Source organism: Faecalicoccus acidiformans, from assembly GCF_014202635.1.
GTDB classification, from domain to species: Bacteria; Bacillota_I; Bacilli_A; order Erysipelotrichales; family Erysipelotrichaceae; genus Faecalicoccus; species Faecalicoccus acidiformans.
In genome coordinates, this window is record NZ_JACHHD010000001.1 from 1 (window position 1) to 115,343 (window position 115,343).

Sequence of the window (115,343 nt, forward strand, 5' to 3'; positions counted from 1 at the left end):
TGCGAAATATTCAATGACCATCAATTGGTATATTTTATGCGAATCGGTGGTACACGCACAGCGAAATCATGGCCTAATTATAGGCGAAATATTCAAAAAGGTCGCATTTGGTTCTTTCAGTTCTTTCAAAACATTCAGAATCGTTAAATTACTAATATTAACACCTTGATTTGAAAATGGATTATCTTCATAGAAAGTGATTCCGCCGTCAGAACAAATATAACGTCGAGCCTGGTAGTTAAGAATACAAGGATCCAGGCTCAAAAGAGAATGATGAATCTTTCGCAGCTTATATTCTTTGATTCTGATAGAAAACGATCCACAATTTGGACAGGAACAAGTTTTTTTCTTTAGGCGAACGTTAATGACAAGGGTGTTATTGATTCGGCAAGAAGAGAGATGCTCAATGTCATCTTGAGAGAGGTTGAGAACATCTGATATCATTTCATTGGTAAGGGACAAATTACCACTCCTTTCGCATGAATGTGTGAGCAAGAACATTCTAATACGAAAGGACTTTTTCATGGAAAAAATGGGAATCAATTGACCCTACAATAATTTAAAGGTCGACATGATATCGACCCTATGATTTCTTAAAGCGTTTAAAAACCCTACGATAATTTAAATACCCAAAATAAGCACATTTGATAAATAATATAGAGTAAATAACAAATATAAACTCGATTTATTAATATCTTTATGGTATTATTCTAGCGTTGATTTTAGGATTTGATATTATGAAGAGAATTGCTCTGGTAAATTTTATTGTAGATATATTATTGATCATTCTTTTATTTGCGATATTTCAATTTAATTTAAACTATCATTGGCGATTAGTTGTGCTTTTTTCGTTTGTTCAGTTAATGTGTGGCCGTTATCGAGACAATGTATTATTGATATGGGAAGAAATCAAGGTGATATTGATTAGTCATGCTTGGTTTTTCATCATATCAATTTTGTTTTTTAGAATCACACAATGGCAAGAGATATTTTATCTATTGTTGATAACATTACTATCAGCATTTTTTTGCTTGCTTTTTTCTCGATATTCTCATATTTGGTTTAGATCTTATTTCAAGAAAAATGTATTAATTATCGGAATGGGTCATACAGCTGAGAAATTAAGTGGAACAATTAAAAATAATAGATTTTCTTTGATGGATGTACGAGCATTTATCAATTGCAATAATTCTTCTTTATTACCTCATGCATACCAACAAGTGAAAGTGGTTGAAGATTATCGCATTTTTCCGTTAGATGAAATTGAGAAAGTAATTCAAAAAGAGAAGATTACTACAGTTATTATTGCAGTTCCACAATTAATCAGCAGTGATATTGAAATCTTATTAAAGTTATTGAATGATAAAGTGAATGAAATTAAAGTGTTACCTAGAACGGAAACGTTAGTTACTTTTGATTCTCGAATTGATGACTTTGATGGGTTATTGATGATTTCTACTGCTCAAAGTAAGATCACTTTTACCTCTCGATTCTTCAAACGAATTTTAGATATTATAGGAGGAATCGTAGGGTTTATATTACTAATTCCTTTGTATTTCTTTGTCCGTCGTAAGAACCATAAAGAGGGGGATTATGGTCCTGTTATGTTTAGACAGATACGAATTGGTAAAGATGGAAAAGAATTTACTATCTATAAATTTAGAACCATGATTGAAAATGCTGAAGAGAAGTTAGAAGTATTAATGAGAACAGATCCTGCAATTCGTGAAGAATATTTGACAAACAAAAAGTTAGTTAATGATCCTCGAATTACTAAAGCAGGTAAATTTTTACGTAGAACAAGTCTTGATGAGTTTCCACAATTTATTAATGTAATTAAAGGGGAAATGTCATTAATCGGGCCTCGTCCATATCTTCCTAGAGAAAAAGAGGATATGGGGGATTTCTATCATACGATTATTCAAATGAAACCAGGGTTAACTGGTATGTGGCAAACGCATGGTAGAAGTGATACAGATTTTGTGACAAGACTTTCGTTAGATGACTATTATTTTAGAAACTATAGTTTATGGCTTGATATGACTATATTGATTCGTACCATCAAAACTATATTGGGCGGTAAAGATGCGAATGCTCGGTGATAGGTATTGGCCATTATTTATTACATTTTGAAATATCATTTTAGATAACTTAAAAGCAAATAACTTAAACATCTTATAAATTTATTAAAACTAATTGAGGAAGAGACAATGTCGCTGTTTGATTATTCGTTCATTTTAGCGTATTTACCTTTATCGGTAATGATGTATTATGTTTTGGGGAGATTCTACCCTAAGTTTTGTAATATTTATTTGTTGATTATCTCGTCTTTTTTTTACTTATTGATGAATTCGCAAATATCTATTATTATCTTTTTTAGTATATTGTTTAATTATTGTTATTATCTACTGATTCAGAAAATTGAAACCAAAATTAATAGAAAAAAACTATTAATAGTATTTCTTGTCATCAATATTGGAACATTGATGATATTTAAATATAATAATTTTTTTATAGAAAATATTAATGCGATTTTTAAAACAAAGTATTCCTTATTAAAACTTGCAGTTCCTTTAGGAATTAGTTTTTTTACATTTCAACAGATTTCTTTTCTTGTTGATTTATACAGAAATGAAAACGTGATTCGGTATCCATTTATTGAATATGCACTGCACTTATTATTTTTTGGATGGGTAACTTCAGGACCGATTGTACGCCATAATCAGGTTATTAATCAATTTCTAGATGATTCAAATAAGAAAATCAATTATGAAAATCTAAGTGGAGCTTTTATAATATTTGTCCATGGATTATTTAAAAAAGTCATAATCGCAGACACATTAGGTAAGATTGTAAATACAATTTATTTAAACTTGTCTGATCTTAATTCTACAACAGCATTTTTATTTGCCTTTTGTTACACATTACAGATTTATTTTGATTTTAGTGGATACTCAGAAATAGCTGCCGGAATAGCTAAGTTTTTATCATAGAAATACCTCTAAATTTTAATCTTCCTTATCAGTCATATTCATTTACAGAGTTTTGGAAAAAGTGGCATATTAGCCTGACTTCTTTTTTAACAAAATACATTTACATACCTTTAGGTGGGAACCGAAGAGGAAAAGTTGTTATGTACACAAATACTATGATAGTTTTTTTTATTAGTGGTTTCTGGCATGGTGCAAATTACACCTTTATTATTTGGGGATTAATTCATGGAACTATATTATGTATGAATAAATTATTGAATGAAAAATTCAATAGGATCACTCCTGCTTTGAGATGGATAATAACTTTTGGAATTGTAATGTTATGTTGGGTGTTTTTTAGGTCAAATAATATCAATGATGCTATATTTATAATTAAAAAGATTATGGTTTGTGATTTTCAACCATTAGATGTTTCCTTAACAAACCTTATACATTTTCCGGAGATTAATATGCTTTTATCATTTATTGGTTTATCGAAGATGATTGAACATACGGAACTAATGTTTGTAATAGCGATTTTGTTAATCTTTCTTTATGTTATGATTGAGAAAAATATAATCTTAGAAGTGAAAGAAAATTTTATAAAGTTTAAAAAATATAGATTTGTTTTTCTTTATTGTTTTATGGGGTTTTGGAGCTTATTAAATATGAATGAGGTTGTTACTTTTATTTATGAAATGTTTTAACTGATTGATTTTTGGGAGTATATCATTGTATGAGCAATAAAAGATTTTTTATAACGATATTTGTTGTTTTTTTTATATTAAATTTTATTTGGTGTTTTATTGTATATGACTCAGATTATATTTTTAAATTTAAATCACCAAAAGGAGAATACTCTATATCTAATGAAATTTATCAAAATAGTGGTATTGCTAATAATTTTACATATGATTCAGCTATTATTGGATCAAGCATGACTGAAAATTTTAAACCAAGTACCTTTGAATTATATTTTAAAACCTATCCAATTAAACTATCCTATAGTGGATCAAATTCTTATAATATTGAATTATCACTCTCACAAATATTCAATTCAAAAAATGATGTAAAAAAGGTTTTTATTAGTTTAGATGATTATATGTTATTTAGTGCTACAGAAGATTTTTATCCATTTATACCCTCATATGTTTATGAAAAAAACTTGGAGTCAACTTTTCAATATTTATATAATAAGAATTTGTTTATGGAACTAAATTCATCTTTTAATGAGAATAAATCATTGTCTCCAATGGAATTTGCATATAATTGGAATGATGAATTTGAGTTTTCAAAAGAAAATTGTTTAGCGGGATATTCATACTATGAAGATACCAGCAATTATCAAATATTTAATGGTGATTCCCGTTTAATTGTGGATCAAAATTTAAGTAGAATAACTAAATATATATCAGATAATCCAAACTGTCAGTTCTATATTTTTTTTCCTCCATATAGCATGGCACAGTGGTTTACATATAGTGTTGGATCAGGAATCGATTATGAAATTGATCTTCAAAAATTTGCTTGTGAAAAACTATTAAAATTTGAAAATGTTAAATTATACTATTTTCAGGACAATTTGGATATAGTCACTAATTTAAATAATTATAAGGATCTAGGACACTACTGTGAAGACATTAATGTAGAAATTGTAAAATTAATGGCAGATAATAATAGTCTATTAACTACGGACAATTATCAAGATATTCTTGATAATTGGAGGATTACAGCCAAAAATTATGATTATAAAGAAATGTTTGAGGACTAATGAGTATTCCATTTAACGAATCGTTATATCGTTTAGGAATGTACCGGATGATGTAGTTTTGGTGCTTTAAATTCTAGCGGGGCGTTTCCACCCCGCTCGATTTTAAAGGGTATCCAAAATAATTAGGGGTTTTCAATTTGGGGGAGAATCTGGGGGACCAATTTAGGGGTCTGTGAATTGACCCCTTTTTTTCTTGTTGGCATATAATATTTCCGTTATGCTCCCTGCTGCACTAGTCAACAGAAAGTAGACACTTTCATAGGGTAACCAAAGTTAACCGGGGTTTTACAAAAGTAGTTGGGGTCAACAACCGGGGTCATTAACTGGGGGATGCCCATTATCCAAACTTAACCGGGGGTCAACAACTGGGGTTTGATAAAAATTACCTCTGGATTGATATCATCAAATCGTGATATCTTCCAGAGGTTTTTTATTGCCGGCTCTTTTTAGTTTTCTTATAGCTGCCTCTTTTCTTTCCTGGTTTATGAATCTCTTTATCCGGACGAGGAATCAATCGCATAGGAGCATCATCTCTAAGTGCCCATAAGATCCTATTTCGATTAAATTGAAAGTTTGATATTCCATGGGATTGAGCTCTAAGCGCAGATGGAAAATTGTTGAAAGATTCTAAAGGGCCGTTTGAAAGTCTTCGTAACGCCGCTTCAGTTATGTTCTTGTCCTTTACATAAATAAAAGAATTAACTATCGAGTCGTGATATCGAGTCAGCAGACAGCCGAACTCCGTGAAAATCGGGATATTACAATCCTTATAAATATCAATCAGTTCATCCAGTCTTTTTTCTGCGTTTTTCAGATCATTGATTATTACGGAGTGAGAAGTCCACTCAATACGGCAAAATAAGTCCATGTATTACGGTGACGAAGTCCACTTAATCCGTTAGACAAGTCCATCAGAAATTAAATTTTTTATCATGATCATTTATAAGTGGCGTATCCTGGTTTTATTCTATCCTCTTGTTCTATAAGATATGTATGCGATGCTTATCTCATTTTAATATCTTGTGGAATCGGAGGTGTTTTTTTATGCGAGATGTTAAAAGGGTTTTGGAAATGAGATCTCAAAACCATAGTCAGCGAGATATTGCGCGCGCCACAAAAGTATCAAGAGATACAGTTAGAAAAATATTCAATGCCGCTGACTCTAAAAAAATCTGTTGGTCATCTATTCAAGATCTTAGTGAATACGATGTCCAAAAATTATTGTTCGAAGAAGAGGTGAAAATCAATCTGTCAATCAAGCAGCCGGATTTCGACTATGTTCATAAGGAACTGTTGAAACCCGGCACGACGATCAAACTGTTGCGGGAAGAATATGCAGATGCTTGTCGGTCCATCAATGTCCCTTTCTATCAGTACAGTTACTTTTGTGAAAGATATCGTGATCACGTGAAAAAGCACAACATGACCATCCATATCAATCACAAGCCAGGCGATAAGATGATGGTGGATTGGAATGGAACATGTATGTACATTTATGATCGGTACACCGGTGAAAGAATCACTGCTTATCTATTTGAAGCCACCCTTCCATTCAGTATGTGCAGCTTTGTCCGTGCCTGTCCGAGCATGAAGATCGGCGACTGGATCGATTGCCATATCCACGCTTTCCGGTATTTTGAAGGTGTTACCCGATTACTTGTCCCCGACAATCTGAAAACCGGGGTTATCTCCAACAGAAAATATGAAGATCCTGTTCTCAACAAGTCCTATCAGGAAATGGCAGATCACTATGATACGACAATACTTCCTACCAGAGTACGTAGGCCGAAAGATAAAGCAGCGGTTGAGGGTGCGGTCGGAGATTGTACGATAGCTATCGTTGGAAAACTTAGAAATCGAAAGTTTTTTTCATTCGAAGAACTGAATGAAGCGATACTCAAAGAATTGGATACGTTTAATTCAAAACCTTTTCAAAAGAAGGAAGGCTCTAGAAAATCGGTCTACATGGATGAAGAATTTCCATTTATGAAACCTTTACCGAAATACCCTTTTGAATTGAGTGAATGGAAGCGTGCCAAAGTCCAGCTTAATTATCATATATCGGTTGAAAAAATGAACTATTCCGTTCCCTATGAATATGTCGGTCATTATGTGGATGTGAAACTCACAAAACGTTCGGTGACCGTCTACTATAAGATGAACCAGGTATGTTCCCATGATCGTCTTTATGGACGAATCAATCAATATTCAACCAATGAGAGCCATATGCCGGAAAAACATCAAAGATTCCTCTGGAACAAGGACCGTTTTATACGATGGGCCGCTTCAATCGGTGAAAGTACAATGACAGTCGTCCAGAAATTATTCAACCGATATAAAGTGGAGGAACAGGCCTATAAGGGGTGTATGTCCCTTCTGAAATTATCGGATAAATATGGAAAAACTAGACTGGAAGATGCGTGTCAATTGGCGTTGGAGCACATCAGCCAGCCTAGCTATAGAAATATTAGAATGATACTGCAGTCAAATCAAGACAGGAAGAAGAAAACCCAAACTTCTCAAAAAGAGACCGTCGAGTATGCCTTTGTGAGAGGGAAAGACTATTATGGAGGAAAACGGAATGGATAGAAAAGAATTGATCATGAAACTCAAACAAATGAAGTTACCGGTCATAGCGGAACGATATGAAATGCAGTCATCCGATCCTGATTACAGCTAGCTATCGTTCGATGAAAGATTTGGCGAAATGATAGATATGGAATATGACAGTCGAATCAATCATACGATAGAGAAAAATATCAGAAACGCTAAATTCTATGATTCTACAGCGAACTTAGAATCTATTGACTATAATCCTGAAAGACAATTGAACCGTTCCCAGATGGAAGAACTGGCAACCAATAGATATATCGACAACGGATTAAATATAATATTCGTAGGTGCATCTGGATGCGGTAAGACCTGGTTATCCAACGCTCTGGGAGTACATGCATGTCGGAACAGAAAAACGGTATTGTATATCCGTTTACCAGAACTTTTCTCAAAATTTGAAGAAATGAGGATCCAGGGGAAATATAACGAGTATCTGAACAAACTCGGAAAGTATGATCTGGTTATACTGGATGAATTTTTATTGAAACCAACGAACGAAACAGAACGAAGTGACTTATTAGAGTTGATGGAAAAACGGTGTAACAAAAAATCAACTATTTTCTGCAGCCAGTATTCATTTGATGGATGGCATCAATCATTGGATGGTGGTCCAATCGCAGATGCGATACTGGATCGCATCGTCAATTCCTCCTATATGATCACACTTCATGGAAAGTCATTAAGAGAAACATATTCAAAATTGAATAGATCCAAATAGTAAAAAAGCACGGTTTAAATAGCCGTGTTTTTATGTGGACTTCTTTACGTATTTATATTTATAAAATGGTGGACTTCATAAGCGGATTGAGTGGACTTCTCTATCGTACAGGATGGACTTCAGTTAACGGAATACTCATCTTAGAATTCTGGCTTTCAAACACCAGGCATGATCAGTATTATCCCATAATGTATAGTTTCCATCAAAACTTTCATTTTTAAATAGATCGCATACCGATACAGCTTCGCTTTTATAATCATAAACATATAGCCATATTGCTAATTCAGTAATCAGCCCTGTATCTTTCGCAGATTTCATACTGCATTTTTTTAAGATTTTTTTACAGTTGCTTTGAACACCTTTTTTATTTACAGTATCCATAATATTTTGTATAGTTTCGTTCATGATTTTACCTCCTTCTCTTCAATGCAACTGAAATAAATTGGCTTCTGATGTCCATTGTGCTTTTATTCGTTATGACAATGGTACTGTATATGGCGATTGAGTTAAAAGAAAAAAATATGTAGGAAAGGAATTTGATATACTATATTTGTCTTACAGGCTGCGCCGATTTTAAAATCCTTGTTAAGTTCTTTTCAAGTATGTTTATTTGTTCTTCCAGATGCACAATTCGGATCCATATCATCAAACAGGATCATTCTGAGAAGCGTTCCATAAAGTTGATATAATCATGTCTGAGTTTACGAAACTGGTCTTGCTGCTTTAATTGTATATAATGCTCAATCTGCTGATTTAATTGTTCTTGCAGGAAGTGTGCTGTTACTTTCTGCTTTTTTTGTTCTTGAAATTGAATCAGTTTTTTAAATAAGTAGAGTACGGATAATAAAAAGAGCACAGAGTAAAGAACGATTAAGTACAGATTGATTTCATAAACGATGCATGTACATAAAAGAAAACTTAGGATCTGTAGGGCCATCAATATGCTTTCTAAAATGATGGTCTGTGGATCTGAGGCTTCCTTTGGCCCAAAAAGAACAATAGCCAGAGAGTAAAAAATCAATAGGCAAATATATTGGACCACATAAAACCATAAAGTATATTGATGAAAAAAAGTGACTTGTTGTATTTCGGTATCGGATAGTAACAACATGGCCAACATGATGATTTCACAAAAAAACATGATGAATTCCCATATGATGGTAGCCCATAAACAACGCATTTTTGATTCCTCACGAAATAAGATACGTAACATGATGTAGACCATGATCATCCCTGTCGGAATCGTAATATAGCTGTTGTTGATGAGTTGAGATACAGGTCCCATGATAAGAACAAAGATCAACATCATGAGAATAAAGTTTCTTATCTTATGTTCATTATGAAAAAAGAAAGTAAAAAAGTAAGCAAACGATGTAACTTGTATGCTGTAGATAAGTATTCCGAGTCCTAACATTCTTTATCTCCCATTGTTTCTTTGTTCTATGAAGTTTATATAATCGTGGCGAAGCTTTCGAAATTGTTCTTCATTTTTTAGTTGGATATATTTTTGAGCTTGTTTATGAAGACTGTCCTGAAGATACTGCAACGTGATTTCTTGTTTTTTTCTGTTCTGGTATTCTATATTTTTCTTAAATAGAAAAATCGCAGTGATTATAAACAAGCAAGAATAGATCAGTAAAGTCGAAATGCTCATCGTATAATAGAAAGATGTGGTGATGATACAAGTGAGAATTGCCATAGCCAATAAAATGGATTCCCAAGGCATATAGGCATCTTCTATTGTTCTGTTCGATTTAAAACGGTAAATGATGAATGTAAAGGAAACCATCATCAAGGTAAAATGAAGAATATAAAAACCTATCGCATATTGATATGTGGAAATTGCCGGTGTTGGATTGATTCCTACTAATAATAAAAAGATCAGAGATATCATTTCGCAAAGAATCATACATCCTTCATAGAAAAACACCGCTAAGATGCAGCGTTTTATGCTTTCTTCTTTAAATAACATTCGCAGCAATATAAAGGTCAAAACCATCGTAGTGGGCATCGTGATATAACTGTTATTGATAAAAATTGCGATTGGTTCAAAGATCAAATTGAATGCCAATACGATCAAAATGCCATTTTTTAATCTGTTCTTTGCTCCTAAAAAGCCAGTAAAGAAATACGCAAATGCCAAGCTTTGAATTAGGAAGATTAAAAGACCTAGTAAAGACATATCTATTCATTCTCCAGACGTAAAGTCGCCGTACAAGTAATCGCGTGTTCTTTTTCATTGATCTCAACAGTAAAACTGCCATGGTGTTTTTTACATTGTTGTTCAATGATCCCTAGACCTAAGCCATGTTCGCGGCGGTCTTTTTTTGTGCTTTTCTTAGGTAAGTCCGTCATTTCAGGAGATATTGGATTTTTTACTTGAATGATTAAGTAATTGGCTTGTGTGTGTATGGAAACATCGACATATGGTTTGGATATGTTGTGAGCAGTACATGCTTCCATCGCATTGTCAATCAAATTGTTTAAAACAGACAGAATCGCAAAATCCTCTAGAACGAGATCTTCTTTGACACTGGCTTTTACCAGATAGCGAATGTGATTTTTCTTCATTAAAAAGGATTTATGATATAAAATCGCATCTACGATCTTGTTGGGACAATAAGAAATAAACAAATTGTCCATCTCCTCCTTAAATTGCGGATCAATCGTATCCGAAGAAGAATTCTTTAAGATTTCCAATTGTTTTGATAATTTTTCGATATCCTGATCTGCTTGCATCATAGCCAATAGATGTTCATCTTGGATCTTCTTTTGCTGGTAGAGCGTCTCTCGTTTAATCTCTTCTTCCGTTTGTTTTTTTAAATCCTGAAAGATCTTGATCAGCAGAAAAAAAGAAAAGCACTCTAAAGCAACAAGCATCAAGGTGATCATCGTTTTATAGGGCGTATCAGAATGAAAGCGTAAAAGAATCGTAATAGTAAAAATAATAAGGTTTACAAAAATAAAATAGACATTTAATGATCTTTGATGAAATAGTTTGATAATATAACTCATAGCGAAGACTCCTTAGATTGTATAAAGTTTAGATAATCATGACGCAGTTTTGAATAGGTTTCTTTGTTCCAGGCTTTTGAAGAAAGCGCCATATCTGTATAAGAACTTTCCAGGGCTTGGATTGTTTTCTCCAGCTTTTCCTTTTTTTGTTGCTGGACCAAATAGGCAAATACCCCGAAGTTGAAGCCAAAAAAAAGAAGCAAGATACCCAGGCTGTAGAAAGTAAATAAAGTATCCGATTCTACAAAAATTGCCGACATCCAACAAAATATTTGTAAGACGAGGGCTAGACAAGATACGATAAACACGATTTTATTTTTGAGTACATCCTTCTCATGAAAACAATAGAGAAGAGCTTTGTAGACGATAACTAGCAGCACACACTGCAATATTGAAAAAAATACAGGATAAGACTGTTGGTTTAAGAAAAAATCCGTGCCGTTTTGTGTCGAGAAAGAGAATAAAAACAGAATAAACAGAAATTCCATCAACAGGACTCCCAACTGGTAGAGCAAGACAGCGCCTAGTATTTTTGTTTTCTTTTCTTCTTTATAGACCAAACACAACATAGCAAAAACCAAAGCCATTAAAAGAACCACTTTAAAGGCATAATGCGAAAATAAAGAGATCGCAATAGGATAGATAATGAGTAAATAAAAGAACCAAACGATCCAAAAAGCTTTTTTAGGATGCGTAGAAGTTAAATACTTTGAAAAGAACCACGCCCATGCAAGACTTTGGAATATATAGAAAAAATAATTGAACATAAAACTTAGTAAAACTGATGAACCAGATAGTCTTGAAAAGCCTTCTGAATCTTTTTGGAGTATGTCCGGCTAATTGGAATCATGAATCCGGTATCGGTAATAAAATCGGTTCGGTTCAATTCTTTTACATGGTTAAAATTGATCAAAAAACTGCGATGGCACTGATGAAATTGAGAATTGATCTCAAGCCCTAGCTCATCGAAGTTTTCATTGACACGAATGGTTTCTTTGGACAAATAAATCAAGCTATAGCGCTTGATTCTTTCCACTGCGATAATGTCTTCTAAATGAATCAGCATTTGTCTGGTTCCTGAGTGAACACAAATCTGTTTATGCATGGACACAACAATTGAGAAAGCCTTGTTCAAAGCTTTCTCAATGCGCATTTCTAATTCTGGTTTATAAATAAAATAACAGTGTTTTGTTTCATAAATATCCGTAACTTTTTCTAAATAGGCGCTGATAAAGATGACAACGGAATGATGAAATGATGTATGGAGTTTATTTGCCATCTCTATTCCGTCTTCCTGGTCCAACACGATATCCATTAAAAAAATGGTAGGAATCGAAAGATCCAAGTCAGCTTCAAAGAGTTCTTTGGCCGATTCAAAAGAATAATACTGTATGTTTGTGTGAAGATTGACATTTTTAACGATTTTAATAATACGTTCCTTTTGTTTAGGATCATCTTCACAAAGAATGATCTGTAGCATTTGGGTTATCCTTTCTGCTTCTCTATTTTATCATAGAATACGATTGTTGTATTTTGTGATTTTTGCCTCAATCTGCATTTTGAGACAGTTCTTTTGCGTTTGGGGACAGCTAGCCCTATTCTTTTTTTGTTCTATGTATAATGAAATCAATAAAGGAGAAAGAAAAGAAAGGGTGAATTTATGAAGAAAACGATGATTCTTTTTTTGTCGGCTTTTTTGATGGCTGGCTGCGCTGCAGATTCTTCACAGACACTGGATAAAAAGGATGAAGACACGCAAATTGTGCAGACTGAATTAGAAAAGACACCAGAAGTTATTGTTCAAGATTCGATAGAAAAACTAAAAGAAGCGGAAAGCTTTGATATGGACTTTGTTGAGGAAGATACACCCATGAATGAATTCTATAAGTATTCGAAAACTACGATTTCTGGTACATGGACCGATGTTCAAAACGAAGTGTTTGAGGGAAATTATGGTGATGTAAAAGTAGATAATGATGATCCGGATACGAAAAGAAATGAAATGGATATGGAAGGTCCAATCACAAAAAAGGCGGGAGAGGATGCTATTCTTCCAGCTGAGTACAATGACGGATATGAATTTTCAATTGGGTATATTGAAAAGTTTCCTAAAGATGTACCCAATCCCAATGAAGAGTATGTTGAGTATACTTCCCAGCAAGAAGAAACGGATAATGGGGTCCGGTATGTGTTCCATACGATAATGACGATTGATCAAGGCAATGGTGCCGTTTATGACGAGACTAGAGACTATGAGTACGAATTAGACAATGAAGGAAATATCGTTTATTTCAAATCTACTTGGATTAGTCCTCTTTTCACAAATTCTGGTATCTTGACAGATCAAATTCGGACAGTCACAGAAGAATTCACATACAAAAATATTATTTATGCAGAATAGGAGATTTAGATTATGAAGAATAAAATAATTGGTTTATTAATGGTTTTAGTTTTAGCAGGTTGTGCTACAAGCTCTAATACAGCTGTAGGAATTTCATCAGGAACATCTATAGAAGATATTCAAACAAAATTTGAAGAAAGCACTTATTCTGCGCTTAGTGAATTAATTACAAATACCGTAGAAACCTATGAATATCAAGTTTGTGTAAATACTGAGTTATCGGGAACTTATATCTTGCCTTCGGCAGAATATAATAGCACTGGCGGTATTGGAGAGGTTGATCTTACGCCTAAAAACTGGGATGGAATGCAAGATACAAAAGATTGTTGGCTTGAAGATGGAACGGCATATTCGTATTCTGAAGATAGCTCTAGTTTGTATATGTCCGTTGATGATGGTTCTCTTTCTAAAGGATATCAAATGAATGGTCAAAAAGATTATAATGATCCAAATAAGATTACAGTTAGTTCTTTTTATAATACATATGAAGAGTATTTAGAGAATTCCGAGAATGATCCGGTCACAGATCCAGACGAGATGGAACAAAATGCTAAGAACACTGTAATAGGAAACGTTTCTTCAGAAGTGAATACTTATTTATATGTTAATGGAAATTATGAAGATCTTATTGATTTCAAAGTTACGGTTCAAGAAACTGAAAAAGGCCAAGATGCGATTGTATTAGAACCTAAAGATATGGATGAATTTAACAAACTCTATATGGAAGATGATACTTTTGGAAGCCCGTTAGATGTTTATGGAGTTGAAGATTTAAAAATTGATTCTTTAACTTATGATCTGTATCAGATTATTCTTGTTTTAGATGACAATAACTGTATAAATCAAGTGATTAAACATAGTAAACAAACTGCCGCTTATCAAGATAAAACAACATCTTCGGATGAAATGATTACGAATACTTTTTCTAAAATGAAAAAAGATGAGATTAATACTGATTTAGTTAAGTCATTTTTTACAATGTATGAAAATGGTGAAATTGGAGAAGGCGATACATTCCAAATCGATGAATAATAAGGTGTTAGAAATGAAAAAGTTTATTCTATGTTGTTTATTAATCAGTTTAGGATTAAGCGCTTGTTCTTCTAGTGCATCAGAAGATACTAGTGCAGGTAATACGAATAAAGAATCGACTGAAAGTATTACAATCGTTGATAAAAAAACCGAAGAAGATGAATTGATTGAAGAAATTCGGGAATTATCGTATCAAATCATGGATGAAGAGAAGATGACCTTTACGCATACCCAGGCCTTTAGTCGCCATATTTCTATACATTCTTCTACTGGTGGAATGTTTGGTGATATGAGTTTAAAAACTGTGAAGGGGACAATTGACCCACAAGAAAAAACAGGACGTTTTGAAATCTATTCTTATCTTGATTTACGTGGGTTTGACACAGATTCTGGTGATACCGTTGATAAGTTTGATTCTTTAGATGCTTCACAAGGGACATTGGATACGATTTTTGTTTTAAATGGAGATAAGATTACTGTGGAAAATGGAACCTTTCATTGTGTTGGTTGTTTACCGGCTGAAGAAGATCCTGCAAATCCAGGAGTAGAGGTTTCGGAATTCACGTATGATCAAGCTCTACATGCATCAAATTTAAATACAGATTATTTTAATTATTCTGGAGTTTTGTCAAACTGGATTTTATATGGAACCTATGTAGAAAATGACAGCGTAAAAGTAGAGAAAAATGAAAATGAGGAGGGCGTTCAGTACATTGTTACCGCAACAGTAGAGGATGCTCAAGATTCCCCTACTGGAAGCAGCGCCTTCACTACAGGAGATCATACCTTTACAGAACATGTTACAAATACAATTCAGTTAGATAAAAAGGGACGTGTTATAAGTTGTAAGGTTCAATTTCCATATTCTTGTGATGATACCGGAACAAGCATGCCAAACTTAAGTATATTCACAATTGAATATAGTGATTAATCTCCAAAAAATAGAGGTTCAATATGAAAAAAATTTTTGCATGTGCATTGGTATTGATTCTTGCGCTCGCTCAAATCAATCCTGTGTTTTCTCTACAAATAGATTCAACACAGAGTGGCGAAACAAGTACAAATGTAGAAGATAATCCCAATCAAAATAAGGAGATAAACGAAGATTCATTGCAAAAAGAATCAACTGATCTCATCCAGAAAGACATAGAGTCTGAAGCAGATGCAGATGAACAAGAAAAAACGATTACAGAATATAGCCAGGATGATTTTGTGATAGAAGATGGTGTGTTAACGGCTTATAACGGTAATGATTCTCATGTTGTGATTCCTGAAGGAGTTACAAAAATCGATCGTGAAGTTTTTAAAAATAATGAAACTTTACAATCAGTCATTTTCCCAAATAGTTTGAAGGAAATTGGATACGAGGCATTTTCAAATAGTGGTCTTCAAGGGAATCTGATTTTACCTAAGAATTTAGAAATAATTGATGGATCATTTAGAAATATTTCTTTAGAGTCAGTTGTTATTCCATCTTCTATACAAACGGCCTCAGGTGCCTTTTCAAATTCAACGATTGATAAAGTAATTATTGAATCCGGACTTATAGAAATACCAGCAGGTATGTTTATTTTTTCGAAAGTTATAGAAGTAGAACTACCTGAAACCATTACTAAAATAAATAGGGATGCTTTTTATTGTTGCGATACTTTAAAAGTGATTAATTTACCTTCAACTTTAAAAGAAATTGATAATCAAGCCTTTTTATCTTGTACTTCATTGACACAAGTAACTTTGCCCGAGGGATTGACTCATCTGGGAAGAGAAGCATTTGGTGATTGTACAAGTATAAGAACAATAAATATTCCATCTACTTTAGTTCAAACAGGAGCTGATCCAGATTCAGATCTTTATTTTCAAGGCCCTTTCACAAACTGTAATTTTGAAAAAATAGTTTTCGGAGAAGGAATCAAAGAAATACCATCGACTCTCTTTAATTTAACGGGTATTAGAGAAATTACAATTCCTGATACTGTCACAAAAATAGGTAAATCGGCTTTTAAACGCTGTTTTAACTTAGAATATATTTATATTCCTGAAAGTGTAACTACAATTGAAGATAATGTTTTTGAGCACAGTGATAATGTTACTATCTACTGTAAAGAGAATTCTGCTGCACATAAATATGCGGTGGAAAACAATATTCTTTATTCTTTTGAAGTTCATGAACATGAATATGGAGATTGGGTTACTGTAAAAGAAGCTACTTGTATAAAAGACGGTTTGAAAAAACGTACTTGTTCTTGTGGAGTATTTGAAGAACAGGTGATTGATGCTTTAGGACATGACTTCTCTGAAGAATGGACTATTGATAAGGAACCAACTTGTACAGAAGAAGGTTGGCGTTCTCATCATTGTACTCGTTGTGATGAAACAAAGGATGGAGAAAAAATAGATAAGTTGGACCATTCCTATGGAGAATGGGTCATTGAAAAAGAGGCAACTTATTATAATGAAGGAAAACGATATCATATATGTGAACATTGTCAAAATAAAGAAGAAGAGATCATACCCATACTCAAACCGGACTTTGAGGCACATCCAGACTATTCGTTTGCTGAATTTGAAGTAGTCGATGCACAGAACTTGAATACAATTGAAGGAGCACTTATCAAGTTATCGAATGGGAAAGATACATTTCAGACTATGACCAACGATGAAGGAAAAGCGAAAGTTTTCGTTCCTCATGGTTCCTATGATATTGTCGTTTCCAAAGAAGGGTATATGGATCGCAGTTTTATATATACTTTAGAAACTGGAGAAGTGTCCGTACCTCAGATTGGTATCAGTACAGGATCTGTCGTAACTGGGGAATTGACTGTTACCGAAATGACACGAGATGAGATTCTTGAGGCGGGAATCGATGTCAACGACCCGGATAATGAACATGTGTTTAAATACGAAGTAACTCTGAAATTTAGTGACGGATTAGAAATCTATACGATCCCTTCGGTTATCTTTAAGAACAATAAGGGAGAGGGTATTAAATCCTATTTTGGGGATGAATCCAATACTGGAAATGTGTTTGTGATCGATGCTCCAGAAAAAATAACGATTACAAAAGTTTCTGAATATTTGTATATTGTAGTTCAGGGCCAAACCAAATGGCTGAAAGAAATGTTCCATGTACAGCTTGTCGTAGTTAATACATCTTTGACGGACAAATTAGTAGATTGTACGGCCGAATTGCAGCTTCCAAGCGGACTTTCATTGGCAGATCTTTCAACTGGAGAACAATCCAATCAACAAATTATTGAATCGGTTGATCGCGGACAATCTGAATCATTAGACTGGTATATTCGCGGTGATCAAACTGGTGATTATGGAATTAGCGCTACTCTAAAAGGAGAATTTTCAAGTTTTCATGATCCCTTTGAATATACATTCAAAACTCAAGATCCTTTGCATGTCTATGCGGGAACCGATATGCAACTGACGGTACATTGTTCGGATGCAGCTTATTATGGCGAACCATATACAATGATCTTTGAATTGGAAAATGTTTCAGATCATACGATTTATGATGTTCGGCATCAGATCAAAAATGTCTCTCAATATCAGGTAAAAAAATACACCTGGGTTGAAGATGGAAAAGTGGTTGATGAAGAAGAGGCTTGGAATACTTTAGATTCTCAAGATCTCGGATTGGATGGAATTGTTTTAAAAGATGAGTTTAAACCAGGTGAAAAATTAGCCGTTCTAGTGAAAACAGATGTTCTATGGAAATCACCTCTCCATCGATTTAAAGAATCCGCTTCCACTTTACAGACAATACTTAAATTAGGCGGATTGAGCGGAAATGCGATGAGCACTCTTTTCTCAGCTATTTCATTTGTTGATGTTCGGTATTATTTAACCGATACTTTGGTCTCCTATGCAGACGAAAACACAACACAGATTCCGATAACATTTGATATCGAACATCGTGCTGGTGTTTCCATTTATGATAAGTTGTTTGAAGAAGCGTTAGGGAAATATTTTGGAAAACTTGAATCAGGTGCTGTTCATGTAATGACACAGGGAGGATTGGATAATTATTTCTCAATGATCAAGAAGATGCAGAAAAAAATTAAAGTCCAATCTTCTGATTCAAATACCGAATCCTTTGCGTGGGTGGAAGATGCCGACGGCAGTTCCAATGTCATAAGCATACAAGCAGATGGAGCAACATTGGATGATCAAGGAAGACTAGTGCTCAAAGGCGATTCTGAGATTTCAGTGAATGCATTGAATACGGGACAAGCTTATTTATTGATTCAGGACAGCCAGGGAAATATCACTAAACATCAATTCAATGTACATGAATCTTTCCCAGGGCAGGAAACAATTACTTCGGAAATTGAAGATCTTTTCTATCTTCCGTTTTTAGTGGTTCCATATGGCCAGACACTGTCTGAGGAAATGAGTACCTTCTTAAATGAATTAGGCTGTCAATTGATGTACGACAATGCACCTTTAAAGATTGGGGATTCTATTCCTACAGGTGCGGTGATTTTAGATGAAAATGGGAATGAAGTTTTATCGACTATGTTGCCCGGCGATTCCAACAGCGATACGCAAGTAAACTTGTTTGATGGTTATCATATTCTGAATATGAAGAATCAAAAGTCTTTAACGCAGATGCAGCTGGCTGCATCAAATTATAATGGGGATGGTGTAGCGGATGAAAAAGATACGACATATCTCTTTAACTTTTTAACCCAACAAGATTTAACAACCTATAGTTTACCTGGTATTGAACAATCGGCGTATCAAGTGGATTTACAAAACTTGTTGCAAGGATTGGAGAATGTAAAGGGAATTCAACTGGACATTGATCATGCATCAAATTCGGGAATGGAAAATGCAGCAGTAAAAGTAAACGCAAAAGCCGATTTCAATCAGACTGCATACAATCAATCTCAAGATCGAATCCGTGCTATTGTGGCTAACTATGATTCATTGTTGCCTATTTCTAAAGCAAGTTTAGAAGTCCTGATGAATTCTACACAGGATAAGGTGTCTATTCCTGCTCGAATATATATACAAACAGATACGGAAGAGATTACTCGGGATATCACCCTTACTTTAAATAAATTCACAGGTGATTCTGAAAATGATTTCCAACAAACTGTAGACCGATTTGAAGATACATTGAAAGAACTGGAGAATACGCTTGAAAGTCTGGAAGGCTATGATTCAATCAAATCAGATTTCCTGACGATCATTGATCAAATCAAAGAAAAACTTCAAAAGGCACAAAGTGTGGAAGAAATCCAAGAGCTTCAGAAACAATTGGAGAATGCCTATGCTCAATTCCAGAAAAACCTAAAAGAACAACAAACCCAAGAATCTCAAAATTCTTCAGAATCTACTTCTGACAAAAAGAAAGACGAATCTGAGAGTCAAGATTCGAAAGAGAAGAAAAACTCGGAAAATACAGGCGTAAAAATTGGAGACACATTACTGTTTTTCGTACTTTCTACAGTTTCGTTACTGATAATTATTTTGATACGAAAGAGAACGACTTAATATAACTCTATCAAGAGCAGTATAATCGCTAATTTAACGTAGTGTGGTTTAAGGTTCGAAAAAGATGGTATAAATCTAAGGTAGATATACCATCTTTTCTTGTGCAAAAAAAACGCCTCTTTAAATTCTAGCGGGGTGGAAAAACCCCGCTGTGATTAAGGTTGTGGTCTCTTGACAAACCCTTCATATATATAATCCATTTCACACTATACTACACTAACCTCGGTTAACGATATGCTCCCTTTCAATCAAATCTTTAATTTTTTGTTTAAGTTACATATATTTACTTAAAATCGTTTCAATTTGTGATTTAATTTGTTCATATTCATGATTTGACGTATATCTTACCTCATAGCTATCATTCCATATATAAAACTCACTCAACCCTCCTCTTGGGGGAAACATACTTTTATATTGTTTTGCCACCTCACTAACTAATTCTTCATATCGTAAAGGATCATTAGTTAATTCCGCTTCAAGGTATTGAACTATATTCTTTATGGTTCTCTTGGCATAATTGTTATCATTGTTAGGATTTGAAACAATAATACCGTACATTTCTTTAAATAGTTTTATAAGTTTTATAATAAGTTTTCTTTCATTGTTTTTCATCGTTTTCTTATTGCTGAGAAAAAGTTCTAACGGCTCAAATTTACCATATTTCATGATTTCAATATACTTTATAATCACATTAAATACCATTTTTTCTGCTGTCCCATCGGTTTCAATCTGTTTAACAGTCTGCTCATAAGAAGCGAATACATGATTTAAAAAATTTTCAATGTATAAAATAGATTGGAACCATCTAAGAAGGAAAATCATCATCCAGGTGGATAAATGATGCGATAAGATAATATGGTCATATTATGTGAAATGGTGTCATTGGTTGAATTTATAGTGTTTTTGATTTATAGTAAAGCTCACTAAAGGAGTTTTAAAATCATGAAAAAGAAGAATTGGCCCCTGCGCATACTATGTGCGTTATTGTTTGTGGCTTTAAGTGGCGTAATCATGTTATCGATATATACACTGTCTGCTGAGGATGGATTAGAGTCCGGCAGCCGAAGCGAACAAGTAACGGAAGTATTAAAAGAAGAAGTCCAGGAGCGCTTAGAAAGTACACCAGAAGGAGTGGCTCTCAGCGAGAGAATCAAAGCATTCATCATCCTTCATTCTCCCTACGGCAGTGATTGGAACATGAATGTTAGAAAGCTGGCGCATTTTACGATTTATTTTGCTCTTGCCACGATGTGTTATATCACACTGGCGATTCTTGGAGTAGGGAAGATCGGACGCATCCTAATCACAATGCTGATATGTGGTGTGTTTGCCATCTTTGATGAGCTTCATCAAGGAGACGTCATAGGACGAACCATGTCCGAAAGAGATGTGATCATTGACTCTCTTGGAGCCTTGACAAGCGTGGGTATCCTAACCGTGATTTCTATTTTTTACAGCATTATCAGCTATCCGTTCAGAAAGAATCAATAGATATTAAGACTCTTGAAAATGGCAGGTTCAAGAGTCTTTTCTTTTGTATGAATCTATAGTGGGACTTATGCAATAAAAGTTTTTTTGAGTTGACATCTTCTTGTGGTTAGAATATACTAACTATGTAGTTAGCAATAACTAACCAAGGAGGTGCGTTTATATGAATTATGCATATGCTTCCCGCACGGGAAATGTTGAATCCATTATCCAGCAACTTGGTTTGGATGCGACATTCATTCAATCGGGGGATGAAACAGTCGATGGACCTTTTATTTTATTTACATATACGGACGGATTAGGAGATGTTCCTATGGAAGTAGAAACGTTCTTAATGGCCAACGGCGCTCATTTAAAAGGTGTAATCGTCTCTGGGGATACCGGATATGGAGATGCCTATTGCCAAGCCGGGGACAAGATCGCTGCCGAATATGATGTAGAATGCCTCTACAAAGTAGAAAACGCGGGAGAGCCAAGCGATATCGAGGAGATTTCAAAAATTTTGGAAAATGTCTAGCGAAAAAAAGGCATTTGAAGAAATGCTGGCCTATCATTGCGCCCCTTGTTTAAAACAAGTCAAGATGGCCAATATGTTTCATGTGTCTAGAACATCGTTTCCACATGCCAAGGAAATGGTTCTGGAATATAATGATAAGCTCAAAAACAAGGGCTTAGAATTTCGAATCCTGCAGGCAGAAAAACCGCGCATCACATTCTATTTATTTTCAACGAAAGAAATAGAAAAAGTCCTCAACCAACCGGTGATTCAATCTTTTTTACAGAATCTCGGCTATCCAACGGATTCTGTTTCTGCCTGTCTGGATCATTTGGAAACGAGAATGGAGGAAGCCTCCTATCCGCATGAGATCGGGATTTTCTTAGGCTATCCTTATGAAGATGTACTCGGATTCATTCATCATAAGCCTTGCTGCGGGGTAGGAGCCTGGAAAGTCTATGATGCAATGAATCTGGAGCGTTCCCAAGCTTTGTTCGCTCTCTTTGATCGAATTCGCAATCAATTTATATATGCCGTGGAAAACGGCGCTATGATTGAACAGCTTATTTAACTCATCCTTATTTACTTTACCTATACCTAACCCTTAAATAATCGATCAAAGAATGTTAAAGCCCACTTAGGGCTTTTTGTGCGATAGAAAGGATCATATGAAAGATTTAGGACAATCAAGAGAAGACTATTTAGAAGCGATTCTTGTGCTTAGCCAACAAATATCTTCGGTACATAATATAGATATTGCCAGCTATTTAGGATTTACCAAATCGAGTGTATCGACGGCCTTAAAGCACCTAAAAAAAGAAGGACTGATCGATATCTCTGAATCAAGGGCAATCACATTGACACAAACAGGCAAAGATATTGCCGCTTCCACATACAAGCGTCATCTCTTCTTTACAGAGATGCTGACAAAGATTGGAGTGAATCCCCAAGTTGCTTCAGAGGATGCTTGTCGCCTGGAACATGTGATCAGCGAAGAGACATTTCGGGCAATTCAGGAATATTATAAAAAACATTCTTGATTTTTCAGGATAGACCAGATTGAAAGTGTACAATCTGGTTTTTTGATTAAAGAGAAGTTAATCGACACTAATTAGTCTTGACTTATTATTTGAGTAAGAGTACACTAACTTTGTAGTTAGAGTCAACTAATTAGCTTCTTATAACTTAGGAGGGATTCGATGCCATTGACCTTTGCTGACTTGAACCGTCAATATGTAATTTTAAAGATTACAGGGCAAGATAAAGTCAGAGCCCATTTAAAAAATCTTGGCTTTATAGAAAATGAAACCGTTTCTGTGATCCAGAGCATTCAAGGAAATCTAATCGTGGAAATCAAAGGTGTTCGTATTGCCTTAGACAAGTCGTTGGCAAATCGAATCGTGGTTTGACAAAAGAGAAAGGAAAAAGAGTATGAAGACGTTGAAAGATTGTAAACCGTCAGAAACTGTCGTAGTCAAAAAAATCACTGGGACAGGGGCGACAAAAAGACGCATTATGGATATGGGAATCACAAAAGGTGTCGAGATTCATATTCGCAAAGTGGCACCATTGGGGGATCCCATTGAACTGAACATTCGCGGATATGAATTATCGGTGCGCAAACAAGATGCACAAATGATCGAAGTAGAATAGGAAGGGAGATATATGGAAATAAAAATCGCATTGGCAGGAAACCCAAACAGTGGGAAAACCACCTTGTTTAATAACTTGACAGGATCCAGACAACGTGTAGGAAACTGGCCAGGGGTTACTGTAGAAAAAAAAGAAGGTTCTTTAAAAGGGAGAAATGATGTTACGATTCAGGACTTGCCCGGAATCTATTCGTTGTCACCTTATTCTCTAGAAGAAGTTGTTTCAAGAAACTATTTAGTGAATGAAAAACCAGATGCAATATTGAATATTGTCGATGGTACCAATATTGAACGAAATTTATATCTGACCACACAATTATTGGAGCTAGGCATACCGGTCGTTGTTGCGGTCAATATGATCGATTTGGTAGAAAGAAATGGCGATAAGATCGATCTAGACAAACTATCAAAAGAACTGGATTGTCCGGTAATTGCTATTTCAGCTTTAAAAGGAAAGGGAACAAAAGAGGCGGCACAAAAGGCCATAGAGGTCGCCGGCAGTCATCAAGTTGCTGCTATTCCTTCAATCTATGACAAAACGGTATTATCCGCATTATCCAATATCGAATCGGTATTAGGCAGTCAGATCGATACTTCCATGGCTCGCTGGTATTCTGTCAAAGTTTTTGAAAGAGATGAACGAATCGATGAAATCTTAAAACTGAGTGCCGATCAGACTTCGAAAATAGAACCTATCATTAAAAAGGTCGAAGAGGCAATGGATGATGATGCCGAAAGTATCATCACTTCGCAGCGTTATGATTTTATTGGGAAGATCGTAAGTCATACAGTAAAGAAAAAAGGACCAAAACACGAACTCTCGATCTCAGACAAGATCGATAAGATTGTGACCAACCGTATCCTGGCCTTGCCGATTTTTGTCTTGATTATGTATGTCGTGTATACGATTGCCATGGGAGGTACATCTATCTCGATTGGTACAATGGGTACCGATTGGGCCAACGATGTGCTGTTCGGGGAAATCGTACCCAATTTCTTTGATGGAATCTTGACATCTTTACAAGTCAACGGTGTTCTCTATAGCTTGATCATGGATGGTATTTTAGGCGGTGTAGGAGCTGTATTGGGATTTGTACCGCAAATCTTAGTATTATTCTTATTGTTGTCCATTATGGAAGATGTGGGATATATGTCCCGTGTCGCCTTTATTATGGATAGAATCTTCCGTCGTTTTGGCCTGAGCGGAAAAAGCTTTATCCCCATGCTTGTCGCAACCGGATGCGGCGTACCAGGAATTATGGCCAGCCGCACGATTGAACAAGACCGTGATCGCAAGATGACCATAATGACAACCGGTTTCATTCCTTGCGGTGCCAAGATGCCTATCATCGGCCTTTTTGCCGGTGCGGTCTTTGGCGGAAGTTCCCTTGTCGCAACGAGTGCGTTTGTGATCGGAATTGCAGCGGTTGTCATCAGCGGCATCATTTTAAAGAAATTCAAATCCTTTGCCGGAGAACCCGCTCCCTTTGTAATGGAATTACCGGCATATCACTTGCCAAGTATCGGCAATGTGCTGCGTGCTACCTGGGAAAGAGGATGGAGTTTTATCAAACGCGCCGGAACGATCATTCTTCTCAGTACGATCATTCTATGGTTCTTGCAGGGATTTGGTTTTACCAACGGACAATTTGGTATGGTGGAAGACAACAACACTTCATTGCTTGCTGCCATTGGAAATGCTATCGCTTGGATCTTTGCGCCCCTTGGCTGGGTGGGCGATATGGCATGGAAAGCCACAGTTGCCACTTTCACCGGTTTGATTGCCAAAGAAGAAGTCGTCAATACATTTGGTGTTCTGTACAACTATGCGGAAGTGAGTGAAGAAGGAAATGAAATCTGGACTTTGATTGCCCGAGACTTTACTCCGATTGCTGCATACAGTTTCATGATCTTCAACTTGTTATGTGCCCCATGCTTTGCGGCGATGGGTGCCATCAAGCGCGAGATGAACAACACCAAATGGACTTTGGCAGCTATTGGTTATATGTGCTTGTTTGCCTATGTTTCAAGCTTGATCGTTTATCAGCTGGGAGGACTTTTGTTAGGGGAAGTGACCTTCAGCATTTGGACAATCGTTGCGCTTGCACTTCTGGCACTTATCCTATATCTTTTAGTTAGACCCGGCTATAAGCCAAAATCCGAAGCCTTGGATCTGAAAGGAATGTCGGTTGCCAAATAAAAAGGAGGGAGGATCGTATGGGAAATATCATTGTACTCTTGATTCTTTCCATTCTTGTTGTTTTGATCCTTCGCTATCTATGGGCACAACATAAGAGCCCTAAACAATGTACTGGAGATTGCAGTTCTTGCGGATCACAGAGCTGCCATCTGGATTGGCAGAAGATTCGTCAGGAAATCAAAGAAACAAAATAATTCTTGAGCCCGAAAGGGCTCATTTTTTGATATTTATCAAGTTCTTAAAAATCACGATAAGTACTGGTAAAATGAGGATTTGACTAAGTTTGTCAAAAAAGTGTAATATAGAGTGGAATTGATTTGAGGTGAACGAAATGGCCGATGAAACAAAGAACAGTCAAAGTGCACTTGAGCAGCTCAAGGCACTTCAGAAAAATGATTCAATTTCTTCATTAGACATCAGTGAACCGGCTTTAAAAGGTTTTGATGCTTCAAGTGTATTTAAAATTGATAATCAGTCCCAAGAAACAAAACATAAGATCTTTGGGAAACGTTCTGCTCGTCATGCGACAGTGACGATTCAGGAATCCGTGTTTGACAACGATGATGTAAAAGTTGAAGATATCTTTGTAGCAGACAAATTTAAACCGGATGCTAAAGAAGAGGCGTCAGCTCCTAAGATCTTGTCTCAGGAACCGATTGCGATAAAAGAAGAGCCTGCACAACCAGAGATCATTGAAGAAACTACAGAAGAAGTCAAAGAAGAACCGGTTGAAGAAGTGCAAGAGGAACAGATCGAAGAGATGGCGGAACAGCCAACGCAAGAGTCCGAATCCACTTCTGCTCCCGTTTTCGAAGCTACTTCGAAAGAACAGGAAAAAGCACAGCCAGAAGAAGAAATCGATGATTCAGAGATCGAAACATCTTTGGAAGATCAGACGGATTACGATGAAGAAGAACTCTATGTAGATAAACGGCGGTTTTTACTTTCACAATACGATAAAGAAGAAGAGTATTTAGAAGAACAATCCCAAGAAGGATATCATTATGTCCGGAATGTGGGGAAAAGATACTACTTTGTGAAAGAGGAACCAAAGGATTATTATTATTCAATCTGTTTCTTTGCGGTAGAACCTTCTGCCTACGAATGGCGAAAATGGGAAGCTGACGGTTGGAAACTGGTATCTCGTGTACCGGCTAAGCGAAAACAAGATGCTGGCTGGTTTGTCTTCCGAAACGAGTATGGGCAAGATGAACTGAAAAAAGAAATCCCGAACGAAGCGGAAAAATTCAAATTCTTCAAAAAATATTCGAACTCTTGTCGTTCGACCATGTTCTTGTTCTTTATCTGTATGGCGATTTGTGCCTGTGCCGCCTTCTTGCAGTACATGTTCAATGGATTTATCGCGGTCATGATCGGATGCGGTATATTATTTTTGATGTCTTTTATCTTCTTTTGCCTGTATGGAAGAATGCTTGCCAGCTCCAGTAAGAAAGTTCGTCTTTTAAAAGCTCGCTTGCGTGTTCGAGAACGCCAGGAAGCTTTCAACCAGGAGGGTGAGCTCGATTTGAATAAATCCGAAGAAGAATTAGATACGGAATGGAATTCTTTAGATAACGAAGAGCTGGATCTGGATGAAGAAATCGAGGAAGAGGAAGAAGACGAGGAAGTCGCAGAAGAAAAACCGAAAAAAAGACGCTTTGGCCGTCGTAAATAATGAATTTGTTAAGATAGGAAAGCTTATCAGTGCAAGCTTTCCTTTTTTTATTGGAAAAAGGGATGACAAGAGTCAAGTGTACAGATCAAAATATGATAGATATTTCCTAGGATGCACTGGGCCATAGATCTGTATCATTTAACATTGTTTTTACTGAAAACAGATAGCCGCTAGATATAAACCACTATATGATAAAAATGTCTAGTTAACCATTCATCTTTTAGGTGGTAACAATAGGAGAACCAAAATGGAGCGGGTCATACTTTACGGAAGTCACTATGGTAGTACACTTCAGTATGCAAAAAAGCTGTCAGAACTAACCAATATCCCGGCAGTCCATTATAAAGATGCTTTTGATCTATCCGGGATGCACACCATTATCTATATGGGTGGCCTATATGCAGGCGGCGTTCTTGGTCTTGCGAAAATCTTTCGTAAATTTACCCCTCAAGAAGGGCAAAAAATAATTCTTATAACCGTAGGGCTATCGGATCCAGATGAACCAGAAAACAGAGAGAATAGTCGAAAGGCAATTCAAAAACAGCTTCCATCAAATCTATTGTATCAGGCAAAACTCTTTCATCTTCGCGGCGGGATCGATTATCAAAGACTTTCTTTAGGGCACCGTACAATTATGGCCCTATTATATCGTTCCTTACGAAAAATACCCCTTGACCAACAAACAGCCGAAAACCGTGCGCTCATAGAAACCTATGGGAAACAAGTGAATTATATAGATTTCGGCGCATTGGAAGCGATTATCCAGGAAATAGAAGAGATAAGTTGAACAAGGTCCTGTTTTTTTAAAACTTATGGACAGAGGGAGGTGCATCCAATGTACAAAACAGTGATCGTGAAATATTCCCCGAAGGCAAAAGAAATGGCTTCCAAAATTGAAGAAACGGCAAATGAAATGGAGAAAGAAGGATTTGAACTGATTTCCTGTTCCATCATGCCTTCTTCTAAAGGGATCCTGGTTTTTAAGAAAATTGGGACGGAAGAATCAACCGAATGAAATCCTTATGAGGTGAATTCATATGAAAGGCAAAAAAACGGAACTGCGTATTTTTACGATAGCAGATTGGGAAAAGGAAGAGCGCTATCTGCAAAAGCGACACCAGGAAGGCTGGAAATTTAAAAAATTGAGTTTTCCGGTCTTTTACAGTTTTGAAAAATGTGCTCCTGAAGATGTAGTTTACTTGCTCGATTACGATGAAGAAGGTCAAAAAAATAAAGATGAGTATATACAGAAGTTTAAGGACCATGGGTGGGAATATCTTCAGGATTTCTGCGGGTACAGCTACTTTCGCAAACCAATCGCTCAAATGCAAAGGAAAGAGGATATCTTTTGGAACGACAAATCTAAGTTAGGCATGATGAGACGAGTTTTTGCGGGACGATATATACCCATTCTTATCATCTTAGCGATATTGATTTTGCCAAATCTTGTCGATCAATTCCAGAATTCAGATGCAGATGTGCCCATACTGTTGGTGCTGTTTTTGATCTTGTTTGTAATTTATGTGTGGGCCGTCGTGTCTTTTGCTTATCGGTACTGGAAGTGTAAAAAACGCCTGAAGTGAGCAGCTTGTTTTCAAAAAAAAGAGATCAACGATCTCTTAATGGTCTAACTCCAATTCTTTCATGGTCTTTTCTAAAGCAGCACCAGCCAGCTTACAAGTCATAAGACATTTCTTTTCTTTGGTGTGATGAACAGGCTTTACATCCTTACAAGCCGTCGCACCTAATTCTTCTTTAAAATTGCGAACGCATTTTTGGATCTGAGGACGGAACGTATCCAGTTCCTCATGGGCCTTGGACTGGATCATCTTTTTAGATAGAGCCGCCACCGAACCAATGAGGGCCCCGCAAGTTTCTCCGACAAACATGCCGCCGCCAAATCCAGACATCATCTTCATGGACTCTTCATCCAGATTCAAGCCATAGTATTCGTTTGCCGCATGGATCAACGTCTCAGAACAGTTATAATTATAATCAATATAATACTTTTCGATACATTCATCGAATGTCATATGCATCACCCGCCTGTATTTTTGCACAAAATCTTGATAAATTCAAACGAAAGACATAGACTAGTTGTGAAATGAGGAGGGTTTTATGACAGTACTCGATCGAAGTATCCCTTTTGTCCGTGTTCTGATGGTCATGCCGCGAAACACGATCTATAAAGAAGTTCCATTACATGAAGATTATCATTATGTTTCTTACAGTGAAGATTTAAAAGATGCCTGGTGCAAACTGCAGACAGAGGTCGGCTTGTTTGAAGATTTAAAACAGGCACAAGAAAAGCTAAAGAGCATGTTAAAAGAAGATGCCCAAGGATTCCAACAGAACTTTCTCTTTGTCCAAGATCAAGAAGGAGATCTGGTCGGTTCTGCCGGCTTATGGCCCGGTCATGATTTTGACGGGGATCGCACTCGTATTCATTTTGTTGCGGTCAAAGAAAAAGCGCAACATAAACGAATCGCTCAAAGTCTTTTGACAAAGCTGTGTCTTCAATATGAAAAAAAGCCAAGTAAATATCCTTTGTATCTTGTCACACAGTCCCAAAGCTATGGAGCGATCGCTCTTTATTCCAGACTGGGCTTTGTCCCTTATCTGGGGGAATATCATGATCATACGGCTCAAGAATCTGAAAAAGACTGGGAGATCGTGACCGATATCTTAAGACAACACGCATATTAGATCGGCTCTGCCGATTTTTTTTCTTATCTCGTCAGAAATTGTCATTATTTACACTAGGGAAGTGAATCCGCATGAAAGGATATGCAGGGTGAGGTGTTCAATCATATGATGGGAGCACAAGACAATGTATTGCTGATGTATGGACAATTGTGTACAATATAGAAAAAGATATCCATAAAAAGGAGTGTTGTTCTTATGGCAAAGTCAGCAAATTTATATGCGAGAATCGAGCCCGAAATCAAAGAGCAGGCTGAAAAAATACTCTCTACACTAGGTATTCCAGCTTCTAATGCGATCAATATGTTTTATAAACAGATTATCTTACAGCGGGGACTTCCTTTTGAAGTAAAAATCCCAGACAGAACGCCCACAGACATCAGTGTGTTGGAAACAGAAGAATTACACATAGAGCTGGAGAAAGGATATGCGGATAGGAAAGCCGGTCGAACTAAAGACGCAAAAACGGTTTTTTCTGATCTTCATAAAGATTATGGTCTATGATTTTTGATGTGGTTATTTCCATTCAGGCTGAGAAAGATTTACGAGGAATTTTCGAGTATATCGCTTTTGAACTTTTGTCTTTGGAAAATGCCAAAAAGCAACTGAGGCGTCTGGAAAGACAGATATTGAGTTTAGATAAAATGCCAGAACGCTTTCCGAGATATGGAAAAGAACCATGGTATAGCCGAGGACTACGTTTTGTTGTGGTAGATCACTATATCGTGTTTTATATTCCAGATATTCAAGAACAGGTAGTAACCATTCTTCGAGTCATGTACAGCGGACGCAATATTGAAAAACAGTTAAGCACTCATACAGAGCAATAAAAATTTCATATTACAATGAAGCGGCGATTCCATTGAAAATCAGCCGCTATTTCTATGCGCAAAACTCAGATTACAATGATTGATTGAAAGATATTTTGACCGATTGCAGACTAGCCAGTATCTCTATTATGGGCTCAAAAAACAACGAAATATCTAGCACTCAAGTCTTGACTGTGCTAAAGAATTGCGTTACACTGTATTAGCAATAAAAAGAACAGAGTGCTAAAAAGGAGATGTTTTTATGGCAAGAAAAAAGCAGTTTAAAGCAGAATCAAAGCGCTTATTGGATTTGATGATCAACTCGATCTACACCCACAAAGAGATCTTTTTACGAGAATTGATCTCAAATGCCAGTGATGCGATCGATAAATATTATTATGAACATGCTGGCCATGTCAGTCCAGATGAGTTTTCGATTCGAATCGAGGCCAATAAAGAAGCTCGTACATTGACGATCACCGATAATGGAATCGGTATGAGCAAGGAAGAATTAGAGGAAAACTTAGGAACCATTGCGAAAAGTGGTTCATTGGCTTTTAAAGAACAAATCGAAGATGAATCAAAAAGCGATGTTGATATTATCGGACAATTTGGAGTCGGATTCTACTCGGCCTTTATGGTTGCCAAAGACGTTGTAGTGATCTCTAAGAAAGATGGAGAAGATATGGCGTATCGTTGGCAAAGTGATGGGGAGAGCGGTTATACCATTGAAGAAGCACAGATGGATTCTCATGGATCTCAAATCATTTTGACGTTAAAAGAAGATACGGATAATGATAAGTATTCACAATACTTGGAGACCTATGAGCTTAAAGAACTTGTCCGCAAGTATTCAGATTATATTCGTTATCCGATCAAGATGAATGTTGAAACCTCTAAGATCAAAGAAGAGACGAAAGATTCCGATAAACCGGAATATGAAACGGTCATCGAAGATCAGACGTTGAACTCTATGGTGCCGTTGTGGAAACGACAGAAATCACAGATCACTCAGGAAGAGTATAATCAATTTTACAAAGATCACTTCTTTGACTATCAGGATCCGCAGCGTGTGATCCATTTCAGCGTAGAAGGCAATGTCAGCTTTACGGCCCTGTTATACATTCCAAGCCACGTACCGCAAGGATTCTATAACCAGGATTATAAAAAAGGTTTGCAGTTATATTGCAAGGGCGTGTTCATCATGGATCACGCAGAAGACTTGCTGCCGGACAGCTTGCGTTTTGTCAAAGGATTAGTGGATTCACAAGATCTCTCTTTGAATATTTCTCGTGAGATGCTTCAGCATGACCATCAGCTCAAAGCAATTGCGGGCCGTATTGAAAAGAAAGTATTATCTGAACTGGCATCGATGTTGACAAAAGAACGTGAAGAGTATGAGAAGTTCTGGAAAGAATTTGGAATCAACTTAAAATTTGGTGTCTACAACAATTACGGAATGGATAAAGATAAATTCCAGGATCTGTTATTGTTCTATTCTTCCAAAGAACAAAAGCTGGTTACTTTGAATGAATATGTCAATCGCATGAAAGAAGATCAAAAAGAGATCTATTACGTATCTGGAAAAGATGTTGAGCTGATCGATAAGTTGCCGATCGTACAGACTTTAAAGAATAAGGAATTTGAAGTTCTTTACTTGTGCGATGAGGTCGATGAGTTTGTGATGAACACCTTGATGAACTATCGTGAAAAGACATTTAAGAATGCGACCCAAGGAGATTTAGATCTAAATACTGAAGAAGAAAAGAAAGAACTGGAAAAAACAAAAGAAGAAAACAAAGATTTGTTAGAGTTCATGAAAGAAAGCTTGCAGGATAAAGTAAGCGAGGTTAAACTTTCTAATCGCCTGAGTGAAGACCCTGTTTGTTTGACGGCGGGCGAAGGCTTATCTTTTGAAATGGAAAAAGTCTTTGCGAATATGCCGGGCGATAATCCGATGGGAGAAATGAAGGCGACTCGAATCTTAGAAATCAACCCGGATCATCCAATCTTTGCGACTTTGAAAGATCTTTATGCAAAGGATAAAGAGAAGGTCAAAGAAGTGGCGGATGTGCTCTATGATCAAGCTTTGTTGATTGAAGGATTCCCAATCGAAGATCCGATTGCTTACTCTCGCAAGATCTGTGAGCTTTTGGTCGATAATCATAAGTAGGACATAAGTTCCTACTTTTTTAATGGTAATTTTGATATACTGTCTTCATGATAAAAAATGTAATTTTTGATATTGGAAATGTCTTGGCAACCTTTCAGCCCCAAGAATTTTTAATGGAATTTTTCCAAGATGAACAGATCGTTGAGGATCTTTATCATCTCTTTTTTAAAACAGATCTATGGAATCAGTATGATCAAGGTCTGTTGAATGGAGATACGCTAAAACAAAAGGCGATTGCCCGAATGCCGCAGTACCAAAATGAAATTAAATCGATGATTCCGGCTTGGGCATCTTATGTCAGACCCATTGAATCGAGTGTAGACTTGGTGCGTTTTTGTCAAGAAAAGGGATTAAAGACGTTTATTCTTTCGAATATTCCCCAAGATTGTCATATTTATTTTCAGAAACATTACGGCTTTTTTGATCAGATGGATGGCGGAATCTGGTCTTATCAAGATCATCTGATCAAACCCGATCCCAAAATCTATGAATTATTATTATCGCGGTATTCTTTAAAGGCGAATGAATGTCTATTTATTGATGATCATATCGAGAATCTTGATGAAGCCCGCAGACACGGAATCTATACGATCCATTGTACTCAGGCAGATAATCTGCCAGAACTAGTAAAGAGGTTTATCTATGAAATGCAATGTCAGTAAACTATGTGGCGGCTGTCCTTATCTTGCACTGCCTTATGAAACACAACTGAGATTAAAACAAAAACAAGTGGAAGAGCTGTTAAAGGCAAATCATCTAAAGATGAAAGTCAACTCTGTAATCGGTGCTAAAAAGATTCAGGAGTACCGAAATAAGGTAATTGTTGGCTTTGCCAAACATAAAGGAAAGATCGTTTCTGGTTTATATGCCGCTCATTCTCATCGCGTCATTGCGACCAGACATTGTCTGATGCATCCCGAATTGATCAATCGCATCATTCAAAGAATCACGGAATACTTAGATTCGATGAAGATCGAGCTCTATAACGAGAGAACCGGGACTGGCTTGTTGCGACATGTGGTGATTCGTTATGCCCAGAATACCAAAGAAGTGCTGATTGTTTTCGTGACGGCGAAATCTCAATTTCCTTCTCGTCGAAATCTGGTCAACTTGCTTGTCAAAGAATTTCCGGAAATCAAAACGATCTTACAGTCTGTCAATGCGCGCCAGACTTCTGTCGTAATGGAAAATGAAGCCTTCATCCTTTATGGCGAAGGAGTGATTACGGATGAACTCTGTGGTCTGGACTTTACGATGACGGCCAATTCGTTTTATCAGATCCATCATGATCAGTGCGAAAGACTATACCAGCTGGCTAAGAAAAAACTGCATCTTTCCGGTCGGGAAAAAGTCTTAGATACGTATTGTGGAATCGGTACGATCGGTTTGACCTTGGCGGACCAATGTAAAAGAGTGACCGGTGTTGAGATCAACGAGGACTCGATTGCACTTGCCAAAGAAAATGCGAGACAAAACCATATTCGCAATGCGGAGTTTGTGGCGATGGATTCCACCAAGTTCATGATGGAAGCCAAACACTTTCATCATAGTTTTGATGTACTCATCTTAGATCCGCCGCGAGCTGGTACAACCAAGACCTTTATTGAAAGTGCCTGCAGCCTGCATCCTCAAAAGATCCTTTATATCTCTTGTGATCCGAAAACATTGGTTCGAGATCTAAAGACCTTTTTCCAATTGGGATATCAGAGCCGGTCACTCGATCTTGTCGACATGTTTCCGAATACGGAGCACGTCGAGACTATAGTGTTGCTACAAAAGTTGAACTCGTAGAAATCCTTTATTTTAAGCACTTTTACGAGCATTTCACCTTCGGTGAGACCGACTGGTCGAAACGCGGAAAACGCCTCGAAAAGTATGTCCGGGTGGCTATAGCAATAGAACTCGTCACTGTAGGCACAAAACTTGAGGACTTATAGACAATAGAATATCACGTTGATTATGGACGTTTATTTTCTGCATTTCGCAGTAAGTAAGCGTCCTTTTTTTGTTGCAGAAAAATGAGGAAAGGAGGAGAGCAGATGGAGTTTGACTATTTCTACGGACCGGAAGATGCCGAGCAGTATCAGTTCTATCGGATCCCGAAGCTGCTGATCACCAGCGAGCAGTTTAAAGATGTCTCGGTCGAGTCAAAGCTTCTGTATGGTCTGATGCTGGACCGGCTCTCTTTATCGATAAAGAATGGATGGTTCGATTCGCTCAATCGGGCGTACATCATCTACACCGTCGAAGATGTTATGGAGGATATGCACTGCGGGAACCAGAAAGCTATCAAGCTGATCGCGGAGCTGGAGAAGCAAGCCGGGCTCATCAAGAAGAAGCGACAGGGACTTGGAAAGCCGTCTTTGATCTATGTTCTGAAGTTTTCCACAGTCTGTCCACAGAAGGATTCAGAATCACATTTCAAGAAATGTGAAAATCACACTTCTGGAGATGTGAAAACTACACATCAAGAAATGTGGGAATCACACGGTAATAAAACTAATCAAAACCAGACTGAAAATAATGAGACTGATCTTATCCATCTGTCCGTGAATGTCGCCGGCATGGACCGGGAATCTGATGGGATGGATGGGATGAGAGAGGATCCTATCGAAAAAAGAAAATCGTACGGAATTCATCAGGGCGAAGCAGAATGCGGATGTGATCTTGAACAGACAGGAAGCCGAAAGAGCAGATCAGGATCGAACAAAGTAGCAATTACGATGCTTTACAGGCGGAAGATAATAATATATTGACAAATATATTGTCATTGTATTATAGTGGGGTCACGGAGGTAAATGCGATGAATGAGATTGAGAGACTCCAGAAATATCTATTATTAGTCAGACGAACTGTTGGTTGGTCTGCAGAAGAGTTTGGCGAACGTATTGGTGTAACAAGACAGACGATCAATAACCTAGAAGCAGGAAGAAATAAACTAACTAAAACGCAATATATTGCCATGCGCAGTGTACTGGATGCAGAAGTCGCCGCATACCCTGATGAAACAGAGATGTTGCGGCTGATTCTTGATGTGTTTGTTGATAATCCTGACAAATACAAAGAGGAGGACAGAGAAAAAATCCTAAATCAGGCTAATATGGTTACTCCATCAATTCTGGCAGGCTCTACTTCCAGAAAGGACGTTTCAAAGTCCATGATAACATTTGCCGCAGCAATGGGTGTTATGCTTGGGGCGCTTGGTCCCATTGCATCCGCTATTGGAAGCAGTGCATGGATCGCTAAAACCATTCTCGGCAAGAAGAGATGATTATGGACCTAACGTACGGATTAGGGGAGGAAATATACGGTATGAGTGAAGTAAGTGCATCTATCATCCCCCGTGATGAGGTCCATATTCTTGTGACAGAAGCGGACAAAACGGGTCAAGATATTCTTGCAATGAGTGATTTCTTTGGCGGCTATGTACAGCAGCTGGCAGACTCCATACGGGTCAATGCTGTGAACACATTTGTTCCTGACATTCCGATTGCAGATTTGGGGCTTATAGGAGAGGTTGTTCAAAGAGCAGAGGTAATCTCACAAGGAACAACGCAGCTGCTTCCTGATTTTGAGCATCTTCCTAAAGATATTCGACAGAAGCTCAAGGATGGGGTTTATAAGATCGGAGAATCAAAACAGGTAGATGGCAATATGCGGGCTGTCATCGTTGATGAAACCGGGACGAGAGTAAAAGATGTGACGCTTAAAGAGGTCAACATGAATCCTGGAACTCTTGAAGCATCGCGCTCGATTGCAAATCAGCTGCAGATGCGTCAAATATATATGAAGCTGGAATCGATTCAGGATATGCAGTATTTCCAGATAGCTCGCGATCGTGATAGGGATATTAAAGTCCCGGTGCTTGATGCTAGATATTACATTTTAAAAGCACAGAGCGACAATTGCACAGACGAGGAGAGAAAAGAATACCTTGAAAAAGCTTCCGATAAACTTTTATCTGCGAGAAACAGCTTATACTCGGACATGGAAACGTCAAATAATCATTTGATGAAATGGACGAGCCTGCCAATTATGCAACCAGGGTTTATTAAAAAGAGCTACATCGGATATCTGACAGAAGACATCCAGATTGTTACAAAAGTGGTTGGCTTAAGAATGCAGGTGCTCGATTATTTGGGCGATACAGCTGGAGCTCAGATAGAGATGAATCAGTATAAAAGTGTGATGAGGGATTTCTTTACAAAAGAACTTCCAGGCAGAGGATACTCAGCAGCGGAGATGATTCATCTTAACTACCCATATACTGTTGAAAACCGAGATTGTTGGCTTCAGTTATCTCAGGATTTGCAGCCGGCGCTAAGGTTAAGCCAGCCGGAGGAGAGTGAGCATATATATCTTGTATCAATAGAGGAGGAAGAGAATGGCGGAGAATAAGAAATGCTGGGCGTGCAAAAGAACACTTGTTGGCGACTCAAAGCTTGGGCTGTGTCCTGACTGTCTGAATAAATACGGTTCTCCGGCGGCTGCAGTTTTAGCTGTTGGAGCTACTGTTGGAGTTCGGCAGCTAGTGAAAAACGGTGGAAAGATAGTCAAGCTTGCAGCAAAAATCGTGCGACATTAAGTAAAAAACTGCTGGATAGTAACTCCTGCTTTTTAAAGCACGGTGAAATGGTTGCGTTTGGAAAGAGCTCAGACATTATTCGAGATGATTTACTGCATGAAATCTATGGGAATTATGTCTCTTTGGATTACGGGGAGAAAGTTTCCTCAATCGTGTTTGATCTGGATCTGAACACAAAATAATAGAAGTAGGCTGGTAGTAGGCTATGAGCGAAAAGAAAGATCGAGGCTGGGATTATCTGAATTCCAATAGTGATGATGATTTTGATTATGATCCCGATGGCGATGGCAGTTGGGGGTATCAAAACGAGGATGGCAGCGGAAGCTTTTATGGTGCTGACGGCAGTTGGGGCTATAAGAATTCTGATGGCAGTGCTTCTTACTACGGGAACGACGGTAGCTGGGGATATCGCAATTCTGATGGCAGTGGCTCATATTACGGGAATGATGGAAGCTGGGGCTATAGGAATTCTGATGGAAGCGGCTCATTTTATGAAGCAGATGGAGATTCACATTACTATGATTCAAGTGATGAGGATGATTCAGATTCATCATCCTCATCTTCAGACTCAGGCGCAGAAGCACTTGGGACTCTGCTCGGCTTTGGTTTAGCCGCATTCATGGCCCATAAAAGCAAAAAGGACCAGGAACGGCGTGAAGAGGAAGAACGGCAGGAGCAAGCGAGAATACAGCGGGAAATCCAAGAAGAGGCAAGAAGAAACAGGGCGAGAGAGAACAGAGCCAAGAGGATTTCTTTCTATGGACGGCACTGGAAAGCAATTTTGCTTCTTATAGTCATTCTTGCCGGCACAGGGTTCGGATATTACAAATACACGGAGTTTCAGAAGCTTATTGAGGTCAGCATCTCATCAGAGAATCTTGTTGGGCGCGACCATACTTCTGTAGAAAAGGCATTGCAATCTGCTGGCTTTAACAATATCCATGACGATATTCAGAATGACCTGGGAATTGACGATGCCAAAAAAGAAGGTGTTGTTACGGCTGTGAGCATCAGTGGCGAAACAGACTTCACTTCAACGTCCCGCTTTCCATACGATGCACGTGTTGAAATAACTTATCATGTGGTGAAAGAAATCACCGTACCGATGTCTGCTAAATCAGCAAAGAAGCTGGTCTATACAGATCTGGAAGAACAGTTTAAGGATGCCGGCTTTGTAAACATCACATTAGAGGCTGAGTATGACTTGATTACGGGATGGATCACTAAGGACGGATCTATTGAATCTGTTTCTGTCAATGGGGAGACATCGTTTGATGAATATGCTTCCTATAGACCTGACGTTCCAGTAGTGATTACTTATCATACATTTTCAAAGAATAAGGACGACTAATTATGGAGCTATCAAGATTTGACTACTATCTTATAGCCATCAACGCTATCGGTTTTATACTGTACCTCGTGAATACATGGCTTTATTCACATACTGCGGAAGGGCAGATAGACAGGATCCTGACTATTACTTCTCTTCTTGGCGGCTCTTTGGGAATTGTAATTGCCATATTACTGTTCGACAGGAAGTCCGTTAAGGATAATATGATGTCGAGAGTATTTGTGATCTGTGTGCTGATCATACAGATCATCATATTTTTGATGGTGAAGGGGCATATTAAAACGGATCTGACCTTTGCGTTCTGGGAATTCTTTGGTGCACACAAAATAATCATCGTATATCTGTTGGCGATCAATATAGTCACGTTGATTGCATTTGCTGTCGATAAAATCGCTGCGATTGAACATAGGTCAAGAATAAGAATTGTGACACTTCTTGCCTTGGCTTTCATAGGAGGATCAATCGGTGCGCTGATTGCTATGTATGTTTTCCACCACAAGACGAAACAGGACTATTTTTCTGTGGGGGTTCCTTTGATTATGCTGATGCAGGCAGTGGTTATCTTTTTCCTGATGAACGGGAAAATATAAGTCGCTTCACAGGCGACCATCAAAGTATACCGAATTGGTACACTGTAGCTGTGGAGGTGACGAACTATGATGATCAGTCCAGAAGGGTATTATGAAGTCAGCCTGAAAGGAAAATCAAAGGCAGAAATTCTGAAAGAAATCAGATCACTGAAAAGGGAAATCAACCAGTTAAAACGGTATATGGAGGAGCATTCTCTTGAACCGGAAGAGATGTTTCCGACCAGGCTCACCCGTCTGAAATGTAATCGTGAATATCTTGTTCGTGCGATTCAGGCATATGTAGGAGCTGGCGGTATTTATAAACCGACGAAGGCAGAACAGAAGGATCAGGCATTCAATGAGTCTCTACGGGATATGAAAAGATTTGTATTTGATTACGGCGGATACTTCGGCGGTTATGAGAAGAGAACCTATACAGTAACAGGTGAGAAGGTTCTGTTCGACCTGGAGCATTCTCTGTATTTGAAGCCTTCAAATCTTCCGATCTATGAACCGTTTACAAAGGACGAATTCATTGAAGGAATTGCAGCGCTTCATATCGGTGAATGGAAAAGAAGCTATGTCGATCCTATGATTTTGGACGGTACTCAGTGGAGTGTTGATATCGAGTATGAGGGAGACCACAAATCTGTTCATATCGATGGAAGCAATGCATTTCCATACAATTTCGATGATCTGTTGGAATTCCTGGGAGTGAATGAGGAAGGTGATGAAGATGAAGTATAAGGACACAGGCTTTCGAGCGTTTTATCGTCATTTTATAGCGGTTCCTATGAAGGAAAATCTTAAGGTGGCACTGAAGGACTTTCCTGGAGCGGAAGATGCAAATTGTATTCTGACATATGGGTATATTGATCGAGAGGCCGGTCTGACACTTGAGATCTTGGCTGCAGGAAAAGAGACGAAGAAGGGCTTCAGCTTTGCTGAGGGAAATGACACTGTCAGCTCAAAAATACGTATCGGAAATGTTGCTGATGATGAGGTCGCATTCTTTGATGACGAAGATGGCAACCTTGCGGCAAGGTACACCGGTAAGCTTGAAATGCTTCACGGTTATGATGCACCGGAAGAGGTTGAGAAGACCCGAAGCATGACATTTCTTGATGCCAGCAGGGATGAAAGCTGTATTGATGATGTACTTGTCTATCTGGTGAAAGACGGATTGAAACCGGAAGGCTGCTGGGTAAGAATCAGCGGACTCGGCGATCATTGGATCATGGGAACTCTATTAAATGAACCAGATCAGAACTTCGGTTACCACAACGGTGAAAAGATAGCTTTCTTCGTTCAGGAGACAGAAGACAAAAAAGTGATCTGTTATTCTGATATGAATCCGAGCCAAAAGATCACAGCGGCTGATCTGGAAGATGGCAGTCTGCTGGAAGCTGCCGTGACAGCATTTAACAATGAACGGACAGAACCTCACTTGATCGATATTCTCGAGCTCCTTCGTGACAGCTATGTTTGGATTCCCTGTAATGCCGTTCTGAACGAGGAAGATCAGAAATACTGGGATGATATAGCTCGAAAACTGACAGATAATCCGGACGCAGATCCTACGGAACTGATCGGTACAGAATACAGGTCGAAAGGGGAAACAAGGATGATACCTGATATCCTGCAGAATGGTGATGCATACTTCTTTCCGGTGTTCTCTACAGTTGAAGCAATGGGAGAATACGGTGAGCACTTCTCTAAAGTTCAGCGGCATATGTTGCAGGCTATTACTCTTGCGAAAAACAATGAGAAGGAGCTGGCTGGAATTGTCTTGAATGCATTCACAGAACCATTCGTTTTGGATGCGAAGATCTGGGATGTCGTAGAGAACATGAAGTCTCGAATCGAAGAATAAGATATAATCCTGTACTGGGGAGATAGAGCAAGCCTCTGTCTTCCCATTTTTTAAGTGGCATCGCCGCGCAGCTCATCGCCGGTCCCACCAGTGATGTTCAAAGGGTTTGGGGCACTTCCCCAACGAGCACGCGGAGGCGTTTGTCTGGACACAGACACTGCTCGCACAGTTACTATTGGCTTGATTTGGCCTACCTTTTCTCGTCTTTGATCATTTCTAGCCAAAAACAGGAAAAAACAAGATTGGAAAGATGAAAAAATAGTCACGATCTCGACAAAACAGATGAAATCTCGACGAATATATGGTATAGTATGTTACAAGTGGTTTTGTATCCATTATTGGGACTCATAATGAGAGGTATATGTTATGGCAGTTTCTTACAAGAAGTTGTTCAAATTATTGATTGATCGCGACATGAAGAAGAAAGATTTCAAGGAAATTACCGGCATCAGCCAGGGGACTTTGAATAAGCTTCAGAACGGCGGCAACGTCATGGTAGATGTACTTGAGAAGATCTGCCTGAACATGGATTGCAACGTTGAAGACATTATGGAGATCTATCCTGATCCGGTTGACAGTACCAAAAAACGTACAGCTAGATCAGTATAATAAAAATGGGGTTTTGGCATATTTGATATTTGCCTTTATTAATAACTCTTTTCTAAGTAATTATTATTTGGAAAAGAGTCCATATTGATGCTTATGCGAAATTAGATTATCAGGAGGGATTTTGAATATGGCTAAGATGATAGATCAGAAGCCTACTTTACATGGTGAGGCAAAACTATGGTCATGTTTAGAATCATATTTACCAAATGATACGATTGTTTACCACAACCGCGAAGTAAATGGAAGAGAATTTGACTTTTGTTTGTTGATGGAAAACTATGGTGTCTTGGTTATAGAGGTGAAAGGTTGGCTGAGCGATAAAATCTGTGTCAACGGAATCGATGAGATAGTTGTTGAAGGCTATGACAAGCCTCAGCGTTCACCTAAAAAGCAGTCAAGAGCTTATCGTTTTGCACTCCTCAACAAGATAGTTGAGAAGCATAATGTGAGTCCTTTGGTATTTGATATGGTCTGCTATCCATTTATTTCGGAGGCTGAGTATAAGAGCAAACGATTAGATATCGTTTCCGAAGAAAAATTTACGATTTTTAAAGAAGACTTAGATAATCAGGAACAACTCTTAAAGAAAATTTTTGATGCATATAATGCTTCAAAGAATATTCCGCATGCAGAATTAACAAGAGAATTAGTGCTTAAACTTCGTCGAGATTGGGAAGTTAATCTTGAAGAAGATAAACAGCCGATTTATCAGAAGAGTGTATACTCCATACTCTCTACTCACTTAGACTCGATTGATGAAAATGATATTGAGAGCATTATCAATGAGTATTTTGCTGGGGTGAAAAGAATTCTCTTTATTAAAGAGTCTGATTCATACAAGAACCTTGTTGCAGCTTTTAACCAGGCCTTTAAAAAGAAAAATATAGACCCACAAGGGAACTCGTTAGAGCTTGGATACCATGATGGCTTAAGGAGTAGTGATCATTTTGCAAGAGCTTTTAATCTAGAGCTTTATTATGTCCCTAAATTAGATGAAATCTGTCTTAAACCAATTTCGATCATTGAAGGAGAGTGTGGTGCTGATGATAAGCAGATGCTTTTAAAGTTGGCTTCAATGACTTCTTTCAATGCTCAGCAGTATTCTGTTGAACATGCCTCAACCTCAGAAAACGTCCTTGTTGAAGCGGGTGCAGGAACAGGTAAGACTTTTTCGATGGTTTCCAGGGTTGCTTATCTTTGCAACAAGAAAATTGAGTCGATCTCAAATCTTGAAGAAGAAATTGCGCTAGTCACATTCACCAACGATGCTGCCAACAATATGAAGGTTCGGCTAAAGCAAATGTTTGTGAACTATTTCATCCTTACTGGAGATCCGCGTTACTTAAAGTTCATAGAAGATACGGATCGGGCACATATTTCCACCATACATAGTTTTGCTCTAGATATTATAAGGAAATCATCTTTATACACAGGACTTGGTACTAAGTTCAGAATAGCCTCAAATGAATATCTTCGCGGCAAGATTTATGATTTGTATCTCAGTCAATTTCTTGCTGAAATGGAAGAAGAGAATAAGAATTTTGCAAATGAAATTCCGGTTCCAGTATATGACTTAAAGAAAAAGATAATTGGAATTGCAGATAAACTGCTAAACAAAAGCATCAATTTGAATGAAATTAGGCCTTCTGAGATGGGGGTTCCGGTAGAAAACTCTCTGCCATATTTTAATCAGATAATTGAAAAAGTAATTGTTCCTTCAGAAAAAGAGTATATGGATTCCGTTCATCTGAATAATGATATTGACTTGAAGGAGTGCATTATTCTTCTTAATGAGATCCTGAAAAATCGGGATGGAAAGCTAGAGGATCTGAAGATTCGTTACCTATTCATTGACGAGTTTCAGGATACCGATGACGTTCAGATTCGTGTTTTTCAGAAGCTTCAAAAAGCAATGAATTCTGAGTGCAGGCTGTTTGTTGTAGGAGATTTAAAACAAAGTATTTATCGGTTCCGCGGAGCTCGTTTAAGTGCATTTAAACAGTTACAAGATGATTGTCTATATGATTGGCAAGTGTTTCATTTGAATATTAATTATCGTACGGATGGAAGACTTCTCGAATTATATGATGATGTTTTTCAAGGGATGGGGGCCCAAGACTATCTACCATATTCTTCAGAAGACCAATTAACAAGCAATGTCAATACAGATATTGATGATAACGAATTATTTGTGATGATTCCTTGCCATGGAAAAGAGGAAGACGCTTTATTTGATGCGTTTATAGGAATTCTACTGAAGCAAGAGTCTTTACTTAGACAGCAACTTAAACAGAAAAAGCTAAGCAGAGCTGAAAGAACGATCGCTGTATTGGTGCGTAGTAACTGGCAGGTTGAGAAACTTGTTGAAGCTGGCCGCAAAAAGGGCATTAGGATAGATACTCGTTCTGGAGGAGCTCTCTTCCAGCTTGAGTCAACGCAGGATCTTTACAAGTTGGTACTCGCACTTTGCAATAACGATTCTTCAATTCACTTAGTGAATTTTATAGAGTCAAACTATGTGAATCTATCGTTGGATTATCAGTATTATCGAAGTGCTGAAAGCGAAATAATCAAAACAGATTTAACCCGGATTTTAGATGAATTCTTTTCTGTGAGAATGGGCAAATCATGGCAGCAAATTGTTGATGAGGCATATACTCAACCGGTTTTGTATGTGCTTAAGCAGTTATATGATGCTCTTGAGCCGTGGAAGCACTACAGTAGGAATCCAGATGGGCAAAGATATTACATGGCTAATTATGAATACTTACTAGAACGCATTATTAAATACTCACGCATTGACTCACTGGCTTTAAACCAAATAGCAGAGTATTTAAAGATTAATATCCTGACGCGTCAACAACAGCTTGCTAGAGAAATAAGTGTTGATGATGAGGATATTCAGTTCTTGTGCACTACTATTCATGGTTCGAAAGGCCTTGAGTATGGGACAGTTATTCTGCCTTATACAGATGATGATATAAGTGATATCAAAAAAGTAAAACTTGATGCTAATTATTCAGAATCAAAGTTGTCCTACACAGTGACATTTGAAAATAAAGTCAGAGAAAGGAATTCTTACTATGATGAGATGCTCGAAGTTAAAGAGCAGATAGCGGAAGAATCAAGAATATTATATGTGGCTCTAACGAGAGCGATAAGAAATTGCGTGTGGATTAATAATCTTGATAGCAACACAAGAATCAGTTGGAAGACACTGCTGGAGGGTTGATATGTCATTAGCCATATATACGTATAAAGATCCATACAGACTGGAATCGGAACCATACTGGAATGAAATAAAGACATGTCCATACTTTTGTGTATCTCAAACTCTGGTAAATGGTTTGAAATATGTCTATAAAAGTGACTTCCAGCAGGGACGTGTTACAACGGTTCAAAATCTAATTGAAGCGTTGTATGAATATTGGACAAGTACAGCTTGTGCAGTTAAGCAGCATACAGATATAGACAACATTATTACGCACAATATATCCACTTTGCTCAACGGTAGCTTACAACAAAACATGGCCAGCGCTTTCCTTTTCAATCGTGAAGAGGTTTTCGAAAGCCTCAGGATTATGTTTGAGTTGAACATAAACTTGCAGGACGTGGTAGAGGAAAAGCTGACTCCTGAGCAGAAATTTATCGTTGAAATATATAGAATAATTAGCAATTCAGGCGTAATTGCCGATTTTACTATTGATGAAAAACATAGTATTGAGGAAATAGATAAGTCGATCTCTTCGGCGATGGCAAAAGCGGCAGAATACGCTGGCAATGAAATTGACTTAAGTATAATTCAAAATGATCGGATTGTAATACATGGGGTACATCAATTCTCTCCCATTATGTTAAGAGCAATTGAAAAGATTGCAGAAAACAAAAAAGTTATCCTTTTATTCAACTATCAGCCGCAATACAAAAATGCCTATCAAACATGGATAGACATATACTCAACTTTTGATTGCCCTATAGTTGAATTTGACGGAGCAGAATTTCACCCCAACATGGAGTATCCAGCAAGCTTTCAAGGGAATCTGCTGGCAGATAATCTTGGAAAACTTATAAATGGGGATATTGACAGTCTGAATTTCGGTAACTCTTTTGAGATCACTGAATTTGATAATACTACTGAGTTTGCAAATTATGTTGCAGATATATTTGCCAGGGCTGAAAAAACAGATCCTACAAATCCGATGGGAAATATGAGCGAGCAAATATATGCAGCTGATAGTTCGGCAAATAATATATTGAAAATATACTTCCCTGAACAGTTCGGAGAAAGGCAATTCTTAAACTATCCACTCGGACACTTCTTTATTGCGGTTGCCAACATGTGGGATTCTGCAAAGAACGAACTGGTAATTACAGATATTAATGATATTAAAGAATGTTTAGATGCGGGCATTCTGAAAGAAAATCATTTGGGTCAATTGCCATCCATTTTTGAAAGCGTCGCTGCATTGTTCGAAGGCTGTACCTCGATAGATGAGATGACTGGCAGAATAAGAAGGGTTCGAAAAAACAAAAAGCACCTAACTGATCCTACGAAGAAGGAATATGTAAGCCATATTTCTTACTATACCGTAACAAATGATGATCTGGAATTATTGGAATCTGCGCTTCAAGATCTAGACGAACTATCGGCATATTTCTATGAGGATTTTGAAAAACGGCCACACAACTTTAAAGAGTTTTATAAGAAGCTGAAACGTTACCTGCAGGATGACGTATTAATTGGTCGAGATTTAGGTGAAGAATTCTCAGACATTATTAGGCGCGTATTGGCCAGATTAGAAGAAGTCGAAAGTATTGATGCATCAGCTTCCTTTGAGTGCCTAAAGGCGACTATGTCGATTTACCTTGTCCAGGAAACAAAACCTGGAAAGAGCGCGAACTGGATAGTCAGAAATTTTGAGCAAATCGATGGCGATATAATTCGAAGTTTAGCTGAGAATAAAAACACTGTATACCACTTTGCGTGCCTTACAGATGAAGATATTGATTCTGTTAATAGATCTAACTTCCCTTGGCCGTTAGATGGGGATTTCTTTGAGGTCGCTCAAGAACCTGTTGATTGGAAATACCAGGCATTTGTCAGGTCAAGAAAAGAGTATAAGAACTTTAAACGGTATGCTCTATTATATGGGTTAGAATTTAATCGAGCAAAGTTTAAACTAAGCTATGTTAAACGTGATGGAGATAAAGAGCGAGAACCATATTATCTTCTAAAAATGTTAGGTGTAAAACGAGTAAAGCATGAAGATAAAAAAACAGGGAAGTATTTAGAAAGTTTACCTGAAATTAGTGTTAGCTTGAAAAGCCTCGGAAAATTTGATGAATATGATTATTATCGCTTTAAGATCTGTAAATATCGGTTTTTACTTGAGTCATTAATTGAGAATACGACAGTATATAGAGATGATTTCTTGTTGCTGAAGTATTTGGAAGTTCTACTTGAAAATCAGGTTAAAGAAGAACTTCAAGGTGTTCCGATAAGCGAGACGATTCTAATTGAAAAGTTGAATGAAGCTTTTGATGAATTAAAGCGGTATTTCCCATATGTACAGAATGTTAATAGAATGGATGCCATAAGTAATATTCGAAGCCGAATAATAAATGGCAAACAGAAGAGCTTTCCTATCCTCAAAAATGAGGAGCGGAAGTATATGATGATTAGGGAACTATTTATACACAAGCAGCTTTCAGACCCAAGAACTTTTAGGAAGAACATTTTAGCAGATAAATTTCCGGATGTTTCAGAAGAAAAACTAAAAGAGGTTTTCTCGGAGGATTCATTGAAGAAAAATAGATATTCGAAAGAACCAGATCTTTGGTGTCAGTATTGTGCAAACCGCGAATATTGTGCGGCATATTATGCTGAGACAAATTAAAGAGGGGTAATTATGCTTGGCGAAAAAATGTATGTTAGATGTCCGGCAGATATAGAGAGCGCAACGGACCCTAGAGTCTTTGTGTGTGGGCAAGTGGTGAGAACAGATGAGTTTAAAAGAACGGTAACGGTGAAAGTCCATGATCCGTTTAACTATCGTATGTTCTTTTCAGACCTTCCCAAAGGAGTAATAGAATTTCCGGAGGATTCAGTTGTCCGTTGCAGTTTGTTTGTGGGGACTGATGTAGTATATGCGGGCAGAGTCTGTCAGATAACAGCCGAAAAGAAGGGCGATGACGGATACTATTACTATTATGTGCAGGATATTCAAAGCAAAGAAGTTTTTCGCGTATCAGAGAAGGAAATCATTGCCTCACTGACAAATGGTAAAGTTGATCCCTCTGTTCAACTTAAGAAGTATGAGCTTCAAAACCCGTGTTGGTTTTTGGGTCATGCGGTTGTTTCAAGAAGTATGAATATTCTTGATAATTCCATTTACGGGTTTAAGGAGTTGGCAGGCTCAAAGATTTATTTACTTACGCATCAGATCAACACAATCATGCGATGCCTACAAGAATCTCCTTGCAGATACATGCTGGCTGATGAGGTGGGTATGGGTAAGACCATAGAAGCTGTCTCCGTAATGAAGATTTTCATGCAGAGTCGCGCCAATCAAAATGCGCTAATTATTGTTCCGGAAACCTTAAAAGAGCAGTGGAAATCAGAGTTGTTATTAAAATTCAATATTCCGTTGGGAAGCGGAAAAAACAATAATAGCATAATTGTTAAGAGCATCTCTGAATTATCTAACACAGATTGCAAAGCTAGTTGGGATTTTGTGATTGTAGATGAAGTGCATCGCTATCTTCAGATTAAGGATTATTACAGGTTTCTACACAGTATAAGTTCAAATGCAAAGAACATCTTATTATTAAGCGCAACGCCTGTCCAACAAAGAAAAGAAGAATATCTGGATTTGTTAAGACTGTTACAGCCAGAAAAATATGACGGTTATAGTATCGATAGATTTGGTGATTTGATTGAAAAGCAGGGGCGGATTATCCAAAAAACAGCTTTGGTTTTAGATGACCTAAGTGATTTTGAGGAAGAATACCAAAATGTATTGGCTGATAATAAGGATCCGCATGGTTCAGAGGATTGTGAAGAGTTATTTGATGAAATCCATGACGATTTGGAAGATATCTGTGATAGCTTAAATGATCCAAAGTTAGAACAACTACTCGAAGAGATTAAATATGAAGATCCTGATTTAGGGATTTACAAAACTAAAGTCCTGATTTCTTATATCTGCAGTAATTATCAAATCGAGAATAGCATTATTAGAAACAGGAGAAAAATACTAGAGAATAGTGATAGCGGTGAAAGGCTTCTTCCAACGCGAGAATTGACGTCTGTTAAATATGAGCTGAATGAAGAAAAAAATACATATGAATCTTATTGTTATCAGTTATTAACAGACTGGCTAAACAGAAACGGCCAGCAAGTAGATATAGATACAGTTGTTCGTCCGCTTATGGGAGCTTTCTTTAGCTCGCCATGGGCTTTTAATGCTGTTTTGAAAAGGCTTGTCAAGAAGACGAAAATAGAAGATTTAAGGATACAAACTAATGCTGAGAATTGGGAGCAGTTTGAAGATGAAATATTAGGCAATATCTCTGATATTTTAGATGATCCAGACAAATTTGAAGATTATTATTCGACGCGAATAATGTCAGTGATCAACCTTCTTTATGAAGAACTATACGAGGAAAAAATTGTACTTTTCACAAATTATGCAGAGACCTTTAGTGCTTATCGGAATGTTTTAAAGAAGGTTTTTGGCGAAGAAGAATTAAGCTTTTTCGGTGCGGATATGTCCGCTGCAGAAATAGAGCTGAATGCTTTTCGATTCCAAAACGAAAAAGCATGTAGAATTATGCTTTGTGATTATACCGGAGGTGAAGGCCGCAACTTCCAATGTGCTGATTATATAGTGCATATAGATTTACCCTGGGATGCAAATATTATCGAACAACGAATCGGCCGTTTGGACCGTTTGGAAAGAGATATGTCTCGCCCTGTGGTTAATTCCGTTGTCGTACATACTGAAGGAACCTTTGAGGAGGCACTATTTAGCTTTTGGAATGAAGGCCTAAAGATTTTCAACCAGTCATTAAGCGGTATGGAGATAATCATGAAAGATATTAATCAGGAGATTATCTCTGCCGTAAAGAACGATTTTAAGTTTGGGCTATTTGATAGAATCCCAACAATAATAAAACTTGCGGATGATATGAGAGAAACGGTTCGCAAAGAACAAAACTATGATGCTGCGAGTTTTATATTTCGTCCAATGTACGCAGAGCTTAAACGCTTGACGGACTACTATGCGCAAAATGAAAATGAACTTTTTGCTGATACAATGACAAACTGGGCAAGTCTCGCAGGTTTTAGAGGGTTCAGTAATAAAGCCGGAGTATTAACATATACTGCTGCATCATTCTCACCTAAGTCAGCAATAAATTCTCAGCTGATTCCGCCCAGATGGAATGACTATTTAAGTAGTGAGCAAAACAAATTCCTAAACGGAGTGCAGGAAGCATACAACAAGAGTAAATCCATTAAAAATCAAGATCGATCAATTAAAGGTACTTTTATTCGGAAGGTGGCAATTGAAAATGATTATCTTCATTTCTTCGCTCCAGGTGATGAGATCTTTGATTGCATAGTTAATAATGCAATGCATTCCTGTAAAGGATGTTCGAGTGCATTTGTAACTCCTGCGGGAATAAACTGGAGAGGTTTGATTTTTACATGGTCCTTAATGCCAGACGAATCATATCTTTTAGACAAAGGAGTATCTATTTATGCTCTAAGCCCATATAGAAGCTATTTGATGTCAGAACAGGTGATTATTCCTATAAGCATTGATAATAAGGGGTCACACAGTGATTCTAGTATCATCCGCGAATATCTACAAATAATCAATTCCGGATTTAAAAAGGAACGAACCATCCATTTGGGAAAACGCAGTAGAGAAGCGAGGTATTTGAAAGAAATAATAACAGGAACAAACATTGATTGGTTCAAAAAGCAATACCAAGAAGAAAATTGGATTGAGTTAATTGAATCATCAAGAAAAGCTGCATATGAAAAAGCTTTTGAACAGTTTAAGCACCGGTCTAATATTCGAGGCGCTAAAGAAGAGATGGAAAGAACTCTCTCAGCTCGGGTTGCAAACGGTGAGTTTTATGGAATTGACAATGAGCAGATTGACGAGTTGAAAAGGGAACAAGAGATTATCCTTGAGGCAATTAGACGCCCCAGGATAAGCCTTGATTCTGCCGCATTTGTTTGGATGGTGAAAGTAAGCAATGGATGAGAATACTCTTGTAAAACAAGTCGAAGAATATCTCAATAAAAGAAGAGAAGATCTTGTGGTTGATGTTGATATCGATTATTCATCACAAGATAGATTTAAGATGCGAACAATCAAGCGGTTAAAATACATTTTTGATTTGTATGAAAAGCATCATAAATTCTATAACGATTTTCTGATTGCTTTAAGAGATTATCTTTTGATATTTAAGACAAGCATTCGTCTTGATGAGATTATTATTTCTCCTGATAATGCATTTTCGATTAACAAAGATGAATATTCTGGAAAGTACTTTGCTAGCTATCAGCTTCCCACATATGTAAATGAGACCTTTGTTAAGCAAGTTTATCTGGAAGGGTATCATGCTTCGCGACTGATTGACAAAGGGTATGATTTGTTGACAGACCCTCTTGTTTATTCAATAACCGGGTTTTCAAAGTTTAAAACAATGAACCAGAAATTGGCTGTTTATGGTGCTTTGAATACACCTGATGGATATACGACACTGGTTTCTCTACCTACAGGCGGGGGGAAAAGCTTAATAACTCAAACTTTGGCATATCAAAGTACTGGGCTAACAGTCGCAATCGTTCCGACTGTTTCATTGGCGCTGGATCAGGTTCGCGTAGCAAAAGAAATCATTCACACCCAGAATGCTGATGAAGAGATTTTTCATTATAGCAGTGGTGTAGATGCCTCACCGATTATTAATGCAATAAAGAATAAGACAGCCAGGCTACTATTCATTTCTCCGGAAGCACTTATAAAGAATCAAAGATTCTCCGATGCCATAAAGACTGCTAATCAGCAGCGATATTTGAAGAACATTATCATTGATGAGGCTCATATTGTAGTCGATTGGGGCGCATCGTTTCGTGTTGACTATCAATGCTTAGAATCATGGCGCAGGAAACTTATGATGACTAATCCTGGGCTCAGAACACTTCTCTTATCTGCAACATATGAACGTCGCTGTATAGATATTTTGAAGGATTTCTTCGCTACCGATGATAAATGGATAGAGATCCGCTGTGATGCGCTTCGACATGAACCGCGTTATATGTTGATAAAAGCAAAGTCTTTCACTGATAAGAAAAGAAAAATGATTGAACTGGTTGAGAAACTACCTCATCCAATGATCATTTATGTAACCAGACCTTCTGATGCTGAGGAGATTAAAACGTATCTTTCGGAAAATGGAATTAACAATACGAGGACATTTACGGGTTTAACCTCATCTGCGAAACGTGAACAATTAATTGATGAATGGGTCGATGATCAGTTTGAAATAATGATTGCAACTTCCGCATTTGGTGTCGGGGTGGATAAAAGTGACGTTAGAACTGTACTCCATATGTATATTCCTCAGAATCCAAATGCCTATTATCAAGAGTTGGGACGTGGAGGTAGAGATAAACTACCATGTTTAAGTGTCATGTGCATTTGTCCGGAAGATACAACTATTACATTTAATAGGATCAACAAAAAAGTTCTGACAACGGAAAAAATAATAGGCCGATGGGATAGCATGTATAATAGTCCTCTTTCGATCCGCGTTGGTAATTATACAAACATAAATACATCAATTAAACCTAAATACAATGTTGTTGATGAATTTGATGATGCGCCGGTTTCTGATACAGATATGAACTGGAACATTTATGTTCTGCTTCTTTTAAGAAGATATAACATGATCAGCATTATGGAAGTATTACCACAAAACGATAATTACATATTTGTGGTAAGCATAAATGACGATTTACTTAGAACGAATGATAATGCACTGCAACAGAAAATTGAATCTATTCGTACTCAAGAATGGGATTACTATAATGAGGCATTTAAACAAATTAAAAAGGCCATCTTGCAAAGCGGGAAGTCTTGCTGGTCGGAAATGTTCTATGAAACATACGATAAAGTATCAGAATACTGCGCTGGCTGTGATGCACACAACGAGGCAATTGAAGGAGATTTTTATGAATTCTCATTAAAAAGACCAGTTACACAACCTGTGAAGCAGCTTGCGATGGATCAGCTGGCATTATTTGGGCCGGCTTATGAAATGGTAGTATATGCGGATGAAAAGCAAAGAATGTTTTTGATAGAAGAGCTTCAGAAGAAGAGATTATCTGTTCTAATTACAGAATCGGATCTAAAGCTGAACGAGGGGGCTTCTGCCAGCCATTCGGGAAACAGTTTGTTGGTAATAGATTGCAGTGAATTAAGGGATCTTATGTCGAAGTCGTGCTACTATTACGTCTCAGGTTTAGTCGCAATTGTATATAGCGGCGAGGAGGGAGATGTCTATAATCAATTAAAAATGGTGAGACAGTATCTTTCTAATAAATCATTCATTCGCTTGATTCACATTATTAAAGAAAACGTATACTTCGAATCACTAAATAAGGCTTTCACAGATTTAATTGATGGACCTGTAATGCCTATAAATGTAATATGCTCGAAAGAAGGTGGTCAGTATGTTTAATGATCGGATGGCAACACCTGCAATACCTGAAAGGGTATTTACACTTTGCAAAATTGTCGAAAAGAGGCCGATTTCTAGTTCCAATTTAAAGGAGAGAATGGAGCCGGAATTCCTGCACAATAGTTCTTCATATTACGCGGATTATAGAAATGCAGCTGAAGAATTAAGACTTATCTCAATTTCTGACAATATGATTTCGCTTGCGGTTAATCCGGAAGTAATAAAGTCGATTGAAAGCATGCGGAAATATATCAATGGACAGCTTGAGCAATTTAAAAACGGACAGTTTTATCAAGTTACCTCAGCTTATTATAGTTTGGGTAATCAAGTCCTTAATGGTGAGAAAAATGTTGCTGCGATGGCGCCACAGATGAGTCAGTTGATAGGAAGGCCAGTAGATGCTATGGCAATGCGCGCCTGGAGGTTCTGGGTGTCTTTTTTGGGATTTGGCTATCTTCAAGACATGTTTCTAATACCTAATGCAGATGTATTTCTAAAGGATTTAATTGATAATGCGGGCTTTGAGAAGAAAAAACGTTATTCTTTCGGAGAGTTTATCGAGCGCTTACGTCCTTATTGCAACATTGTGATTGATACGAATCCATCGAATCGAAAGATTAACTATGGCATATCCAATGGACTTCGTGCTCTTCATGATTCCGGTTGCATCAAATTAGAGCACATATTGGATCAAGAAGATATATGGAATTTATATCCGTTAAAAGCTCATGCGATTACAGGAACTGTTACAAACATTACCATTAGTAAATAGGAGGCACCTTTATGGATATAAATATTGCTAGAGATCGGATTTCATATGTTGTGAAACCCGACTCGATTACTGCTTCACAAGGTGATTTCCTTGCTACGCATGTCGCTATCAATAGATTGCATCTTCTTAATAAGTTTGACATCCTTCCGTCAGGTGGGAAAAACTATTCCGAAGAAGAAGTGTTTGATCAATATGTACTTAATCCGAATAATCAGCATCAGTTTATTGCTGTTTATGGCCAGAGCGGTACAGGAAAGTCTCATTTGATTCGATGGTTTGAAGCAAAGTTCGAACAAGTAAAGCCTGATAATGAAGTTGTTTTGTTTATTCGTAGAAGCGACAATACATTAAAAGGAACAATTCGACAGCTGTTAGAGAAACCAGAAGTCAAAGGAATTGCAAATAGAGAAATCTATGAGCGGTTAGTTAAGGCATCTGTCTTTGTGGATGAGAACAAACTCAAAGACATGATTTATCATAATTTCATAATTGAGTTGCACAATGACGATGACAGTCATCCAATTAAGATTACAAATGTCAAACGGAAGAGATTAGAAGCGTTCTTGAACAATGAAGTCGTTCATGATCATTTAATGTCAGAGAAAGGTCCGATTGAACGGATGTATTCAAAGATCGCTGAACATACACTTGTTGACCGTGATACGATTGCTCAATTCCTTCCGGAAGACTTTTATGTTTCTGCAGATTTATTTGAGGATATTCATCGAGCTGGTGCTGATCCTAAAGCTGAAAAAATGGCAAGAGAACTTATGGCTGACGAAAGTGGTGCAGAGTCTGCTAGTGTACTTGCCTCATATTTGAACCAATTTGTGAATGATGTTATTCAGCGGTGTGCAGGAATTGAGCCAGGCGATTTTAGGCAAATATTCCAAGATATCAGGAAAGAATTGTATCGCCTTGAGAAGAACTTGACGCTGTTTATAGAAGACGTTACATCGTTTACAGGTGTTGATGATGCTCTTTTGGATGCGTTAATTGTTGAGCATACAGGAATGAATGCAGCAGATAATCTTTGTCGTATCTCTTCAATCGTAGGCACAACGAGCAACTATCTGCAGAATAACTTCCGTGATAATCACAAAGATAGAATTACACAGTACGTATATATCCCCAGTGATGTTTTTGACGACAACGAATTATTTGAGTTTGTTGGCAGATATGTAAATACAATGTCATTAACAGAAGATGTTGTTAATACGTGGCTAAATAATCATGCTAATCCTGCAGACTATCCTGTACATGAAGTGAAACAGGGATCCAAATGGGAATATGTATCAATCGGATTTGGGAAAAAACTGTGTTTGTACCCATTCACAAAGAATAGCATCAAGTATTTATATAACTATGGGCTGACAAAAGGACATCAAACACCTCGATATATCATTCGAGATATAATTGAACCTGTTGTAAACGACATAATCAATAATTCTGAAAATTTCCCAAGTGTGAAGTATAACTTGGTAAACGTGAATACCACTTTAAGTTATGGTATTCATAACCAGATAAAGGATGATGCTTTAGCGGATCGTTTACTTAGGATTCTTTGCATATGGGGGAATGGGCAACCAGAACAATACACCAAAAAAGATATCACGTATGTTTCTGGTGTCCCAGAATCAATTCTTACAGAATTAGGGCTTCCAACTCTCAAATTTAGTGAAGTAAAGGAGCCTGATCCAAATCAAGAAGAAAATAATTCGGGAGACGAGCAGGATAATCCGGACGTCACAACGGGTGTATCTACTGTTCCTGTAGCAGTTCAAGAAAGGGTCAGCAAGGCCAATGCTATTTTAACTGAGTGGAGTAATGGAAAAGAAATTGATTACTCCGCTACAGGAGGTGTTACGGGACTCATAAGAAAAGCTGTTTTGGAGGATATGTGCTCATTCTTATTCTCGACTATTAATTGGCAAGTTGAAGGGATTTCTGATGACAATATAAACAAAGTGAAATCTTCCAAAAAACTACTCTGTCTGGAAAGACAAACCAAAGGATCAGGCTTTTATCAAATGCCTGCTTCTTGGGAATCAATGAATGTTATAACTGCTTTTATTAGATGGAGAGAATTTGGAAATCAGAGTTGGAATTATCCGGATTCAGATCTCGATGCTTTTTTGGTGACATCGTGGGCGTCAAAAATTAAAGATAGTGTTGTTAAAGCAGTAAGCGATAGAGTTGAAGAATCAAAAACACCATATATTGAAGCTGCTATTGCTGCAGAGATGTATAGACTGATTCTCTGTGGAGAGTTTAGAGAGCATAGCCTAAAAAACTTGTCTACAAAGTATTTGTTTGAATCAACCACAAGTACTAAGACTAACAATTGCCATAGCAAGGAATGGAATGGACTGGTTTCACTTATTACCAGGAATGGAGCGGATACAAGGAATAAAGAAACAATCAGGCAGTATTTCAACATCACTCAAGGTTCCGGTTCAACAGTTGTTGTCTTAGATGAGCCAGAATTGTCAAAGATGGTCAGAAGAGTGAAAACTAACAGGCTTGAAGTAGCTGAAGAAACCATGCAGCTACAAGATCCTGTAAAGCTTCGTCGTGATGTTTTCAATTATTTAAAGGATATATCTGACCGGATTAAAGATGTTTCAAGATCAGAAGTCGATAAGGCGAGAGATGTGATCCAGATAATATATGATCACTTTGATAGCGATGAAATAGAAGAAGACGATATTCTTGAACTTGTTGATACGGCAAAGAGTTTTTATGGAGAAATAAACTCAACCCAGATAAACATTGCAGTTGCGTCAACAGATGCAGTAAAAAAAGGTGTCAAGCAAATTGCGAAAGCCATTAATGATGTCGGGCTAATATTGCCTGAAGATGATGTGCTGAATATCCTGATGACATTCGCAGGGGATCCGATTTCGACAATGCAACCTCTTATTGATCTTCTTAAGACACTAGATGGGGATGTCAAGAAGTTGGATCAGCGTATTGCAGTAAGAAAAAGTGCACTTGGTGTTGTTGGCGAAAATTTAGGGACTGATAATCAATATAGTTCAGAATCAGAAACTATTGAGTCAGATCTGAGTATAGTTGCCAGTTTGCGGTGAGGTGAACCATGATAGTTGATTTATTGAATCGAAAGATCAAAGAGATGAAGGAGCTTCGCCGCTTAGAATCGATAAAAGCGAACAAGGCTCAGCAAGAAGCAACAGATCTAAAATATCAGGCGTTTGTAAAAGAAATGCATCAAGCAATTGATGCCATATACTATGCAGATAAAGAGCTTGGCTTTATTGTCAGCACAGGCACTAAAATACAAATAAATGGTATGCTGGCAGCAACGCAAGAAGTGACTAAGTCGGGTTTTGCAGACAAAGAGCTTTTGGCTTCTGCACAGACAGCTTTAAAAAATGTGCAGAATGCCATAAAGAAAGAGTGGAGTTCACATTTCACGCATATCACTTCTACGACAACCAGTACATTAAAAGCTATTAATGCAATCGACACAGAAAAAGTAGGCAAATGTTTATCTAATATAAAATCTGCTGAAATATGGGGAGATGATAAAGATAGATTAAGTAATTTAAAAGATGCATTAAGTGAAGCAAAGACTTTGATTCAGAGCCTCAATCTAGATGATGGTATCATATCATTCTTAACAAAAATGAATACAGGACAAGCAACTATCGATGATTTGAATGAAGTAGTACTTGAATGGATAAGACAGGAAGGTTTGGAATCGCGTATTAGACTTAAATTTTCGTAATATGAGTTGTTAGAGTTAACACCCGCTTCCCGCTACAATAGGATTCGGTTGACTTTCAGACAAGAACAAGATATACTTAAGTAGCACATACTTAAGTATATCTTGTTTTTCGTTTATGGAGATAGATAATGGACTTTGTATATAACTTCCCAGTAGTGAAGGGATCACAAGCAACAAGAGAATATTACATAGCAATGGTTCCGCTGAAAATGTTGCCAAGGCTCTTTCCGCCAGAAGAAGAATACGTTTCTCCAGAATATAGAGCCCAACGAAAGATTAATGAGTCAAGAATACCAATTATTACAAAGTATATACTTGATAATCGTGACTCCTATGTCTTTTCCGCCCTTGCGTCCTCAATTGACGGTGCTTTTAGATATATTCCATTGTCTGAAGACTCTAGTATCGGTGTTCTTGAAATTTCAATGGATGCTAAATTTTTGATTAATGATGGACAGCATAGGAAGGCAGCCATTATAGAGGCGTTAAAAGAGGATGCTTCATTAGGTGACGAAACGATATCAATAGTCTTTTATGCGGATAAAGGTTTAGAGCGTAGTCAACAAATATTTACTGATTTAAACAAGAATGCAGTAAAAACCTCCAATTCTATTTCAGAGCTTTATGATTCTAGGGATCAAGTTGCTGTGATTACAAGGAATGTCATAAAAAGAATAGACTTTCTTAATACATACACGGATAAAGAAAAAGACATTCTAGGAAAGTTCTCCTCTAGTTTATTTACTCTGAATACTTTTTATTCAGCCAATAAGACAATTTTAGGAAATAGAGCTAACGATAATGCAGAAGCATTTCTTTTTGAATTCTGGTCTTCAGTTACCAAGCATATGGTTCCATGGGCTGATTTAGTGAATAAAGAAGTAACAAAGAAGGATTTACGAGAAAAGTATATTGCTACTCAAGGTATAGTAATACAAGCCCTTGGAAGAGTAGGTGCGTATTTTTATCAACATCAAGATATTAATATACAAAAGTCTTTGAAAGAGCTGGAAACCATTAATTGGAGCAGAGATGCGAATAATTGGTACATGAGAGCGATCAATCAAAATGGAAGAATTATCTCAAATAAGAGAGCTGCAACTTTAATTGGAAATGTGATTAAAAAGGCTATAAACCTTCCGTTAACTACAGATGAGGCTTTCGCAGAGGATCAGCTACAGAAAATGATAAAACTCTAGGAGATATATACATGAGTAACATAAATAGCGAAAACATAAACGGACTGCTGAAGACAATTCAAAATCTTTACCTATCTGATAATATTCCTTGGATGATTGGCTATTCAGGAGGGAAAGATAGCACAGCAACTGTTCAATTGGTGTGGATGGCTATAGAGGATCTTCCTGCATATCAAAGAACAAAGCCTATTCACATTATGAATACTGATACTTTGGTCGAATCCCCAGTAGTTTCTAAATGGGTTGAAAAGTCTTTGGAAGCTATGAAAGAAGCAGCTACAGCAAAGATGTTACCATTTATTCCGGAGAGATTAATGCCAGATTACAATAATACGTTCTGGGTAAATCTCATCGGTCGTGGTTATCCATTTCCACGGAGAAAGTATCGCTGGTGTACAGATCGCTTGAAAATACAACCGGTCAATTCATTTATTAAAAGTAAAATCGCCGAGCATGGAGAAATAATCCTGGTATTAGGAACAAGAAAGCAAGAAAGTTCAAGACGTGCTCGAACAATGGCAAACCTTGAAAAGAGAAGGGTTAGAGAATTATTAAGTCCAAATCCTACATTGGCGAACGAATTAGTGTTTTCTCCACTTGAATCGTGGTCAGATGATGACGTTTGGGTCTTCTTGATGCAGTACAAAAATCCATGGGGCTATTCTAATATGGATTTATTAACTATGTATCGTGGAGCAACAGCAGATAATGAATGCCCATTAATGGTAGACGACTCTCTTCCTTCATGCGGTAAAAGCAGATTCGGCTGCTGGGTTTGTACAATGGTCGAAAAGGATAAATCAATGGAGGCAATGATAGCGAACGATGATGAAAAGGAATGGATGACTCCATTGCTTGAATTTCGTAATGAATTTGGAGATGAAAAAGGGGATCGTGAAAGGCGTAGTTTCAGACGAATGCATGGTGATTTGCAGGGAAATTACGGAAGACTTTTTCACGGGCCATATAAGAAGGAAGTACGTGAACAATGGCTTAGAAGACTATTGGAAATACAAAAAAATATCAGACTCTCCGGACCAGAGGAATTCCACAATATTGAGTTGATTCGCAAAGAGGAATTACAGGCAATAAGAAGAATATGGGTATTTGAAAAGCACGAGTTTGATGACTCTCTTCCATTGATTTATGAAGAAGTATTAGGGATACCCTTTGAGGATCCTAGCTGGATCCATGAAGAAAACTTTGGAAGAGAAGAGTGGAATATTCTCAAATCTTTATGCGATGAGAGCTATGAAGATGAAGAGCTGGTTTTTGAGATGATGTACAAAATGATCGATATCGAAAACCATGCCACAGGGCTTAATCAAAGGAAAGGCATTATAGATTCGATAGAACGTGTCATTGGTCAAACTTTTTATAAGAATGAAGACGACGCCCAGAACTACTATTTTGAGAAGATGACCCGAAAGAAAGAAATGGGTGGACGTTATAACGAAAAATTCTTGGACTATATTCCTGCTGACGCTGATGAAAACGATGAAGATGCTGTAGGTGAATCGGAATGATTATCAAAAGACTAACCATGAACAATTTTGGCGTTTATGAAGGGGAAAACACTTTTGAGTTTTCTTATTCTTTGCCGGTGGTTTTAATAGGCGGCATGAATGGACGCGGGAAAACGACGTTCCTTGAAGCAATTCTCTTGGCGTTATATGGTGAAAATTCTAAAGCTTACAAGGAAAGCAAATATAAAACATATGGTCAGTATTTAAGATCGTACGTAAATAAAAATAGTTGGACTCAGCGCTGTTATGTTGAACTGGATTTTATCCTGAATGAACGTGATTCCGAAGAATATCTAATAAGAAGAGAATGGAATGCACTATCAAAAAGAACCAGTGAAACCTTAAGTGTTAAGCAGAATGGGAAGATTAATACATTCTTGACTAAAAACTGGCAGATGTTTGTTGAAAATATTCTTCCGAGTGCATTGTCGAGCTTTTACTTTTTTGATGGTGAGAAAATAGCAGAGCTAGCCGTAGATGACACTGATTCACAAATGAAGGAGTCCATTCGTGCAATGCTGGGCATCACGGTTTTAGATGTTCTCAAGAACGATTTGCTTCGAAGTGTGAGAAGAACAGAAAAAAACATCCAGGGAGACGATGTACCTGCTGAATTGAAAGAATGCAAAGCCGAGCAAGAAATGTTGACTGCGAAACTAACAGAGACAAAAAAAGAGGTTGAAGAATTAATCGAGTTAATAACCGACCAAATAGATAAAATAGAACTTCTTCATCAAGAATATGCGGTCAAAGGTGGAAATGCTCTTGAACAGCGACAATCTCTTATTCAAAAAAGAGCGGAGTTAACTGCGGAACTAGAACAAAATAATGGTACATTAATTGAACTTGCATCTGGTGAGCTTCCTTTGTTATTGGTCGAAAACCTTATTCGAGATATTAAATTGACAGCGGAAGACGAGCATGACGATTTGATTATGCAGCAAGCCTTTGGCCAGCTTGAGACTCTTTTATGTGAGTATAATAAGTTACACACTGAAGATGTTTCTGCAAATCAGAAGTTCGTTGATTTTGTAAAGGAACATACTTTTGAAAGTCAAACCACTCCAGTTTATAAACTGTCTGACCATGCGTTGTTCCAAGCAAACTCTTTGGCAGAAGATCTACTATCTCTAAAGAAGAAACAAACCATTGATGTGTTAGAAAGGAAACACATTTTAAAGCATCAGCTGGACGAAGTAGATAGTTATCTTTCACTGGATATTAATGAGAAAGAACTTAATGCAAAATTAGCTGAGATTAAAAAACAAGAGAAAGTTCTTGTAGAAATGCAGGTCAAAAAGACATCGCTTGATCAAAAGAGAGCTGAGCTTGAATCAAAATTAGCAATTAAGACATCTGAATACAATCGCATAGTTGAAAGATATTTGGCGGCGGTAGAGTTGACAGACGATGCTAAAAGACAATTAAAGTATTCAAGTATTGCACTTCAAATTATTGATAAATTCTCTGTTGAGCTTCAGAAAAGAAAAACCGGAGCTCTTGGAGAAACAATTACAGATTGCTATAAAAAGCTGGCAAATAAGAAAAATCTTATCAGCCAAATCAAAGTGGATCCTCAATCGCTTAGCCTAAGTTACATAGATAAACAGGGAAATCTCGTGGCAAAAGAGTCGTTATCGGCTGGAGAGAAGCAATTAATGGTTATCGCAATCTTGTGGGCATTGGCTATCTGTTCCGCAAAAAAACTTCCGGTGATCATTGATACACCATTGTCACGATTAGACTCGATGCACAGAAAGTCATTAGTCACAACATATTTTCCTAAGGCAAGTGATCAGACGATAATTCTCTCCACAGATTCTGAAATCGATAGATATTATTATGGCTTGATGAAAGATTATGTGGGTGATGAATTTACACTTGAGTACAATGAAGAAACTCAGAGTACGAAAATTTTAAAGGGGTATTTTCAAGGGAAATGATTATTAAACAAGTTCGCCTTTCGCAACAGGCAAAAGATCAACTTGCCAGACTAAAAGGAAAGACTGGCATTAAAAACTGGAATATTTTATGCAGATGGGCTTTGACATATTCTCTCGCAGAAAAGACGGTACCCACGGATATTCCTATTGTTAATGATAGCAATTTGGAAATGTCCTGGTTCACTTTTGGTGGAGACTATTACGAAATCTATGAGGCATTGATTAAGTCGTGGTGCATAAATATGGGATTGCCAACAGATGATGATACTGTATCAAAGTATTTTCGCCTGAATTTGGAAAGAGGTATCTCACATTTGTGCGGGACAGGCTTTATTAAAAACATTGAGGACTTAATCAATCTGGCTGTGAGGGAAAAGGTATGAGTATTTATCTGGATTACAATGCATCTTCTCCAATCGATACACGAGTATTAGATACAATGATGGATATATACAAGAATCACATTGGAAATGCAGATAGCCGTACACATAATCATGGTGATCAAGCCAGAGTAATAGTTGAAAATGCCAGGAAAGCAGTTGCTGGTTTATTAGGCATTTCATCCTCTGAAGTGTTTTTTACAAGTGGAGCCACAGAGAGTAATAATATTGCGATTCAAGGCTTAGAAGAATATGCGCTGAAAAGCGGAAAGAATCACATTATCACTACCTCTATAGAACATAAGGCAATTCTCGAAACTGTAAAATCAATGGTAAGAAGGGGATTTGAAATCGATATTGTTGATCCGGAGCCTACTGGTAGAGTAAGTATGGAGAAGATTATAGAGAGGGTTCGGGACAATACGCTTCTTGTAAGCGTAATGCATGTTAACAACGAGACAGGCATTATTCAGCCAATTGAGGAACTGGGCCGTGAATTAGGAAAAAGAGATATCCTGTTCCACATTGATGCAACACAAAGTTGTGGGAAACTTGTGCAGGAGTTAAGGAACGCAAAGTACAATATGCTTTCGTTTAGCGCGCACAAGCTAAAAGGACCACAGGGTGTTGGGGCGCTTGTCTTAAGACGCACTGGATATAAACTTCCTCCGGTCAAGGCTATTATGTATGGAGGACAACAGGAACATGGTATTCGTCCAGGAACAATTCCGGTTGCATTAGTTGGTGGTTGTGGCAAGGCCTGTGAAATTGCAGCAGACGAATACATGGATAACTCAAAAAAAATAAAAGAGATAAAGACTGCATTACTCGATTTACTAAATGAATCAGGGCTTTCCTATTCGTTTAATGGAGATCAGGAATATTGCTTAGATTCAACGGTTAATCTTTGCCTTCAAGGGGTTTCTTCGGAAGCGTTAATGCTTTCAACAAAAGAATACTGCAGCATATCTAATGGATCAGCATGTACTTCAAAAAGTTATGAACCAAGTTATGTGCTGAAGGCTATGGGAATCTCCAACGAGCAAATTGAGGATTCAATAAGGATTAGCTGGGGAGCTGATACAGATTTGGATGAGTTCAAAAAGCAATTTTCAAAATTGTTAGAGATGGCAAAAATACTTGTAAATTAAGGTGAATACCATGAAATTAAAACGTGAATTTGCTGATTTTTATAAAGAAATTAGGATTGATAGCGAGACTCATGCTCTAAAAGAGAAGAGAGAAATTTTAGAAGATGATATTAAATCAAAGCTCCCTGGCATTCTTGTGGATCACAATATCAGTATTAGTAAAACTGACATCAGAATGATTGATCAAGGTAGCTATAAGTACAACACTACGATTAAGGATGATATCGTTGATCGCGATGTAGCTGTTATGATTCCGCTGGATACTTCTACTAATTCAGATCCGCGAATAATCAAAGGATATTTACGTGATGCCATCAATATTTCGCCCCGTACGGTAGCAATTAAAGAGCCTTGTGTCAGGGCTTCGTATTATGAGAATGGAAAAGAATGGCTTCATATTGATTTACCTCTTTATGCAACAGACGGTAGTTGTGTCTATCTTGCAAGGGGAAAAGAGTTTAGCAACAGCTATTCTTGGGAAGATGCAGATCCGGATGGCTTAAACGATTATCTGTGTGGCCAGATCAATGGCAATGATCAGCTACGCAGAATCATATGCTTTATTAAAAAATGGCGGAATGAGCAGTATTCCGGATCAACGAATGATCATGAAGTTCCTCCGAGCATAGGGTTGACACTTCTTGCCTGCGACTGCTTTTCTGCACAATCCACGATTGAGGGAGACGATGACTTGCTTTCGTTGCAAAAGACAATGAAAGGCATTCTGGACAAGTTCACGTATACGGCAGACAGTAGCGGCAATCTGATAAAGACGATAACAAAATATCTTCCTGTAACTCCATATACGGACGTTTTTAAGAAGATGAAAGAAAGCAGCTCATACATAACAACGTTTTATAATCGACTTTCAAAAGCGGTTGATAATCTCACAAACGCTGTGAATGTTGAGTCCGCACACGATGCCGGCGAGTATGTTCAGAAGGTGTTGGGAGATAGTTTTACAGTTCCAGCCAAAGAAGCAGTTGCGGCATCTGCGCAAAACAAGCGAGAACATAGTTTTGGATAAGATATGACTGTTAAAGAGATTTTAGAATCATATGAGGAGATCACTGTAGAAGAGCAAGTTCTTGAAGGAGTGCTTTTCTTTACTCTGTTTGAGAAGAAATTCCTGTTTTTTGCTCCTGAGAAAGATGACCCTTCTTCGATGGCTACGGTATATCTTTACGATGACAATCTACTGGACTTTCCACATGTCATGCTCCGGGAAAACTCAATTATCGATGGAAAATACCTCCCAAATGGAACATATAGATGGATATGTCTTTTTGAACAAGAGAGCATAGTAAACACGATTGTTTCATATGAGGATAAGATTTTCGATTGCGTTGACCGGTTAATTGAACTGCTATCCATGACTTCAGTAGAGCGTGAAAGAGAATTTCAGAAAGAATTCATGTACTACTGGAACAGCGAATCTGCTGGAAATAACAAGGTCTCTGTATATTTAGAGCAAGCTACGCAATTCACAGAATTGGATGCGTTCTACGGCGAAAAAAAAGTCCGCTTAATTCAGAAAGGGCTAAATCTCTCCGATATAGACGACAGAGATAAGTCTGAGCGGAAATGGACTCATCATATTGAAAATGATGTGTTCTATATTCCAGTAACAGATAGCCGGGGCATTCTTCCACCGCACAGAGGTTACCAATGGACTGCGAATGAAGTGCAAAACATCGTTTACGGAAAGCAAATAGAACATATCAGCGACGACACATTTCAGTCGATTAAAAGCAAGGTCCCCAAAACGCAAGATGTTATTCTTGTTTTCGGAATGAGAACAGATCTTTCAAACGTTTATTTTGCCTTGAAAGTAAAGTGTAAGAACAGCAACAATCATACATTGCTAGAGAAATTACTCTCAGATATTGTAACGCTTGAGTCTCTCCCTACAGAGAGAAAGGATTACTCATATTTGTGTGAGCAAATAGGAAATGATATAGGATTGCTGAACAAAAGAATTTTACTTATTGGTGCTGGTTCTTTGGGAAGTTATGTCGCATTTGAGCTTGTGAAGAACGGTGCAAAGTACTTGAAGATATATGATGGCGACAAGTTTGAAGAAGAAAATGTTCTTCGTTGGGCATACGGAGGCATTGGCAAGGGCTCAAACAAAGCAACAACTATTCAGATTTTGCTAAAGTTGCTTCATCCAGAAATCAATATAGAAGTATGCGATGCAAATATAAGCGCGCATTCTCTGATGGAGGAAATCAGCAACAAGGATTTGATCATATTTACTATTGGAAGTAGCGACGAACAAATAAAACTGAATAGTGTATTAAAAAGAGCAAACTGTCCCATACCTGCAATCTTTGTTTGGCTTGAGGAAGGTGGAACTAATAGCCATATTCTATTTGTAAATTATCAGATGCCTGGATGTTTTGAATGTCTGTATACAGATTCAAACGGAGAACTTGTGAATAATAGAGCTAGGAAGAATTCATCGGCAGCTACGGAAAATAACATAATTCGAAATGGTTGTGGAGGTACAAGGGCTGCCTATGGAACAGCGATTCTTCTTAGAACAACAGCAGCCTTATTGGATGTAATACGAGATTATGATGAGCATAAGATTATGACGAATACTCTGATAGATATAACACCAGAAAGAATCACTATTTCTGACACGGAATTCCCGATGGAGGCATGTAATTGTTGTGGAGATACGGGCAAATAGCAAATGTGTAAAAATAGCTCTTCCGAATGGCAAAGTGGTTGACGTTCTCAGTCCAGTTATGGATGAAATTTGTAAATGGATCCAGGATGATTGTTCTAAGCCAGAAAGCGGTGGATATATAGTAGGATATCAACATGAACATACGGGAAATATTTCTTTAGAAGCTGTATCACATCCGCATCTTATGGATATAAAGAATCGCTTAAGATTTGATATAAGAGATCCACGGCATCAACTGTTCCTAAAAAAGGCCAAACGTCATAAGAGCTATTATATGGGCGTATGGCATACACATCCACAAACAATTCCGGTGCCGTCAGATATTGATTGGAATGACTGGAATGAAACCATCCACTCTGATAAGACAGGGTGCCAATATGTCTTTTTTGTCATTGCTGGTACTGATGAATGGCGACTATGGGTTGGGGATTTTATAACCGGAGAAATCCAGGAAGCTTTTGAATGTGAAAAAGATACGAACGGAATCTATATAAAAGAGAGCGTGTTGCAAGATGAAGAAACTTTGTGAAACGATTTCAAGTAACGGAAGACAGATATTAGAGATAATAGCTCTAATAATTGTGACTTCTATACCGTGGGTTGTTGATTTACAGGAGATATTCAAGGAGTATCTGACTAATCAGCCCATTTCTCCGGATGATTTTTTTTGGCAAGCCGCGCTTAGAATGGGCAAACCCGTCGCCTCTGTTATATTATTTTTTGCCGTTCTTATAGTAATAAGGAAGTTCAATCAGGGATTCGTTATGAATCGTAAGCGTGTATATCACGACTACTGTTATGCATGGTATTGGTTCTGTGCAAAAATCCTTGAAATTAAGAGCTGCGATTTAGTGCTCGTACCAATCCATATGCAATTCAAGTTGGTAATAAGAGCTACTTTTCAAGAATACCCACTGGATGAAACAGAATATCCGGTTGTTGAGAATGAATCAGACAGTAAAGTATTAGAAACGAATCAAGAGGATCCGACCAGGGAAATCAACCTTGTGTTGGAAGACACGTATGAAATTGAAGCGCGACAGATTCCGAAATCGAAACAAGGATATAGGACAATCAAGATCAGCAGAAACAGTGGCGCAGACAGTTCTCGTCATTTTAGCCAAAAATACATTGAGGCAATAATCAAGTGTATCAGAGACTTAAAGGGGAAAGTGTCAGTAAACGTGTATGCCACAACTAATCCAATGAATACAAAGCATATCGCAAAAAGAGCATTTGGTTTAGGTGAAAGAGGAAATGTTGAGCATCTCTATGTGTTCCAACAGAGTAAGGACGGAAGAAGACGCTTTGAGGAAAAAGGCAAAAAGATTTTCTGAGGATCTATCGGCAGGCATGTGAATATTCCGGATCCTGTTGAGCCATCTGTCCGGCGATAGAGAGCCACCCTTCCGGAGTGAGAGAGCCATCCGCCAGCAGTTTATTCCACGGTGCTCTTGACATGAGCCTCTGTCGCACATGAATGCCCGGCAATGCAGCAGATAGGCGCTTTCAGCCCTATTGCCGAGGCAGAAAGCCTATCATGTGCTACTCATGTAAAGAGCCTTTCGCGGCATAAAGCTGCTGGCTCTATGTCACCGGAACCGTGGCTCCACCGCCGCCGGACATGTGGCGCTGCCGAGCCGTAATATTCAGCATGCAAAGAAGTTTATCTTCAGAAGATTTGCTTGCTATGTTTGCATTAATAGAGGCTCGACGCCTACCGTATTATACATGAGGCTAAACCACCAGTCGGTTGTTCCCATGCCTTCCGGATGCTATGTTTTCCCCAAAGGAATATGAGCGGAATGGACAGGATCCGGAGCATGGTCATATAGAACGGCATATAACGAAGACAGAACGGAAGGAAACATTGTCTATGTCGTATGAGAAAAGCTGCCAGGATGCAGCAGGGGAAAAATTTTTGAGGTAGCGATTTTCCGCTTTTGGAATGAAAGTGCTAAGGACTCGGAGCTCTGGGATCTGTTCCAGAATGCCCGAGTCTTTTTCGCTGACACGGGAATATTTGCAAAAGTTGCACTGCGAGTACAACCTCGTGACGAATGGTGCATTCCACGTCAGTTCCGCCTCCAAGTATACCTTTTTATAATGGTGATAATCCAAGGAGAAGGAGGTGGTACCAATGCAAATTAAATATGATTTGGACAAAGTCGGCATTGGCAGCCGCCTTCAGGAAGAGCGCATTCGAGCAGGGCATACGCAGGAATCACTGGCGGAGGCCATGGGAATCACCGACAAATATATCAGTAAGGTGGAAAACGGGGCTGCGGCTCCATCCCTTTCGTACGTTATGAAGTTTTCCGACATTACCAGGACCGATGTTTGTTATCTGCTGCTGGGGATCAAAGCAAAGACTGATGTTACAGCAGCCAGCATGGTCATGGAAGCAACAGCGCCGTATGGCAAATCGCAAACCAAGTTGTCAAAGAAGGGTCAGAAGATCTGCGATGAGATGATGAAAAAGATCAAAGAGGTACTGGAAGAAAACAATATCTGACGTAAACGAAAGGTCTGCCAACGAACAAGAGTATCTGTTAGCTGGTAGTCTGATCATAGGAAAAGGATGTCCGCAGGACTGCCAGGTTTCAACAGGGTAGCTCTGCGGACTTTTTACATACCCATATATTGACATGAATTAACACATCAGGGAGGGGGTCAGAACATGCTCAGTAAACTATTCTCGAAAAAGCAGAGGACAGAGCCTCAGCTGGAGAAGCTAACCGGAGATTACCGGATGGTTCCTGAAGAGGACATGCGGCGCTATGAGTTTCAGGAGAAACTGTTTCGGACGATCGTGTCGGTTGAAGCAGATGCTCATAACGAAGAAAATCCCATGGCGATTGCTGTCCGTGTCATGAAGGCATGCTGTGATTTTTATGATGCTGACTGGTGCGGCATTCTGATTGCAGACCTGCAGACGCAGGTGTTCATTCCTGAGATCTGGTACGACTCGGAGATTGGACCGATGCAGGATACGCTGTTCAACGATATCGAATTTACGGAAGAATTTGCTACTTGGGCACAGCACCTGATTGAGCAGAAGCCGCTGATCATTCCGGATGTTGAACAGATCCGTGAGAGCAAACCGAAAGAGTATGAGGCATATCAGCGGTTGGAAGCCAGGTCGATCATGGGTGTTCCTTTTGGTCAGCATCCCTTGGGCTTCATGGTCATCCGTAACATGAAGCAGTATACGGACCGGCCGGAACCGCTGCAGCTTGCCTGCTTTGTTGCCATGATGATGTTGGAACAGATCCGGCGCACCAGAATGGAAAAGCTGACAAAGATGCATGATGAGGACGACGGCAGGTTCCGCATCCGCTATAACATCCTCGGACCGCATAATTTTGTAATTGACGGAAAAGAGATCTATGAACAGGATCTGCCGCATCCGAACCGGCGTGCATGGATCATCATGCTTTACATGGTTCTGCATAAGCGTCCGGTGGATCAGCAGAAGCTGATTGCCGACAACTGGCCGGATGAAGAAGTCGATACAGCCAGGAACAATATGCGGTAGGCGATCTTCCGGCTGCACAACGACCTGGCAGCGTATCATGACGTGAAGGTGATCGATACCAGAAGCAGGATGATGGATTTCTCCGGTGAAGTGAATGTGACAACAGATGCGGATGAGATGGAGGATCTTTATAATCGCGCAAAGAATCTGCCGGACGGGGATGACAAGATCATTCTTCTGAAGAAGGCCTTTGAGCTGTATCGCGGCAGACTGTTCATCCAGGGAGAGGATGACATCGGAACCTGGCTCTATGCATATACGACGCATTACAATCAGGTCTACGTCGATTTGACGTCGGCGCTGCTGACGACACTCGGTCATATCAAGGACTATCGCTGCATTATGGATTACGGGCCGAGAGCGCTGGAGATCGAGCCCGGCATTCTCACAGCCTACTACTGGATCATCATAGCGGCAGATGAAACAGGCAACAGTGTGGCACGGGAGAAGTTCCTCCAGAAAGCAGCTGAGGATCTGATCGATGAGGAAAATGAGAAGCTGATGAAGCTGCTGGCTCTGCAGAACCATATGAGCTGATTTCCTCATAAAAGTGCCGAGTAACAGGAAAGTAACAGACTGTGTAACGGCAAAGTAACAGGCAAAAAAGATTATTTTTGGAGTAACAGAATAGTAACGGCCTCTGTAGCAGGCCAAGTAACACCCGCCCGGTAGGGTAGCCAAGGCAAAAACAAAATGCTTTGGAAGCCTTAGAACGGACGGGTGATTTTTTGGAAGAAACATCGCAGCAGGAGGCGGTTGTTTTTGCAGGAAACTGTGAAAGCAGCCGCCTCTTATTTTTATGCAAACAGATCGGCGTTCGATGCCGGTCGCCTCCGGTTTCAGGGATTTGCAGCTGAAACACAAATCTCAAACGAAATCGTAGGAACTGACATGAGAACAACAAAATTCAATATGAAAGACTTTGGCCTGAGACTGCGCAAGCTGAGACAGGCCTGCGGATTAACCCAGGAAGAGTTCTGCGACGTGATCGGGATCAGCGATACCCATTACCGGAAGATCGAAGCCGGTACCAGGACCGGATCGCTGGAGCTGATCGTGGAGATGGCGGAGTACTTCCATGTGAGTCTTGATTATCTGCTGCTGGGAGAGACAGAATCCAACAGCAAGGCGAAGAGGGATATCTTGGCTGTCATCGAGAGCCTTACAAGGATTGCCCGGGAGCTGTAAGCCAACAAAAATGAAGGAGCAGAGAGACCGCATTTATTAATCTCTCTGCTCCAGTTTGTTTTATTTGCCAAAGGTTTATTTCCAGCACCCCTCATTCGGATCCCATTCAGTTACTGTGGTCTTGGTTTGAGTCAGAAGGGGCGTTACAAATGTCTTGATCCGGACCATAGCATCGTTCATTGAGACTGGGATCAGAGCTTTTTTCTTTTTCAGGAATGAGTTCCATCTGGTCTGATGCATCGAATCACCACGAAACTCATCGCTGAAAGCTGCAGTGTCCATTGTAATGGGAGTTTTCCGGTTTGTGAATGTTTCCATGACAGCGTTGTTCAGTTCTTCATAGTCGAAGAGATACTTCTCTGAGAGGACATAAATATCGTAGAAGTCCTTATAACGGCTGTTCAGGAAACCGTTTTTGACAATAGCTTCCAGTTTCTCAGCAATGGAAGATTCCAAAGAGTATGCGTTCACTTTGGGTGCTTCCATATCCAGGATCACGGGGAATTCCATCTCTACGGCATCGGGATAAATCACATCGCCAAATCCGATATCAATCCCGATTGGAATTCTGGTCCGGTCAAGATATGCGACCGCTGAGATATGCAGTCCATGGTACTCTTTGAATTCTGTGATATCTTCAGCTGTAATGGAATCAAGGTCGAAAACAAGAGCATCGTCAGTGTCCAGAGTAAAGATATCGCGGAAGACGGTTTTCATTTCCTCAGCGCTGTTTGAGATACGTCTGGCCAGCAGGTCAACGTCTGTTGTGGCACGCTCGTACTTCCTGTCGAAGATGGCATACAGAAAGATGCCGCCTTTCAGAACAAAATGGCTGGCATACGGAGATACTGAGATCCGGTAAATCGTCCGCTCAAGTCCGTAATAGACGAGAGCTTCCTGGAACGTGCAGCCGGAGCTGACAGCGAAATTCTTCAGTCTTGCCTTTACGGAATCTGCATTCATGAAACAAGCACCTCCAGATAAGTTCTTACAATAGCTTCGCACCGCAGCATTTTGGCATAGGTGTAGAGCCGGTCGATCTGCCGATCCTTCCTCTTCAGGTAGTTGCGCAGCACCTCTGATGTTTCCTCAATGCCGATCTTATTGCGGTAGTAAATGATATCAACGACAGTCTTTTCAATGTCAAAAATACGGAATGAATCGCCGCCTTCCGTGATTTTCGTGATACCGGTATCCATGCGGGAAGGGTCAAAATAGAATATTTTGATCTGTGGCCAGTCAGGAAGAGTACTGACTTTTTTCTTCCGGTCGATCGCAACATCAATCACATCAGGAAGGAAATTGGTAAGCTCATAATATCGGGCGGCACTCATCAGGCAGATCACACCCTCCGGAACATATGCAGCAGCGTTGATAAAATCATTCTCATCACCTTTATAGGAGAGATTCTCATATGTGGTTCTGTTGATGCGGTGCAGCCTACCGTTTTCTTCCAGCTGGCCAATTTTGTAGTAGGAATAGCCCATGTCTTTCAGTTCACTGGTCGTGTAGTATTTCTGATTTGCATCAAGTGCGATCACAGTCATCACCTCCTTGACCGGAGTATACATCATTCTCATAATAATTTCAACTAAATTCGGCAGAAAAAATAATAGCAGAAAATAATTAAAATACCGCAGGTGCAAATCATGATCCGCACCGGTCTTAAAAAGGACGGTGACCGGTCGCTTCAGGCGCTAAAATTCAGCTTTCACTGACCCTAAAATTGGAACCGTAGGAGGGGTTTCCCTCCTACGGCGACATGGATCTTTGAAAACTGAATATCATTCATCAGATACATCCCTGTACGGGCGTGAAAATGTCAGCCGGTTGAAACATACGCAATGACTCCGGAAGGATGAGCGAGAAATATGCCGTTCATATATGCAGGACAGCTACCTGCAAGGCGATGAAACGTACGGGCACAATGGTACTTCTGTCCAGCCACAGCCCCGGGTGGAACCGGGATCACGCAATGGGGGCAGCTGCGGGAGAACCTCGCGGGGGTGAGAGGCCCATGGAGCTGAAAGCATTCAGCCGTCTGATGACTTCCCGGTCACTTGGGTGTCGAGGATAAATAAGTGAAAAGGAAATGAACGTTACGCCGCCGGCCTTATTACGACCGGCGGTGATACATATACAGACATTTCTGTAGAGAGGAATTGCCAATGAAAGAGTTTATCTACCGCAAGGGCGATGTATTCCTTGCGGATCTTGGTATTCCTCATGGCTCAGAGCAGGGCGGCCGCCGTCCGGTCGTGATCATTCAGAACGATGACGGCTGCGTGTATTCTCCAACAGTAACGATGGTGCCGATGACAACGGCGATCAAGAAACCTTTCCAGAAGTCCCACTACATTCTCCGGTATTCGGACTGCATCCGTTACCGATCGATGGTTGAGGCAGAGCAGATCCAGACTATTGACAAGGACCGCATCATTCGGCGGATCGGTCATCTGGATCCAAGGGATATATCCGGAATCGAAGAGGCCATGAGGAATCATTTCGGCTTCGATATCCCGGACTGTATTGAGGCTCCGTAAACATGATGACGAAGGAAAGGAGGGAATGCTCAGATGGAGAAGAATGAGAAACTGCTTCGCTATTCCATGCAGCTGGCTTATCTGCATACGCTGCTCTCTGCAAAGCTGATCACCGAGAGTGAGTATTCCCGGATCAAAAAGAAATTGCAGAAAGATTATAAAGTACCGTCTGACATCCTTGCTGATTTTGAATCGCGTGATGTAAGGTGAGGCAAAGGAGGCGAGGCAGATGGCAAAAGTCGATGTAATCAAGGCTCAGGTATCTGTGACTGACCGCAGAAGACGCAGCAAATCCATAGAACGAAAGCGCGTTGCGGCATACTGCCGGGTCAGCACGGACAGTGAGGATCAGCTGAACAGCTACAGATCGCAGGTTCAGTATTATACAGATAAGATCAGCGAAAACGTGGACTGGATGATGGCCGGAATCTATGCGGATGAAGCGATTACCGGCACCCAGGTGGCAAAGAGAGAAGGCTTCCAGAAAATGATCAATGACTGCATGAGCGGTCAGATTGATATGGTCATCACGAAGTCGATCTCGCGCTTTGCCCGCAATACATTGGACACACTGAAGTATGTCCGGATGCTGAAGGAGAAGGATATCGCCGTCTTCTTCGAAGTTGAGAATATCTCTTCCAACGTCAAGAAGGGACTGGCAATGAAGATGTCCCGTGGCGAGATCGTGGGCTTTGCCGGAGCGCTTGGATATGACTATGATCCGGAGACAAAGACCATCTCAGTGAATGAGGAAGAGGCGAAGGTAGTCCGGTATATCTTCAAACGCTATATCGAAGGAATGGGAGCGCATGTAATCGCCAGGGAGCTGGAGCAGATGGGAGCGCTCACCAATCGCGGCAACAAGAGCTGGTACGATTCAACCGTTCTCGGGATCATCAAGAATGAAAAGTATAAAGGGGATTTGCTGCAGGGAAAGACATTCACAGTCGATCCGATCACAAAACGCAGACTCGGAAACCTGGGAGAGGTTGACCAGTATCTGATGAAGGATCATCATGAGCCGATCATTTCAGAAGAGATGTGGGAGCAGGCGCAGGCGATCCTGAAAAGAAGAACCGTAGTCCATGAGAATTCAAACGTAGATCCGAATTCATACCGGGAACAATACAGCCGGAAATTCGCTTTCAGCTGTATGGTCAAATGCGGCTTCTGCGGAGCATCACTGACACGGCGTTCCTGGCACAGCGGATCCAAGTATCATAAGAATATCTGGCTGTGCATTTCCTCTTCCAAATACGGTAAGAAGAACTGCCCGGAAAGCAAGGGCATTGCTGAGGAAGTCCTGGAAAGTGCATTCGTCGAATCCTACCGGATGATCACGAATGATCATAAGGATGTCCTGGAAGAATTTCTGCAGAGAACAGAAGAGGAGCTGCATTCCGATGCGACGCTGCAGGAGATCGATCGCGTAAAAAAAGAACTGAAGCAGCTTGATCAGAAGATGCAGCGTCTTCTGGATATGCATCTGGAACAGCAGATCGACTTCGGTACCTATGAGGACAAAAAGCTGGAGATCATCAAGGAGCAACAGCTGAAGACAACAGAGCTTAAAAGACTACAGGGTGAAGCTGATATCGAGAAGGATTTACGCAAGAGGTTGGACGCAATGCGCAAGCTCCTTTCCGATGCTCCTATACTCAAGGAATTCGACAGAAATGTTTTTGAAAGCATCGTTGAAAAAGTTATTGTAGGCGGGTATGATGACGAGGGAAATGCAGATCCGTCGATGATCACATTTGTCTATAAGACCGGGTTTGAAGACAAGAAAAAGGGTGACGATTACAAGCCTCCGAGGAGGAATTCCAAGTCTAAAAAATTGTCGTCACAACCTACCGACGACAGCAGCAAATTGTCACAACAAGCTATTGACGTTGCATATAGAAAGTGTGGTACTTTTATCCCGCAAAGCTTCGGACAGTGTTTTGAAGAGATCATCGAATGGATAAAAATATTTATCAGATTGCAGAGCAGATACTCCAATTGCATCAGAAGGCCTATGAGATTTATTTGCCGCTCGTTGAAGATGTGTGCAGCCGAACTGTGTCAGAAGAAGAATTGTCGCATTTGTTGGATGATCTATTGAATTTTGCGTATGTTGAAAAAATATTGAGATTGTATAAAAGGGTATGTAGATATTATTTTGATGTATATCCTAGTTGTATCAGGGATTACATTGAAGCATATTGGGAAATCTGGGAACGTTAAGATATAGTGTTTTATATGAAATGATAAAAAATACAAAACACTATGTGCTCTATATCGGCATTTGGCAATGAAATATAAGAAGAGCAACAAACAATAATAGAAGAGGTTGGGATCGAATGAAGAGTTACGGTGAAATTGTTATCTATCAAACGGAAGATGGATTGACAAACATTGAGGTTAAAATCGAAGATGAAACTGTATGGTTGTCACAGCAACAAATGGCCGATTTATTTCAAACATCTCGTACAAATGTAGTAGAACATATCAAACATATATACGAAGAAGGTGAACTTGATGAGAATTCAACCTGTCGGAATTTCCGACAGGTTCGAAAAGAAGGCAATCGAGACGTTTCAAGGGAAATGCCATTCTATAATCTTGATATGTTAGCGGACTCTTTTTGGATTCAGAAAAAGCGAACATTGAAGCTAAAAAAGTGAACATTGGAGTAGAAAAAACGAACATTGAAGAATATTTTATAAGTTGAGTTTTGAGATCAAAGGAAAGGAGGATGTTGTATGGGATTGATTTCTATGTTACGCATCGATATTGATGCGGGTGTTGAAGTTTATCAGATGACCAAAAATGCGGTTTTGATCGATGTGCGGACCAAGGAAGAATATGACCAGGGACATATTCCCAACAGTATCAATCTTCCTTTATCGAATCTGGATCAGATTTTAAAGGAAGTACCAGATAAAAATACGCCGCTCTTTGTGTATTGTCAAAGCGGCTCAAGAAGCGCAAGAGCTGTAAAATCGATGAAAAAGGCCGGTTATAGCGATGTGACCAACATCGGAGGAATTCTCTATTACCACGGACCAATCGAAAAGTGACATCTTACGACATTTTTACTTGCATTACCTTAGCTTTTCTCCTATCCTTATCTGTGGAAGGAGGGATATGGTATGATTCGGAATTTTCCGCGAGGCGAAGTAATGCCTTTAAAAAATATGCTGATGTATGGGCCTGGTCAGTCATTATCCAAAAATTTTGTAGAAACTGAGAATTTCTCGATGGAGATGTATTCGCTTTGGAAGGATGGCGAATTACAGATCGCAACTCAAGATCGGGATATGTTCATCACTTGTTTAGAGGGAGCTGTGATCGTTTCGGTTTCTGGTAAAGAAGTATACATCGTTCGAGCCGAAGAAAGCTTGCTGTTGCCAGGAAATGAAGTGGTGCGTATCGTCGCTAAAGAGAATTGCAAGTTTGTGATGATCAATACGAAGTAGAAAGTCAGATTCAAAAAATGAAGTCTGGCTTTTTTTGTCTGGTTGACTTACGAACTATTTTTTATGATAATGAAGTCCAGAAAGAGGGGATTCTCTTGAGTCAAATTAAAAAGATCACTTGTTCTGCTTTGTTTTTAGCTATCGGATTTGTGTTGCCTTTCTTTACCGGACAGATTCCTCAAATCGGTAGTATGCTTTTGCCGATGCACATTCCGGTATTCTTATGCGGTCTGATCTGTGGAGGACCTTATGGGCTGGTGATAGGCTTGATCTTGCCTGTTTTACGCAGCATGATCTTTGGAATGCCGCCGATGTTCCCGACTGCTGTCGCAATGGCATTTGAACTTGCCACTTACGGTTTTTTGATTGGGATGGTTTACAGTCATGCCAAATGGCAGTGTATCAAGCAGCTTTATATTGCATTGTTGATCTCCATGGTCGCTGGCCGCCTCGTTTGGGCAGCAGTCACCTGTATTCTAGTCGGACTTTCCAATGTGAATGCTATGATGTTGATCAATGGAGCTCTTGTCAGTGCAGTTCCGGGAATTGTCGTACAGCTGATCTTGATTCCGCTGATCATGGTCACTTTGGATAAAGCAAAAGTGGTTCCATTTAAAAAAAGCTATACCGAAACAAAAGAGTGCATCCAGTAGATGCACCCTTTTTATAAGACTTGCAGATCGTGTAACGACCGGTTGATCAAAAAGATACTGAAGAGATCAAAGATTCCGATCATACTGATGAAGGTTCCAGCCAACATCACGAATCCTTCAAAAGAAGCGATCGGGAAAAAGAGAAGGAACGATCCCATCAAGACCGGTAAAACGATTGCCAATAAAGGCCCCCAAATAGATCCTCCGGCTTTTTTGACTTGGATCGCGGAAGAAATCTTACTGATTCCATTTACGATCATGCCAATACCGGCTACCATAGGCAAACTAGCCAATACCCAGGCGGGATTCAGATAGACTGCCACGGAAACAACACTCAAACTGGCTCCCAATAAAAGATCCGCAATTGAATCGTATCCCTTTTTACGATCCGCGAACCAACGTGCGATCATATAGATTCCGTAAGCAAAACCAAGTAAGGCCAATAAGTTGGCCATCAACAAGCTTGTCATAGCCGGCTCGATCAAAATCAAAGCACCTGCTAATATCAAAGCGACAGACTCCATCAAGGATGGGCCCCAAAAATCAATTCTTCTAAGCATATCATATACCTCTTTTCTAATGCTGGTTTTATAATACAGTTAAATAAGGTCAATTTCTGTGTCTTGAACAACAGAATCAAAAAAAGGTGAAAAAATGGAAACATATACGAAGATCATTCAAAATCATCCTTTGTTTCAAGGGATGGACGGACAAGAAATCGAAACGTTGATGAAACGATTTCGTGCCCATATTCAGTCATTTCAAAAAAAATCAGTATTTTGGGATTCTAATCAAAGAGTGGATGAGATGGGAATCGTATTGGAGGGGAATGTACACATTGAACGAATCGATGAAAATGGAATCACATGTTTGATCGATGTATTATTACCAGGCGATAGTTTAGGAGAGATGTTCTCCATCAGTCAGGCTCCTTTAAATACGACGTTTCGTATTCTTAAAGACGCCAAGATACTTTTCTTCAATGCCCGTCGAGTGATCGAATCACCGGTCAGCGATCCTTTAGAGGTGCGGTTTCTTCAAAACTTAGGAAAGGTATTATCAAAAAAATCATATTCTTTTTCAAAACGCTTGGCAGATACTGTTCATCGAACGACACGGCAACGCCTCCAGGATTATCTTTCGGCACAATATCATATCAAAGGCAATCAGAAATTCACCATTCCTTTGGATCGCCAGGATCTGGCGGATTTTCTATTTGTGGATCGCAGCGCCATGTCTAAAGAATTGAGTAAGATGCAAGAGGAAGGACTGCTGATCTATCATAAACGCGATTTCGAATTCCTCGATAAGATGCCGATTACGGATAAAGAAGAAGAGGATTAAAAAAACAACGAAGTTTTGAACCTCGTTGTTATCCGTTTTGTGCCATTTTTTCGCGATATAAAGCCCGGCGATCTTGTGCTGTCAGACCTTTTTTACGGATTCGGATCGCATCGGGTGTGACTTCTACAAGTTCATCATCATTGATCCACTCTAAGGCTTCTTCCAAAGAGAAGATGCGAGGCGGTGTCAACAACATGGCTTCATCACGCCCGCTGGAACGGATCGCAGTTAATTTTTTATTTTTTAGAGGATTGACATCCATATCAATATTCTTAGCAGATTCTCCAATGATCATTCCTTCATAAACTTCTGTTTGAGGGGAAATGAACAATTGCCCCCGTTCTTGAAGGTTCCATAAGGCATAAGTCATGGCGGTTCCTGTTTCTGTGGAAATCATAGCGCCTTGCATGCGCTGTGCAATCTCACCTTTATAAGGCTCATATCCACAGATGCGGCGAACCAGCGTACCTTCACCATGTGTTTCGTTGATGAATTCATTTCGGAACCCCAACAAGCCGCGAGTCGGAACCTGGTAGGTGATCTTGACATATCCGTTTTCTTCTTCCATGTTTTCCATCACCCCTTTACGCAAGTTCAGTTTATTGATGATGGTACCAGAATACTCTTCCGGAGCAAGACAGATGACTTCTTCTACCGGTTCTACTTTAACGCCGTTTTCATCTTTATGTAAGATGACTTCCGGCTTGCTGATGGCAAGCTCATACCCTTCGCGACGCATGTTTTCGATCAAGATCGAAATATGTAATTCGCCGCGCCCGGATACTTTAAAACAATCGGCACTGTCGGTTGGTTCTACCTTTAAGCCTACATTGACTTCAAGTTCTCGTTCCAAACGTTCCTTGATATTTCGGCTGGTGACATATTTTCCGCTGCGCCCGGCAAACGGACTGGAATTAACATGAAAGTTCATTGACAATGTAGGTTCTTCAATAGGGATATGATCCATCGGCTCCACATGTTCTGGATCACAGATCGTATCTCCGATGCTGATGTCTGGCATTCCGGCTACCACGACGATGTCTCCGCTGTGAGCTTCTTTGACGTTGGTTCGCGAAAGACCTTTATAGACGAAAAGATTTGAGATCGTTTCGCGTTTTTCTAATCCCTCTTGGTTACAGCGAATATAGGAAGCTCCTTGTTTAAGTACACCAGAATAGATTCGACCGATTCCCAAACGCCCGATGTATTCATCATAAGCCAAAGCCGATACTTGCATTCGGCAAGGCTCTTCATCCAAATTTGGATAAACATCACAATGCTTTAAAATCGTATCGAACAAAGGTTCAATATTTGTACTTGGTGTATTGAGGTCATATTGAACAATTCCTTCTCGTGCGATTCCATAGAGGATCGGGAAATCCAATTGTTCGTCGTTGGCATCCAAGTCTAAGAATAATTCATAGACTTCATCTACCACTTCTTCGGCACGCTGATCTTTTTTATCGATCTTATTGATCAAAAGAATAGGCTTTAAACCAATTTCCAGGGCCTTGCTCAAAACAAAACGAGTTTGGGGCATCGGACCTTCGCTGGCATCTACCAATAAGATCACGGTATCGACGGTTCGAATGATTCGTTCGACTTCGCTGGAGAAATCCGCATGTCCTGGAGTATCGACAATATTGATCTTGACCCCGTTATGGATCACAGAGCAGTTTTTCGAGTAGATCGTGATTCCACGCTCTCTCTCTAAGTCGTTTGAGTCCATGATACAGTCTACGACTTCTTCATTATCACGAAAGACATCACTTTGTCTTAAAAAAGCATCCACTAATGTACTTTTGCCGGCATCGACGTGGGCAATGACGGCTATATTCAAGATCTTTTCCTGATCGGCCATAAGTTCCTCACTTTCTTCTAAAAAACAGAACAATTATAATGCAGAGTGGATGAAAAGACAATTGATTATGATATAATCTACGCAGAATAGAGAGGTTTTTATTATGCAGATACGATACTTTCGAGAGTATTCCCATTACTTGGATCGCTTCATGGAGTTTAAGATGTATGGACATGCCGGTAAGATGTGTTTTGTTTTCCCGTGTCAGGACGGACGCTTTTTTGAATGGGAAGACCGCGGCATGTTTGATCTGGTCAGCGACTTGATCGAACAAGGACGAATTCAGTTTTGCACGGTTGATTCCATTGATAAAGAGACATGGAGTTCGCAAGAAGATACGCACCGTCGTATGTGGCTGCAGGAATGCTGGGTACGCTATGTGATGGAAGAACTGGTTCCCAGCGCTTTATGGAAAGCCGGCTTGCCGGAAGATTCTATGTGTATGACCATGGGTGCCAGTATGGGCGGAACGCATGCGGCAAACTTCTTCTTCCGCTTCCCGAATCGATTCGATAAAGTCCTGGGCATCAGCGGTGTCTATGATATGCAGGCATACTTTCACGGAGTTTATGATGATAATTGTTACAACAATGACCCTTGTGCTTATTTGAGCGGAATGGATCCCCATCATTCATTTATTCAAAAATACAATGAGTCGCAGATCATCTTATGCGTAGGGCAGGGTGCCTGGGAAGATGTCTGCAAAGCTTCGCTCCAAAAGCTTTCCGGTATTCTATATGATAAAGGAATCCATGCCTGGATTGACTTTTGGGGATATGATGTCAACCATGACTGGCCCTGGTGGGAAGTCATGCTCCGTTACTTTTTGCCAAAAATGGTTTAATGAGCACCTTCGGGGTGCTTTTTTGTTTGCCATGAAAAAAAGAGCCGTCAGGCTCTTATCCGATTAAAAGAACATCACGGATGCCGGGGACCTCGTCCATTAAAAGAAGTTTGATCCCGGAATGAAAATCTTCCGCTGCCATCATACAGCCGGCGCAGGCTCCACGAAAAGCTACATATACAATCGCATTCTCATCGACTCCCATCAGTTCAATATCGCCGCCATCATGCTGGATGTAAGGACGGATCTTATTGAGACATTCATTGATTTTATCCATATCCGGCATGATAGGTTTATTTTCTTCTGCCATTTCAATCACTTCCTATCCTAGAAATAAAGGTACAAATAAAAGAGGGAATACCAGGCCAATCACAAAACCGCCAAGGACTTCGATGAAACGGTGCCCTAAGACGGACTTGAGCTGCTCCTCATAGATTGGATTGTCTAAAGGGACTTCAATCTCTTTTAAATCACGAATCAGCTGCTGGGTCAATTCGATGTTTTTTCCAGAATAATAACGAACATGACAAGCATCGTACATCACGATAAAGGCAAAGACTGCCGTAACCGCAAAGATCGTCGAGTCAAATCCCTCCTGGATCCCAATTGCCATGGAAAGACCTGTAACTGTACTGGAGTGGGAGCTGGGGAAACCTCCACTGGCTATGACCCAATGCAAGTCCCATTTCCCCGATTTTAGATAATAGAAGATGGTTTTTAATACTTGGGCTATCACATTACATGTCAATGCGACGACCAAGGGAAATAAAGCCTGTGGAAACATAGTATTTCAACTCCTAAACCGTTAGTATTATAGCACAGTTTCTTTTTTTCGTGATATAATGTGCTCGTAAATAACGGAGGTACTGTAACATGATTCAATTAGACTTACAACATGCTCATTTAAAAGAGGATGTGAAGAGTTACCAGGAAAAGGTCAATCAGATCGATGAATCCCTGCGCTTAAAGACATGTAAAGGCAATGATTTTATCGGATGGATGACTTGGGCCAACGACTATGATAAGGAAGAATTTGCCCGCGTTAAAGCTTGTGCCAAAAAAGTGCGTGAAGACAGTGATGTATTTGTCGTATGCGGCATTGGAGGATCTTATTTAGGATCTCGTGCTGCGATTGAAATGATCAACGGACTGTACAGTCAGAAAAAACCGGAAATCATTTTCTTAGGAAATACGTTCTCCAGCAGCTACATCGTTCAAGTGATGGACTATATCAAAGATAAAGATGTTTCTGTCAATGTCATTTCCAAGTCAGGAACAACGACGGAAACTTCGATTGCGTTCCGTCTGTTGAAACAGTTCATGGAAGAGAAGTATGGTTCGGAAGCAAAACATCGAATCTATGCGACAACCGATAAAGCCCGCGGTACCCTGAAAGCTTTAGCGGATAAAGAAGGCTATGAACAGTTTGTGATTCCGGATGATATCGGCGGCCGTTTCTCTGTCATCACACCGGTCGGCTTATTGCCGATTGCGGTCGCAGGAATCGATATTGATGAGATCATGCGCGGATTGCACGATGGCATGGGAGAATATGGAGATGCCGATCTTGAAAAAAATCCGGCTTATCGATATGCTGTTGCCCGTCGGATCCTACAAAATGAAGGTTATAATGTAGAATTGTTTGTCAATTATGAAATGCAGATGCAGATGGTTGCAGAATGGTGGAAACAGCTGTTCGGAGAAAGCGAAGGAAAAGATGGTAAGGGAATCTTGCCAGACAGCGTCTGCAATTCCACAGACCTTCACTCCTTAGGTCAATTTGTACAAGATGGTAAAAAGATCTTGTTTGAGACAAACTTGTATGTTGACAAACCAATGTTGGATATGACTTTCCCAAGCGATGATGAAAACATGGATAATATGAACTATCTGGCAGGAAAATCTTTGGATTGGGTCAATAAAATGGCCGCCAAAGGAACATTGCAGGCACATGTGGATACAGGAAATGTGCCAAACATTATTTTGACGATGCCAGATATGAGCGCTTACAGCTTTGGAAATATGTGTATGTTCTATTTTAAAGCAATCGCCATGACGACATTGATGAATGATTCGAATCCGTTCAATCAGCCAGGTGTAGAGGTTTATAAAAAGAACATGTTCAAGCTTTTAGGAAAAGAATAAGATCTAGGAGGCCAAACCGGCCTCCTTTGTCGTAATCTGAACCGAACGAAAGTCGTGTGAATTTTTGAACAACCCCTTTAAAATCAAATTAAAAACTCGTATAATTATTAAGGTATAGGATACTGAAATAAGGAGGAAACAAAAAACATGCCTAGAGCTAAATTATCTATGGATGGAAATACGGCAGCCGCTCACGTTGCGTATGCGTATACAGAAGTTGCTGCGATTTATCCGATCACTCCATCCAGTCCAATGGCTGATCAAATTGATATCTGGTCTGCCGGGGGACGTAAAAACATTTTTGGAAATCAGGTAGTTGTTAGTGAGTTGGAATCCGAAGCTGGTGCCGCTGGTGCGGTTCACGGATCTCTGGCAGCCGGTGCCCTGACAAACACATTCACTGCTTCACAGGGTCTGCTTCTGATGATTCCAAATATGTATAAGATTGCCGGGGAACAATTGCCTTGCGTATTTGATGTTTCAGCTCGTACTGTTGCATCTCACGCATTGAATATCTTCGGAGATCACAGCGACGTCTATGCTTGTCGTCAAACAGGTTTCGCAATGCTTTGTGAAACGAACCCACAGGAAGTTATGGACCTTTCTCCAGTAGCACACTTGTCAGCTTTGGAAGGAAAAGTTCCATTTATCAACTTCTTTGATGGTTTCCGTACATCTCACGAGATCCAGAAAATCGAGATCTGGGACTATGAAGATCTAAAAGAACTTTGTCCAATGGATAAAGTGGAAGAATTCCGTAATCATGCATTGAACCCAGAACATCCAACGATGCGCGGTTCTCACGAAAATGGAGATATTTTCTTCCAGCATCGTGAAGCATGCAACACTGCTTATGACAATCTGCCGGAAGTTGTTGAAAAATACATGGGCAAGATCAATGAAAAATTAGGAACGAACTATGGATTGTTCAACTACTATGGTGCAGAGGATGCAGAGCGTGTAATTATTGCGATGGGTTCTGTAAATGATGTTTGCGAAGAAGTTATCGATTACTTGATGGCTAAGGGCGAAAAAGTCGGTGTTATCAAAGTTCGTTTGTATCGTCCATGGTCAAGCAAGCACCTTCTGAGCGTATTGCCTAAGACTGTGAAGAAAATTGCAGTGTTAGACCGTACAAAAGAACCAGGTTCTTTAGGTGAACCATTGTATTTGGATGTCGCAACAACATTAAGAGAAGCTGGATTGAACGATATCAAAGTAATCGCCGGCCGTTATGGTTTGGGATCTAAAGATACTCCGCCTTCAAGCATCTTTGCGGTATATGCCGAATTGTTAAAGGATGAGCCAAAAGATCGTTTCACGATCGGTATCGTGGATGACGTGACAAACTTGTCTTTACCAGAAGTGAAACCAGCTCCAATCACAAGTGCTCCTGGAACAATCGAATGTAAATTCTGGGGTCTTGGCGGAGACGGTACAGTTGGTGCCAACAAGAACTCTACAAAGATCATCGGTGACCACACTGATAAATATATCCAGGCTTACTTCCAGTATGACTCTAAAAAAACGGGTGGTATCACAATTTCTCACTTGCGTTTTGGGGACAATCCAATCAAGAGTCCATACTACATCAGCCAGGCTGATTTTGTTGCCTGCCACAACCCTTCTTATGTAGTCAAAGGATATAAGATGGTTCAGGATGTAAAACCTGGCGGTATCTACATGATCAACTGCCAATGGTCAGATGAAGAATTAGACAAACATATGCCGGCAGAAGCAAAAAAATACATCGCTGAAAACAACATTCAACTGTATACGATCAATGCGATCGACAAAGCCATCGAAATTGGTATGGGTAAACGTACCAATACGATCCTGCAGTCAGCATTCTTTAAATTAGCTGATATTATGCCGATTGAAGAAGCTGTGCAGTATATGAAAGAAGCTGCTAAGAAATCTTATTCGAAGAAGGGCGATGCCGTTGTGGAAATGAACTACAAGGCAATCGATGCCGGTGTCGATGCGGTTCACAAAGTCGATGTGCCTGCTTCTTGGGCAAATCCAGAACCAGATGCAGCTCCAAAAGAATTAAACGGTCGTCCTGCTACGGTCAAGATGGTAAAAGATATCATGGAACCGGTAAACTTGATGGATGGAGATGCTCTTCCAGTATCTGCATTCAATGCTCATGTTGACGGTCAATGGGAAACTGGAGCCAGTGCTTATGAAAAACGTGGAACAGCCGTTATGGTTCCTGAATGGGATGCGGATAAATGTATCCAGTGTAACCAGTGTGCTTTCGTCTGCTCACATGCTACGATCCGTCCGTTCCTGTTGAGTGAAGAAGAAGTACAGAATGCTCCAGAAAACATTAAATTAGCAGATACTAAACCAAAAGCCAGCGAATACAAATATACGATGAGCGTTACTCCGCTTGATTGTATGGGATGCGGCGAATGTATTACTGTATGTCCAACAGGGGCTATTGTGATGAAACCGCAAGAATCTCAATTGGCAGAACAGCCAGTATTCGATTACCTGGTTGCCAATGTATCTAAGAAAGATATCGGTTTGAAAGATGAAACTGTCAAAGGTTCTCAGTTCAATCAGCCATTATTGGAATTCTCTGGTTCCTGCGCAGGATGTGCTGAAACATCTTATGCTCGTTTGGTAACACAGCTGTTTGGTGAACAGATGTATATTTCCAACGCTACAGGATGTTCTTCTATCTGGGGTGGACCAGCTGCTACTTGTCCATATACGGTAAATAAAGACTCCAACAAAGGACCAGCTTGGGCAAACTCTTTGTTTGAAGACAATGCAGAACACGGATTCGGTATGGCTTTAGGTCATAAGACTCTTCGTGAACATACGATCTCTAAGGTTGCTGCTATCGTTGAAAACAGCGATAACGCTGCATTGAAAGCGGCTTTTGATCAGTTCATGGAAACAAAAGAAAATACAAAAGCGAATGTAGAACCAACCAAAGCTTTGATTGCTGCTCTAGAAGAATTAGGTACAGAAGAAGCAAAAGAAGTATTGGCTAACAAACAATACTTAGGCAAGAAATCTGTTTGGATCTTCGGTGGAGACGGATGGGCTTACGATATTGGATACGGAGGATTAGACCACGTATTAGCTTCTGGTGAAAACGTAAATGTCTTTGTATTCGATACTGAAATGTACTCTAATACAGGTGGACAGGCTTCAAAAGCCAGCAACATCGGTGAAGTATGTCAGTTTGCTGCTGCCGGTAAAGAAATCAAGAAAAAATCTTTGGCAGAAATCGCTATGACATACGGATATGTTTATGTAGCTCAGATTGCTTTAGGTGCCAACCCGGCACAAGCTGTTAAGTGCATTGCAGAAGCCGAAGCTTATAACGGACCATCTTTGATCATCGGTTATGCACCTTGTGAACTTCATGGTATCGCTAAGGGTGGTATGAACCATTGTCAAGATGAAATGAAGAAAGCCGTTCAAGCCGGATACTGGAACTTATTCAGTTTTGATCCAGCTAAGAAGGCAGAAGGTAAGAATCCATTCACATTGACTTCTAAAGAAGGCGATGGTTCTTATCAGGCATTCTTGAACAACGAGGCACGTTATACGCGTTTGATCAAGCCATTCCCTGAAAGAGCAGAAAAACTGTTCGCTAAATCAGAAGAAGAAGCGAAAGCACGTTACGAGCACTTGAAAAAACTGGTTGAACTTTACAGCTAGTCTGAAAAGGATCGGATCATCCGATCCTTTTTTTTGAATCTTCTATTTTCAACATGAAGAAAATCGAATATTATAAATGAGAGAGATAGATATAGGAGAGAGAACATGCATACAGTTACATTAGTCGCTACCGATCTGGATGGAACTTTTTTAAACAGTCAAAAACAAGTTTCCGATTTAAACCGTGAAGCCATTTCTGCCTTAAAACATAAGGGAATCCTTTTTGGAATTGCTTCTGGAAGACCGGTCGAAACCGTTCATGCGATGCTCAACCAATGGGGAATTCAAGACAGTGTCAGCTTTATTATGGGAATGAACGGGGGTGTGATCTATGACATACGTCGTCGTACGAAAGAAGAGTATCATCTGTTAGACGGAAAAGTTGTATTGGATATCATTCATTTTTACCAGGATATGGATGTGATCTTCCATGTATTGGTAGGCGACATCCGCTATACAAGCAAATCAACACCAGAGACGCGGGCACATGCGAAATTGTTCGGAGAAACTGAGATAGAAATTGATCTGGAGTCCTTTTTACAAGATCGTGCGGTCAACAAATTGATCATCTATAGTGATCCGGCTTACCAACCCAAAGTGATTGAACGGTCTAAATCTTTCCGTCGTTATGATTGCATCGGATTCAGTACCGCAAATAATCTGTTTGAATATTGCGATCCCGTTATTAATAAAGGGTATGGGATTGAAAAACTGTGTAAACATTTTGGCGTCAATTTAGAAAACTGTGTCGCCTTTGGTGATGAGGCAAATGATATCCAGATGTTAGAAAAGGTCGGTATGGGTGTCTGTATGAAAAATGGCTGTGATGCAGCCAAAGCAGTGGCCAATGTTGTCAGTGAATACACCAATGACGAAAGTGCATTAGGTCATTTCTTAAAAGAGCATGTATTGAATGATTAAGAGACTTCGGTCTCTTTTTTACTATAAAAATGTAAAACGATTAAAAGAGTATGATAAAATGAAAATCAAGATTGCAGCGTTGATCTTCTATAAACTGTGTTTTGCGAAATGGTGAGGATTGAAATGAAGTTTTTGTTTGATTGCGATGATACGTTATATGATTTGGAAAGACCCTTTTATCAGGCGGTACAAGATTTGGATCTGCCTTTACACCAGGAGCAGATTCCTTCTTTTTATACATTGTATCGAAAACATGGAGATGCGATCTTCGATCAAGTGCAGTCCAAAAAAATGAGTGTGGATGAATCAGGAATCTATCGGATTTTGAATGCTTGTCAAGATTTTCGGATTCCTCTTGAAAGATGCGAGGCTCTTCGTTTTCAAGAACGTTATCGCTTTTATCAGAATCATATTTCCTTATCCAAGCCTTTACAGGAATGGTTTGCTTCTTCCCGCAGTGAAAAGGCTATTTTGACCAACGGTGAGAAAAATCATCAAATGGAGAAATTACAAGCCTTGAAGATCCCTTCTTATATACCGGATGATCATATTTTTATCAGCGGTGTGATCGGATATCGAAAACCAGATCCCAGAGCTTTTGATGCCGTGCTAGTAAAATGTGGAGGCCCAAGTCTGGATTGGGTCTATATTGGGGATCGATATGATCATGATATCGTTCCGGCTAAACAAAAAGGAATGCGTACGATTCATTTTAATCGTCATCATCGTTTGGAAGGCCCTTTGGCAGATCATATTGTATACCAGGACGAAGAATTGGTTGCGCTGTTATTAAAAATGGAAAGAGGAGAGAGTGTATGAATCGAGACCCATTAAAGGACAAAAAACGAATCGTTATCAAAGTTGGTTCGAGCAGTATTACACATCCCAGCGGGGATCTTTATCTTTCTAAGATCGAGAAATTGGTTCGGATTCTTTGTGATCTCAAAGCGAAAAATAAAGATGTCGTCCTAGTGTCATCCGGAGCGATCGCTGTGGGAAGACGTGCCTTGCATATCGGCAGAAGGCCAGAATCGATTGCGGAAAAACAAGCTTTTGCCGCTGTCGGACAAGCACGCTTAATGATGGTCTATCAAAGATTGTTCAGCGAGTATAACTTTGTTGCTTCTCAGGTGTTGCTGACAAAGAATATCATGACAGAAAAACGATCTCGAGAAAATGCCCGGAATACGTTTGAAGAACTTTTTGCCTTAGAAAGTATTCCTGTCGTCAATGAAAATGATACGATCTCGACTCAAGAATTGGAACAAGTGGAAAGTTTTGGCGATAATGATCAGCTGGCGGCTACGGTAGGAGCTTTGATCCATGCAGATTTGGTGATCTTGTTAAGTGATATTGAAGGACTTTACACAGATGATCCGAAGATCGACCCGAAGGCAAAACTGATCGATCATGTCGATCGAATCGACGAATCACTGCTATCCATGGGAAAAAACAAACCAGGTTCCAATGTCGGAACAGGCGGGATGCAGGCGAAACTGATGGCGGCTCAAATTGCAATGGATGCAGGCTGCGATCTGGTCATTGCGAAATTTGAGGATGCTTCCATCATCGCCAGGATCTTAAAGGGAGAGAACGTCGGAACTTATTTTCAGAGTCAAAATAGGAGGAGTCACCATGAATCTTGAAACTATCGGTCAACAGGCAAGGCAGGCATCGTATGCTCTTGCATCCCTTTCCTCACAAAAGAAAAATGATATTTTGAAAACGGTTGCGCAAAGTTTGAGGGAAAATCAAGATCAAATCTTGAGAGCGAATGATCAGGATATGATAAAAGGCAAACAGAAAGGTCTTAACGAGGGCTTGCTGGATCGTTTGAAATTAGATGGCGATCGTTTGGAAGCCATGGCCGATTCGGTATTGGAAATCGTAGAGTTAGAAGATCCTGTCGGCGAGATCATGGAAGAAAGAATCTTAGCCAACGGTCTAACCATTCAGAAAAAAAGAGTGCCGATCGGGGTGATTGGCATCATCTATGAAGCCCGTCCCAATGTAACGTTAGATGCTTTTTCGATTTGTTTTAAGAGCGGAAATGCCGTGGTCTTAAAAGGCGGCAGCGATGCGCTTTTATCAAATATGGCGATCACAGAATGTATCCAGAAAAGTCTTGAACAATGTGGTATCGATCCTTTTGCGATCCAGCTGATCAAATCAACATCACACGAAGATACGCAGCGGTTTATGAGTATGACAAAATGGATCGATGTGATCATTCCTCGGGGATCTGCGCGCTTGATCCAGTCCGTCATGAACAATGCGAAGGTTCCAGTGATTGAAACTGGAGCAGGGAATTGTCATATCTATATCGATCAGTATGCTGATCTTCGTAAAGCTGTCGAGATTGTCTACAATGCTAAGACACAAAGAATCGGCGTCTGCAATGCAGCTGAATCTTTACTGGTACAACGAGATATCGCACCTCAGATACTGCCGCGGATTCAAAAACGTCTAAATGAAAAAAATGTTTGTCTTCGATTAGATGAAGAAGCGTATGCGATCTTAAAAGATGGTCAAGGAAGAATCGAACATGCGAGTGATCAAGATTGGGGCATGGAGTACCTGGATTATATTTTATCGGTAAAGATCGTATCCGATGTACAAGAAGCCATTGACCATATTAACCGGTATTCAACGCATCATAGCGAGTGTATTGTAACCGAAGACTCTCAAGCTGCGCAGCAGTTCTTGAATCAAATCGATTCTGCTTGTGTTTACTGGAATGCATCCACACGGTTTACGGATGGTGGAGTTTTCGGCCTGGGGGCAGAAATTGGAATCTCGACTGGAAAAATACACGCTCGTGGACCAATGGGATTAAAAGAGATGACGACCTATAAGTATACGATTTACGGAAACGGACAGGTACGTTAGGCTTTTCGCTAGAAAAGCCTTTTTTTGTGGTACACTATAGCTGTTGACTAAAAGGAGATGCCATGATACTGAGTACGATACATGAAATCAAAAATATTCCCAGACTTAAAGAAGCAGGGGCAGATGCACTGATTTTCGGTTTAGATGAGTTATCGATTCGGGCATGTCGAACTTTTTTGTGGGAGCAGCTTCCGGAAATCAAAGCTTGTTGTGAGCGTTATCAAGTGAAACTCTATATCAATGCCTTGCGTTTTTTTATGGAAGATGAAATGGATCTGGTTCGCCGCTTTTTAAAGCTGGCTAAAGAACTTTCCGTTGATGGGATCTATTATGGGGATGAAGGCTTCTATCAGGAAGCAAAAGCCATTGGATTTGAAGATCGTTTGGTGTATCAGCCCGAAACTCTGATTACTAACTCGTCTGATATCGATTTCTACTTAGGTTTAGGAATCCAATCGGTTTCGTTAGCGCATGAATGCACATTGGAAGAAATAGCAGCGATGACTCGAAATCAGAAAAATGTTGAAGTTTTGATTTCCGGATATTTTTCGATCCTTTATTCTCGACGTCCCTTATTGACCAACTATAAAAATCAGATTCATTCTAACCAGATCCAAACGGACAGAATGTATACTTTGATTGAATCGACAAGAACGGCTCGAATGCCGATTTTGGAAGATCGTTTTGGGACGACTATCTATAGTGAAGCGCCTATACAAAGCTTTAAGGAACTGCCGATCCTGAAAGAACATGGATTATCGAGATTTCGTATCGATTCTTTGTTCTTTGATGATGAATGGACGATCCAAGTGCTTCAAGCTTACAAGACAAAAGGCGATCTTCCTGGATCGAATCGCTGGTATTATCAAAAAACGATGACGAAAAAGGAGGATGGCGATGTCTAAGATTGAATTGTTAGCGCCGGCCGGCAATCTGGAAAAAGCAAAAATCGCGATCCTCTACGGGGCGGATGCCGTCTATATCGGAGGAAAGCAGTTCTCTTTGCGTTCTCGCGCCAGCAACTTTTCTTTGAAAGAGATCAAAGAACTTGTTGATTTTGCCAATGAACATCGAGCTCATGTCCATGTAACAGTGAATATGCTTCCGCATGAGGATGATCTGGCCGGACTCAAAGAATATCTTTTGGCTTTAGATGCTGCCGGAGTTCATGCGATCATCGTATGCAGTCCTGCCATTATGAAAATGGCTAAAGCATGTGGCTGTCATTATGAAGTTCATGTTTCAACACAACACTCATCGACCAATTCGAGCAGCCTGGCATTTTGGAAAGAACAAGGAATGGATCGCGTTGTTTTGGCTAGAGAATGCCAGATGGATGAGATCCGTTCGATTTGTAAAAAACAGATATTGCCGGTTGAGGTATTTATCCACGGCGGCATGTGTATCTCTTTCAGCGGCCGTTGTGTCTTAAGCAATCATTTGACATACCGGGATGCCAATCGCGGAGGATGTGCTCAAAGTTGCCGATGGAAATATCATTTGATGGATCAGGATCAAGAACTGAGTGATCCGAATTCTTTATTTTCTATGTCCAGTAAAGATTTGCAGGCCGTTGATCAAATAGAATCTTTTATCAAGATGGGTGTCGCTTCTTTAAAGATTGAAGGCCGCATGAAAAGCGCATACTATCTGGCAACAGTTGTCAGCAGTTATCGTCGCTTGATCGATCAAATCTATGAACAAGGTCATGTCTCTAGCGAAATGCTCAATGCGATCAAAAAAGAGATTGCCAAAGCAGAGAATCGTCCAACCGGGCCAGGGTTTTATCGGGGGATTCCCAATCAGGATGTACAGCTTTATGCGGATCGGGATGAAATTGTAACCCAGGAATATGTGGCGTTTGTATTGGATTATGATGCGGATACGCATGAAGCCACTTTGCAGGTTAAGAATCATTTTAGTCCCCATCAGAATCTGGAGATCTTTGGGCCCCATATCGATCCGACTAGTGTCTATGTCGGCAGCATTTATGATGAAAACGGCTTGGAACTTTCTGTTTGTAAGACACCTATGCAGATCGTAAGAACGCATTGGGATGGACCGATCGAAAAAAATGCGATGATCCGAAAGATTCGAGTTGTTTAAAGAATCCAAGTACGCTAAAATTAAACACTGAAAAGAGGTTTATCATGAAATTAAGTCAGAGTTTTTTCTATACATTGCGTGAAAACGCCAAAGATGAAGACAGTATTTCCGGCAATCTTCTGGTCAGAGCCGGAATGATCAAAAAAACATCGAATGGAATCTATATGATCATGCCGATGGGTAAAAAAGTCTTGGCCAAGATTGAGAATATCGTTCGTGAAGAGATGGATGCGAAGGGTGCTCAGGAACTGCTGATGCCTAGTCTGATCTCGGAAGATGTCTATGTTCAATCGGGGCGCCGGGAAGCCTTTGGTTCGAATATGTTTTCTTTGAAAGACCGTTATTCCAAACCCTATGTGCTGGGTCCAACGCATGAAGAACTGTTTGCGGTTGCGGCAAGCATGAATGGAAAATCTTACAAAGATTATCCCTATAATCTATATCAGATCCAGACTAAATACCGCGATGAAACACGTCCTCGCTATGGCTTGATTCGGGTTCGTGAATTTATAATGAAGGATGCTTATACATTTGATATCGATGAAGCGGGCTTGGATGTGGCATATCAAAAGATGTATGATGCATATTGCCGCATCTTTGATCGCCTTCATTTAGACTATAAGATCGTAAAAGCCGATACAGGGGCTATGGGAGGTCTTTTATCCGAAGAATACCAAGCTTTATCTTCGATTGGAGAAGATATCGTTGTGGGTTGTGAAGGTTGTGATTTTTCCAGTAATTTAGAGATCACGGAAGTAATAGATACCATCCAGGATTCACAAGAACAGGAAAAAGAAATGCAGATCCAAGAAACGCCGAATGCCAGGACGATTGAAGAGGTAGCTGCTTTTTTTGGAAAAGAGCCTTCTGATTTTGTAAAGACTCTTCTGTATTCTGTAGATGGGCAGACAGTTGCCTTTTGTATCCCGGGAGACAGAGAACTCAACGAGACGAAAGCATTGAAACTTTTGGGGGCCAATGAGATAGAACTTGCCAGCTTTGAAGAAGTAGAACGTGTTACTCATGCCAAGGTCGGTTTTGCCGGACCTGTGGGTCTGGATTGCCCGGTTTATCTGGATCGTCAGATTTTACATCGCAAAAATTTTATTGTGGGTGCCAATAAAACGGACCATCATATTGTGAATGTCAATCTGAAAGATTTTACTTATGAAAAAGTGGCTGATTTATGTCAAGTCAAAGAAGGAGATATTTGCCCGGTTTGCGGCCAGAAACTGACATTCTCCCATGGTATCGAGGTGGGAAATCTATTTAAACTCGGAACTAAGTATTCTCAATCGATGGACCTCTTCTACACAGACGCGAAGAATCAGTTACAGCCTGTGTGGATGGGAAGTTATGGCATTGGCTTGGAACGCTGCATGGCAGCGGTTGCGGAACAGCACAATGATGAACACGGGATCATCTGGCCTCGTGAGATCGCACCGTTTTCCTTGGCAATCGTGCCTATTAGCTTGAAAGATCAAGAACAAGTTCAGTTAGCGGATCAGATTTATGAATATTGTGTTCAGAAGCACTATGATGTCTTATATGATGACCGCAATGAACGCCCAGGGGTCAAGTTCAAAGATATGGAATTGATCGGTATCCCTACGCGGATCACTTTGGGAAAAGGTGTCAAAGAAGGGAAAGTCGAAATCGTTGATCGTGCGACAGGAATCAAGGAAGAATGCGCGATCGAGAATCTTTGGAAAAAGATCGATGAAATCTTTGCATAAGTTCGGATTCTGTTCCGAACTTTTTTTGAAAGTACAGCTTTCAAAACGGGGACAAAGTCCTGACTGGAAACGTTTACAAACGTTCTTATGAATTTACTTTTATTTCTACTTAGGTTAAAATAGCTATATTAGGAGGATTTTAGATGGAAAAGAAAATCAGTATCAGCAATACACAGGTGATTTTGAATTACAACAAGGCTTATCCAAAAGATCGTCAGGAGCTTTTGGCCAGTAAGACCTTAAAAGTCTTTTTGCAGTATTTTATTTCCTTACAAAAGGAAAAGAATCAAGACATTTATAGATATTTAACGCAAGATGGAAAATACGATTCCGAAACCGCAACCGAAGAGTTTAGTCATTTCCTTCGTTTGTTATCGGTGTTCCAGCTGGATGAGATCCGCAATGACTATGCGTTAGATGAAAACGGTTTGCTGGACACGATCGAAGAGTTCTACAAGAGCTGGCGCCAGCTGCAGCGTTTTGCGTTTATGTCCAGTGAAACTCGTGATGGTTTTGGTGTCAACACGTTAGTGGCAATGGATTCTTCGCTCAACAATTTATTTTTGAGAACATATCGTTTATTCGAAGAACGCGCAATGCATCGCCGAAACGTAGTATACCGTCAGGTACAGGCAGGAACCAATGCTTGTTTCTCTGTTCATCATCATCGCAATCTTTGGGATCCTCAATATGAAAAATTGATGGATATCCCGGTGATTGATACCGTGATGTTGCGCACACCGATGATCCTGCACCCGAAATCCAGTAAAAGAGAAGGTGTGATCAATGAGATTCACGAAAACCCTATGAATTATTTTGCGGGCGATTCAGAAGACTGGTTCTGCTTCCCATGCCGCGTTGGAAAATTGTTGTGTTTTGTCTACTTTAATTCAAAATATATCGCTTCTGCTTTAAGTATGGCAAACTTGTTTGAATTGGCGACTCGTGAAGAATCTGAAGGAAAACCAGATTTGATCTGTATTTATGGAAACCCGGATGACCGAAACGAGACACAGTTCTATCACGATGAAGCCAATGATATCTGGATCGGATGCATCAGTGATCATCCAAGAGTGGAATATTTTGGTTATTTGAAGAAGATGTGTTTGACTTTGCATAACTTGGCGATGATGAATCGCGGATGGTTGCCGATCCACGGTGCTTTTGTGAACATCACATTACATGATGGCCGTAAAAAAGGCATCATGTTGATGGGTGATTCTGGTGCTGGTAAGTCGGAATCCATTGAAGCCTTGAAAGCGGCTGGAAAAGATTTGATTCGCGATATTGAAGTTGTCTTTGATGATATGGGTACGATTCATATCGAAGATGGTGTTCCTTATGGACAGGGAACGGAGATCGGAGCCTTTATTCGTCTGGATGACTTGGATCCGGGAACGCCTTATCGTGATATGGACCGTTCTGTGATCATGGGGCCGGAAAATCCGAATGCCCGGATGGTTGTGCCAGCCAGTCCATACCGTGTTGTCGTTCACAACCATAAGATCGATCTGTTTGCTTATGCGAACAATTACACCAATGAATTCGGCTTGAAGCAGCTCCCGATCGAAGAAGTCAAAGCAACTTGTAAATTGGGTAAACGTATGGCTTTGGGAACGACCCAGGAAGTGGGAATTTCGACAACTTATTTTGCGAACCCGTTTGGTCCAATGCAGAAACAAGAATTATGTGAACCTTTGATTGATAAGATGTTCCAATGCATGAAAGACAACGGCATCTTTGTCGGGGAAATCTATACTCATTTGGGATTTGATCGTTCCAGCCGTGAAGGATTAGATGTGGCCGCTAAAGAATTATTAGACTTTATTATGAAATAGAGGAGATGATATCATGTTTAATGATTATCAAACAACTTTTTACTCACAAGATACAGTTCGCAAGTCGGTTTTAAACAGCTATGTTTGGATGGCATTGGGTCTGCTCGTTACCGGCGCGGTATCGTTTGGCTTATATGTCACTGGACTGTTCTTTACTTTATTGGCTTCTCCATTTGTGATGTTGGCCTTGATCATTGCGCAGTTCGGCATTGTCATTGCTTTTTCATCCGCGTTAGCTCGTAATACGAGTGCCGGGACGATGAAAATCCTGTTCTTGGCTTATGCTGTCATTTTGGGTATTACGATGACTTCGATCTTCTATTCCTATCCTTTGGGTGTGATTGGAGTGGCTTTCTTTGTATCGGCGCTCTTCTTTGGCTGTCTGGTGATTATGGGAATCACAACCAAAAAAGATATGACGCGTATTGGCATGATCTGTATGGCTGGCTTATTTGCCATGATCATTTCACAGCCGATTCTCTGGCTGCTTGGATTTGGTCCGATGACTAGGATGTTCAGTCTGCTGGGGCTTGTGATCTTTGCCGGATTGACAATCTGGGATGTTCAAAGAATGCATAAGATCATGACATTAGAAGATGGAACGATCGTTTCGCGTGAAAAGTTATCCATTTATTTCGCTTTAGAATTGTATTTGGATTTCATCAATATCTTCTTATACATCCTTCGTTTGGTTGGTTTAGGAAGCAGTCGAGATTAAATACTTGGTCCTTAGAGAAATCTAAGGACTTTTTTTTGAGAATAAAAAATGAAGGAGAATTATCTCCTTCGAATATTTGACATATATGTTTTCAGATTCGCCTCTTTGGTGATCACCGGCTGGATCTTTCCTGTTTTGCTGGTAGCGACTACACACACGCCAGGACCATGACCGCTGGTAAAAGAATCGCTATGAACGATGACACCGATGCTGATGCTGCCCTTCAGATAGTGCGGGCCGTATTCGTTATCGTGATCTTGGATCGCAACAAAATCGCCAAAGCGAAGGTCGTTGATACCATATGTTTCATTAGCTTCTTTATCTTGGGTCATGATATCGTAATCGCCCTCCATCATCGTACTGGATCCCAGACCGGAGCCCATGAGGAAACTTGGAATCATGGTAACGACAGGGAAAGTGATCGCATCGCCTTTTTCTTCGATTGGCAGGGCTTCAAAAAGATCTGGATCGAGGTTCATAATGTAAATCTCCGGATGATCCACCAACTTCATGCCTTGTCCATAGGCCTTGACCAAAATAGTTTCATTTCCGTCCATTTCCTCCAAAATGCTTTTATCGAAGCAGATCATGGTATGATCGATGCCTCCATGAGTTCCGCTGACATAACCGATTTCGCCTTTTTTGGGTCCATTGATGATGCGTGCCTCGTTACCGACACAGGCAAATGTTTCCAATGCGTGATTTTCACCATTGCCGGGGTTGGCCAAAGAGATACCCGGTTCTACATGGTCTCCGGCCAATCCCATACAAGGATCACCGATCGCATGGGAGTATGTGATGCCTCCGGTTCCAATCGGCATTCGTCCTTTTCCGTCAAATCCAACGCGATACCCTTTCATTCGAGGGTGATCTACTTGTCCTTGGACAGCGATTTTGACCAATTTGTCTCTATTGATATTCATGATGGTTCCTCCTTTGTCTGACGATCTCAAAACTGATGGCACTGCATACACTGGCGGTATCGAGGGCATAACGAAATTCGCGGCCATAATCTAAAACCAGATTTTGATCGGCATTTTGTATCAAGGTAGCCTTAAGTCCTCGCAATGCGCCGCCAATTGCCAAACAAAACGATTTTGGGAATGTGTAATCATAAACACTCTTTGCCTGATCACGATGGGCGATCACAAGAGGAATCTGAATGGTTTTCAGATAGGTTACTAATTCTTCTTCGTTTTGGATCCAATAGATGGGAAGTCGTTCAAAAGCACCGGCACTTGCTTTTAGGATGGTAGGTTCAGCCGTTGACCAGTCTCGCTTTTTTAAGATGAGAGCTTCACAGCCGCTTGCATAAAGGGTGCGCGCAATGCTTCCAAGATTATATGGATCTTCGACGCCATCGATCATGCATAGATATCCAGTTAATTTTTGAGCTGGCAGGGGCTTTTGCGGTCGCTGATGAGCTTTGACCAAGATGCCGCCATGACTCTTTGAGTTTGCATAGGCATCTATTTCTTCTCTTGACCAAGTCTGGATCACAATCCCGTTTTTTGATGCCAGGGCTTTGAGATAACCAATATCTCTGGAGCGTTTATCTTTTTGGATGATCAACGTCTCGATTTTCCTTTGTTTGCTTTCCATCAGGGCTTTTGCCGAGATCTGTCCTTCAAAAATCAATTCCATGCTTCTTATTATAAAGCCTTTCACAAATACTTTCCATATGATAGAATCTTTTGTGTTATAAGGTGGAGTCAACAATGCATTTTCAAATTACAGAAGAAATGAAGAAAAAGATCTTTGTGTATGCAGGGTCGTTATCAATTGCCGTTGCCGTTGCAGCACTTTTTTTCTATTTTGACCGTGTGATCGACATTCTTCAGTTTCTGCTTTCGATTGGATTTCCATTCTTGCTGGGAATCTTTTTAGCGTTTCTTTTGCATAAACCAAGTCGCTGGTTTGAAAAGAAGCTTTTTGGATCTTTTAAGTTCAGTTCGAAGAAGAAACGATTATTGTCAATCATCATCTCTTTTATTTTATTTTTGTGTTTAATAGCGCTGTTCTTTGGAACGATCATTCCCAGCCTGATCGATTCAGCCGTACAGTTCTCTGATAATTTTGCGGCTTATTGGGATCGTTTGGTGACTTATGCGATCAGCTTGGGATCCAGCTGGAATATATCTGTTTCCAGCATTGAACAAGCCTTGCAGGAGATCGATGTGTTGAATACGATTACTTCCACGTTGACGAAGTATTTGCCGGAGATCGCCAATTATTCATACAATCTGATTCGTCTGGTCATTAATTTGATTCTTGCGTTTGTCAGTGCGTTTTATATTTTGTTGGATAAAGAAAGTTTGCTGCTGGGCTTGAAAGAATTGAATTATGCTTTATTTGACAAGACAACGGCCAATTTCATCACGGCTTGGACCGAAGATGCTAAGCTTGTCTTTGAAAAATACATCGTTGGAAGCATTATCGATTCTACAATAATCGGCGTCTCTTGTTATATAGGAGTTTCACTGTTGCAGATTCCTTATGCACCTATGATCGGCTTTGTGGTAGGGATTACAAATGTGATTCCTGTCTTTGGCCCATTTATCGGAGCGATTCCAGTGATTGTTTTGCTTTTGCTGATCAATCCGTTCTATGCGCTTGTTTTCGCAATTTTTATCCTGGTTCTGCAGCAGATTGACGGAAATGTTTTAAAACCGATCGTTTTAGGAGACCAGTTGGGAATTTCCGGGTTCTGGATCCTATTTTCGGTTACGATCGGCGGCGGGCTGGCTGGCGTGGTCGGCATGTTCTTGGGAGTCCCTGTTTTCGCTTTGATCTATGCGGGGGTTCGCGATTTTTCAAAAGCTCGGCTGGAAAAGAAAAAAATCAAAGTGACCGAAAAAAAAGGAACGATTTCTTAGAAGATCCAAATTTGGATCTTTTTTTGCATTAGACTGGAAAAAATTTTTTAGAGACGTATAATGAGTAACCAGGTGAAAGAATGAATTTTATATATCATGGAATCGAACATACTTTACAAGATACTTGGATGATGTTTCCTTTTTTGCTTGTCACATATCTGATCTTGGAAGTATTTGAGAGAAAACAAAAGAATACGGATGAAAAAGTCTTTTTCGGTCTTCAGAAATATGGTCCTCTGATTGGTGCAGTCGTAGGTCTGATCCCGCAGTGTGGATTTAGCATCTTGGCTGCCATGTTATTTGTACAAAGAAATATCACAATGGGAACGTTGATCGCAGTTATGATTGCGACCAGCGATGAAGCGATTCCTATTTTGTTGAGTGAACCAAATCTCTATTCAACATTAGGAATGATCCTGATTCTTAAATTTGTGATTGCTGGCGGAGTGGGGATGCTGGTGGATCGTGTTCTTTTTCCTGGTCAGAAGATCATTACTTTTGAGCAGATGGAAGAAGTTGAAGAGGAAGACTGGGAAGAGGAGAGTCCATCCAGCACCTGTCCTTGCTGTTATGTTCAATATCCTATTCCGGTCAGTGCTTTTCTTCGCTCATTGAAGATTTACGGCTTCATATTTGTGACTTCGTTAGTTTTAACTTGGATCTTAGAAGGAATCGGGGAAGAACAGCTTTCCATGATTTTATTATCCAATTCGATTTTTCAGCCCATCTTGGCTTCGTTGTTTGGCTTTATCCCGAATTGTGCCGCAACCGTTGTTTTGACTTCTTTATATGTCGGCGGACAGTTACAGTTTGGATCGTTGTTAGCGGGCTTGATCACTAATGCTGGTTTGGGCCTTGTGGTTTTATTTCGTTATCAGGAGCATAAAAGAAATATCCTATGGGTGATTTTGATTTTATGGATCACGGCGATCATCGCCGGAATGCTTTTTTATGGATGGGGGTGTCTGTAAGTGTTTCACGTATTTTTACACGACTTTCAAGAAAGTCCTGCTTTTTGGAATCCGGTTTTAGAGGTGATGCAAGATAAAACCCGCAGCAGCATCCCTTCTCTTTATTCTTGGTTGGATCCTGAACATGCTTATTATAGAGATATTCTTCAAGGCTTGCTTTTACAGTGTGCTTCCTATGCGGAACCTTTTGATCTTTGTGGACAAGGTTATGGAGCTTTGCTGGCTTTAGATCTGGCAGCTCAAGATCCGGATCGGATTCGGAATTTAGTTTTGATCGAACCCTCGATTCCTGTGTCAAAACGTTTTCAGAAAGTTCAACAAACACTGGCTCACCTTGTTCCTTCGAAGGTGTTTGATCAAATGCCGATCTCGAAAAAGATGTATTTAGATCTGATGGCGTCGCTTCAAGATTTCGAACATCGGATGGATGCAATCAGTGCACCAACATGGATCCTTCTCGGTGAAAATGACAAGATCCATCAACAGGCTGCCCAATGGATCCAAGAATCGATAAAAACTTCAGAGATTCGCTATATACCGGATGCGATTCATGATGTTGTTCGTCAAAACTCTGAAGCGGTGGGTAAATTCTTAAAAGAAATCTATCAAATATAAAAAAACTCGGTTTCCCGAGTTTTCTTTTTGAATGGTGGGGACGGTGGGACTTGAACCCACACGGGATTAACTCCCAACGGATTTTAAGTCCGTTGCGTCTGCCTATTCCGCCACGACCCCATTCTTGGAGGTTCCGACCGGATTCGAACCGGTGCTCACAGAGTTGCAGTCTATTGCCTTACCACTTGGCTACGGAACCAGTGCCTAATCATTATATGAGAATTCAACTTTAAATGCAAGTTTTTTTTCTTGGACTTCCATACCTCTTTTCTGACTAGACTCTTTGGTGATTATTGTATATTTGTACACTTGGTGTATAATTTAAATAAAGAAGGAGATTTTTATGAGCACCAAAGCAATTATCAACCTTTTGTTTGTTTTTCGTGCTGTGGGTTGGTTTTTAATTCTTTATTCCGCTTTTGTATCGATCAAACTGATCCGATATCATCCGATTCGCTATAAACCTTTGTTTTTGATCCTGGTCAATTTAGTTTATTTGGCGCTTTTTATCATTTTCTTCAATTATGATTTTGGCAATCCTCCTCAATCTATTCCTGGCTGGTTTGTGGGGTTGTTTATCTGTGATGTATTGATCGCTGTCGTTGTAACGATTTTGAGGAAAAAATATCCTTATCCAGAAGATGAGGAGTGAAAATATGCTACGTGATTTTTTGATTTGTGCAGTTTGTATCATACTTTATATAGCGGGAACCTGGATCTTTATTGACTTGTATCAGAAACATAAGATCTCTTGGATCTTAAGAGATCTGATTATTTTTGTTCTTGCGTTTTTAATGTTTGGATTCGGATATGAATTCATCCACCGCTGGATGAATTTGTTTCATTGTCTGCTCTATGGTTTGCTTTGGGGCGGTATACATGTTTATTCGCTGCATTCGAATTCGCCCAGGATCCAGCGAATCAAAAAAGTTTTTCAAGATTTTTCTGATTCCTTGTTTCCAAAAGGATATGGAAAGAAAAAGTAAGATCGTGCAAGCGATCTTTTCTTTTTGACCGTATGTTATAATATCTGTATGTCTTATATCGATGTTTATATTGAACATAATTCTTTACAGCTCAATACAACTTTCACATATGTCTGCAAAGAACCAATATCGGTCGGCTGTCGTGTACGAGTTCCTTTTGGAGCTCTTGATTTGATAGGATTTGTGGCCGCAATTGATGTGCAGCCACGTATTTCAACTGTCAAAGAAGTCCTGGAAGTAATAGACAAAGAACCTTTGCTGAATGATGAATTGATGGCGTTGGCTATGACAATTTCCAGACAGTATGTTTGCTCTGTGATCTCTGTCTTGAAGACCATGTTGCCGCCGGCTCTGCGTCCCTCCAGTTCGAAAGCTAAGATTATTTATGAAGACTGGGTTGTCCTCAATGATCCGCAAGTGGATCTGACACCGAAACAAAGAGCGGCCTTAGAAAGCGTGATGGAACAATTGCCGATGAAGGCAAGTGTTTTACGAAAAAGAATCACGCTTGCAAATCCATTGCTTCAAAAAGGTGCTCTGCGTTTGGAACAAAGAGTCAAAACTTCTCAACTCGATCTGGAATCGATTCCTGATACCTCTTTTTCTTTGACATCCGAACAAAAAAACGCAATTGAACAAATCGAAAAGGGGACAAAGTCTGTCTATCTGCTTCATGGTGTAACCGGTTCCGGAAAGACGGAGGTCTTTTTACGGTTGGCAGAAAAAGTGTTGACTCAAGGCAAGCAAGTTTTGTTTTTGGTTCCGGAAATTGGCTTGACGCCAATGATGATCCAACGAGTCAAGGCTCGCTTTCAGACAAAGATTGCGATTTATCATTCTTCTTTGAACGCCCAGGAAAAATATGAACAATATCTTTTGGTCAAGAATCGCGAAGCTTCCATCGTCATCGGAACGAGAAGCAGCGTTTTTATGCCTTTTTGCGACCTGGGACTGATCTTGATGGATGAAGAACACGATGCCTCTTACAAACAAGATTCCATGCCGCGATACCATGCCCGTGATGTGATCTTGGAAAGAGCAGCTTTTCATCATTGTAAGGTGGTGCTTTCTTCAGCTACTCCAAGTCTGGATTCTTATGCGCGCGCCTATAAAGGAGTCTATGCGTTGGTTGAGCTTACTCATCGTATCTATTTGGATATGCCCAGGATCCATCCTTTAGATCTCAAGCAGGAAAAAGTAGAACATGGAATCTCTGCAAGACTGTGGAAGGCAATCGAAGAGGCTCTGTATCGTCATGAACAAGTGATTCTGCTGTTGAATCGCCGAGGGTATTTGCCAGTCGTGAAATGTACCCAGTGCAATGAAACTTTCACTTGTCCTGATTGCGGCATCGCTTTAACGTATCATAAAAAAGAAGATGTTTTGATGTGTCATTGTTGCGGAAGGGTTTTTACTTTTGATCATACTTGTCCGCATTGTCACGGTCATGCATTCTACCATATGGGAATGGGGACAGAAAAACTGGAAGAAACGTTGAAATTGCGTTTTCCTTCTGCCAATATTCTGCGCATGGACGCAGACAGTACTCGTAAGAAAAATTCTCATGCCAAGATTTTGGAAGAGTTTCATGATCAAGGAGATATCTTGGTCGGGACACAGATGGTTGCCAAAGGTCTGGATTTCGAAAGGGTGACTGTCGTGGGGATCTTGCAGGCAGATGCTGCTTTGATGCGTATGGATTATCAAAGTGCCGAGAGGGCTTATGCGATGTTGGAACAAGCCAGCGGTCGATGCGGGCGTCATGAAAAAGAAGGACATGTCTATATTCAGACCTTTGATCCTGATCATTATGTGATCAAAAGTGTTATCGATCATGACTATATTTCTTTTTTTAAAAAAGAGATGTTGTATCGTCATCTGGGAAAATATCCGCCCTATGTCTATTTATGTACGGTGATTTATATGCATAAAGAGGAAACTAAAGCGATGCAGATCGCACAGGATGCGAAAAATCACCTGTCTGATCTGGTCGTTTTGGGGCCTATCTCGATTTCTATGCGACAACAGAAAGCCCGCGTCCGCCTGGTTGTTAAAGGGAAGGATCGGTCTGTATTGAATCAGCGAATCTGGGATTTAGTGCAATACCATCTGTCGAAAAAAACGACAGTGAAGCAAGAAATCAATATGTATCCTTTAGGTTTGGAGGAATAATATGCGAAATTGGATCTATCAGGCACTTTGTGCCATTATTCTTGACCAAGTGTATTCGAATCTGTATCTTCGAGACCATCTCGATTCATGTCCTAAAAAGGATCGGGCTCTGGCTACTCGCATAGTCTATGGTACGATTCAGAACTACGGGTATTTAAATTATGCGATCGACCAATATGCTCAAAAAAAAGTGGATAAAAGAGTCCGTATTTTATTGGCCATGAGTCTTTATCAGCTGTTTTATCTTGATAAGGTACCGGCTTATGCGATCGTGTATGAAGCCAATCAGATCTGTCGTAAAATCAGTCCGAAAAGCCGAGGGTTTGTCAATGCCATGCTTCATCGAATCAAAAAAGATCAGATCCATCTTCCTGATGATCCTTTGGAAAGCCTTTCCATCCAGACTAGTCTTCCTCTGTGGCTGATTCGAATGTGGAATGCTCAATATGGAGAAAAGCGCACCCAGCAAATGGCCTGGGCCTCTTTGAAGATTTTACCGGTCTATGTTCGTAGAAATCCAATCAAGGCTTCTTCTCAAGAATTTGAAGAAGCCGGATGGGAAAAAGTGAATGGAGATCTGTATCGATATCCTAAGAATGATGTAGCGCATCATCCTTTTTATCGGGAGGGAAAAATGAGTGTTCAGGATCTTGGTTCTTATCAGATTGCCTGCTTCGTCGATGCAAAAGCAGGCATGCACGTCCTGGATGCATGTGCGGCTCCAGGGACAAAATCCATGGCTATATTGGAACGTATGAAAGATCAGGGATCTATGACATGTATAGATATTCATCCGCATCGAGTGAAACTGATTCAAAATGAGATCCGGCGTCTGGGAGTGCATCACGCGAAAGCTTTTGTTTGCGATGCTTCCGAGATTGATGATCTGGGAGTCTATGATCGCATCTTGTGTGATGTGCCTTGCAGCGGATATGGAGTTTTGGCACGAAAGCCAGATATACGCCTTCGTTTAAAATCCACTGATATGGATACCTTGATTCCTTTACAAAAAAAGATCTTGGAATCTTGCGCTGCTCATGTCAAAAAAAAAGGCCAGATCGTCTATTCAACTTGTACGATCAATAAAAAAGAGAATGAAAAACAGATTGAAGCGTTTTTACAGGCACACCCGAATTTTTCTCTGATGGAAGAAAAGATTTTATTTCCGAACGATCAGGCTGATGGATTCTATATGGCAAAACTTGAGAAAGAATCTTGAGGTTGTTATAATTTTTCTTGTGAATTGAGAGGGATACTATGCAAAGTCTATATGATTATGATTACGAACAGATCCAGTGCCTGGCTGAGAGTTACGGATGGAAGAAATTTCGCGGTCATCAGATCTTTCAGTGGCTTTATCGAAACCGAGTTGATTCGGTGGATGAGATGACAAACCTCAGCAAAGAAACGCGAGAGATCTTAAAACGGGACTTTATGATCTCTCCTTTAAAAATGATCCGCAAGCAAGTCGCTCATGACGGCACGACCAAATTTTTGTTTGCGTTAGAAGATGGTGCTTTGGTTGAAAGTGTTTTGATGTTGTTTGATTATGGAAAGAGTATCTGTGTAACGACTCAGGTGGGCTGTAATATGGGCTGTGCTTTTTGTGCCAGCGGTCTTACAAAGAAAAAAAGAAATCTGACAAGCGGTGAAATGGTGGCCCAGTTTATGGCAGTTCAAAAAGAGCTGGATAAGAGCGGTGACCGCTTGAGCCATGTTGTAGTGATGGGGACAGGAGAGCCTTTTGACAACTATGACAATGTCATGAATTTTTTATCTACTATCAATCATGACCGCGGCTTAGGGATTGGTTCTCGACATATTACTATTTCAACTTGCGGGATTGCCGATCGAATCATCGATTTTGCCTATGAGCATACACAATACAATCTTGCGATCAGTCTGCATGCTCCTAATGACCAGCTGCGTTCTTCTTTGATGCCGATCAATAAAGCGTATCCTTTAGAGACGCTGATGCATGCTCTAGATATATATTGTCAGGAAAACAACCGTCGTTTAACATTTGAATATATTCTGTTAAAAGGGGTCAATGACCGCCCGGAACATGCTGCTCAGCTGGCTCGTCTTTTAAAGGGTTATAATGCTTATGTCAATTTGATTCCGTACAATGCTGTGGATGAAAAAGGATTTCAAGGAGTCAATCATGAAGAAGCGATGGTCTTCTATGATCAATTGATGAAAAAAAGGATCCGCTGTACGATTCGCAAGGAGCACGGAAATGACATTGATGCCGCTTGCGGGCAATTGCGTATCAAAGAATTGAAAAGAGGGTACGAGGAATGAAGATCTATGCGAATACCGATGTTGGACTGACTCGTAAAATCAACGAGGATGATTTTTTAGTTCTGCAAAATGAAAACGATGATCTGTTGGCAATTGTTTGTGATGGCATCGGAGGAGCGGCTGCCGGCGAGGTGGCCAGTGCGATAGCCGTTAACACTTTTCGAAACGCATTTTTGAATGTTGAGTCCTTTGAAAACGATGGCCAAGCTTTGTCTTGGATCCGTGAGACCATGGATAAGGCGAATGACAGAATCTACCAGCAAAGTATGCTGAGCCGTCGGGAACGCGGTATGGGAACAACGTGTGTAGGTGTCTTGATCACACATCAGCACAGTTATATCTTCAATGTAGGGGATTCTCGTTTATATGCTCAGTATTCGGATGGCTTGATCCAGATGACAGAAGATCACAGTGTGATCGCTCAATTGATCAAAGAAGGAAAGATCACGGCCGAAGAAGCAAAACATCATGCGCAAAAAAACACATTGACTAATGCGTTGGGGGTATGGCACGTCTATCGTGTTGACACCAATAAAATTGATGAGGATTATAAACGTCTTTTGATCTGCAGCGATGGTTTGCATGGTTATGTCGAATACGAAAAGATCTGCGAGGTTCTTTCGCAAAAGTGCACTTTAGAACAAAAAGGAGATCGTTTGCTGAGCCTTAGTTTACAAGCGGGCGGCTATGATAATTGTACGATCATTTTATTAGAAAAAGAGGGCATGTAGTATGGCAATGATCAAAGAAATTGCCAATCGGTATCAGATCTTGTCTTTGATAGGGCAAGGGGGAATGGCCGATGTCTATCGTGCCAAAGATAAGATCTTGGATCGAGTTGTGGCTATCAAGGTGCTGCGTTCCAAACTGTCTGAGGATCCGATGGTCCTGGTTCGCTTTCAACGGGAAGCCAGCGCTGCCAGCCGTCTTTCTCATCCCAATGTCGTCGATATCTACGATGTTGGAGAATATGAAGGAATGCACTACATTGTCATGGAATATATCCGAGGCCGAACTTTAAAACAACTGATCATGCAGCGGGGAGCTTTGAACTTTAAGGAAGCTTTGGACATTATGAAACAACTGGTCTCAGCGGTTGTTGCCGCTCACCAGAAAAATATCATTCACCGTGATATCAAGCCGCAAAATGTTCTGATCAAAGACGACGGAACGATTAAAATCACGGATTTTGGAATTGCTGTGGCTAGCGATTCGGTCCAGTTGACGCTGAATAATGCAGTCATGGGTTCGGCACACTATCTCGCTCCGGAGACCGCACAAGGGAAAGAACCCACTGAACAGGTGGATATCTATTCTTTAGGAATCGTCTTTTATGAATTGTTAACGGGTACGGTTCCTTTCAAAGGACAGACACCAACGGAGATCGCGATTCAGCATCTTCGGGTTTCCATGCCCTATGTGAGGGACTTTAACCCAGGCATTCCGCAATCTGTTGAAAACATTATTTTGAAGGCTACCGCAAAGGACCCAGAAGAGCGTTATGCACATGCCTCGGATATGCTTTATGATATTGAACACTGTCGGGATCGGGATCAAAGAGGAATTGAAAGACTTAAGTTAAAGAATCCTTCCGTTCAAGATGCGAAAACAAATCAGTCAAAATCGAAAGCGGGTAAAGAAGAAAAAGAGAAAAAGCATTCTTCTAAAATGTTTGGTGCTTTGGTCGGTATCTGTGTTGCGCTGATTGTTTGTTTAAGTTCTTTCTTTGTCTTATCTTTAAGTGGAGTGATCTCTTTGAGTGGTTTATTTGGACAGTATACGATTCCTGATGTGATTGAGATGAGCGAGGATCAGGCCAAAGAAACACTGGTAGAGGCAGGTTTTACGGAAGATCAGATCTCGATTGAAAAAAAGGCCGATGATTCGGTCGAAGTCGATCATGTGATATCTGTCAGTCCAAAGGAAGGGACAAAAGCGGGTCAGGATGATTCGATCGTTTTGACAATCTGTAAAGGACCAACATACTTGATCCAGGACTATACAGGTCAATATCTTTCGGATATCCAGGCTCAGTTTGAAGAAGAAGGCCTTCATATTCAAATCAATGTGGAGGAACAGGCGATGCCAAATACCAATCCAGGCTATATTCTTGAACAAAAAGGGTTATCGGTCGGTGATCGGATCGATCCGGACCAAGAGGTGGAAATCACTTTTGTGGTGGCTGCCTATCCTTCGATAGAGATCTCGGCCGATTGGATCGGTCAAACGTACGAGCAAGTCTATGAAGAACTCAATGCGATGGGAATCGCAGTAGCGCGTTCGGGATCGGGTTCAACAATCGTTGATGTATCGCCATCAGTAGGAACTACATATATACAGGAAGGATCAGACAGCTATATTACGCTGTATACGGAATAAATGGAAAAGGGAAGAATCATTAAAATTATATCCAATCAATATACGATTCAGTTAGAACACCGGACTGCGATCGCCCGGCCGCGTGGAAAACTGCGCTTGGATAAAGCGCCGTTGGTCGGAGATTTTGTCTTGGTTGAAAAGATTGAAGAAGCTTATCGTATTCATTCTATCGAACCTAGAAAGAATCGTTTGCTTCGACCGGCGATTGCCAATGTGGATCAAGCATTGATCGTTACCAGTTTGAAAGATCCTGATTTTTCAGTTCATCTTCTCAACCGCTTGATCATTTTAGTATCTTTGGCTCATGTTGAGCCGATTATCGTGATCACAAAACAAGATCTGATCGAGGATATTCATACGATTCAGAAAGATTTAGAATGGTATCAAAATGCCGGTTATACGGTGCTGATGACTTGGCCTGGAAGCGATGATCAAAAACTATGCCAGGCGATCAACGGAAAGGTCAGTGTTTTATGCGGGCAAAGCGGGGCAGGGAAGAGCTCATTGTTGAACCGCTTGGATCCTTCGTTTCAGCTGCAGACGCAAGAGATCTCGAAAGCTTTGGGACGAGGGCGCCACACTACCCGTTTTTGCGAGCTTCACCGTGTAGCTGACGGTCTGGTAGCGGATACTCCTGGTTTTTCCAGCTTAGATTTTTCACGAATGGATCTTGCACATTTGGATGAGTGCATCAAGGATTTTGCTCCTTATCTTCACCAGTGCCGGTTTAAAGATTGCCGGCATATTCATGAACCAGATTGTGCGATTTTGAGTGCTTTAAAACAAGGAAAGATCAATCCGTCGATGTATGAAGATTATAAACAAATCGTGAAAGGAGAATCCAAATGAATGAAAGAATTATTGCTCCTTCCATATTGTCTTTAGATTATTCAGATACTAAAGCGCAATTAGAGGCTTTAAATCAAAGTCAGGCACAATGGCTGCATTTTGATGTGATGGATGGACATTTCGTACCCAATATAACGTTTGGACCGGATATATTGAAAGGATTTAAAAAGATCTCTCATCAATTGATGGATGTTCATTTAATGGTGAGTGATCCGGAAATGTATGCGCCGATCTTTATCGATGCGGGTGCTCAGTGTGTGACTTTCCATACAGAAGCATTGGATAATGATCTGAATCGTATCCAGACGCTTTTGGAACAGATTCGTTCTAAAGGATGTCTTTGCGGTTTTGTAGTCAAACCGAATACGCCGATTGAACTTTTTGAAACGCTTTTAGACAAAGTGGACCTGGTGTTGATCATGAGTGTGGAGCCTGGCTTTGGGGGACAGTCTTTCATGGAAGAGATGCTGGATAAAGTACGATGGCTAGATCAGATACGCAATGAAAAACAATTATCTTATCGGATTGAAATCGATGGCGGCATCAATGGAGAAACATTCCGAAAAGCGGTTGATGCGGGTTGTGATACATTGGTTGCGGGCAGTTATGTCTTTAAAGGGGATATCCCGGAAAAAGTAGAAAGTCTTTTACGATGAGGCCGGCAGTTTTAGTAACACCCATGGCGCAAAAAATCCCCAAAATTGAAAATGCCGAATACATTGGGATCGATGCAGGCTGCTTGCGGATCTTGGAAGCAGGATTGGATCTGGCTTATGGAGTCGGCGATTTTGATTCCATAGATTCTAAAGAACTTGAATATTTGAATAAGCATTCGCATTTAGAGATTCATCCTGTTAAAAAAGATGAGACAGATAGTGAACTTGCTTTAGCCTTCGCTGCTCAGCTGGGATTTTCACCTTTGTTCTTAGTGGGGGCTTTAGGTGGCCGAATCGATCATAGTTTGGCTAATATTCGACTTTTGATGTACCGGTATGATGATTTGATCCTATGGGAAGAAGACCAGCGTGTTTTTGTGCTCTTGGAAGGAAAACATGTATTATCCCGGGAATTTAAACATGTTTCTTTTTTAGCTGTTAAAGACAGTGTATTGAGTCTTGAAGGATTTTTGTATCCTTTAACGCATGCTGTTTTGCGAGTGCAGGATATTTATACGACCTCCAATACGATTCAACAGGAACAAGGGATCGTTACGGTAGAGAAAGGAAAACTTTTGTGTATAATGACAAACCGCAAGTGAATTGGGATGAGTTGATCCTGGATATGCTTTTGGGTCTTTTTATGGCCATTCTTGGATTTTTGATGCTTTTTGTACCGCAATGGATCTATACAGTTTTTGTGGATTTGATCTTAGTTGTGATCGCATCTCAATCGTTGCTTTTGGGGGTTCGTTTTTTTCGAAAGAAGCAGAAGATCGATCTGATCATGGCTTTGATAACGTTTCTATTCTTCTGTGTTTTATTCAATCATCAAAGCTTTCCTCAGATACTGTTTCAGATCGTTTTCGGAATCTATTGTCTAGTCAGTGCTTTAGCCACCCTGATTCAGCTTTTGATCAATATTTTTAACCAAGTCAAAGGAAAAATTTTTTTGTTGATTTGTACTTTTTTTTATATGGGAATCGGGATCTTTTTGATCTTATCGCATGAAGAGCTGAAGGTTTTGATTCGCGCTTTTGGAATCTACCTGATTCTTTTAGGATTTAGGACTCTTTCCGATGCCAGCCAATGCGTGAACCCCCTGACAAAAGTCAAATGGAAGCGCAAGGTCCGATTGACGTTTCCGGCATTGCTTTGTGCCTTTTTTCCGGATTGGGCTTTGAATGCGGTCAATTCGGTCTTGGAGTCTGGAGAGCCGATCGAGTGGGAGCAAAAAGAGGGAAGAGTCTCAACCGACCTTCGTGTTTTTGTTCATATAGGTCCTTATGGATTACAAAAAGTAGGACATATCTGTTTTGCTTATCGTGGGATCGTTTATAGCTATGGAAATTATGATCAGGCTTCTTTCCGATTTAACCAGACGTTAGGCGATGGTGTTTTATTTAAAGCGCCTGTACAAGATTATATTCCTAACGCAATGGAAGTTGAAAATAATACGATTTTTGAATATGGAATCGCATTATCAAAATCGCAAAAAGCGGTATTGGAAGCAGAATTGAAATCGCTGCAATCCAATCTGGTGCGGTGGTATTGTCTTTTGGAGCAGGAAAGAGGATATCGTCATCCCCTGGACTATCAAGAAGATTACCCGTCTCGACTGCATGCGAAAACAGGGGCCAAGCTTTATAAATTCAAATCTGGAAAATTTAAATCGTACTGGGCATTGGGTGATAATTGTGCTGTTTTTACGGATCGTATGTTGGGATGTCTGGGGGCGGATATCTTAAGTATGCGTGGAATTATTTCTCCGGGAACTTATTTGGACTGGCTTCAAAAGGAATTTTTGAAAAGAAACAGTCCGGTCGTCTCCCGAACCTTGCATGCACGATCTTAAACAAAAAACGACTTCTTTAGAAGCCGTCTTTTTGTTTGTATTGTCCTTTCGCTATTAGATAGCGCCTTGTTTTTTTAATGTTCTTAATGCACGCGCACTCACACGAACTGTCTGAGGTTTTCCGTCGATTTCGATGCGAACCTTCTGCAGGTTGACATTCCATTTACGACGAGTTGCACGCATAGAGTGAGAACGTTTATTTCCAGTTAAAGGACCTCTACCGGATACTGCACATACTTTTGACATGTCGTTGTCCTCCTTCTTCCTTTCCATTTGCGAAATTGCTTATTTATGATAACATTCCCAACACCCTTTTTCAAGAGGAAATTTCATTGTTTTTGAAAGGAAGAGCATGCTATAATGAACTGCAGAATGGAGAGATCACGATGGATTTTTCTGAGGTTTTGATTTATATCTTTGGTTTTCTTGGCGCATTGATCATCATGTTGATCGTGATGCCAGGTTTTATTCGTTATTTGCATAAGATCAAATTTGGTCAAACAGAAAGAGAAGAGGGTTTACAGAGTCATAAAGTAAAAAACGGGACTCCTACTATGGGGGGGATCGCTTTTATCCTTGTGCCGGTTCTTCTATATGGGGTAGCAAGCTGTTTTTCGATCGTATCCTTTGATATGGATATGTTGATCATTTTACTGGCTTTTGTCGGATATGGATTGATAGGCTTTATCGATGACTATATCATTGTCGTCAAAAAAGATAATACCGGGCTTAAACCCAGTATGAAGTTTTTGATGCAGAGCGTCTTGGCAATCGTATTTTATCTGATGTATGTATCGCATCATGAAACGACTTTA

Annotated in this window: 110 protein-coding genes, 2 tRNA genes and 1 pseudogene (1 of these 113 running past the window's edge); 92 read left to right on the plus strand and 21 right to left on the minus strand. The window is 39.7% G+C overall.

Annotated elements, in window-relative coordinates; translation table 11 throughout:
• Positions 1-66: 66 nt before the first annotated feature.
• Positions 67-444 carry a transposase family protein gene (locus HNQ43_RS00005; RefSeq protein WP_183373631.1) on the minus strand — a complete coding sequence of 126 codons (378 nt, stop codon included), beginning with the start codon at positions 442-444 and terminating at the stop codon, positions 67-69.
• 293 nt (positions 445-737) lie between these two features.
• Between HNQ43_RS00005 and HNQ43_RS00010 the strand changes: the two genes are divergently transcribed.
• From HNQ43_RS00010 to HNQ43_RS00025, 4 genes are all read left to right on the plus strand, one after another.
• Positions 738-2,102, plus strand: a complete 1,365-nt coding sequence (locus HNQ43_RS00010) for a sugar transferase (protein ID WP_183373632.1) — start codon at positions 738-740, stop codon at positions 2,100-2,102.
• A 381-nt stretch (positions 2,103-2,483) separates the two neighbouring features.
• A complete protein-coding gene (locus HNQ43_RS00015; protein WP_183373633.1) occupies positions 2,484-2,993 on the plus strand; it encodes an MBOAT family O-acyltransferase in 510 nt (169 codons plus the stop codon).
• A gap of 2 nt (positions 2,994-2,995) precedes the next feature.
• Positions 2,996-3,679: an MBOAT family O-acyltransferase gene (locus tag HNQ43_RS00020; protein WP_342353945.1), complete on the plus strand. Its 684-nt coding sequence runs from the start codon at positions 2,996-2,998 to the stop codon at positions 3,677-3,679.
• A 29-nt stretch (positions 3,680-3,708) separates the two neighbouring features.
• The gene (locus HNQ43_RS00025) at positions 3,709-4,743 is read left to right on the plus strand and encodes a hypothetical protein (protein ID WP_183373635.1); all 1,035 of its coding nucleotides are present in this window, start codon (positions 3,709-3,711) and stop codon (positions 4,741-4,743) included.
• Between the two features lie 430 nt (positions 4,744-5,173).
• Here the strand turns inward: HNQ43_RS00025 and HNQ43_RS00030 are convergent, their stop codons facing one another.
• Positions 5,174-5,611, minus strand: coding sequence for a transposase (locus tag HNQ43_RS00030; RefSeq protein ID WP_183373639.1), 438 nt, complete (start codon positions 5,609-5,611; stop codon positions 5,174-5,176).
• A gap of 176 nt (positions 5,612-5,787) precedes the next feature.
• Here HNQ43_RS00030 and istA point away from each other — a divergent pair, with 176 nt between their 5' ends.
• Positions 5,788-7,332, plus strand: a complete 1,545-nt coding sequence (gene istA, locus HNQ43_RS00035) for an IS21 family transposase (RefSeq protein ID WP_183373640.1) — start codon at positions 5,788-5,790, stop codon at positions 7,330-7,332.
• A gap of 103 nt (positions 7,333-7,435) precedes the next feature.
• Positions 7,436-8,074 (plus strand): annotated as a pseudogene (locus HNQ43_RS00040) (ATP-binding protein); the annotation flags it as partial.
• A gap of 135 nt (positions 8,075-8,209) precedes the next feature.
• On the opposite strand, the gene HNQ43_RS00045 reads toward HNQ43_RS00040, so the two are convergent.
• From HNQ43_RS00045 to HNQ43_RS00070, 6 genes are all read right to left on the minus strand, one after another.
• Complete coding sequence (locus HNQ43_RS00045) at positions 8,210-8,479, minus strand: DUF6707 family protein (RefSeq protein ID WP_183373641.1); 270 nt, start codon at positions 8,477-8,479, stop codon at positions 8,210-8,212.
• 250 nt (positions 8,480-8,729) lie between these two features.
• Positions 8,730-9,488 (minus strand): hypothetical protein, encoded by a 759-nt coding sequence (locus HNQ43_RS00050; RefSeq protein ID WP_183373642.1) that lies wholly within the window; start codon positions 9,486-9,488, stop codon positions 8,730-8,732.
• Between the two features lie 3 nt (positions 9,489-9,491).
• Positions 9,492-10,256, minus strand: a complete 765-nt coding sequence (locus HNQ43_RS00055) for a hypothetical protein (RefSeq protein ID WP_183373643.1) — start codon at positions 10,254-10,256, stop codon at positions 9,492-9,494.
• 2 nt (positions 10,257-10,258) lie between these two features.
• A complete protein-coding gene (locus HNQ43_RS00060; RefSeq protein ID WP_183373645.1) occupies positions 10,259-11,089 on the minus strand; it encodes a sensor histidine kinase in 831 nt (276 codons plus the stop codon).
• Complete coding sequence (locus tag HNQ43_RS00065; RefSeq protein ID WP_183373647.1) at positions 11,086-11,856, minus strand: hypothetical protein; 771 nt, start codon at positions 11,854-11,856, stop codon at positions 11,086-11,088. The genes HNQ43_RS00060 and HNQ43_RS00065 overlap by 4 nt, the downstream gene beginning before the upstream one ends.
• 5 nt (positions 11,857-11,861) lie before the next feature.
• Complete coding sequence (locus tag HNQ43_RS00070; RefSeq protein ID WP_183373649.1) at positions 11,862-12,569, minus strand: LytR/AlgR family response regulator transcription factor; 708 nt, start codon at positions 12,567-12,569, stop codon at positions 11,862-11,864.
• A gap of 180 nt (positions 12,570-12,749) precedes the next feature.
• Here HNQ43_RS00070 and HNQ43_RS00075 point away from each other — a divergent pair, with 180 nt between their 5' ends.
• From HNQ43_RS00075 to HNQ43_RS00090, 4 genes are read left to right on the plus strand one after another with little or no spacing between them, the layout of a single operon-like run.
• Positions 12,750-13,490, plus strand: coding sequence for a putative periplasmic lipoprotein (locus tag HNQ43_RS00075; RefSeq protein ID WP_183373651.1), 741 nt, complete (start codon positions 12,750-12,752; stop codon positions 13,488-13,490).
• Positions 13,491-13,502: 12 nt separating this feature from the next.
• A complete protein-coding gene (locus HNQ43_RS00080; RefSeq protein ID WP_183373653.1) occupies positions 13,503-14,522 on the plus strand; it encodes a putative periplasmic lipoprotein in 1,020 nt (339 codons plus the stop codon).
• 13 nt (positions 14,523-14,535) lie between these two features.
• Positions 14,536-15,453 carry a hypothetical protein gene (locus HNQ43_RS00085; RefSeq protein ID WP_183373655.1) on the plus strand — a complete coding sequence of 306 codons (918 nt, stop codon included), beginning with the start codon at positions 14,536-14,538 and terminating at the stop codon, positions 15,451-15,453.
• A 23-nt stretch (positions 15,454-15,476) separates the two neighbouring features.
• Positions 15,477-20,033 carry a leucine-rich repeat protein gene (locus HNQ43_RS00090; protein WP_183373657.1) on the plus strand — a complete coding sequence of 1,519 codons (4,557 nt, stop codon included), beginning with the start codon at positions 15,477-15,479 and terminating at the stop codon, positions 20,031-20,033.
• 273 nt (positions 20,034-20,306) lie between these two features.
• On the opposite strand, the gene HNQ43_RS00095 is transcribed toward HNQ43_RS00090, so the two are convergent.
• Entirely contained in the window at positions 20,307-20,699 is a 393-nt protein-coding gene (locus HNQ43_RS00095; RefSeq protein ID WP_183373659.1) for a hypothetical protein, read from the minus strand.
• Positions 20,700-20,975: 276 nt separating this feature from the next.
• On the opposite strand from HNQ43_RS00095, the gene HNQ43_RS00100 reads away from it, so the two are divergent.
• From HNQ43_RS00100 to HNQ43_RS00155, 12 genes are all read left to right on the plus strand, one after another.
• Positions 20,976-21,524, plus strand: a complete 549-nt coding sequence (locus HNQ43_RS00100; protein ID WP_221247944.1) for a VanZ family protein — start codon at positions 20,976-20,978, stop codon at positions 21,522-21,524.
• Positions 21,525-21,684: 160 nt separating this feature from the next.
• On the plus strand, positions 21,685-22,038 hold the full coding sequence (gene nrdI / locus HNQ43_RS00105; protein WP_183373661.1) for a class Ib ribonucleoside-diphosphate reductase assembly flavoprotein NrdI: 354 nt from the start codon (positions 21,685-21,687) through the stop codon (positions 22,036-22,038).
• Complete coding sequence (locus tag HNQ43_RS00110) at positions 22,031-22,588, plus strand: DUF3793 family protein (RefSeq protein ID WP_183373663.1); 558 nt, start codon at positions 22,031-22,033, stop codon at positions 22,586-22,588. Before nrdI ends, HNQ43_RS00110 begins: the two co-directional genes overlap by 8 nt.
• A 97-nt stretch (positions 22,589-22,685) precedes the next feature.
• Entirely contained in the window at positions 22,686-23,057 is a 372-nt protein-coding gene (locus HNQ43_RS00115; protein ID WP_183373664.1) for a metal-dependent transcriptional regulator, read from the plus strand.
• A 159-nt stretch (positions 23,058-23,216) separates the two neighbouring features.
• Entirely contained in the window at positions 23,217-23,426 is a 210-nt protein-coding gene (locus HNQ43_RS00120; protein WP_183373666.1) for a FeoA family protein, read from the plus strand.
• A 22-nt stretch (positions 23,427-23,448) separates the two neighbouring features.
• On the plus strand, positions 23,449-23,670 hold the full coding sequence (locus HNQ43_RS00125) for a FeoA family protein (RefSeq protein WP_183373668.1): 222 nt from the start codon (positions 23,449-23,451) through the stop codon (positions 23,668-23,670).
• Positions 23,671-23,682: 12 nt separating this feature from the next.
• Positions 23,683-25,869, plus strand: a complete 2,187-nt coding sequence (gene feoB, locus HNQ43_RS00130) for a ferrous iron transport protein B (RefSeq protein ID WP_183373670.1) — start codon at positions 23,683-23,685, stop codon at positions 25,867-25,869.
• A 17-nt stretch (positions 25,870-25,886) separates the two neighbouring features.
• Complete coding sequence (locus HNQ43_RS00135) at positions 25,887-26,063, plus strand: FeoB-associated Cys-rich membrane protein (protein WP_183373672.1); 177 nt, start codon at positions 25,887-25,889, stop codon at positions 26,061-26,063.
• Between the two features lie 137 nt (positions 26,064-26,200).
• Entirely contained in the window at positions 26,201-27,544 is a 1,344-nt protein-coding gene (locus HNQ43_RS00140; protein ID WP_183373674.1) for a DUF2812 domain-containing protein, read from the plus strand.
• 247 nt (positions 27,545-27,791) lie between these two features.
• A complete protein-coding gene (locus HNQ43_RS00145) occupies positions 27,792-28,331 on the plus strand; it encodes a flavodoxin domain-containing protein (RefSeq protein WP_183373675.1) in 540 nt (179 codons plus the stop codon).
• A 48-nt stretch (positions 28,332-28,379) separates the two neighbouring features.
• Positions 28,380-28,559: a hypothetical protein gene (locus HNQ43_RS00150; protein WP_183373676.1), complete on the plus strand. Its 180-nt coding sequence runs from the start codon at positions 28,380-28,382 to the stop codon at positions 28,557-28,559.
• A 22-nt stretch (positions 28,560-28,581) separates the two neighbouring features.
• Entirely contained in the window at positions 28,582-29,127 is a 546-nt protein-coding gene (locus HNQ43_RS00155) for a DUF2812 domain-containing protein (RefSeq protein WP_183373677.1), read from the plus strand.
• A 36-nt stretch (positions 29,128-29,163) separates the two neighbouring features.
• On the opposite strand, the gene HNQ43_RS00160 is transcribed toward HNQ43_RS00155, so the two are convergent.
• Positions 29,164-29,577 (minus strand): C-GCAxxG-C-C family protein, encoded by a 414-nt coding sequence (locus HNQ43_RS00160; protein ID WP_183373678.1) that lies wholly within the window; start codon positions 29,575-29,577, stop codon positions 29,164-29,166.
• An 85-nt stretch (positions 29,578-29,662) separates the two neighbouring features.
• Here HNQ43_RS00160 and HNQ43_RS00165 point away from each other — a divergent pair, with 85 nt between their 5' ends.
• The 35 genes from HNQ43_RS00165 (at position 29,663) to HNQ43_RS00335 (ending at position 72,122) form a co-directional block, all read left to right on the plus strand.
• On the plus strand, positions 29,663-30,250 hold the full coding sequence (locus HNQ43_RS00165; protein WP_183373679.1) for a GNAT family N-acetyltransferase: 588 nt from the start codon (positions 29,663-29,665) through the stop codon (positions 30,248-30,250).
• A 195-nt stretch (positions 30,251-30,445) separates the two neighbouring features.
• Positions 30,446-30,751: a type II toxin-antitoxin system RelB/DinJ family antitoxin gene (locus HNQ43_RS00170; RefSeq protein WP_183373680.1), complete on the plus strand. Its 306-nt coding sequence runs from the start codon at positions 30,446-30,448 to the stop codon at positions 30,749-30,751.
• Positions 30,748-31,077: a type II toxin-antitoxin system RelE/ParE family toxin gene (locus HNQ43_RS00175; RefSeq protein ID WP_183373681.1), complete on the plus strand. Its 330-nt coding sequence runs from the start codon at positions 30,748-30,750 to the stop codon at positions 31,075-31,077. Before HNQ43_RS00170 ends, HNQ43_RS00175 begins: the two co-directional genes overlap by 4 nt.
• A gap of 241 nt (positions 31,078-31,318) precedes the next feature.
• Positions 31,319-33,229: a molecular chaperone HtpG gene (gene htpG / locus HNQ43_RS00180; RefSeq protein ID WP_183373683.1), complete on the plus strand. Its 1,911-nt coding sequence runs from the start codon at positions 31,319-31,321 to the stop codon at positions 33,227-33,229.
• A 47-nt stretch (positions 33,230-33,276) separates the two neighbouring features.
• Complete coding sequence (locus HNQ43_RS00185; RefSeq protein WP_183373685.1) at positions 33,277-33,891, plus strand: HAD family hydrolase; 615 nt, start codon at positions 33,277-33,279, stop codon at positions 33,889-33,891.
• A complete protein-coding gene (gene rlmD / locus HNQ43_RS00190) occupies positions 33,872-35,020 on the plus strand; it encodes a 23S rRNA (uracil(1939)-C(5))-methyltransferase RlmD (RefSeq protein WP_183373686.1) in 1,149 nt (382 codons plus the stop codon). The genes HNQ43_RS00185 and rlmD overlap by 20 nt, the downstream gene beginning before the upstream one ends.
• A 248-nt stretch (positions 35,021-35,268) precedes the next feature.
• On the plus strand, positions 35,269-35,985 hold the full coding sequence (locus HNQ43_RS00195) for a replication initiator protein A (protein ID WP_183373688.1): 717 nt from the start codon (positions 35,269-35,271) through the stop codon (positions 35,983-35,985).
• 47 nt (positions 35,986-36,032) lie between these two features.
• Complete coding sequence (locus HNQ43_RS00200; RefSeq protein ID WP_183373690.1) at positions 36,033-36,500, plus strand: helix-turn-helix transcriptional regulator; 468 nt, start codon at positions 36,033-36,035, stop codon at positions 36,498-36,500.
• 41 nt (positions 36,501-36,541) lie between these two features.
• Complete coding sequence (locus HNQ43_RS00205) at positions 36,542-37,627, plus strand: hypothetical protein (protein ID WP_183373692.1); 1,086 nt, start codon at positions 36,542-36,544, stop codon at positions 37,625-37,627.
• Positions 37,614-37,814 carry a hypothetical protein gene (locus tag HNQ43_RS00210; protein ID WP_183373694.1) on the plus strand — a complete coding sequence of 67 codons (201 nt, stop codon included), beginning with the start codon at positions 37,614-37,616 and terminating at the stop codon, positions 37,812-37,814. The genes HNQ43_RS00205 and HNQ43_RS00210 overlap by 14 nt, the downstream gene beginning before the upstream one ends.
• Before the next feature lie 205 nt (positions 37,815-38,019).
• A complete protein-coding gene (locus tag HNQ43_RS00215) occupies positions 38,020-39,165 on the plus strand; it encodes a hypothetical protein (protein ID WP_183373696.1) in 1,146 nt (381 codons plus the stop codon).
• A gap of 2 nt (positions 39,166-39,167) precedes the next feature.
• Positions 39,168-39,755, plus strand: a complete 588-nt coding sequence (locus tag HNQ43_RS00220) for a DUF1294 domain-containing protein (protein ID WP_183373698.1) — start codon at positions 39,168-39,170, stop codon at positions 39,753-39,755.
• A gap of 66 nt (positions 39,756-39,821) precedes the next feature.
• The gene (locus HNQ43_RS09065) at positions 39,822-40,481 is read left to right on the plus strand and encodes a hypothetical protein (RefSeq protein WP_221247945.1); all 660 of its coding nucleotides are present in this window, start codon (positions 39,822-39,824) and stop codon (positions 40,479-40,481) included.
• The gene (locus tag HNQ43_RS00230) at positions 40,465-41,607 is read left to right on the plus strand and encodes an SseB family protein (protein ID WP_183373700.1); all 1,143 of its coding nucleotides are present in this window, start codon (positions 40,465-40,467) and stop codon (positions 41,605-41,607) included. Before HNQ43_RS09065 ends, HNQ43_RS00230 begins: the two co-directional genes overlap by 17 nt.
• Positions 41,608-41,973: 366 nt before the next feature.
• Positions 41,974-42,216 (plus strand): helix-turn-helix domain-containing protein, encoded by a 243-nt coding sequence (locus HNQ43_RS00235; protein WP_183373702.1) that lies wholly within the window; start codon positions 41,974-41,976, stop codon positions 42,214-42,216.
• A gap of 127 nt (positions 42,217-42,343) precedes the next feature.
• A complete protein-coding gene (locus HNQ43_RS00240) occupies positions 42,344-45,448 on the plus strand; it encodes a UvrD-helicase domain-containing protein (protein WP_183373704.1) in 3,105 nt (1,034 codons plus the stop codon).
• Between the two features lies 1 nt (position 45,449).
• Positions 45,450-48,113, plus strand: coding sequence for a hypothetical protein (locus HNQ43_RS00245; protein WP_183373706.1), 2,664 nt, complete (start codon positions 45,450-45,452; stop codon positions 48,111-48,113).
• Between the two features lie 12 nt (positions 48,114-48,125).
• Positions 48,126-51,494 carry an SNF2-related protein gene (locus HNQ43_RS00250; RefSeq protein WP_183373708.1) on the plus strand — a complete coding sequence of 1,123 codons (3,369 nt, stop codon included), beginning with the start codon at positions 48,126-48,128 and terminating at the stop codon, positions 51,492-51,494.
• On the plus strand, positions 51,487-53,976 hold the full coding sequence (locus HNQ43_RS00255; RefSeq protein ID WP_183373710.1) for a DEAD/DEAH box helicase: 2,490 nt from the start codon (positions 51,487-51,489) through the stop codon (positions 53,974-53,976). The genes HNQ43_RS00250 and HNQ43_RS00255 overlap by 8 nt, the downstream gene beginning before the upstream one ends.
• Positions 53,969-54,748: a hypothetical protein gene (locus tag HNQ43_RS00260; RefSeq protein ID WP_183373712.1), complete on the plus strand. Its 780-nt coding sequence runs from the start codon at positions 53,969-53,971 to the stop codon at positions 54,746-54,748. The genes HNQ43_RS00255 and HNQ43_RS00260 overlap by 8 nt, the downstream gene beginning before the upstream one ends.
• 11 nt (positions 54,749-54,759) lie before the next feature.
• Positions 54,760-57,840 (plus strand): AAA family ATPase, encoded by a 3,081-nt coding sequence (locus HNQ43_RS00265; RefSeq protein ID WP_183373713.1) that lies wholly within the window; start codon positions 54,760-54,762, stop codon positions 57,838-57,840.
• An 8-nt stretch (positions 57,841-57,848) separates the two neighbouring features.
• Entirely contained in the window at positions 57,849-58,499 is a 651-nt protein-coding gene (locus HNQ43_RS00270; RefSeq protein WP_183373714.1) for a hypothetical protein, read from the plus strand.
• A gap of 128 nt (positions 58,500-58,627) precedes the next feature.
• Positions 58,628-59,698, plus strand: coding sequence for a DNA sulfur modification protein DndB (gene dndB / locus HNQ43_RS00275; RefSeq protein WP_183373715.1), 1,071 nt, complete (start codon positions 58,628-58,630; stop codon positions 59,696-59,698).
• 11 nt (positions 59,699-59,709) lie between these two features.
• Entirely contained in the window at positions 59,710-61,224 is a 1,515-nt protein-coding gene (dndC, locus tag HNQ43_RS00280) for a DNA phosphorothioation system sulfurtransferase DndC (RefSeq protein ID WP_183373716.1), read from the plus strand.
• Complete coding sequence (gene dndD / locus HNQ43_RS00285; RefSeq protein WP_183373717.1) at positions 61,221-63,167, plus strand: DNA sulfur modification protein DndD; 1,947 nt, start codon at positions 61,221-61,223, stop codon at positions 63,165-63,167. Before dndC ends, dndD begins: the two co-directional genes overlap by 4 nt.
• Positions 63,164-63,550 carry a DNA sulfur modification protein DndE gene (dndE, locus tag HNQ43_RS00290; protein WP_183373718.1) on the plus strand — a complete coding sequence of 129 codons (387 nt, stop codon included), beginning with the start codon at positions 63,164-63,166 and terminating at the stop codon, positions 63,548-63,550. The genes dndD and dndE overlap by 4 nt, the downstream gene beginning before the upstream one ends.
• Entirely contained in the window at positions 63,547-64,698 is a 1,152-nt protein-coding gene (locus tag HNQ43_RS00295) for a cysteine desulfurase family protein (RefSeq protein ID WP_183373720.1), read from the plus strand. Before dndE ends, HNQ43_RS00295 begins: the two co-directional genes overlap by 4 nt.
• Before the next feature lie 10 nt (positions 64,699-64,708).
• Positions 64,709-65,725, plus strand: a complete 1,017-nt coding sequence (locus tag HNQ43_RS00300; RefSeq protein ID WP_183373721.1) for a cyclic GMP-AMP synthase DncV-like nucleotidyltransferase — start codon at positions 64,709-64,711, stop codon at positions 65,723-65,725.
• A 3-nt stretch (positions 65,726-65,728) separates the two neighbouring features.
• On the plus strand, positions 65,729-67,396 hold the full coding sequence (locus HNQ43_RS00305) for a ThiF family adenylyltransferase (protein ID WP_183373722.1): 1,668 nt from the start codon (positions 65,729-65,731) through the stop codon (positions 67,394-67,396).
• Between the two features lie 58 nt (positions 67,397-67,454).
• The gene (locus tag HNQ43_RS00310; protein ID WP_183373723.1) at positions 67,455-67,925 is read left to right on the plus strand and encodes a Mov34/MPN/PAD-1 family protein; all 471 of its coding nucleotides are present in this window, start codon (positions 67,455-67,457) and stop codon (positions 67,923-67,925) included.
• Positions 67,909-68,733: a hypothetical protein gene (locus HNQ43_RS00315; protein WP_183373724.1), complete on the plus strand. Its 825-nt coding sequence runs from the start codon at positions 67,909-67,911 to the stop codon at positions 68,731-68,733. Before HNQ43_RS00310 ends, HNQ43_RS00315 begins: the two co-directional genes overlap by 17 nt.
• Before the next feature lie 803 nt (positions 68,734-69,536).
• The gene (locus HNQ43_RS00320) at positions 69,537-69,911 is read left to right on the plus strand and encodes a helix-turn-helix domain-containing protein (RefSeq protein ID WP_183373725.1); all 375 of its coding nucleotides are present in this window, start codon (positions 69,537-69,539) and stop codon (positions 69,909-69,911) included.
• A gap of 165 nt (positions 69,912-70,076) precedes the next feature.
• On the plus strand, positions 70,077-70,934 hold the full coding sequence (locus HNQ43_RS00325; protein WP_183373726.1) for an AfsR/SARP family transcriptional regulator: 858 nt from the start codon (positions 70,077-70,079) through the stop codon (positions 70,932-70,934).
• Positions 70,935-70,976: 42 nt separating this feature from the next.
• Positions 70,977-71,471 carry a bacterial transcriptional activator domain-containing protein gene (locus tag HNQ43_RS00330; protein ID WP_183373727.1) on the plus strand — a complete coding sequence of 165 codons (495 nt, stop codon included), beginning with the start codon at positions 70,977-70,979 and terminating at the stop codon, positions 71,469-71,471.
• Between the two features lie 225 nt (positions 71,472-71,696).
• Positions 71,697-72,122 carry a helix-turn-helix domain-containing protein gene (locus tag HNQ43_RS00335; RefSeq protein WP_183373729.1) on the plus strand — a complete coding sequence of 142 codons (426 nt, stop codon included), beginning with the start codon at positions 71,697-71,699 and terminating at the stop codon, positions 72,120-72,122.
• 75 nt (positions 72,123-72,197) lie between these two features.
• Here the strand turns inward: HNQ43_RS00335 and HNQ43_RS00340 are convergent, their stop codons facing one another.
• On the minus strand, positions 72,198-73,127 hold the full coding sequence (locus HNQ43_RS00340; RefSeq protein WP_221247946.1) for a nucleotidyl transferase AbiEii/AbiGii toxin family protein: 930 nt from the start codon (positions 73,125-73,127) through the stop codon (positions 72,198-72,200).
• The gene (locus tag HNQ43_RS00345) at positions 73,082-73,663 is read right to left on the minus strand and encodes a type IV toxin-antitoxin system AbiEi family antitoxin domain-containing protein (RefSeq protein ID WP_221247948.1); all 582 of its coding nucleotides are present in this window, start codon (positions 73,661-73,663) and stop codon (positions 73,082-73,084) included. Before HNQ43_RS00345 ends, HNQ43_RS00340 begins: the two co-directional genes overlap by 46 nt.
• A 627-nt stretch (positions 73,664-74,290) precedes the next feature.
• Here HNQ43_RS00345 and HNQ43_RS00350 point away from each other — a divergent pair.
• The 7 genes from HNQ43_RS00350 to HNQ43_RS00380 all read left to right on the plus strand — a co-directional run bounded on the left by HNQ43_RS00350 (position 74,291) and on the right by HNQ43_RS00380 (position 78,779).
• The gene (locus HNQ43_RS00350; protein ID WP_183373731.1) at positions 74,291-74,665 is read left to right on the plus strand and encodes a type II toxin-antitoxin system PemK/MazF family toxin; all 375 of its coding nucleotides are present in this window, start codon (positions 74,291-74,293) and stop codon (positions 74,663-74,665) included.
• 33 nt (positions 74,666-74,698) lie between these two features.
• Positions 74,699-74,875, plus strand: coding sequence for an SHOCT domain-containing protein (locus tag HNQ43_RS00355; RefSeq protein WP_021773869.1), 177 nt, complete (start codon positions 74,699-74,701; stop codon positions 74,873-74,875).
• Between the two features lie 19 nt (positions 74,876-74,894).
• Positions 74,895-76,769, plus strand: a complete 1,875-nt coding sequence (locus HNQ43_RS00360; RefSeq protein ID WP_244956993.1) for a recombinase family protein — start codon at positions 74,895-74,897, stop codon at positions 76,767-76,769.
• Positions 76,770-77,007: 238 nt separating this feature from the next.
• Positions 77,008-77,331, plus strand: a complete 324-nt coding sequence (locus HNQ43_RS09125) for a virulence RhuM family protein (protein WP_244956994.1) — start codon at positions 77,008-77,010, stop codon at positions 77,329-77,331.
• Between the two features lie 78 nt (positions 77,332-77,409).
• The gene (locus tag HNQ43_RS00370) at positions 77,410-77,727 is read left to right on the plus strand and encodes a rhodanese-like domain-containing protein (protein ID WP_183373733.1); all 318 of its coding nucleotides are present in this window, start codon (positions 77,410-77,412) and stop codon (positions 77,725-77,727) included.
• Between the two features lie 72 nt (positions 77,728-77,799).
• Positions 77,800-78,126, plus strand: coding sequence for a cupin domain-containing protein (locus HNQ43_RS00375; protein WP_183373735.1), 327 nt, complete (start codon positions 77,800-77,802; stop codon positions 78,124-78,126).
• 95 nt (positions 78,127-78,221) lie between these two features.
• Positions 78,222-78,779 (plus strand): ECF transporter S component, encoded by a 558-nt coding sequence (locus HNQ43_RS00380; RefSeq protein ID WP_244956995.1) that lies wholly within the window; start codon positions 78,222-78,224, stop codon positions 78,777-78,779.
• Between the two features lie 11 nt (positions 78,780-78,790).
• On the opposite strand, the gene HNQ43_RS00385 is transcribed toward HNQ43_RS00380, so the two are convergent.
• Complete coding sequence (locus HNQ43_RS00385) at positions 78,791-79,339, minus strand: DUF308 domain-containing protein (protein ID WP_183373737.1); 549 nt, start codon at positions 79,337-79,339, stop codon at positions 78,791-78,793.
• 94 nt (positions 79,340-79,433) lie between these two features.
• On the opposite strand from HNQ43_RS00385, the gene HNQ43_RS00390 reads away from it, so the two are divergent.
• Complete coding sequence (locus tag HNQ43_RS00390; protein ID WP_183373739.1) at positions 79,434-80,123, plus strand: Crp/Fnr family transcriptional regulator; 690 nt, start codon at positions 79,434-79,436, stop codon at positions 80,121-80,123.
• 28 nt (positions 80,124-80,151) lie between these two features.
• On the opposite strand, the gene typA is transcribed toward HNQ43_RS00390, so the two are convergent.
• Positions 80,152-81,984, minus strand: a complete 1,833-nt coding sequence (typA, locus tag HNQ43_RS00395; protein ID WP_183373741.1) for a translational GTPase TypA — start codon at positions 81,982-81,984, stop codon at positions 80,152-80,154.
• A 103-nt stretch (positions 81,985-82,087) separates the two neighbouring features.
• Between typA and HNQ43_RS00400 the strand changes: the two genes are divergently transcribed.
• On the plus strand, positions 82,088-82,828 hold the full coding sequence (locus tag HNQ43_RS00400) for an esterase family protein (RefSeq protein WP_183373743.1): 741 nt from the start codon (positions 82,088-82,090) through the stop codon (positions 82,826-82,828).
• A gap of 55 nt (positions 82,829-82,883) precedes the next feature.
• Here the strand turns inward: HNQ43_RS00400 and HNQ43_RS00405 are convergent, their stop codons facing one another.
• The gene (locus tag HNQ43_RS00405) at positions 82,884-83,138 is read right to left on the minus strand and encodes a NifU family protein (protein WP_239461036.1); all 255 of its coding nucleotides are present in this window, start codon (positions 83,136-83,138) and stop codon (positions 82,884-82,886) included.
• 12 nt (positions 83,139-83,150) lie between these two features.
• On the minus strand, positions 83,151-83,612 hold the full coding sequence (locus HNQ43_RS00410; protein WP_183373745.1) for a divergent PAP2 family protein: 462 nt from the start codon (positions 83,610-83,612) through the stop codon (positions 83,151-83,153).
• 89 nt (positions 83,613-83,701) lie between these two features.
• Between HNQ43_RS00410 and HNQ43_RS00415 the strand changes: the two genes are divergently transcribed.
• The 11 genes from HNQ43_RS00415 (at position 83,702) to HNQ43_RS00465 (ending at position 98,865) form a co-directional block, all read left to right on the plus strand.
• Positions 83,702-84,973 (plus strand): glucose-6-phosphate isomerase, encoded by a 1,272-nt coding sequence (locus tag HNQ43_RS00415; RefSeq protein WP_183373747.1) that lies wholly within the window; start codon positions 83,702-83,704, stop codon positions 84,971-84,973.
• A gap of 147 nt (positions 84,974-85,120) precedes the next feature.
• Positions 85,121-88,657, plus strand: coding sequence for a pyruvate:ferredoxin (flavodoxin) oxidoreductase (nifJ, locus tag HNQ43_RS00420; RefSeq protein ID WP_183373749.1), 3,537 nt, complete (start codon positions 85,121-85,123; stop codon positions 88,655-88,657).
• 105 nt (positions 88,658-88,762) lie between these two features.
• Positions 88,763-89,578: a Cof-type HAD-IIB family hydrolase gene (locus HNQ43_RS00425; RefSeq protein ID WP_183373751.1), complete on the plus strand. Its 816-nt coding sequence runs from the start codon at positions 88,763-88,765 to the stop codon at positions 89,576-89,578.
• A 123-nt stretch (positions 89,579-89,701) separates the two neighbouring features.
• Entirely contained in the window at positions 89,702-90,397 is a 696-nt protein-coding gene (locus HNQ43_RS00430) for an HAD family hydrolase (protein WP_183373753.1), read from the plus strand.
• On the plus strand, positions 90,394-91,224 hold the full coding sequence (gene proB, locus HNQ43_RS00435) for a glutamate 5-kinase (protein ID WP_183373755.1): 831 nt from the start codon (positions 90,394-90,396) through the stop codon (positions 91,222-91,224). Before HNQ43_RS00430 ends, proB begins: the two co-directional genes overlap by 4 nt.
• Positions 91,214-92,467, plus strand: coding sequence for a glutamate-5-semialdehyde dehydrogenase (locus tag HNQ43_RS00440; protein WP_183373756.1), 1,254 nt, complete (start codon positions 91,214-91,216; stop codon positions 92,465-92,467). Before proB ends, HNQ43_RS00440 begins: the two co-directional genes overlap by 11 nt.
• Positions 92,468-92,529: 62 nt before the next feature.
• Positions 92,530-93,372: a peptidase U32 family protein gene (locus HNQ43_RS00445; RefSeq protein WP_183373758.1), complete on the plus strand. Its 843-nt coding sequence runs from the start codon at positions 92,530-92,532 to the stop codon at positions 93,370-93,372.
• Positions 93,365-94,573 carry a peptidase U32 family protein gene (locus HNQ43_RS00450; protein ID WP_183373760.1) on the plus strand — a complete coding sequence of 403 codons (1,209 nt, stop codon included), beginning with the start codon at positions 93,365-93,367 and terminating at the stop codon, positions 94,571-94,573. Before HNQ43_RS00445 ends, HNQ43_RS00450 begins: the two co-directional genes overlap by 8 nt.
• 44 nt (positions 94,574-94,617) lie before the next feature.
• Positions 94,618-96,309, plus strand: coding sequence for a proline--tRNA ligase (locus tag HNQ43_RS00455; protein ID WP_183373762.1), 1,692 nt, complete (start codon positions 94,618-94,620; stop codon positions 96,307-96,309).
• A 143-nt stretch (positions 96,310-96,452) separates the two neighbouring features.
• Entirely contained in the window at positions 96,453-98,147 is a 1,695-nt protein-coding gene (locus tag HNQ43_RS00460) for a hypothetical protein (protein WP_183373764.1), read from the plus strand.
• Positions 98,148-98,160: 13 nt separating this feature from the next.
• On the plus strand, positions 98,161-98,865 hold the full coding sequence (locus tag HNQ43_RS00465; RefSeq protein ID WP_183373766.1) for a Bax inhibitor-1/YccA family protein: 705 nt from the start codon (positions 98,161-98,163) through the stop codon (positions 98,863-98,865).
• Positions 98,866-98,924: 59 nt separating this feature from the next.
• On the opposite strand, the gene HNQ43_RS00470 is transcribed toward HNQ43_RS00465, so the two are convergent.
• Together HNQ43_RS00470 and HNQ43_RS00475 are read right to left on the minus strand one after the other, a co-directional pair.
• Entirely contained in the window at positions 98,925-99,788 is an 864-nt protein-coding gene (locus HNQ43_RS00470; protein ID WP_183373768.1) for a DUF4438 domain-containing protein, read from the minus strand.
• Entirely contained in the window at positions 99,775-100,509 is a 735-nt protein-coding gene (locus HNQ43_RS00475) for an RNA methyltransferase (RefSeq protein ID WP_183373770.1), read from the minus strand. The genes HNQ43_RS00470 and HNQ43_RS00475 overlap by 14 nt, the downstream gene beginning before the upstream one ends.
• Positions 100,510-100,583: 74 nt before the next feature.
• Here HNQ43_RS00475 and HNQ43_RS00480 point away from each other — a divergent pair, with 74 nt between their 5' ends.
• The 3 genes from HNQ43_RS00480 to HNQ43_RS00490 all read left to right on the plus strand — a co-directional run bounded on the left by HNQ43_RS00480 (position 100,584) and on the right by HNQ43_RS00490 (position 103,327).
• Positions 100,584-101,741, plus strand: coding sequence for an AI-2E family transporter (locus HNQ43_RS00480; RefSeq protein WP_183373772.1), 1,158 nt, complete (start codon positions 100,584-100,586; stop codon positions 101,739-101,741).
• An 80-nt stretch (positions 101,742-101,821) separates the two neighbouring features.
• Positions 101,822-102,712 carry a putative manganese transporter gene (locus HNQ43_RS00485; protein WP_183373774.1) on the plus strand — a complete coding sequence of 297 codons (891 nt, stop codon included), beginning with the start codon at positions 101,822-101,824 and terminating at the stop codon, positions 102,710-102,712.
• On the plus strand, positions 102,713-103,327 hold the full coding sequence (locus HNQ43_RS00490; RefSeq protein ID WP_183373776.1) for an alpha/beta fold hydrolase: 615 nt from the start codon (positions 102,713-102,715) through the stop codon (positions 103,325-103,327).
• Positions 103,328-103,359: 32 nt separating this feature from the next.
• Here the strand turns inward: HNQ43_RS00490 and HNQ43_RS00495 are convergent.
• A tRNA-Leu gene (locus HNQ43_RS00495) sits at positions 103,360-103,447 on the minus strand.
• A gap of 5 nt (positions 103,448-103,452) precedes the next feature.
• Positions 103,453-103,526 (minus strand) — tRNA-Cys (locus HNQ43_RS00500).
• A 144-nt stretch (positions 103,527-103,670) separates the two neighbouring features.
• Between HNQ43_RS00500 and HNQ43_RS00505 the strand changes: the two genes are divergently transcribed.
• Genes HNQ43_RS00505 through HNQ43_RS00555 form a run of 11 tightly spaced genes read left to right on the plus strand, consistent with a single transcriptional unit; the run spans position 103,671 to position 114,528 of the window.
• Positions 103,671-103,979: a hypothetical protein gene (locus tag HNQ43_RS00505; RefSeq protein WP_183373778.1), complete on the plus strand. Its 309-nt coding sequence runs from the start codon at positions 103,671-103,673 to the stop codon at positions 103,977-103,979.
• Positions 103,980-103,983: 4 nt separating this feature from the next.
• Positions 103,984-104,313 (plus strand): hypothetical protein, encoded by a 330-nt coding sequence (locus HNQ43_RS00510; protein WP_183373780.1) that lies wholly within the window; start codon positions 103,984-103,986, stop codon positions 104,311-104,313.
• 48 nt (positions 104,314-104,361) lie between these two features.
• Positions 104,362-106,485 carry a replication restart helicase PriA gene (gene priA, locus HNQ43_RS00515; protein ID WP_183373782.1) on the plus strand — a complete coding sequence of 708 codons (2,124 nt, stop codon included), beginning with the start codon at positions 104,362-104,364 and terminating at the stop codon, positions 106,483-106,485.
• Between the two features lies 1 nt (position 106,486).
• Complete coding sequence (rsmB, locus tag HNQ43_RS00520) at positions 106,487-107,704, plus strand: 16S rRNA (cytosine(967)-C(5))-methyltransferase RsmB (RefSeq protein WP_183373784.1); 1,218 nt, start codon at positions 106,487-106,489, stop codon at positions 107,702-107,704.
• Positions 107,705-107,742: 38 nt separating this feature from the next.
• The gene (rlmN, locus tag HNQ43_RS00525) at positions 107,743-108,789 is read left to right on the plus strand and encodes a dual-specificity RNA methyltransferase RlmN (RefSeq protein ID WP_183373786.1); all 1,047 of its coding nucleotides are present in this window, start codon (positions 107,743-107,745) and stop codon (positions 108,787-108,789) included.
• Complete coding sequence (locus HNQ43_RS00530; protein ID WP_183373788.1) at positions 108,786-109,520, plus strand: Stp1/IreP family PP2C-type Ser/Thr phosphatase; 735 nt, start codon at positions 108,786-108,788, stop codon at positions 109,518-109,520. The genes rlmN and HNQ43_RS00530 overlap by 4 nt, the downstream gene beginning before the upstream one ends.
• A gap of 1 nt (position 109,521) precedes the next feature.
• Positions 109,522-111,168 carry a Stk1 family PASTA domain-containing Ser/Thr kinase gene (pknB, locus tag HNQ43_RS00535; RefSeq protein WP_183373790.1) on the plus strand — a complete coding sequence of 549 codons (1,647 nt, stop codon included), beginning with the start codon at positions 109,522-109,524 and terminating at the stop codon, positions 111,166-111,168.
• The gene (gene rsgA, locus HNQ43_RS00540) at positions 111,169-112,017 is read left to right on the plus strand and encodes a ribosome small subunit-dependent GTPase A (RefSeq protein WP_183373792.1); all 849 of its coding nucleotides are present in this window, start codon (positions 111,169-111,171) and stop codon (positions 112,015-112,017) included.
• Entirely contained in the window at positions 112,014-112,673 is a 660-nt protein-coding gene (rpe, locus tag HNQ43_RS00545; RefSeq protein ID WP_183373794.1) for a ribulose-phosphate 3-epimerase, read from the plus strand. The genes rsgA and rpe overlap by 4 nt, the downstream gene beginning before the upstream one ends.
• Before the next feature lie 23 nt (positions 112,674-112,696).
• A complete protein-coding gene (locus HNQ43_RS00550; protein ID WP_183373796.1) occupies positions 112,697-113,275 on the plus strand; it encodes a thiamine diphosphokinase in 579 nt (192 codons plus the stop codon).
• Positions 113,251-114,528 (plus strand): hypothetical protein, encoded by a 1,278-nt coding sequence (locus tag HNQ43_RS00555; RefSeq protein ID WP_183373798.1) that lies wholly within the window; start codon positions 113,251-113,253, stop codon positions 114,526-114,528. The genes HNQ43_RS00550 and HNQ43_RS00555 overlap by 25 nt, the downstream gene beginning before the upstream one ends.
• Positions 114,529-114,582: 54 nt before the next feature.
• Here the strand turns inward: HNQ43_RS00555 and rpmB are convergent, their stop codons facing one another.
• Complete coding sequence (rpmB, locus tag HNQ43_RS00560) at positions 114,583-114,774, minus strand: 50S ribosomal protein L28 (protein WP_183373799.1); 192 nt, start codon at positions 114,772-114,774, stop codon at positions 114,583-114,585.
• Positions 114,775-114,914: 140 nt separating this feature from the next.
• Between rpmB and mraY the strand changes: the two genes are divergently transcribed.
• On the plus strand, positions 114,915-115,343 hold the 5' end (the start) of the coding sequence (gene mraY, locus HNQ43_RS00565; protein ID WP_183373903.1) for a phospho-N-acetylmuramoyl-pentapeptide-transferase. It continues 552 nt past the right edge of the window; only the first 429 of its 981 coding nucleotides appear in the window; the start codon lies at positions 114,915-114,917; its stop codon lies beyond the right edge, outside the window.

Excerpts from the sequence above, each read along its gene's own strand:
- HNQ43_RS00005 (WP_183373631.1), bottom strand. The coding sequence starts at position 444 with ATGATATCAGATGTTCTCAACCTCTCTCAAGATGACATTGAGCATCTC.
- HNQ43_RS00010 (WP_183373632.1), top strand. The coding sequence starts at position 738 with ATGAAGAGAATTGCTCTGGTAAATTTTATTGTAGATATATTATTGATC.
- HNQ43_RS00025 (WP_183373635.1), top strand. The coding sequence starts at position 3,709 with ATGAGCAATAAAAGATTTTTTATAACGATATTTGTTGTTTTTTTTATA.
- HNQ43_RS00030 (WP_183373639.1), bottom strand. The coding sequence starts at position 5,611 with ATGGACTTATTTTGCCGTATTGAGTGGACTTCTCACTCCGTAATAATC.
- istA (WP_183373640.1), top strand. The coding sequence starts at position 5,788 with ATGCGAGATGTTAAAAGGGTTTTGGAAATGAGATCTCAAAACCATAGT.
- HNQ43_RS00045 (WP_183373641.1), bottom strand. The coding sequence starts at position 8,479 with ATGAACGAAACTATACAAAATATTATGGATACTGTAAATAAAAAAGGT.
- HNQ43_RS00050 (WP_183373642.1), bottom strand. The coding sequence starts at position 9,488 with ATGTTAGGACTCGGAATACTTATCTACAGCATACAAGTTACATCGTTT.
- HNQ43_RS00055 (WP_183373643.1), bottom strand. The coding sequence starts at position 10,256 with ATGTCTTTACTAGGTCTTTTAATCTTCCTAATTCAAAGCTTGGCATTT.
- HNQ43_RS00060 (WP_183373645.1), bottom strand. The coding sequence starts at position 11,089 with ATGAGTTATATTATCAAACTATTTCATCAAAGATCATTAAATGTCTAT.
- HNQ43_RS00065 (WP_183373647.1), bottom strand. The coding sequence starts at position 11,856 with ATGTTCAATTATTTTTTCTATATATTCCAAAGTCTTGCATGGGCGTGG.
- HNQ43_RS00070 (WP_183373649.1), bottom strand. The coding sequence starts at position 12,569 with ATGCTACAGATCATTCTTTGTGAAGATGATCCTAAACAAAAGGAACGT.
- HNQ43_RS00075 (WP_183373651.1), top strand. The coding sequence starts at position 12,750 with ATGAAGAAAACGATGATTCTTTTTTTGTCGGCTTTTTTGATGGCTGGC.
- HNQ43_RS00080 (WP_183373653.1), top strand. The coding sequence starts at position 13,503 with ATGAAGAATAAAATAATTGGTTTATTAATGGTTTTAGTTTTAGCAGGT.
- HNQ43_RS00085 (WP_183373655.1), top strand. The coding sequence starts at position 14,536 with ATGAAAAAGTTTATTCTATGTTGTTTATTAATCAGTTTAGGATTAAGC.
- HNQ43_RS00090 (WP_183373657.1), top strand. The coding sequence starts at position 15,477 with ATGAAAAAAATTTTTGCATGTGCATTGGTATTGATTCTTGCGCTCGCT.
- HNQ43_RS00095 (WP_183373659.1), bottom strand. The coding sequence starts at position 20,699 with ATGAAATATGGTAAATTTGAGCCGTTAGAACTTTTTCTCAGCAATAAG.
- HNQ43_RS00100 (WP_221247944.1), top strand. The coding sequence starts at position 20,976 with ATGAAAAAGAAGAATTGGCCCCTGCGCATACTATGTGCGTTATTGTTT.
- nrdI (WP_183373661.1), top strand. The coding sequence starts at position 21,685 with ATGAATTATGCATATGCTTCCCGCACGGGAAATGTTGAATCCATTATC.
- HNQ43_RS00110 (WP_183373663.1), top strand. The coding sequence starts at position 22,031 with ATGTCTAGCGAAAAAAAGGCATTTGAAGAAATGCTGGCCTATCATTGC.
- HNQ43_RS00115 (WP_183373664.1), top strand. The coding sequence starts at position 22,686 with ATGAAAGATTTAGGACAATCAAGAGAAGACTATTTAGAAGCGATTCTT.
- HNQ43_RS00120 (WP_183373666.1), top strand. The coding sequence starts at position 23,217 with ATGCCATTGACCTTTGCTGACTTGAACCGTCAATATGTAATTTTAAAG.
- HNQ43_RS00125 (WP_183373668.1), top strand. The coding sequence starts at position 23,449 with ATGAAGACGTTGAAAGATTGTAAACCGTCAGAAACTGTCGTAGTCAAA.
- feoB (WP_183373670.1), top strand. The coding sequence starts at position 23,683 with ATGGAAATAAAAATCGCATTGGCAGGAAACCCAAACAGTGGGAAAACC.
- HNQ43_RS00135 (WP_183373672.1), top strand. The coding sequence starts at position 25,887 with ATGGGAAATATCATTGTACTCTTGATTCTTTCCATTCTTGTTGTTTTG.
- HNQ43_RS00140 (WP_183373674.1), top strand. The coding sequence starts at position 26,201 with ATGGCCGATGAAACAAAGAACAGTCAAAGTGCACTTGAGCAGCTCAAG.
- HNQ43_RS00145 (WP_183373675.1), top strand. The coding sequence starts at position 27,792 with ATGGAGCGGGTCATACTTTACGGAAGTCACTATGGTAGTACACTTCAG.
- HNQ43_RS00150 (WP_183373676.1), top strand. The coding sequence starts at position 28,380 with ATGTACAAAACAGTGATCGTGAAATATTCCCCGAAGGCAAAAGAAATG.
- HNQ43_RS00155 (WP_183373677.1), top strand. The coding sequence starts at position 28,582 with ATGAAAGGCAAAAAAACGGAACTGCGTATTTTTACGATAGCAGATTGG.
- HNQ43_RS00160 (WP_183373678.1), bottom strand. The coding sequence starts at position 29,577 with ATGACATTCGATGAATGTATCGAAAAGTATTATATTGATTATAATTAT.
- HNQ43_RS00165 (WP_183373679.1), top strand. The coding sequence starts at position 29,663 with ATGACAGTACTCGATCGAAGTATCCCTTTTGTCCGTGTTCTGATGGTC.
- HNQ43_RS00170 (WP_183373680.1), top strand. The coding sequence starts at position 30,446 with ATGGCAAAGTCAGCAAATTTATATGCGAGAATCGAGCCCGAAATCAAA.
- HNQ43_RS00175 (WP_183373681.1), top strand. The coding sequence starts at position 30,748 with ATGATTTTTGATGTGGTTATTTCCATTCAGGCTGAGAAAGATTTACGA.
- htpG (WP_183373683.1), top strand. The coding sequence starts at position 31,319 with ATGGCAAGAAAAAAGCAGTTTAAAGCAGAATCAAAGCGCTTATTGGAT.
- HNQ43_RS00185 (WP_183373685.1), top strand. The coding sequence starts at position 33,277 with ATGATAAAAAATGTAATTTTTGATATTGGAAATGTCTTGGCAACCTTT.
- rlmD (WP_183373686.1), top strand. The coding sequence starts at position 33,872 with ATGAAATGCAATGTCAGTAAACTATGTGGCGGCTGTCCTTATCTTGCA.
- HNQ43_RS00195 (WP_183373688.1), top strand. The coding sequence starts at position 35,269 with ATGGAGTTTGACTATTTCTACGGACCGGAAGATGCCGAGCAGTATCAG.
- HNQ43_RS00200 (WP_183373690.1), top strand. The coding sequence starts at position 36,033 with ATGAATGAGATTGAGAGACTCCAGAAATATCTATTATTAGTCAGACGA.
- HNQ43_RS00205 (WP_183373692.1), top strand. The coding sequence starts at position 36,542 with ATGAGTGAAGTAAGTGCATCTATCATCCCCCGTGATGAGGTCCATATT.
- HNQ43_RS00210 (WP_183373694.1), top strand. The coding sequence starts at position 37,614 with ATGGCGGAGAATAAGAAATGCTGGGCGTGCAAAAGAACACTTGTTGGC.
- HNQ43_RS00215 (WP_183373696.1), top strand. The coding sequence starts at position 38,020 with ATGAGCGAAAAGAAAGATCGAGGCTGGGATTATCTGAATTCCAATAGT.
- HNQ43_RS00220 (WP_183373698.1), top strand. The coding sequence starts at position 39,168 with ATGGAGCTATCAAGATTTGACTACTATCTTATAGCCATCAACGCTATC.
- HNQ43_RS09065 (WP_221247945.1), top strand. The coding sequence starts at position 39,822 with ATGATGATCAGTCCAGAAGGGTATTATGAAGTCAGCCTGAAAGGAAAA.
- HNQ43_RS00230 (WP_183373700.1), top strand. The coding sequence starts at position 40,465 with ATGAAGATGAAGTATAAGGACACAGGCTTTCGAGCGTTTTATCGTCAT.
- HNQ43_RS00235 (WP_183373702.1), top strand. The coding sequence starts at position 41,974 with ATGGCAGTTTCTTACAAGAAGTTGTTCAAATTATTGATTGATCGCGAC.
- HNQ43_RS00240 (WP_183373704.1), top strand. The coding sequence starts at position 42,344 with ATGGCTAAGATGATAGATCAGAAGCCTACTTTACATGGTGAGGCAAAA.
- HNQ43_RS00245 (WP_183373706.1), top strand. The coding sequence starts at position 45,450 with ATGTCATTAGCCATATATACGTATAAAGATCCATACAGACTGGAATCG.
- HNQ43_RS00250 (WP_183373708.1), top strand. The coding sequence starts at position 48,126 with ATGCTTGGCGAAAAAATGTATGTTAGATGTCCGGCAGATATAGAGAGC.
- HNQ43_RS00255 (WP_183373710.1), top strand. The coding sequence starts at position 51,487 with ATGGATGAGAATACTCTTGTAAAACAAGTCGAAGAATATCTCAATAAA.
- HNQ43_RS00260 (WP_183373712.1), top strand. The coding sequence starts at position 53,969 with ATGTTTAATGATCGGATGGCAACACCTGCAATACCTGAAAGGGTATTT.
- HNQ43_RS00265 (WP_183373713.1), top strand. The coding sequence starts at position 54,760 with ATGGATATAAATATTGCTAGAGATCGGATTTCATATGTTGTGAAACCC.
- HNQ43_RS00270 (WP_183373714.1), top strand. The coding sequence starts at position 57,849 with ATGATAGTTGATTTATTGAATCGAAAGATCAAAGAGATGAAGGAGCTT.
- dndB (WP_183373715.1), top strand. The coding sequence starts at position 58,628 with ATGGACTTTGTATATAACTTCCCAGTAGTGAAGGGATCACAAGCAACA.
- dndC (WP_183373716.1), top strand. The coding sequence starts at position 59,710 with ATGAGTAACATAAATAGCGAAAACATAAACGGACTGCTGAAGACAATT.
- dndD (WP_183373717.1), top strand. The coding sequence starts at position 61,221 with ATGATTATCAAAAGACTAACCATGAACAATTTTGGCGTTTATGAAGGG.
- dndE (WP_183373718.1), top strand. The coding sequence starts at position 63,164 with ATGATTATTAAACAAGTTCGCCTTTCGCAACAGGCAAAAGATCAACTT.
- HNQ43_RS00295 (WP_183373720.1), top strand. The coding sequence starts at position 63,547 with ATGAGTATTTATCTGGATTACAATGCATCTTCTCCAATCGATACACGA.
- HNQ43_RS00300 (WP_183373721.1), top strand. The coding sequence starts at position 64,709 with ATGAAATTAAAACGTGAATTTGCTGATTTTTATAAAGAAATTAGGATT.
- HNQ43_RS00305 (WP_183373722.1), top strand. The coding sequence starts at position 65,729 with ATGACTGTTAAAGAGATTTTAGAATCATATGAGGAGATCACTGTAGAA.
- HNQ43_RS00310 (WP_183373723.1), top strand. The coding sequence starts at position 67,455 with ATGGATGAAATTTGTAAATGGATCCAGGATGATTGTTCTAAGCCAGAA.
- HNQ43_RS00315 (WP_183373724.1), top strand. The coding sequence starts at position 67,909 with ATGAAGAAACTTTGTGAAACGATTTCAAGTAACGGAAGACAGATATTA.
- HNQ43_RS00320 (WP_183373725.1), top strand. The coding sequence starts at position 69,537 with ATGCAAATTAAATATGATTTGGACAAAGTCGGCATTGGCAGCCGCCTT.
- HNQ43_RS00325 (WP_183373726.1), top strand. The coding sequence starts at position 70,077 with ATGCTCAGTAAACTATTCTCGAAAAAGCAGAGGACAGAGCCTCAGCTG.
- HNQ43_RS00350 (WP_183373731.1), top strand. The coding sequence starts at position 74,291 with ATGAAAGAGTTTATCTACCGCAAGGGCGATGTATTCCTTGCGGATCTT.
- HNQ43_RS00355 (WP_021773869.1), top strand. The coding sequence starts at position 74,699 with ATGGAGAAGAATGAGAAACTGCTTCGCTATTCCATGCAGCTGGCTTAT.
- HNQ43_RS00360 (WP_244956993.1), top strand. The coding sequence starts at position 74,895 with ATGGCAAAAGTCGATGTAATCAAGGCTCAGGTATCTGTGACTGACCGC.
- HNQ43_RS09125 (WP_244956994.1), top strand. The coding sequence starts at position 77,008 with ATGAAGAGTTACGGTGAAATTGTTATCTATCAAACGGAAGATGGATTG.
- HNQ43_RS00370 (WP_183373733.1), top strand. The coding sequence starts at position 77,410 with ATGGGATTGATTTCTATGTTACGCATCGATATTGATGCGGGTGTTGAA.
- HNQ43_RS00375 (WP_183373735.1), top strand. The coding sequence starts at position 77,800 with ATGATTCGGAATTTTCCGCGAGGCGAAGTAATGCCTTTAAAAAATATG.
- HNQ43_RS00385 (WP_183373737.1), bottom strand. The coding sequence starts at position 79,339 with ATGCTTAGAAGAATTGATTTTTGGGGCCCATCCTTGATGGAGTCTGTC.
- HNQ43_RS00390 (WP_183373739.1), top strand. The coding sequence starts at position 79,434 with ATGGAAACATATACGAAGATCATTCAAAATCATCCTTTGTTTCAAGGG.
- typA (WP_183373741.1), bottom strand. The coding sequence starts at position 81,984 with ATGGCCGATCAGGAAAAGATCTTGAATATAGCCGTCATTGCCCACGTC.
- HNQ43_RS00400 (WP_183373743.1), top strand. The coding sequence starts at position 82,088 with ATGCAGATACGATACTTTCGAGAGTATTCCCATTACTTGGATCGCTTC.
- HNQ43_RS00405 (WP_239461036.1), bottom strand. The coding sequence starts at position 83,138 with ATGGCAGAAGAAAATAAACCTATCATGCCGGATATGGATAAAATCAAT.
- HNQ43_RS00410 (WP_183373745.1), bottom strand. The coding sequence starts at position 83,612 with ATGTTTCCACAGGCTTTATTTCCCTTGGTCGTCGCATTGACATGTAAT.
- HNQ43_RS00415 (WP_183373747.1), top strand. The coding sequence starts at position 83,702 with ATGATTCAATTAGACTTACAACATGCTCATTTAAAAGAGGATGTGAAG.
- nifJ (WP_183373749.1), top strand. The coding sequence starts at position 85,121 with ATGCCTAGAGCTAAATTATCTATGGATGGAAATACGGCAGCCGCTCAC.
- HNQ43_RS00425 (WP_183373751.1), top strand. The coding sequence starts at position 88,763 with ATGCATACAGTTACATTAGTCGCTACCGATCTGGATGGAACTTTTTTA.
- HNQ43_RS00430 (WP_183373753.1), top strand. The coding sequence starts at position 89,702 with ATGAAGTTTTTGTTTGATTGCGATGATACGTTATATGATTTGGAAAGA.
- proB (WP_183373755.1), top strand. The coding sequence starts at position 90,394 with ATGAATCGAGACCCATTAAAGGACAAAAAACGAATCGTTATCAAAGTT.
- HNQ43_RS00440 (WP_183373756.1), top strand. The coding sequence starts at position 91,214 with ATGAATCTTGAAACTATCGGTCAACAGGCAAGGCAGGCATCGTATGCT.
- HNQ43_RS00445 (WP_183373758.1), top strand. The coding sequence starts at position 92,530 with ATGATACTGAGTACGATACATGAAATCAAAAATATTCCCAGACTTAAA.
- HNQ43_RS00450 (WP_183373760.1), top strand. The coding sequence starts at position 93,365 with ATGTCTAAGATTGAATTGTTAGCGCCGGCCGGCAATCTGGAAAAAGCA.
- HNQ43_RS00455 (WP_183373762.1), top strand. The coding sequence starts at position 94,618 with ATGAAATTAAGTCAGAGTTTTTTCTATACATTGCGTGAAAACGCCAAA.
- HNQ43_RS00460 (WP_183373764.1), top strand. The coding sequence starts at position 96,453 with ATGGAAAAGAAAATCAGTATCAGCAATACACAGGTGATTTTGAATTAC.
- HNQ43_RS00465 (WP_183373766.1), top strand. The coding sequence starts at position 98,161 with ATGTTTAATGATTATCAAACAACTTTTTACTCACAAGATACAGTTCGC.
- HNQ43_RS00470 (WP_183373768.1), bottom strand. The coding sequence starts at position 99,788 with ATGAATATCAATAGAGACAAATTGGTCAAAATCGCTGTCCAAGGACAA.
- HNQ43_RS00475 (WP_183373770.1), bottom strand. The coding sequence starts at position 100,509 with ATGGAATTGATTTTTGAAGGACAGATCTCGGCAAAAGCCCTGATGGAA.
- HNQ43_RS00480 (WP_183373772.1), top strand. The coding sequence starts at position 100,584 with ATGCATTTTCAAATTACAGAAGAAATGAAGAAAAAGATCTTTGTGTAT.
- HNQ43_RS00485 (WP_183373774.1), top strand. The coding sequence starts at position 101,822 with ATGAATTTTATATATCATGGAATCGAACATACTTTACAAGATACTTGG.
- HNQ43_RS00505 (WP_183373778.1), top strand. The coding sequence starts at position 103,671 with ATGAGCACCAAAGCAATTATCAACCTTTTGTTTGTTTTTCGTGCTGTG.
- HNQ43_RS00510 (WP_183373780.1), top strand. The coding sequence starts at position 103,984 with ATGCTACGTGATTTTTTGATTTGTGCAGTTTGTATCATACTTTATATA.
- priA (WP_183373782.1), top strand. The coding sequence starts at position 104,362 with ATGTCTTATATCGATGTTTATATTGAACATAATTCTTTACAGCTCAAT.
- rsmB (WP_183373784.1), top strand. The coding sequence starts at position 106,487 with ATGCGAAATTGGATCTATCAGGCACTTTGTGCCATTATTCTTGACCAA.
- rlmN (WP_183373786.1), top strand. The coding sequence starts at position 107,743 with ATGCAAAGTCTATATGATTATGATTACGAACAGATCCAGTGCCTGGCT.
- HNQ43_RS00530 (WP_183373788.1), top strand. The coding sequence starts at position 108,786 with ATGAAGATCTATGCGAATACCGATGTTGGACTGACTCGTAAAATCAAC.
- pknB (WP_183373790.1), top strand. The coding sequence starts at position 109,522 with ATGGCAATGATCAAAGAAATTGCCAATCGGTATCAGATCTTGTCTTTG.
- rsgA (WP_183373792.1), top strand. The coding sequence starts at position 111,169 with ATGGAAAAGGGAAGAATCATTAAAATTATATCCAATCAATATACGATT.
- rpe (WP_183373794.1), top strand. The coding sequence starts at position 112,014 with ATGAATGAAAGAATTATTGCTCCTTCCATATTGTCTTTAGATTATTCA.
- HNQ43_RS00550 (WP_183373796.1), top strand. The coding sequence starts at position 112,697 with ATGGCGCAAAAAATCCCCAAAATTGAAAATGCCGAATACATTGGGATC.
- rpmB (WP_183373799.1), bottom strand. The coding sequence starts at position 114,774 with ATGTCAAAAGTATGTGCAGTATCCGGTAGAGGTCCTTTAACTGGAAAT.